This window comes from Haloechinothrix sp. LS1_15 (assembly GCF_033042135.1).
GTDB lineage: Bacteria > Actinomycetota > Actinomycetes > Mycobacteriales > Pseudonocardiaceae > Haloechinothrix.
The window spans coordinates 1-114,095 of record NZ_WBXM01000011.1; the positions used below are offsets into that span (position 1 = coordinate 1).

General features: G+C 68.7%; 114 protein-coding genes and 1 tRNA gene (1 of these 115 running past the window's edge). 62 read left to right on the top strand and 53 right to left on the bottom strand.

Features of this window, described 5'->3' with window-relative positions; all coding sequences use genetic code 11:
* The 3 genes from F8178_RS15900 to F8178_RS15910 form a co-directional block, all read right to left on the bottom strand.
* The coding region (locus tag F8178_RS15900) for a hypothetical protein (protein ID WP_317495601.1) at positions 1–181 on the bottom strand (181 nt) is incomplete at its 3' end.
* Between the two features lie 510 nt (positions 182–691).
* Entirely contained in the window at positions 692–1,492 is an 801-nt protein-coding gene (locus F8178_RS15905; RefSeq protein WP_317495602.1) for a choice-of-anchor P family protein, read from the bottom strand.
* A gap of 21 nt (positions 1,493–1,513) precedes the next feature.
* Positions 1,514–2,383, bottom strand: coding sequence for a L,D-transpeptidase (locus F8178_RS15910; RefSeq protein WP_317495603.1), 870 nt, complete (start codon positions 2,381–2,383; stop codon positions 1,514–1,516).
* 450 nt (positions 2,384–2,833) lie between these two features.
* Here F8178_RS15910 and F8178_RS15915 point away from each other — a divergent pair, with 450 nt between their 5' ends.
* From F8178_RS15915 to F8178_RS15925, 3 genes are read left to right on the top strand one after another with little or no spacing between them, the layout of a single operon-like run.
* Complete coding sequence (locus F8178_RS15915) at positions 2,834–3,892, top strand: hypothetical protein (protein WP_317495604.1); 1,059 nt, start codon at positions 2,834–2,836, stop codon at positions 3,890–3,892.
* Positions 3,885–4,481, top strand: coding sequence for a TetR family transcriptional regulator (locus tag F8178_RS15920; protein ID WP_317495605.1), 597 nt, complete (start codon positions 3,885–3,887; stop codon positions 4,479–4,481). The genes F8178_RS15915 and F8178_RS15920 overlap by 8 nt, the downstream gene beginning before the upstream one ends.
* Entirely contained in the window at positions 4,469–5,188 is a 720-nt protein-coding gene (locus tag F8178_RS15925) for a hypothetical protein (protein WP_317495606.1), read from the top strand. The genes F8178_RS15920 and F8178_RS15925 overlap by 13 nt, the downstream gene beginning before the upstream one ends.
* A 245-nt stretch (positions 5,189–5,433) precedes the next feature.
* Here F8178_RS15925 and acnA read toward each other — a convergent pair whose 3' ends face one another.
* Positions 5,434–8,244 carry an aconitate hydratase AcnA gene (gene acnA / locus F8178_RS15930; RefSeq protein WP_317495607.1) on the bottom strand — a complete coding sequence of 937 codons (2,811 nt, stop codon included), beginning with the start codon at positions 8,242–8,244 and terminating at the stop codon, positions 5,434–5,436.
* Positions 8,245–8,783: 539 nt separating this feature from the next.
* Here acnA and F8178_RS15935 point away from each other — a divergent pair.
* The 5 genes from F8178_RS15935 to F8178_RS15955 all read left to right on the top strand — a co-directional run bounded on the left by F8178_RS15935 (position 8,784) and on the right by F8178_RS15955 (position 13,991).
* Positions 8,784–10,124 (top strand): NlpC/P60 family protein, encoded by a 1,341-nt coding sequence (locus tag F8178_RS15935; protein WP_317495608.1) that lies wholly within the window; start codon positions 8,784–8,786, stop codon positions 10,122–10,124.
* A 377-nt stretch (positions 10,125–10,501) separates the two neighbouring features.
* Positions 10,502–11,497: a MoxR family ATPase gene (locus tag F8178_RS15940; protein ID WP_317495733.1), complete on the top strand. Its 996-nt coding sequence runs from the start codon at positions 10,502–10,504 to the stop codon at positions 11,495–11,497.
* Positions 11,498–11,500: 3 nt separating this feature from the next.
* Positions 11,501–12,451, top strand: coding sequence for a DUF58 domain-containing protein (locus F8178_RS15945; RefSeq protein ID WP_317495609.1), 951 nt, complete (start codon positions 11,501–11,503; stop codon positions 12,449–12,451).
* A complete protein-coding gene (locus tag F8178_RS15950) occupies positions 12,448–13,431 on the top strand; it encodes a VWA domain-containing protein (RefSeq protein ID WP_317495610.1) in 984 nt (327 codons plus the stop codon). Before F8178_RS15945 ends, F8178_RS15950 begins: the two co-directional genes overlap by 4 nt.
* A 53-nt stretch (positions 13,432–13,484) precedes the next feature.
* Entirely contained in the window at positions 13,485–13,991 is a 507-nt protein-coding gene (locus F8178_RS15955; RefSeq protein WP_317495611.1) for a hypothetical protein, read from the top strand.
* 35 nt (positions 13,992–14,026) lie between these two features.
* Here F8178_RS15955 and F8178_RS15960 read toward each other — a convergent pair whose 3' ends face one another.
* Entirely contained in the window at positions 14,027–14,494 is a 468-nt protein-coding gene (locus tag F8178_RS15960) for a tRNA (cytidine(34)-2'-O)-methyltransferase (RefSeq protein ID WP_317495612.1), read from the bottom strand.
* Between the two features lie 262 nt (positions 14,495–14,756).
* Between F8178_RS15960 and fabG the strand changes: the two genes are divergently transcribed.
* From fabG to F8178_RS15975, 3 genes are all read left to right on the top strand, one after another.
* Entirely contained in the window at positions 14,757–15,461 is a 705-nt protein-coding gene (gene fabG / locus F8178_RS15965; RefSeq protein WP_317495613.1) for a 3-oxoacyl-ACP reductase FabG, read from the top strand.
* Positions 15,462–15,544: 83 nt separating this feature from the next.
* Positions 15,545–16,312 carry an enoyl-ACP reductase FabI gene (fabI, locus tag F8178_RS15970; protein ID WP_317495614.1) on the top strand — a complete coding sequence of 256 codons (768 nt, stop codon included), beginning with the start codon at positions 15,545–15,547 and terminating at the stop codon, positions 16,310–16,312.
* A 43-nt stretch (positions 16,313–16,355) separates the two neighbouring features.
* The gene (locus F8178_RS15975) at positions 16,356–17,399 is read left to right on the top strand and encodes a ferrochelatase (RefSeq protein WP_317495615.1); all 1,044 of its coding nucleotides are present in this window, start codon (positions 16,356–16,358) and stop codon (positions 17,397–17,399) included.
* 16 nt (positions 17,400–17,415) lie between these two features.
* On the opposite strand, the gene F8178_RS15980 is transcribed toward F8178_RS15975, so the two are convergent.
* Positions 17,416–18,048 carry a TetR/AcrR family transcriptional regulator gene (locus F8178_RS15980; protein WP_317495616.1) on the bottom strand — a complete coding sequence of 211 codons (633 nt, stop codon included), beginning with the start codon at positions 18,046–18,048 and terminating at the stop codon, positions 17,416–17,418.
* 97 nt (positions 18,049–18,145) lie between these two features.
* On the opposite strand from F8178_RS15980, the gene F8178_RS15985 reads away from it, so the two are divergent.
* Positions 18,146–18,613, top strand: coding sequence for a hypothetical protein (locus F8178_RS15985; RefSeq protein WP_317495617.1), 468 nt, complete (start codon positions 18,146–18,148; stop codon positions 18,611–18,613).
* 8 nt (positions 18,614–18,621) lie between these two features.
* On the opposite strand, the gene F8178_RS15990 is transcribed toward F8178_RS15985, so the two are convergent.
* From F8178_RS15990 to F8178_RS16000, 3 genes are all read right to left on the bottom strand, one after another.
* Complete coding sequence (locus tag F8178_RS15990) at positions 18,622–19,407, bottom strand: hypothetical protein (RefSeq protein WP_317495618.1); 786 nt, start codon at positions 19,405–19,407, stop codon at positions 18,622–18,624.
* Between the two features lie 25 nt (positions 19,408–19,432).
* Positions 19,433–20,614 carry a S8 family serine peptidase gene (locus F8178_RS15995; protein WP_317495619.1) on the bottom strand — a complete coding sequence of 394 codons (1,182 nt, stop codon included), beginning with the start codon at positions 20,612–20,614 and terminating at the stop codon, positions 19,433–19,435.
* Positions 20,615–20,775: 161 nt separating this feature from the next.
* Positions 20,776–22,140 carry a cytochrome P450 gene (locus tag F8178_RS16000; RefSeq protein ID WP_317495620.1) on the bottom strand — a complete coding sequence of 455 codons (1,365 nt, stop codon included), beginning with the start codon at positions 22,138–22,140 and terminating at the stop codon, positions 20,776–20,778.
* Between the two features lie 136 nt (positions 22,141–22,276).
* Between F8178_RS16000 and F8178_RS16005 the strand changes: the two genes are divergently transcribed.
* A complete protein-coding gene (locus tag F8178_RS16005) occupies positions 22,277–22,861 on the top strand; it encodes a TetR/AcrR family transcriptional regulator (protein ID WP_317495621.1) in 585 nt (194 codons plus the stop codon).
* A gap of 6 nt (positions 22,862–22,867) precedes the next feature.
* Here the strand turns inward: F8178_RS16005 and F8178_RS16010 are convergent, their stop codons facing one another.
* From F8178_RS16010 to F8178_RS16030, 5 genes are read right to left on the bottom strand one after another with little or no spacing between them, the layout of a single operon-like run.
* The gene (locus tag F8178_RS16010) at positions 22,868–23,740 is read right to left on the bottom strand and encodes a biotin-dependent carboxyltransferase family protein (protein ID WP_317495622.1); all 873 of its coding nucleotides are present in this window, start codon (positions 23,738–23,740) and stop codon (positions 22,868–22,870) included.
* On the bottom strand, positions 23,737–24,351 hold the full coding sequence (locus F8178_RS16015) for an allophanate hydrolase subunit 1 (protein WP_317495623.1): 615 nt from the start codon (positions 24,349–24,351) through the stop codon (positions 23,737–23,739). Before F8178_RS16015 ends, F8178_RS16010 begins: the two co-directional genes overlap by 4 nt.
* Positions 24,351–25,151 carry a 5-oxoprolinase subunit PxpA gene (locus F8178_RS16020; RefSeq protein WP_317495624.1) on the bottom strand — a complete coding sequence of 267 codons (801 nt, stop codon included), beginning with the start codon at positions 25,149–25,151 and terminating at the stop codon, positions 24,351–24,353. The genes F8178_RS16015 and F8178_RS16020 overlap by 1 nt, the downstream gene beginning before the upstream one ends.
* A gap of 26 nt (positions 25,152–25,177) precedes the next feature.
* Positions 25,178–25,966, bottom strand: coding sequence for a putative hydro-lyase (locus tag F8178_RS16025; RefSeq protein ID WP_317495625.1), 789 nt, complete (start codon positions 25,964–25,966; stop codon positions 25,178–25,180).
* On the bottom strand, positions 25,963–27,234 hold the full coding sequence (locus tag F8178_RS16030; RefSeq protein WP_317495626.1) for an Nramp family divalent metal transporter: 1,272 nt from the start codon (positions 27,232–27,234) through the stop codon (positions 25,963–25,965). Before F8178_RS16030 ends, F8178_RS16025 begins: the two co-directional genes overlap by 4 nt.
* A gap of 139 nt (positions 27,235–27,373) precedes the next feature.
* Between F8178_RS16030 and F8178_RS16035 the strand changes: the two genes are divergently transcribed.
* Positions 27,374–28,066, top strand: a complete 693-nt coding sequence (locus F8178_RS16035; RefSeq protein ID WP_317495627.1) for a GntR family transcriptional regulator — start codon at positions 27,374–27,376, stop codon at positions 28,064–28,066.
* Here the strand turns inward: F8178_RS16035 and F8178_RS16040 are convergent.
* The 5 genes from F8178_RS16040 to F8178_RS16060 all read right to left on the bottom strand — a co-directional run bounded on the left by F8178_RS16040 (position 28,049) and on the right by F8178_RS16060 (position 33,927).
* Positions 28,049–30,094, bottom strand: coding sequence for an NAD(P)/FAD-dependent oxidoreductase (locus tag F8178_RS16040; RefSeq protein ID WP_317495628.1), 2,046 nt, complete (start codon positions 30,092–30,094; stop codon positions 28,049–28,051). The two genes, F8178_RS16035 and F8178_RS16040, sit on opposite strands and share 18 nt — an antisense overlap.
* A complete protein-coding gene (locus F8178_RS16045; protein ID WP_317495629.1) occupies positions 30,091–31,152 on the bottom strand; it encodes a polyprenyl synthetase family protein in 1,062 nt (353 codons plus the stop codon). Before F8178_RS16045 ends, F8178_RS16040 begins: the two co-directional genes overlap by 4 nt.
* 98 nt (positions 31,153–31,250) lie before the next feature.
* A complete protein-coding gene (locus F8178_RS16050; RefSeq protein ID WP_317495630.1) occupies positions 31,251–31,700 on the bottom strand; it encodes a hypothetical protein in 450 nt (149 codons plus the stop codon).
* Positions 31,697–32,647 (bottom strand): hypothetical protein, encoded by a 951-nt coding sequence (locus F8178_RS16055; RefSeq protein ID WP_317495631.1) that lies wholly within the window; start codon positions 32,645–32,647, stop codon positions 31,697–31,699. The genes F8178_RS16050 and F8178_RS16055 overlap by 4 nt, the downstream gene beginning before the upstream one ends.
* Positions 32,648–33,258: 611 nt before the next feature.
* Positions 33,259–33,927, bottom strand: a complete 669-nt coding sequence (locus tag F8178_RS16060; RefSeq protein ID WP_317495632.1) for a hypothetical protein — start codon at positions 33,925–33,927, stop codon at positions 33,259–33,261.
* A gap of 240 nt (positions 33,928–34,167) precedes the next feature.
* On the opposite strand from F8178_RS16060, the gene mshC reads away from it, so the two are divergent.
* On the top strand, positions 34,168–35,418 hold the full coding sequence (gene mshC, locus F8178_RS16065) for a cysteine--1-D-myo-inosityl 2-amino-2-deoxy-alpha-D-glucopyranoside ligase (protein WP_317495633.1): 1,251 nt from the start codon (positions 34,168–34,170) through the stop codon (positions 35,416–35,418).
* Between the two features lie 163 nt (positions 35,419–35,581).
* On the opposite strand, the gene F8178_RS16070 is transcribed toward mshC, so the two are convergent.
* Complete coding sequence (locus F8178_RS16070) at positions 35,582–36,805, bottom strand: cytochrome P450 (protein ID WP_317495634.1); 1,224 nt, start codon at positions 36,803–36,805, stop codon at positions 35,582–35,584.
* Entirely contained in the window at positions 36,802–38,025 is a 1,224-nt protein-coding gene (locus F8178_RS16075) for a hypothetical protein (protein WP_317495635.1), read from the bottom strand. Before F8178_RS16075 ends, F8178_RS16070 begins: the two co-directional genes overlap by 4 nt.
* A gap of 190 nt (positions 38,026–38,215) precedes the next feature.
* On the opposite strand from F8178_RS16075, the gene F8178_RS16080 reads away from it, so the two are divergent.
* Positions 38,216–38,845, top strand: a complete 630-nt coding sequence (locus tag F8178_RS16080; RefSeq protein WP_317495636.1) for a helix-turn-helix domain-containing protein — start codon at positions 38,216–38,218, stop codon at positions 38,843–38,845.
* A gap of 27 nt (positions 38,846–38,872) precedes the next feature.
* On the opposite strand, the gene F8178_RS16085 is transcribed toward F8178_RS16080, so the two are convergent.
* Positions 38,873–39,697, bottom strand: coding sequence for a PAC2 family protein (locus F8178_RS16085; RefSeq protein ID WP_317495734.1), 825 nt, complete (start codon positions 39,695–39,697; stop codon positions 38,873–38,875).
* 145 nt (positions 39,698–39,842) lie between these two features.
* Here F8178_RS16085 and F8178_RS16090 point away from each other — a divergent pair, with 145 nt between their 5' ends.
* The 3 genes from F8178_RS16090 to hisG all read left to right on the top strand — a co-directional run bounded on the left by F8178_RS16090 (position 39,843) and on the right by hisG (position 41,789).
* The gene (locus F8178_RS16090) at positions 39,843–40,523 is read left to right on the top strand and encodes an HAD family phosphatase (protein ID WP_317495637.1); all 681 of its coding nucleotides are present in this window, start codon (positions 39,843–39,845) and stop codon (positions 40,521–40,523) included.
* Between the two features lie 79 nt (positions 40,524–40,602).
* Positions 40,603–40,866, top strand: a complete 264-nt coding sequence (locus F8178_RS16095; protein WP_317495638.1) for a phosphoribosyl-ATP diphosphatase — start codon at positions 40,603–40,605, stop codon at positions 40,864–40,866.
* 68 nt (positions 40,867–40,934) lie between these two features.
* The gene (gene hisG / locus F8178_RS16100; RefSeq protein ID WP_317495639.1) at positions 40,935–41,789 is read left to right on the top strand and encodes an ATP phosphoribosyltransferase; all 855 of its coding nucleotides are present in this window, start codon (positions 40,935–40,937) and stop codon (positions 41,787–41,789) included.
* Positions 41,790–41,805: 16 nt separating this feature from the next.
* On the opposite strand, the gene F8178_RS16105 is transcribed toward hisG, so the two are convergent.
* The gene (locus F8178_RS16105) at positions 41,806–42,747 is read right to left on the bottom strand and encodes a ParA family protein (RefSeq protein WP_317495735.1); all 942 of its coding nucleotides are present in this window, start codon (positions 42,745–42,747) and stop codon (positions 41,806–41,808) included.
* 27 nt (positions 42,748–42,774) lie between these two features.
* Positions 42,775–43,671 (bottom strand): RecB family exonuclease, encoded by an 897-nt coding sequence (locus F8178_RS16110; protein ID WP_317495640.1) that lies wholly within the window; start codon positions 43,669–43,671, stop codon positions 42,775–42,777.
* A gap of 137 nt (positions 43,672–43,808) precedes the next feature.
* On the opposite strand from F8178_RS16110, the gene F8178_RS16115 reads away from it, so the two are divergent.
* Together F8178_RS16115 and F8178_RS16120 are read left to right on the top strand one after the other, a co-directional pair.
* Positions 43,809–44,951 (top strand): site-2 protease family protein, encoded by a 1,143-nt coding sequence (locus F8178_RS16115; protein ID WP_317495641.1) that lies wholly within the window; start codon positions 43,809–43,811, stop codon positions 44,949–44,951.
* Between the two features lie 112 nt (positions 44,952–45,063).
* Positions 45,064–45,888: a tRNA (adenine-N1)-methyltransferase gene (locus F8178_RS16120; protein ID WP_317495642.1), complete on the top strand. Its 825-nt coding sequence runs from the start codon at positions 45,064–45,066 to the stop codon at positions 45,886–45,888.
* 33 nt (positions 45,889–45,921) lie between these two features.
* On the opposite strand, the gene F8178_RS16125 is transcribed toward F8178_RS16120, so the two are convergent.
* Positions 45,922–46,413 carry a hypothetical protein gene (locus F8178_RS16125; protein ID WP_317495643.1) on the bottom strand — a complete coding sequence of 164 codons (492 nt, stop codon included), beginning with the start codon at positions 46,411–46,413 and terminating at the stop codon, positions 45,922–45,924.
* A gap of 67 nt (positions 46,414–46,480) precedes the next feature.
* Positions 46,481–47,236 (bottom strand): hypothetical protein, encoded by a 756-nt coding sequence (locus F8178_RS16130; RefSeq protein WP_317495644.1) that lies wholly within the window; start codon positions 47,234–47,236, stop codon positions 46,481–46,483.
* 560 nt (positions 47,237–47,796) lie between these two features.
* Here F8178_RS16130 and arc point away from each other — a divergent pair.
* From arc to F8178_RS16210, 16 genes are all read left to right on the top strand, one after another.
* A complete protein-coding gene (gene arc / locus F8178_RS16135; protein ID WP_317495645.1) occupies positions 47,797–49,641 on the top strand; it encodes a proteasome ATPase in 1,845 nt (614 codons plus the stop codon).
* 177 nt (positions 49,642–49,818) lie between these two features.
* Positions 49,819–50,490 carry a hypothetical protein gene (locus tag F8178_RS16140; RefSeq protein ID WP_317495646.1) on the top strand — a complete coding sequence of 224 codons (672 nt, stop codon included), beginning with the start codon at positions 49,819–49,821 and terminating at the stop codon, positions 50,488–50,490.
* A gap of 24 nt (positions 50,491–50,514) precedes the next feature.
* Positions 50,515–52,008: a depupylase/deamidase Dop gene (gene dop, locus F8178_RS16145; RefSeq protein ID WP_317495647.1), complete on the top strand. Its 1,494-nt coding sequence runs from the start codon at positions 50,515–50,517 to the stop codon at positions 52,006–52,008.
* Positions 52,009–52,111: 103 nt separating this feature from the next.
* Entirely contained in the window at positions 52,112–52,306 is a 195-nt protein-coding gene (locus F8178_RS16150; RefSeq protein WP_317495648.1) for a ubiquitin-like protein Pup, read from the top strand.
* Between the two features lie 83 nt (positions 52,307–52,389).
* Positions 52,390–53,244: a proteasome subunit beta gene (gene prcB, locus F8178_RS16155; protein ID WP_317495649.1), complete on the top strand. Its 855-nt coding sequence runs from the start codon at positions 52,390–52,392 to the stop codon at positions 53,242–53,244.
* A 126-nt stretch (positions 53,245–53,370) separates the two neighbouring features.
* Positions 53,371–54,195 (top strand): proteasome subunit alpha, encoded by an 825-nt coding sequence (gene prcA / locus F8178_RS16160; protein WP_317495650.1) that lies wholly within the window; start codon positions 53,371–53,373, stop codon positions 54,193–54,195.
* Between the two features lie 69 nt (positions 54,196–54,264).
* On the top strand, positions 54,265–55,623 hold the full coding sequence (pafA, locus tag F8178_RS16165) for a Pup--protein ligase (RefSeq protein WP_317495651.1): 1,359 nt from the start codon (positions 54,265–54,267) through the stop codon (positions 55,621–55,623).
* 134 nt (positions 55,624–55,757) lie between these two features.
* Complete coding sequence (locus tag F8178_RS16170) at positions 55,758–56,741, top strand: WYL domain-containing protein (RefSeq protein WP_317495652.1); 984 nt, start codon at positions 55,758–55,760, stop codon at positions 56,739–56,741.
* Positions 56,738–57,700: a WYL domain-containing protein gene (locus tag F8178_RS16175; protein WP_317495653.1), complete on the top strand. Its 963-nt coding sequence runs from the start codon at positions 56,738–56,740 to the stop codon at positions 57,698–57,700. The genes F8178_RS16170 and F8178_RS16175 overlap by 4 nt, the downstream gene beginning before the upstream one ends.
* A 47-nt stretch (positions 57,701–57,747) precedes the next feature.
* On the top strand, positions 57,748–57,981 hold the full coding sequence (locus F8178_RS16180) for a bacteriophage holin (RefSeq protein WP_317495654.1): 234 nt from the start codon (positions 57,748–57,750) through the stop codon (positions 57,979–57,981).
* Positions 57,982–58,039: 58 nt separating this feature from the next.
* On the top strand, positions 58,040–58,414 hold the full coding sequence (gene tatA, locus F8178_RS16185; protein ID WP_317495655.1) for a Sec-independent protein translocase subunit TatA: 375 nt from the start codon (positions 58,040–58,042) through the stop codon (positions 58,412–58,414).
* Positions 58,415–58,450: 36 nt separating this feature from the next.
* Complete coding sequence (tatC, locus tag F8178_RS16190; RefSeq protein WP_317495656.1) at positions 58,451–59,440, top strand: twin-arginine translocase subunit TatC; 990 nt, start codon at positions 58,451–58,453, stop codon at positions 59,438–59,440.
* A 67-nt stretch (positions 59,441–59,507) separates the two neighbouring features.
* Positions 59,508–62,312, top strand: coding sequence for a DEAD/DEAH box helicase (locus F8178_RS16195; RefSeq protein WP_317495657.1), 2,805 nt, complete (start codon positions 59,508–59,510; stop codon positions 62,310–62,312).
* Positions 62,313–62,490: 178 nt separating this feature from the next.
* Positions 62,491–63,300: a DUF4333 domain-containing protein gene (locus tag F8178_RS16200; RefSeq protein WP_317495658.1), complete on the top strand. Its 810-nt coding sequence runs from the start codon at positions 62,491–62,493 to the stop codon at positions 63,298–63,300.
* 51 nt (positions 63,301–63,351) lie between these two features.
* Positions 63,352–64,566 (top strand): GNAT family N-acetyltransferase, encoded by a 1,215-nt coding sequence (locus F8178_RS16205; protein ID WP_317495659.1) that lies wholly within the window; start codon positions 63,352–63,354, stop codon positions 64,564–64,566.
* Between the two features lie 35 nt (positions 64,567–64,601).
* Positions 64,602–65,027, top strand: coding sequence for a DUF4333 domain-containing protein (locus F8178_RS16210; RefSeq protein ID WP_317495660.1), 426 nt, complete (start codon positions 64,602–64,604; stop codon positions 65,025–65,027).
* 10 nt (positions 65,028–65,037) lie between these two features.
* Here the strand turns inward: F8178_RS16210 and F8178_RS16215 are convergent, their stop codons facing one another.
* Positions 65,038–66,006 carry a 5'-3' exonuclease gene (locus F8178_RS16215; RefSeq protein WP_317495661.1) on the bottom strand — a complete coding sequence of 323 codons (969 nt, stop codon included), beginning with the start codon at positions 66,004–66,006 and terminating at the stop codon, positions 65,038–65,040.
* 70 nt (positions 66,007–66,076) lie between these two features.
* Between F8178_RS16215 and F8178_RS16220 the strand changes: the two genes are divergently transcribed.
* A complete protein-coding gene (locus F8178_RS16220) occupies positions 66,077–67,231 on the top strand; it encodes a Xaa-Pro peptidase family protein (protein ID WP_317495662.1) in 1,155 nt (384 codons plus the stop codon).
* Positions 67,228–67,680, top strand: coding sequence for an Lrp/AsnC family transcriptional regulator (locus F8178_RS16225; RefSeq protein ID WP_317495663.1), 453 nt, complete (start codon positions 67,228–67,230; stop codon positions 67,678–67,680). Before F8178_RS16220 ends, F8178_RS16225 begins: the two co-directional genes overlap by 4 nt.
* A gap of 20 nt (positions 67,681–67,700) precedes the next feature.
* Here F8178_RS16225 and F8178_RS16230 read toward each other — a convergent pair whose 3' ends face one another.
* Positions 67,701–68,780, bottom strand: coding sequence for a GDSL-type esterase/lipase family protein (locus tag F8178_RS16230; protein WP_317495664.1), 1,080 nt, complete (start codon positions 68,778–68,780; stop codon positions 67,701–67,703).
* Between the two features lie 50 nt (positions 68,781–68,830).
* Positions 68,831–70,213 carry a lysine 2,3-aminomutase gene (locus F8178_RS16235; RefSeq protein WP_317495665.1) on the bottom strand — a complete coding sequence of 461 codons (1,383 nt, stop codon included), beginning with the start codon at positions 70,211–70,213 and terminating at the stop codon, positions 68,831–68,833.
* Between the two features lie 201 nt (positions 70,214–70,414).
* Between F8178_RS16235 and F8178_RS16240 the strand changes: the two genes are divergently transcribed.
* From F8178_RS16240 to F8178_RS16250, 3 genes are all read left to right on the top strand, one after another.
* Complete coding sequence (locus tag F8178_RS16240) at positions 70,415–72,034, top strand: amidohydrolase (RefSeq protein WP_317495666.1); 1,620 nt, start codon at positions 70,415–70,417, stop codon at positions 72,032–72,034.
* 65 nt (positions 72,035–72,099) lie between these two features.
* Positions 72,100–73,719, top strand: coding sequence for an apolipoprotein N-acyltransferase (gene lnt, locus F8178_RS16245; protein WP_317495667.1), 1,620 nt, complete (start codon positions 72,100–72,102; stop codon positions 73,717–73,719).
* Positions 73,720–73,742: 23 nt separating this feature from the next.
* Positions 73,743–74,507 carry a polyprenol monophosphomannose synthase gene (locus F8178_RS16250; protein ID WP_317495668.1) on the top strand — a complete coding sequence of 255 codons (765 nt, stop codon included), beginning with the start codon at positions 73,743–73,745 and terminating at the stop codon, positions 74,505–74,507.
* 124 nt (positions 74,508–74,631) lie between these two features.
* Here F8178_RS16250 and F8178_RS16255 read toward each other — a convergent pair whose 3' ends face one another.
* Entirely contained in the window at positions 74,632–74,979 is a 348-nt protein-coding gene (locus F8178_RS16255) for an RNA polymerase-binding protein RbpA (RefSeq protein ID WP_317495669.1), read from the bottom strand.
* 404 nt (positions 74,980–75,383) lie between these two features.
* Positions 75,384–76,808 carry an MFS transporter gene (locus F8178_RS16260; protein ID WP_317495670.1) on the bottom strand — a complete coding sequence of 475 codons (1,425 nt, stop codon included), beginning with the start codon at positions 76,806–76,808 and terminating at the stop codon, positions 75,384–75,386.
* 257 nt (positions 76,809–77,065) lie between these two features.
* Here F8178_RS16260 and F8178_RS16265 point away from each other — a divergent pair, with 257 nt between their 5' ends.
* Positions 77,066–77,761, top strand: a complete 696-nt coding sequence (locus tag F8178_RS16265; RefSeq protein WP_317495671.1) for a transglycosylase family protein — start codon at positions 77,066–77,068, stop codon at positions 77,759–77,761.
* Positions 77,762–77,792: 31 nt separating this feature from the next.
* Here F8178_RS16265 and tgmC read toward each other — a convergent pair whose 3' ends face one another.
* The 4 genes from tgmC to F8178_RS16285 all read right to left on the bottom strand — a co-directional run bounded on the left by tgmC (position 77,793) and on the right by F8178_RS16285 (position 81,034).
* Entirely contained in the window at positions 77,793–78,974 is a 1,182-nt protein-coding gene (gene tgmC / locus F8178_RS16270; RefSeq protein ID WP_317495672.1) for an ATP-grasp peptide maturase system methyltransferase, read from the bottom strand.
* Positions 78,971–79,969: an ATP-grasp ribosomal peptide maturase gene (tgmB, locus tag F8178_RS16275; protein ID WP_317495673.1), complete on the bottom strand. Its 999-nt coding sequence runs from the start codon at positions 79,967–79,969 to the stop codon at positions 78,971–78,973. The genes tgmC and tgmB overlap by 4 nt, the downstream gene beginning before the upstream one ends.
* Complete coding sequence (locus tag F8178_RS16280) at positions 79,933–80,289, bottom strand: hypothetical protein (protein WP_317495674.1); 357 nt, start codon at positions 80,287–80,289, stop codon at positions 79,933–79,935. The genes tgmB and F8178_RS16280 overlap by 37 nt, the downstream gene beginning before the upstream one ends.
* Positions 80,290–80,431: 142 nt before the next feature.
* On the bottom strand, positions 80,432–81,034 hold the full coding sequence (locus F8178_RS16285; RefSeq protein ID WP_317495675.1) for a hypothetical protein: 603 nt from the start codon (positions 81,032–81,034) through the stop codon (positions 80,432–80,434).
* Positions 81,035–81,685: 651 nt separating this feature from the next.
* Between F8178_RS16285 and F8178_RS16290 the strand changes: the two genes are divergently transcribed.
* Together F8178_RS16290 and F8178_RS16295 are read left to right on the top strand one after the other, a co-directional pair.
* Positions 81,686–82,723, top strand: coding sequence for a hypothetical protein (locus tag F8178_RS16290; protein WP_317495676.1), 1,038 nt, complete (start codon positions 81,686–81,688; stop codon positions 82,721–82,723).
* Positions 82,724–82,940: 217 nt separating this feature from the next.
* The gene (locus F8178_RS16295; RefSeq protein WP_317495677.1) at positions 82,941–83,411 is read left to right on the top strand and encodes a deaminase; all 471 of its coding nucleotides are present in this window, start codon (positions 82,941–82,943) and stop codon (positions 83,409–83,411) included.
* A 97-nt stretch (positions 83,412–83,508) separates the two neighbouring features.
* On the opposite strand, the gene F8178_RS16300 is transcribed toward F8178_RS16295, so the two are convergent.
* Positions 83,509–84,336, bottom strand: coding sequence for a glycerophosphodiester phosphodiesterase family protein (locus F8178_RS16300; RefSeq protein WP_317495678.1), 828 nt, complete (start codon positions 84,334–84,336; stop codon positions 83,509–83,511).
* Between the two features lie 153 nt (positions 84,337–84,489).
* Here F8178_RS16300 and F8178_RS16305 point away from each other — a divergent pair, with 153 nt between their 5' ends.
* The 4 genes from F8178_RS16305 to F8178_RS16320 all read left to right on the top strand — a co-directional run bounded on the left by F8178_RS16305 (position 84,490) and on the right by F8178_RS16320 (position 87,567).
* Positions 84,490–84,813, top strand: a complete 324-nt coding sequence (locus tag F8178_RS16305) for a hypothetical protein (RefSeq protein ID WP_317495736.1) — start codon at positions 84,490–84,492, stop codon at positions 84,811–84,813.
* Between the two features lie 462 nt (positions 84,814–85,275).
* A complete protein-coding gene (locus F8178_RS16310) occupies positions 85,276–85,977 on the top strand; it encodes a DNA alkylation repair protein (RefSeq protein ID WP_317495679.1) in 702 nt (233 codons plus the stop codon).
* Positions 85,978–86,328: 351 nt separating this feature from the next.
* Positions 86,329–86,820: a hypothetical protein gene (locus F8178_RS16315; RefSeq protein WP_317495680.1), complete on the top strand. Its 492-nt coding sequence runs from the start codon at positions 86,329–86,331 to the stop codon at positions 86,818–86,820.
* Between the two features lie 96 nt (positions 86,821–86,916).
* Positions 86,917–87,567: a hypothetical protein gene (locus tag F8178_RS16320; RefSeq protein WP_317495681.1), complete on the top strand. Its 651-nt coding sequence runs from the start codon at positions 86,917–86,919 to the stop codon at positions 87,565–87,567.
* Positions 87,568–87,673: 106 nt separating this feature from the next.
* Here the strand turns inward: F8178_RS16320 and F8178_RS16325 are convergent, their stop codons facing one another.
* Positions 87,674–88,717: a site-specific integrase gene (locus F8178_RS16325; protein ID WP_317495682.1), complete on the bottom strand. Its 1,044-nt coding sequence runs from the start codon at positions 88,715–88,717 to the stop codon at positions 87,674–87,676.
* Positions 88,718–88,819: 102 nt separating this feature from the next.
* On the opposite strand from F8178_RS16325, the gene F8178_RS16330 reads away from it, so the two are divergent.
* Positions 88,820–90,007, top strand: coding sequence for a hypothetical protein (locus F8178_RS16330; protein WP_317495683.1), 1,188 nt, complete (start codon positions 88,820–88,822; stop codon positions 90,005–90,007).
* A 14-nt stretch (positions 90,008–90,021) separates the two neighbouring features.
* Here the strand turns inward: F8178_RS16330 and F8178_RS16335 are convergent, their stop codons facing one another.
* Positions 90,022–90,498: a PPOX class F420-dependent oxidoreductase gene (locus F8178_RS16335; RefSeq protein ID WP_317495684.1), complete on the bottom strand. Its 477-nt coding sequence runs from the start codon at positions 90,496–90,498 to the stop codon at positions 90,022–90,024.
* A gap of 95 nt (positions 90,499–90,593) precedes the next feature.
* On the opposite strand from F8178_RS16335, the gene F8178_RS16340 reads away from it, so the two are divergent.
* On the top strand, positions 90,594–90,839 hold the full coding sequence (locus tag F8178_RS16340; protein ID WP_317495685.1) for a hypothetical protein: 246 nt from the start codon (positions 90,594–90,596) through the stop codon (positions 90,837–90,839).
* A 77-nt stretch (positions 90,840–90,916) separates the two neighbouring features.
* On the opposite strand, the gene F8178_RS16345 is transcribed toward F8178_RS16340, so the two are convergent.
* The 5 genes from F8178_RS16345 to F8178_RS16365 all read right to left on the bottom strand — a co-directional run bounded on the left by F8178_RS16345 (position 90,917) and on the right by F8178_RS16365 (position 95,081).
* Positions 90,917–92,218: an SPFH domain-containing protein gene (locus F8178_RS16345; protein WP_396345672.1), complete on the bottom strand. Its 1,302-nt coding sequence runs from the start codon at positions 92,216–92,218 to the stop codon at positions 90,917–90,919.
* Positions 92,219–92,388: 170 nt separating this feature from the next.
* On the bottom strand, positions 92,389–92,817 hold the full coding sequence (locus tag F8178_RS16350; protein WP_317495687.1) for an NfeD family protein: 429 nt from the start codon (positions 92,815–92,817) through the stop codon (positions 92,389–92,391).
* A gap of 114 nt (positions 92,818–92,931) precedes the next feature.
* Entirely contained in the window at positions 92,932–93,360 is a 429-nt protein-coding gene (locus F8178_RS16355; RefSeq protein ID WP_317495688.1) for an NfeD family protein, read from the bottom strand.
* A gap of 134 nt (positions 93,361–93,494) precedes the next feature.
* On the bottom strand, positions 93,495–94,322 hold the full coding sequence (locus F8178_RS16360; RefSeq protein ID WP_317495689.1) for a DUF3097 domain-containing protein: 828 nt from the start codon (positions 94,320–94,322) through the stop codon (positions 93,495–93,497).
* A gap of 84 nt (positions 94,323–94,406) precedes the next feature.
* Positions 94,407–95,081: a haloacid dehalogenase type II gene (locus F8178_RS16365; protein WP_317495690.1), complete on the bottom strand. Its 675-nt coding sequence runs from the start codon at positions 95,079–95,081 to the stop codon at positions 94,407–94,409.
* 88 nt (positions 95,082–95,169) lie between these two features.
* Here F8178_RS16365 and F8178_RS16370 point away from each other — a divergent pair, with 88 nt between their 5' ends.
* A complete protein-coding gene (locus F8178_RS16370; protein ID WP_317495691.1) occupies positions 95,170–95,760 on the top strand; it encodes a helix-turn-helix domain-containing protein in 591 nt (196 codons plus the stop codon).
* Here the strand turns inward: F8178_RS16370 and F8178_RS16375 are convergent, their stop codons facing one another.
* The 3 genes from F8178_RS16375 to F8178_RS16385 form a co-directional block, all read right to left on the bottom strand.
* Complete coding sequence (locus F8178_RS16375) at positions 95,761–96,681, bottom strand: MBL fold metallo-hydrolase (protein WP_317495692.1); 921 nt, start codon at positions 96,679–96,681, stop codon at positions 95,761–95,763.
* Positions 96,682–96,762: 81 nt separating this feature from the next.
* Positions 96,763–97,554, bottom strand: coding sequence for an SCO1664 family protein (locus F8178_RS16380; RefSeq protein ID WP_317495693.1), 792 nt, complete (start codon positions 97,552–97,554; stop codon positions 96,763–96,765).
* An 8-nt stretch (positions 97,555–97,562) separates the two neighbouring features.
* On the bottom strand, positions 97,563–98,138 hold the full coding sequence (locus F8178_RS16385; RefSeq protein WP_317495694.1) for a DUF3090 domain-containing protein: 576 nt from the start codon (positions 98,136–98,138) through the stop codon (positions 97,563–97,565).
* Between the two features lie 134 nt (positions 98,139–98,272).
* Between F8178_RS16385 and F8178_RS16390 the strand changes: the two genes are divergently transcribed.
* On the top strand, positions 98,273–98,716 hold the full coding sequence (locus F8178_RS16390; RefSeq protein ID WP_396345660.1) for a TIGR03668 family PPOX class F420-dependent oxidoreductase: 444 nt from the start codon (positions 98,273–98,275) through the stop codon (positions 98,714–98,716).
* On the opposite strand, the gene mptB is transcribed toward F8178_RS16390, so the two are convergent.
* Positions 98,658–100,259, bottom strand: a complete 1,602-nt coding sequence (gene mptB / locus F8178_RS16395; protein WP_317495695.1) for a polyprenol phosphomannose-dependent alpha 1,6 mannosyltransferase MptB — start codon at positions 100,257–100,259, stop codon at positions 98,658–98,660. The two genes, F8178_RS16390 and mptB, sit on opposite strands and share 59 nt — an antisense overlap.
* 276 nt (positions 100,260–100,535) lie before the next feature.
* On the opposite strand from mptB, the gene F8178_RS16400 reads away from it, so the two are divergent.
* The gene (locus tag F8178_RS16400; protein ID WP_317495696.1) at positions 100,536–101,522 is read left to right on the top strand and encodes a malate dehydrogenase; all 987 of its coding nucleotides are present in this window, start codon (positions 100,536–100,538) and stop codon (positions 101,520–101,522) included.
* Between the two features lie 46 nt (positions 101,523–101,568).
* On the opposite strand, the gene F8178_RS16405 is transcribed toward F8178_RS16400, so the two are convergent.
* Positions 101,569–102,270, bottom strand: a complete 702-nt coding sequence (locus tag F8178_RS16405) for an MSMEG_4193 family putative phosphomutase (RefSeq protein WP_317495697.1) — start codon at positions 102,268–102,270, stop codon at positions 101,569–101,571.
* 96 nt (positions 102,271–102,366) lie between these two features.
* On the opposite strand from F8178_RS16405, the gene F8178_RS16410 reads away from it, so the two are divergent.
* Genes F8178_RS16410 through F8178_RS16420 form a run of 3 tightly spaced genes read left to right on the top strand, consistent with a single transcriptional unit; the run spans position 102,367 to position 104,732 of the window.
* Positions 102,367–103,338, top strand: coding sequence for an aldo/keto reductase (locus tag F8178_RS16410; protein WP_317495698.1), 972 nt, complete (start codon positions 102,367–102,369; stop codon positions 103,336–103,338).
* Positions 103,339–103,386: 48 nt separating this feature from the next.
* A complete protein-coding gene (locus F8178_RS16415) occupies positions 103,387–104,484 on the top strand; it encodes a hypothetical protein (RefSeq protein ID WP_317495699.1) in 1,098 nt (365 codons plus the stop codon).
* Positions 104,481–104,732 (top strand): DUF5703 family protein, encoded by a 252-nt coding sequence (locus tag F8178_RS16420; protein ID WP_317495700.1) that lies wholly within the window; start codon positions 104,481–104,483, stop codon positions 104,730–104,732. The genes F8178_RS16415 and F8178_RS16420 overlap by 4 nt, the downstream gene beginning before the upstream one ends.
* Here F8178_RS16420 and F8178_RS16425 read toward each other — a convergent pair.
* Together F8178_RS16425 and F8178_RS16430 are read right to left on the bottom strand one after the other, a co-directional pair.
* The gene (locus F8178_RS16425) at positions 104,712–105,674 is read right to left on the bottom strand and encodes an alpha/beta hydrolase (RefSeq protein WP_317495701.1); all 963 of its coding nucleotides are present in this window, start codon (positions 105,672–105,674) and stop codon (positions 104,712–104,714) included. The two genes, F8178_RS16420 and F8178_RS16425, sit on opposite strands and share 21 nt — an antisense overlap.
* Positions 105,674–106,996, bottom strand: a complete 1,323-nt coding sequence (locus tag F8178_RS16430) for a M20/M25/M40 family metallo-hydrolase (RefSeq protein WP_317495702.1) — start codon at positions 106,994–106,996, stop codon at positions 105,674–105,676. The genes F8178_RS16425 and F8178_RS16430 overlap by 1 nt, the downstream gene beginning before the upstream one ends.
* A gap of 185 nt (positions 106,997–107,181) precedes the next feature.
* Here F8178_RS16430 and F8178_RS16435 point away from each other — a divergent pair.
* Positions 107,182–107,265, top strand: a tRNA-Leu gene (locus F8178_RS16435).
* A gap of 106 nt (positions 107,266–107,371) precedes the next feature.
* Here F8178_RS16435 and F8178_RS16440 read toward each other — a convergent pair.
* Both F8178_RS16440 and F8178_RS16445 read right to left on the bottom strand, forming a co-directional pair.
* A complete protein-coding gene (locus F8178_RS16440) occupies positions 107,372–108,469 on the bottom strand; it encodes a DUF1015 family protein (protein WP_317495703.1) in 1,098 nt (365 codons plus the stop codon).
* 35 nt (positions 108,470–108,504) lie between these two features.
* Positions 108,505–109,518: an NAD(P)-dependent oxidoreductase gene (locus F8178_RS16445; RefSeq protein WP_317495704.1), complete on the bottom strand. Its 1,014-nt coding sequence runs from the start codon at positions 109,516–109,518 to the stop codon at positions 108,505–108,507.
* Between the two features lie 241 nt (positions 109,519–109,759).
* Between F8178_RS16445 and F8178_RS16450 the strand changes: the two genes are divergently transcribed.
* From F8178_RS16450 to F8178_RS16460, 3 genes are read left to right on the top strand one after another with little or no spacing between them, the layout of a single operon-like run.
* The gene (locus F8178_RS16450) at positions 109,760–111,226 is read left to right on the top strand and encodes a fatty acid desaturase (protein ID WP_317495705.1); all 1,467 of its coding nucleotides are present in this window, start codon (positions 109,760–109,762) and stop codon (positions 111,224–111,226) included.
* Positions 111,223–111,417 (top strand): ferredoxin, encoded by a 195-nt coding sequence (locus tag F8178_RS16455; RefSeq protein ID WP_317495706.1) that lies wholly within the window; start codon positions 111,223–111,225, stop codon positions 111,415–111,417. The genes F8178_RS16450 and F8178_RS16455 overlap by 4 nt, the downstream gene beginning before the upstream one ends.
* 2 nt (positions 111,418–111,419) lie before the next feature.
* The gene (locus F8178_RS16460; RefSeq protein ID WP_317495707.1) at positions 111,420–112,634 is read left to right on the top strand and encodes an FAD-dependent oxidoreductase; all 1,215 of its coding nucleotides are present in this window, start codon (positions 111,420–111,422) and stop codon (positions 112,632–112,634) included.
* Between the two features lie 47 nt (positions 112,635–112,681).
* Here F8178_RS16460 and F8178_RS16465 read toward each other — a convergent pair whose 3' ends face one another.
* Positions 112,682–113,035 carry a hypothetical protein gene (locus tag F8178_RS16465; RefSeq protein ID WP_317495708.1) on the bottom strand — a complete coding sequence of 118 codons (354 nt, stop codon included), beginning with the start codon at positions 113,033–113,035 and terminating at the stop codon, positions 112,682–112,684.
* A 223-nt stretch (positions 113,036–113,258) separates the two neighbouring features.
* Here F8178_RS16465 and F8178_RS16470 point away from each other — a divergent pair, with 223 nt between their 5' ends.
* Positions 113,259–114,095, top strand: the 5' portion of a protein-coding gene (locus F8178_RS16470) for an FAD-dependent oxidoreductase (protein WP_317495709.1). The gene runs 417 nt beyond the window's last position; only the first 837 of its 1,254 coding nucleotides appear in the window; the start codon lies at positions 113,259–113,261; its stop codon lies beyond the right edge, outside the window.

Here is a 114,095-nt window from a genome sequence, read left to right on the forward strand (position 1 = left end):
CCTCAACCGGCTCCGGCGCATCCGCCGCCTGCGGCTGCCCCGGCTCCTCCGAACCCGACAACCACATCATCCCGGCCAGCACCAGCCCCACCACCAGCACGCCAGCGACCACCGACGACAGCAGCAGTGGCCACCGCCTCACCAGCCGAGACGACGAACCCGAAACATTCTCATCCGTCACAGTCGACACCTAAGAAGAGCTCCGCAGGCCGGAATTTCCGGCACCTGCTATCCGGATATGGTCTGTTGTATCCCCGAGCTGGCGATCAACTTAACACTCCCGCAGGAAGCACCGAGTGGGGTGGTCCGTTCACGATCCGTGAAAACACCCACGGTGGCGGTTTGCCGACATCACCCGTTTCATCAGCGAAAACCGGTGGGGTGAAGCGGGATCCGGGACGCTACGTGACCACGGCGGGCGGTATCCGAGGTGCTGAATGGCAAGTTATTCGCGTTCACTCGACAGTGTGTTCATGATTTCGATCGAGTAAATTCACTCCATAAGGTGACTACTGGGCCGTAGCTCTCCCGAATTCGGAGGGCGTACGGCACTTAGGTGTTCCTGTACTGCCCACAGTGCACCTCGATGCGCAGCGAATACCGTGATCGAAGACGCGATGCGGTCCGGGCATGCAAAGGCCCGGCCAGCATGTGCTGGCCGGGCCCGTGCCCGCCACGGGAGGGCGAACTGTCAGCCGGTGACCGGAAGATCCGCCTCGGTCGGAGTCGGCTTCGGTGCCTGCGGTACCTCGGGCTCTGCCGCTGCCTCGCCACACGTGGCCGAGGCCAGCACGATCTCCAGCTCGCCGCCGCCGACCTCGACAGCCAACGCCTGCGTGGTGAACCCGCGCTCATCGGTGAACTGCTTGTTGAACGTGATGTGCGCCAGCGGGTCCAGCGGGATCTGCGTGTTGGCCTCCGGCCCCGGGACATCGATCGGCTGGCCGAGCAGGCGCAGGTTGGCGACGTCGAAGGTGCCGGTGTCGCCCTCGCAGGCCACGGTGATCAGGTCCGCGGACAGCACGGCGGGCGCATCGAAGCCGTTGCCGTCACACACCTGCCCTGGGTCGAGCAGATCTGTCAGGGGAGCGAGTTCTTCGGGAAGTTCCTCCGTACTCGGGACGCCCTCGCACAGTGCGCCCTGTAGCTGCTCGAAGCCCTCCTGCAGCTCCGGGGGTAGCCCGTTGTCGATGGGCAGGATCTCCACGTTGGCCAGCTCGACCGATGCCTCGCTGTCCCCGGCGGTCACCGTGGCCGCCTTCAGGCCGAGCAGCGGGTTGTCCGGCAGTTCCACCAGCGAGTCGGACTGGGTCGTGCCGTCGGTCGACTGCACGTGCGGCTGGGGTGGATCGATGATCCCGCTGATGTAGGCACCGTAGGCCTCCGAGGGGCCGGGGGTGGCGTGACCGATCGAGGTCCCGATCAGCAGCGCGGTCGCCGCGGTGAGAGAGCCGACCATGGCTCCGAGTCCCGCGAGTGCTCGTCGTCTCATACGGTGTGTGCCTTTCTCTGGTTATGACTGGTCCACCAGGACAAGCGTCCCGAGTGGCACTTCAGTGAGGTGGTCGAGCGCCTCCTGTGGCACGCGAACGCAGCCATCGCTGGTCGCGGTGCCGAGCACGTCCGTGGTCGGCCAGGTGTGGATGGCGACCGTGCCGGGCCCGCCGCCGTAGTCGTTGAGCGTGTCGCTGTGCGCTCCGAGCGGCAGGATGACGGGGGAGAACTGCTGGTTCTCGTCGGTGAACGAGCCGAGCAGGAAGGTACGACCGGTCGGTGTCGGGGTTTCCGGCCTACCGATACCGATCGTCCACGTGCCGATCTCCTCGCCGTTGGACAGCAGACGCAGTGTCTTGGACCCCAGGTGGACGTGGATCTCGTAGGGCGTGTGTGCTCGCTCGAGGTCCGCATCCGGCAGCCATCCGGTGGAACCGTTGGGTCGGGAGGGCAGCAACACGCGGACCCAGCCCTCGCGCTCCTCGACGATGGGCAGCCAGGTGTCGTTGATCTGGGTCGGCTCCATGCGGGCGATCTCTGCGCCGCCCGGCTCGGCGTGCACGGTGGTCGACGTGCGCGGATGCACGATCAACCCGTCGGTGGAGCCGTGCGGCGCGGGATCAGCGGGCGCGTCGGCGACGGTGGTGTAGGTACTGGATTCCGTCAGCTCGTCCGGCTCGGAGGCCTGCTGTTCGACCTCATGCCCCCGCAGCTCGCCAGCCGGTGCCGCCCCCGAGCCGGCGACCTCGGAGGGCTCGATCAGCCACATCATCCCGCCCAGCACCAACAGCACGGCCAGCACACCTGCCGCGGCGGACAGCACCGTCGTCGGCCACGTTGCCGTGCTCGTGTCGGCTCGTGCGTGCCGAGGGGCGCGATGTGCTGTCACAGGGTGCCTCGTCGTGTTAACGGTCAGGATGAGCAGGAGCCATCACGCAATGGCTCAGTTGCCTGCTATATCTGCGCTATACGGGTGAACGTTACACACGCGTCAGAGGCACGGGCTCCGGAGTTTCGTGCACGGGTCGTTATCAGGGGGTAACACCGCCGCGACCGTGCAACGCGTCGAGATCCAGACGTAGCCCGGCAGGGCGTCCGAGACACGATGTGGAAGCCCGGTAGTCATGGCGCAGCAAACGACGAAGCTCGCATGGCCTGGTCAGCGCCGTCGTTGCGCTCCAGGCCCAGGAGGCTGGCGAGCTCGCGCATGGCTCGCGGTGACGGCGCCGCGGCGGGTGGCGCCCTCGGAATCCGAACTGGATACGACCTACCTTGCGATAGTCCACCCCCTTGTGAGAGTTTGTCTCATATTAAGACAGAATATCGCTGCGGAGGGTTCATGGTGCGGGTGGTCCAGTGGGCTACTGGCGGTGTCGGTAAGGCTGCGATCGAAGCGGTGCAGGCTCATCCCGAGTTGGATCTGGCCGGTTGTTTCGTGTATTCCGAGACCAAGCGCGGTAAGGACGTCGGTGACATCCTCGGCACGCAGCACGTGGGTGTCACCGCCACCGACGACGTCGAGGACATCCTGGCGTTGGACGCGGACGTGGTGGTGTATGCCCCACTGATCCCGAATGCGGGTGAGGTGGCGCGCATCCTGCGGTCCGGCAAGAACGTGGTCACCCCGGTCGGCTGGTTCTATCCGAGCGAACGTGATGCCGAACTGGTACGGGCGTGCGTCGACGGTGGCGTCACGTTGCACGGCATCGGCATCAATCCCGGTGGGACGACCGATCTGTATCCGCTTGTGCTCTCGGCGATGTCGTCGAAGGTGACGTTCGTGCGGGCCGAGGAGTTCTCTGACATGCGCAGCTACGACGCCCCCAGGGTGTTGCGGGAGGTGATGGGCTTCGGCGGCACCTTCGAGCAGGCGCGCGATTCCCCGATGCTTGGTCTGCTGACCGGTGGGTTCACCCAGTCGGTGCGGATGTGTCTGGACACACTCGGATTCGCCGACGCCCCGATCCAGACCTCCCACGAGATCGCCGTGGCCGCTGCGGCCATCGAGTCGCCGTTGGGGATCATCGAGCCGGGCCAGGTCGCGGGACAGCGCTTCGTGTGGGACGCGATGGTCGGCGATCAGCCGGTGGTCCGTATCGCGGTCAACTGGCTGATGGGAGAGCAGAACCTGGAGCCTGCCTGGGAATTCGGGCCTGACGGGGAGCGCTACGAGATCGAGATCAAGGGAGACCCCGACACCTTCGTGACCATTCGGGGCTGGCAGCCCGCGAGCATCGCGGAAGGGCTGAAACGCAATCCCGGCATCGTGGCGACCGCGAACCACTGCGTCAATTCCATCCCGTATGTGTGCGCGGCCGCACCCGGGATCACATCGAGCTTGGACCTGCCCGTCGTCGCCGGGCGTGCACATCCGGAAGTGGGGGCCCCGCGTGGTTGAGTCGTTGCGAGACCGGCAGAAGGCACTGGTTCGTCGAGACATTCAACGGGCGGCGTTGCGGCTGTTCGCCGAGCGCGGTTTCGACGCGGTGACCACCGAGGAAATCGCGGCGGCCGCAGGTGTCGGGCACAGTACCTACTTCCGGTATGTGACCAGCAAAGAGGACCTCCTGCTTGGCACTCTTCGCCGGGCAGGCGCGGCCATCGTCGACAACCTGCAGGCACGCCCTCGCAGCGAGTCGGCCGAGGAAGCCATGTGCCAGGCGAGCCTGCAGTGGAGCCGAGCATTCATCGCCGAGGAGGAGGCACTGGACAACTGGCGCGCCGCGGTTCGCGCAGCACCGCAGCTACTCGACCGAGTCGCAGTGGTCGGCTCGTTCGAGCGCGCGCAGCTGACCAAACTCCTCGGCGACCGGATGGGCGCGCCACCCGAGGAGGACCTCCGGCCCGGCCTGCTGGTTCACACGGTGCTCGCTGCCGCCGAGTTCGCCTTCCTGCGCTGGCTCGAACACGACGACCCCGGTGGCCCCACCTTGCATCAACTCACCGAACAAGCTCTCGAAGGAGCCCGCACCCAATGCTGGAAGTAACCGACTCCACGGCGGCCCACCCGGTGCGCAGCACCGGCATTCTCCGTGTATGGATGGTGGTCGCCGCGTTCGTCCTGGCAGGCGCCGCGGTACCGATCGCCCTGCATATCGCGCGCTACGGCCTCAACGTCGGGCAGCTCATTCTGGTGGCGTTCACCTGGATCAACGTCATGATCGCCCTGTGGGAGATTTCGCTGAATCTGCGCATCTCCCTGATCGAGCGCCAGCACAAGCAGTTCGTCGCGGACTACCGCGGACGCGAGCTCGACCGGGTGATCGACTTCTTCACCGCCCGCATCCGGCTCCGTGAGATTCTGCGGCCCAGTACTTGGGCGCAGGTCTGGTCGTCGTACTCGCTGTTCGATCCCGCCTATGCCAACCGGAAGTCGTTCGGGTTCTGGGTCGACTCCGGCAACGGGTACGTGACGCTGATCCCGTCGCTGCTGTTCATCTACGGTCTCACCTTCGACATCATGCCGGCACGCATTTTGGGGATCATGGGCCTGGTCATCTTCTGGATGATGTTCTACGGCACGGTCCTCTACTACGTCGCCTACTTCGCCAACAAGGAATACGTCGGGCACACCAAACGCAACCTCGCGATCTTCATCGGCGGGACCAACAGCCTGTGGATCTTCGCGCCGGCATGGGGCATCGTCGCCAGCATCATCCTGATCACCACCGACTCCTACGGGTTCCTCCGATAAGCCCGCACCCACCGAACGCGGTATTCGCCGGGGCAGGGTGAAGACCCGGAAAAGCTCCTCGCGGCGCATCTCCAGGAACTCCCGCAGGTGCGCCGAGTCTTCGTCCGCATTCGCTGCGCCATTACTACCGGGAGCCGACAACGACGCGGCCGGCGCGGGTGTCCCGTCGCCGGTCGCGCCGTTGTCCTCGGGTGGCCTGCTGCGGCTCGTCGGCTCCCTGGCCCCTGCGGGTACGGAGGGCTGAATCAGGCCTCCACCATGTTCCGCAGCACGTACTGCAGGATGCCGCCGTTGCGGTAGTACTCGGCCTCGCCCGGAGTGTCGATCCGCACCCTGGCATCGAACGTGACCGTGGAGCCGTCCTCGCGGGTGGCGGTGACCTGCACCGTCTCGGGGGTCTGCCCGGAGTTCATCGCGGTGATCCCGCTGATGTCGAAAGTCTCCGTGCCATCGATACCCAGTGAGTCGGCCGATTCGCCGTCCGGGAACTGCAGCGGAATGACGCCCATGCCGATCAGGTTCGACCGGTGGATGCGCTCGAAGGACTCGGCGATCACGGCCCGCACGCCAAGCAGGCGGGTTCCCTTCGCGGCCCAGTCTCGGGAGGACCCCGAGCCGTACTCCTTGCCGCCGAGCACCACCAGCGGGATCCCCGCGTCGGCGTAGTTCTGCGCGGCGTCGAAGATGAATGCCTGCGGCCAGCCGGGTTGCGTGAAGTCCCTGGTGTAGCCGCCCTGCACACCGTCGAGCAACAGGTTCCGCAGCCGGATGTTGGCGAAGGTGCCCCGGATCATCACCTCGTGGTTGCCCCGGCGGGAGCCGTAGGAGTTGAAGTCCTTCCGCTCAACACCCTGCTCTGCCAAGTACCGCCCGGCTGGCGAGTCCAGCTTGATCGCGCCTGCGGGGGAGATGTGGTCGGTAGTGACCGAGTCACCCAGCTTGGCCAGCACCCGAGCGCCGGAGACGTCGGTCACCGGTTCGGGCTCGGGCCGCATGCCCTCGAAGTACGGGGGCTTGCGGACGTAGGTGGAGTCCGGGTCCCATGCGAAGGTCTTGCCGGTCGGCGCGGGCAGCGACTTCCATCGCTGGCCACCGTCGAACACGTCAGAGTAGTCGGTGACGAACATCTCCTTGGAGATCGAGGAGTCGATGGTGCGCTGGACTTCCTCAGGTGAGGGCCAGATGTCGGCGAGGTAGACCTCCTCGCCGTCCTTGCCGATACCCAGCGGCTGCCGCTCGAAGTCGAAGTCCATCGTCCCGGCGAGCGCGTAGGCGATCACCAGTGGCGGTGAGGCCAGGTAGTTCATCTTGACGTCGGGGTTGATGCGGCCCTCGAAGTTCCGGTTGCCGGACAGCACCGAGACCACCGTAAGGTCGTTTTCCGACACGGCTTCGGAGATCTCCTGCGGCAGCGGGCCGGAGTTGCCGATACAGGTGGTGCAGCCGTAGCCGACCAGGTGGAAGCCCAGCTTCTCCAGGTACGGCCACAGGCCTGCCTGCTCATAGTAGCCGGTGACCACTTGCGAGCCGGGCGCCATCGAGGTCTTCACCCACGGCTTCGACTCGAGTCCCTTGTTCACGGCGTTGCGGGCCAGCAGCGCGGCGCCGAGCATCACCGAGGGGTTCGAGGTGTTGGTACACGAGGTGATCGAGGCGATCACCACGGCGCCGTGGTCGAGCTCGAACTGGCCACGCTCGGTCGAGTTGACCGTGACGGGGTTGGTCGGCCTTCCGTTCGCGCCCGCGGCAGCCGACCGAGCGGCGACCTTGGTCTCCTCGCGGAACGACAGGGAGGGCGCGTCGCTGGCGGGGAACGACTCCTCGTCGGCCTCGTCCAGGTTGGTGTGCGGTACCTCCTGATCGTGGTTGACGTAGCCGCGCAGCTCCTGACGGAAGGACGGCTTCGCCGCCGACAGCGCCACCCGGTCCTGGGGTCGCTTCGGTCCCGCGATGGACGGGACGACGGTGGACAGGTCGAGCTCGATGTATTCCGAGTAGGCGGGCTCGGCGGTCGGGTCGTGCCACAGACCCTGCTCCTTGGCATACGCCTCGACGAGGTCGAGCTGCTCCTGCGGGCGGCCGGTCAGCGACAGGTAGCGGATCGTCTCCTCATCGATCGGGAAGATCGCCGCGGTGGAGCCGAACTCGGGGCTCATGTTGCCGATGGTGGCGCGGTTGGCCAGTGGAACGGCACCGACGCTCTCGCCGTAGAACTCCACGAACTTGCCGACCACGCCGTGCTCGCGCAGCATCTCGGTGATGGTGAGCACCACATCGGTGGCGGTCACACCCGGCTGCAACTCACCGGACAGCTTGAAGCCGACCACGCGCGGGATGAGCATGGACACCGGCTGGCCGAGCATGGCCGCCTCGGCCTCGATGCCACCGACTCCCCAGCCGAGTACACCGAGACCGTTGATCATGGTGGTGTGCGAGTCGGTTCCCACGCAGGTGTCCGGGTAGGCCTGGCCACCCCGGGCCATGATGCCGCGGGCCAGGTACTCGAGGTTGACCTGGTGCACGATGCCGGTGCCCGGCGGCACGACCTTGAACTCGTCAAAGGCGTTCTGCCCCCAACGGAGGAACTGGTAGCGCTCCTTGTTGCGCTCGTACTCGATCTCGACGTTGCGCTCGAAGGCGTCCGCCCTGCCGAACACGTCGATGATGACGGAGTGGTCGATGACGAGCTCGGCGGGGGCCAGCGGGTTGACCTTGTCCGGGTCACCGCCGAGCTCGGTGATGGCCTCGCGCATGGTGGCGAGATCGACCACGCAGGGCACGCCGGTGAAGTCCTGCATCACCACGCGTCCCGGGGTGAACTGAATCTCGGTGGCCGGCTCGGCCTTCGGGTCCCAGTTGGCCAGCGCGGAGATCTGCTCGGCGGTGATGTCGCGCCCGTCCTCGGTGCGGAGCAGGTTCTCGAGCAGGATTTTCAGGCTGTAGGGCAGCCGTGCGGAGCCGGGTACGGCGTCGAGGCGGAATACCTCGTAGGATTCGTTGCCCACGGTGAGCGTGGCGCGGGAGCCAAAGCTGTCCTTACTTGCCGGTGCAGTCACGTCTGTCTCCAACGAGGTCGACATAGTAGTTCGGGCTTGTCGTTGCGGCCTGGTGGTGCAGGCCCGGGATGTATGGCGCAGCGATACGGCGATTCGGGCGGGTGCCCGGCAGGTCGGGGCTCGTCCATCGACACGCTCGACCTCAGTCTACGACCCTAAACCGTACGCTCGTACTTTTTGTAGTTCAAGCCTACCGCGCCGGTTGTGAGCACGCCGTTGCGGGCACGGGCAGCTGCGAGTCATTCCCCGGCGTTCCGCGGGGCCACTGGCACCACCGGCGCTACTTGTTACCCATTCGGGTGAGATTCCAGTGGGGCCGGGCATGGCGAGTGGCGGCATGTCCTGCCGCCGACCAGTGAACGGAGTGTTCGCTGAGGTCACAAGGATCGAATGTGGTCATTGTGACGCATGAGCACGAGTGGTGCGGCGTGGCCCGCTGTGGCATGTTTGGCTCCTGAGGTTGACAGCTCCGCAGATGTGTCGAGTCCGCGTGCGGCGAGCGTGCCGCTAGGGCCGGGCCGGAGCGGGAGGTGGAGTCCGTGTACGTGAACAAGCGGCGCCCCGGCGGGGGCGAGAGACACCGGGGTCGGCTGCTCGGCGCCGTGGTGGCGACGCTCGTGCTGGCGCTGGTGGCGCCGGTACACGCCGGGGCGGTACCGCCCCCACCGCCCAACCCCGATAATTCCGAGCTCGAGGAGAGCAGGCAGGACGAGCGTGCCAGGGCAGGCGAAGTCGGTGAGCTCACCAACCGGCTCGCGGAAGCCTCCGATCGGCTCGCCCAGGCGCGTGCCGAGGTCGCACGGAAGAAGGAGCTGGTCAACAAGGCTCAGGTGGACCTGGCAAATGCCGAGGATGCGGCGGCCGAAGCCGAGCGTGAGGCCGATCGTGCGCGGCGCCAGGCCGACCGTGCCGCGGAGGACTTGCAGGAAGCCAGACAACGCGCGGACCGGTTCATCGCGGGCAGCTACCAACAGGGCAGCACGGTCGGTTCGGTGACAGCCTATGTCGGCTCGGAGAGTAGGGAGGACCTGCTCGCCAGGGAGCAGCTGCTCGGTGCCGTCGGCGGCAGCGAGATCGACGCGCTGGAAGGCGTGCGCGAGGCCCGCGTCGAGAAGTCGAACGCGGACGCGGCCGCTGCCGAGGCCGCCGAGGTCGCCGAGCGCAAGCGGCAGGCGGCCACCGACGCGGCGGCGGCCGCGGAGTCCGCGCTCGCCGAGGCCAACGAGGCCCGGAGCTCACAAGCCGAGCGGACCGCGGAGCTGGAGGCCGAGCGGGACGCGGTGGCCGAGCAGCTGTACCAGGCACAGCAGCGCGTGTCCGACCTCGAGCAGCAACGGCAGCGGTTCGAGGAATGGCAGGAGGAAAAGCGCCGCCAGGAAGAGCGGGAGGCACGCGAAGCGGCACTCGCGGCGGCGAACAGCACGGTCGCCGAGCCGGGACCATCCCCGTCGCCTGCGTCCTCGGTATCCATCGAGACCGTGATCGAGCGAGCCAAGTCGCAGCTCGGAGTTCCGTACGCCTGGGGCGGTGGCAACACGCAGGGGCCGACGCGCGGCGTCCGTGACGGCGGGGTCGCCGACGCGCACGGCGACTACAACAAGATCGGTTTCGACTGTTCCGGGTTGATGGTCTACGCGTTCGCGCCCTACCGCACGATCGCCAAGTTCAGCGGGTACCAGTACGACGAGGGGCGTAAGGTCCCGCTGTCCCAGAAGCGCCGTGGCGACCTGCTGTTCTGGGGAACCAGCGGCATCCACCACGTGGCTATGTACCTGGGTAACGGCCGGATGATCGAAGCACCGCAGTCGGGCGGGCATGTGCAGATCGTGCCGGTCCGCTACGGCGACATCCTGCCGCAGGTCACCCGCATCATCGAGTAACGCAACCGCGGTCGCACGAACCGCAGGCGGGGCCGTCCGGCCGCGTCGGCGTCAGCGGTGGACGGAGCCGGGTGCGTCCTTGAGAGGATGTCCACGAGCGGACATGGCTCACCGACGAGGACGTGATGGCCGAGTGACCGCGACAGCGCGGCACCTTCACAACGGTCACACCGTTCGTCGAGCAGGGTGTGGGGCACACACCGCCGGGCAACCACGCGGCCGGTGGGTGACCTTCGAAGGTACGTAGGCGAGGAGGAACTGTGACCGAACCCGGCCAGGGGAGCTACCGGGGCGATGGCGAGCTCGGCCGTGACGGCACCGACACCGGGCAGGAGACCGCCGGGCAGGGCCACTCCACGCCAGCACGGGACGCGCAGCTGCTCGAACGTACCGTTTTCGAGGTCAAACGGGTGATCGTCGGGCAGGACCGGCTCGTGGAGCGCATGCTGGTCGGCCTGCTGGCCAAGGGACACCTGCTCCTCGAAGGGGTTCCGGGAATCGCGAAGACGCTGGCCGTGGAGACGTTCGCGCGGGTGGTGGGGGGATCCTTCTCCCGTATGCAGTTCACCCCCGATCTGGTGCCCGCCGACATCCTCGGTACCCGCATCTACCGGCAGGGTCAGGAGGAGTTCGACGTGGAGCTCGGCCCGGTCATGGCCAATTTCGTACTGGCCGACGAGGTCAACCGGGCGCCTGCCAAGGTGCAGTCGGCGATGCTCGAGGTCATGGCGGAACAGCACGTGTCGATCGGCGGCACCACCTACCCGATGCCGGAGCCGTTCCTGGTGCTGGCCACCCAGAACCCGATCGAGAACGAAGGGGTTTACCCGCTGCCGGAAGCACAGCGCGACCGGTTCCTGTTCAAGATCATCGTGGATTACCCCTCCGCCGAAGAGGAGCGCGAGATCGTCTACCGCATGGGGGTGGAACCACCGCAGCCGCACCAGGTACTGAGCCCGCAGGAGCTGGTTCGGCTCCAGGGGGTCGCCGCGAACGTCTTCGTCCATCACGCCCTTGTCGACTACGTCATCCGGCTGGTGCTCGCCACGCGCACACCGAACGAGCACGGGTTGTCCGATGTGGCGGGATGGGTGTCCTACGGTGCCTCACCACGGGCCAGCCTCGGCATCATCGCCGCCGCGAGGGCGCTGGCCCTGGTGCGCGGCAGGGACTACGTACTGCCACAGGACGTGGTGGACGTGGTACCCGACGTGCTGCGGCACCGACTCGTGCTCTCTTACGACGCGCTGGCCGACGGGGTACCGATCGACCACATCGTCAACCGGGTCCTGCAAACCGTGCCGCTGCCCCAGGTGACGGCACGGCCGCAGGGTGGAACCGGCCAACCGACGGCAGCGGAGGTGTCCGGGTAGGCGATGACTCCGCGCGCGCAAGCAGCAGCTCACGGCGCACGGTGGGCACCGCCCGTGCTGCGCGGTGACCGGCTCGAGGCCGGGCTGCGCACCCTGGAACTGGAGGTGCGACGCAGGCTTGACGGCTTGCTGCAGGGCAATCACCTCGGTCTGGTTCCGGGACCGGGCTCGGAACCCGGTGAGGCACGCCCCTACCAACCTGGCGACGATGTCCGCCGCATGGACTGGGCGGTGACCGCACGCACGGCACACCCGTATATCCGGGACACGGTGGCCGATCGCGAGCTGGAGACCTGGATCGCGGCGGACCTGTCACCGAGCCTGGATTTCGGTTCCGCGGTCTGCGAGAAGCGGGACCTGGTGGTGTGCGCGGTCGCGGCGATCGCCCACCTCACCCGTGGTGGCGGGAACCGGATCGGAGCGCTGCTGTCGAACGGGGCGGAGCTCAAGCGGGTGCCGGCCAGGGGCGGACAGGCGCACGCCAGAGGGCTTGTCCGGTCGGTGGCGCAGCTGCCGTCGGCGCCGACCGGCACCAGGGGAGATCTGACGGCCCTCGTCGAGCGGCTCCGCCGCCCGCCGAGGCGGCGCGGGTTGGTGGTCGTCGCCTCGGATTTCCTGGGAAGCACCGACTGGGAGCGCCCACTGCGCGCGTTGGCCGCGCGGCACGACGTGATCGCCGTCGAGGTGGTCGACCCGCGGGATATCGAGCTTCCCGAAGTCGGAACGGTGGTGCTCGCCGATCCGGAAACCGGCAAGCAGCGCGAGGTGCACGCGTCCACGCGGTTGCGTAAGGAGTTCGCCGCAGCGGCACAGGCGCACCGCGACGAGGTCGCAGGCGCGCTGCGCCGCGCTGGTGCCGGTCACCTGGTGTTACGCACGGACTCCGACTGGATCGCCGATACGGTGCGCTTCGTGGTCGCTCGCAAGAGATTGTGGTCGGGAGGGGCGGGATGAGCCTTTCCGGATTCACAGCGCCGTGGTGGTTCCTGTTGCTGCTGGTCCTCGCGGCAATGGTCGCGGCGTACGTGCTGGTCCAACGATCACGTCGCAAGCGGACGTTACGGTTCGCCAATCTCGAGCTACTCGACCGGATCGCCCCGAAGTCGCCGGGCTGGACCCGGCATGTGCCCGCTGTGCTGTTGCTGGTGGCGCTGATGCTGCTGACGTTCGGGCTGGCCGGGCCGACTGCGGAGCAACAGGTGCCGAGGGACCGGGCCACGATCATCCTCAGCATCGACGTCTCGCTGTCGATGGAGGCCACCGACATCGAGCCGACCCGGTTGGAAGCCGCCCAGGAGGCGGCGCAGTCCTTCGTGGAGGAGATTCCCGACGGGGTCAACCTCGGCATCGTCTCCTTCGCGGGCACGGCCAGCGTGCTGGTCTCGCCGACCACGCAACGGGAGAGCGCGATCAACGCCATCGAGAATCTGTCGCTGGCGCGTTCCACCGCGACCGGCGAAGGGATCTTCGCCTCGTTGCAGGCGATCGAGAGCTTCTCCGCGGTCGTCGGCGGCGCCGACGGGCCACCACCCGCCAAGATCGTGCTGCTCGCCGACGGCAAGCAGACCGTGCCCACCCAGGATCCGAACGATCCAAGGGGCGCCTACACGGCCGCCAGGGAGGCAGCCGATGCCGGAGTGCCGATCTCGACGATCTCGTTCGGGACCGAGCACGGCACAGTGGAGATCGAGGGCCGCACCATTCCGGTCCCGGTGGACGACGTCGCCATGGAGGAGATCGCCCGCATCACCGGTGGCGACTTCCACAAGGCAGCCACGGCCGAGCAGATCGACGAGGTCTACACCGGGCTCGGCGAGCAGATCGGCTACGAGGTGCGGGAAACCGACGCCAGTAGGCCATGGATAGCGCTCGGCGCGATCGCGCTGATCGCCGCTGCCGGGTCCTCGCTGCTGATCGGCCAGCGGCTGCCCTGACTCCCGCCGCCGGCAGCGGGGAGGTGGCATGCGGTGGCGTACTGTGGGGCCTCATGCTGGGCGGACAGCGACCGGACCACCCGTCGCCCGATCAACCGGCGAGAACGGTCGACACCAGCGTCATGCTGTGGCTGATCGCGGCGGGCTGCGCGCTGGTGAGCGTGCTGCTGGCGCTGGTGTCACTGGATGCGCTCGTCGCGGTCGGGGCAGCCGAGGTGAGGGCCGCAGCCGAGCCGACAGCGGAGTCCGTCGCGCGGGTGGCGATCGTGCTCGGTCTCCTCCTGCGGGGCATGCTTGCGGCGAGCTGGCCGGTGCTGGCGCTGGTGATGCGGCATGCACGACGCGCGTGGGCGCGCTCGCTACTGACGTGCACGGGCGCGGTGTGGGCGGTGCTGACCCTGCTGGGGATCGGCAACGCGCTGGCGGCAGGCAAGCTCGCGGCGGTCATGGCGCTGCTCGACATCGTCACGGTCGGGATCGCGGCCGTTGCCACCGTGACGATGTACCGTGTCGGACCGGCCCCGGGCAAGGCTCCTGGCCAGGTGCCGGGACCACGCTGACCCCGCCGACCAGGCGTACCTGCGCGCGGCCTGGGTCACGGCGCTGCGCCCGCGAAGGCATGTTGGCGCCAGGCCTCGTACACGGTGATCGCTGCGGTGTTGGCGAGGTTGAGGGAACGAGAGCGGGGCACCATGGGCACGCGCAGCCGCTCGGTGACGTGGGGGTCGCGGGCGACGTCCTCGGGCAGCCCGGCCGACTCCGGTCCGAACAACAGCACGTCGCCTCGCTGGTAGGCCACGTCGGCGTAGTCGCGTTCGGCACCGGTGGTCAGCGCGTAGACGGTGCGCGGTCGTAATGCGTGCCATGCGGCGTCGAGGTCGGCGTGGACATGCACCGAGGCCAGGTCATGGTAGTCGAGGCCGGCGCGTTTGAGGTACCGCGCTTCCAACGAGAACCCGAGTGGCTCGATCAGGTGCAGTTCCGAGCCGGTGTTGGCCGCCAGCCGGATGGCGTTGCCGGTGTTCGGGGGGATCTCGGGCCGGTAGAAGACGAGGCGGAACACTGTCACTCCTACAAGGGCTACGCACCATCCCGCAAACAGCCCGTACCGCATCTGGCACCGGGGCCGCAGCGCACGACTCCGACTGTCGCACAGGCGCACCGGGCGGCGCGGTTCCGGTGCGTTCACAGCCGGGCGGCGGGTACGGCGTTCGGGCCACTATCGGGGCGGCCTGCCATGGCACATGCCACTCGGGCGGAACGACCGGACGGTAACTCGATAGCCTCGTGCGGGACGGTTCGTCGACGGATGAGGAGATGGGCACGTGGCACGTTCGGTACTGGTGACCGGTGGCAGCAGGGGCATCGGTCTGGCCATCGCGCGCGAGTTCGCGGCCAAGGGGGACAAAGTAGCGGTGACGCATCGCGGCTCGGCTGCGCCGGACGGCCTGCTCGGCGTGCAGGCCGACGTCACCGACGCCGAGCAGATCGACGCGGCGTTCACCGAGGTCGAACGCCAGCACGGCCCCGTCGAGGTGCTCGTGTCCAACGCGGGGATCACCGACGACACGCTGCTGATGCGGATGGACGAGCAGCAGTTCGGCAGCGTGGTCGACGCCAACCTGGCGGGTGCCTACCGCGTGGCCAGGCGCGCGAGCAGGGGCATGCTGCGTGCCAAGTGGGGGCGCATGATCTTCATCTCCTCGGTGGTCGGGATGGCAGGCGGGGCCGGTCAGGTCAACTACGCGGCGAGCAAAGCCGGCCTGATCGGGATGGCACGCTCGATCACCCGCGAACTCGGCTCCCGTAACATCACGGCCAACGTGGTCGCCCCCGGTTTCGTGATGACCGACATGACGGACGCGCTGAGCGAGGAGCAGCGCAACGCCGCGCTGGACCGCATCCCTGCCGGCCGGTACGCGGAACCGACCGAAGTGGCCAGCGCGGTGACCTTCCTCGCGTCCGAGGAGGCCGGATACATCAACGGCGCGGTGCTGCCGGTGGATGGTGGCCTCGGGATGGGGCACTGACCGCGGCGCATGGGACGCTGACCCAGACCATTTGACGATCGTCCATCCCGGACACCGAACGAGATACCGGAGGGTAGTTCACCGTGACAGGTCTCCTCGAGGGCAAGCGGCTGCTGATTACCGGCGTGATCACAAACGCGTCGATCGCGTTCCACGCGGCGAAGGTGGCTCAGGAACAGGGAGCGCAGGTCGTGCTGACCGGGTTCGGCCGGTTGTCACTGGTGGAGCGGGTGGCCAAGCGTCTCCCGCGCGAGGCGCCGGTGGTGGAGCTCGACGTGCAGAACCGGGAACACCTGGACAGCCTGGCCGATCGGGTGAGGGAACACGTCGACGGGCTCGACGGCGTGCTGCACTCCATCGGATACGCACCGGAGTCGTGCCTCGGCGCGCCGTTCGTGGAGGCGCCGTGGTCCGACGTGTCGCAGGCTGTCCAGATCTCGGCGTACTCGTTCAGCTCGCTGGCAGCGGCGACGTTACCGCTGCTCGGCCCAGGGGCGTCGCTGGTGGGCATGGACTTCGACGCGCGGGTCGCCTGGCCGGCCTACAACTGGATGGGCGTGTCGAAGGCTGCCCTGGAGTCGGTCAACCGCTACCTCGCACGTGACCTCGGTGCTCACGGTATCCGGGTGAACCTGGTATCGGCAGGCCCGATCAAGACCATGGCGGCGCGTTCCATCCCCGACTTCGCCGAGCTCGAAGGTGGCTGGCATGACCGCGCGCCGCTGGGGTGGGACACCGCGGATCCGACCCCGGTGGCCAAGACGGTGTGTGCGGTGCTGTCGGACTGGCTCCCGGCCACCACCGGCTCGATGATCATGGCGGATGGCGGCGTGCACGCGACCGGGCAGTGACACCATCCGCACCGACGAGGACACGTGGAGGAAACCGACCTCGATGAGCTACGACGCGTTGCTGTGGTTGTCGTTCGGCGGGCCGGAAGGACCCGACGACGTGATGCCGTTTCTGGAGAACGTGACCAGGGGCAGGGCAGTGCCGAGGGAGAGGCTCGAGGAGGTCGCCGAGCATTACCATCACTTCGGCGGCGTCTCGCCGATCAACGAGCTCAACCGCAAGGCCATTGCCGGCGTCGAGGCCGAGCTGCGCGCGCAAGGGGTGGGCATCCCGGTGTACTTCGGCAACCGGAACTGGGAGCCGTACGTCACCGACACCGTGGGGCGGATGGCCGCCGACGGGGTCCGGCGGGCGCTGGTGCTGGCCACGAGCGCTTACGGCGGGTATTCGGCGTGTCGCCAGTACGACGAGGACATCGTCAGGGCGCTGGATGCCGTCGGCCACGACGCGCCCGAACTGACCAAGCTCCGGCAGTTCTTCGATCACCCGCTGTTCGTGGAGTGTTTCGCCGACGCGGTCAACGTGGCCCGCATGCAGTTGCCGGAGAAGGTGCGCGGCACGGCGCGACTGGTGTTCACCGCGCACTCGGTTCCGGAGACAGCTGATCGCGCCTCCGGCCCACCCGCGGAGGGCGGGCGGCGGTACTCGCGGCAGGTCGCCGAGGCCGCCCGGCTGGTGGCAGCGGAGTGCGGGATCGACGGCTACGACGTGGTGTGGCAGTCCCGATCGGGACCGGAGCACGTGCCGTGGCTCGAGCCGGACATCGTCGACCACATCGACATGCTCGCGGAGAAGGGCACGCAGGCGGTGGTCGTCTGCCCGATCGGGTTCGTGTCGGATCACCTCGAGGTGATCTGGGACCTGGACAACGAGGCCGCCGAGCGTGCGGCCGAACACGGCATCGCCTTCGCCAGGGCACTGACACCGGGTGGTGACGCGCGATTCGCCCGCATGGTGGTCGAGCTGGTGCGCGAGCACACCGAAGGCGCCCCGGCGCGGAAGCTGTCCACGATGGCACTGGCTGGGTGCACGGTCAACGGCGCGCCCTGCGCCGAGCGATGCTGCGAGCCTGCACCGGCGCGCTGAGCGAGGGCGCCCCGCATCACCCCGCCTGGTCGGCCATGAACCAGGCCGCCGTCGCTCCGAGCAGGGTGGCGTACCGTTCCTCGGCGTCGATCCTCCCCTCGAAGCCTGCCAGCTCGAGGCTGACGGCGCCGTGGGCGGCCGCCCACAACACGCGCGCGGCGGCCAGCGGGTCGGCTGGGGCGAACACACCGGTGTCGATGCAGCGGGCGACGGCGTCGGCGAGGGCGTGCAGCGGCCGCAGGCTCGCGGCGTAGGCCTCCTCGGACGGGGTGAACCCCGGGATCGCGCGCTGGAACATCACCGCGTAGTAGGCGCTGTTGGCCAGCGCGTTGTCCCGGTAGGCCCACCCCATGGCGGTGAGGCGGGACAGGGGATCACCGGCGGGTACGTGGTCCATCGCTCGGTGCAGGCGCTCGAAACCTTCGCGCCACAGCTCTTCGGCGATACCGGCTTTGCCCCCGAAGATGGTGTACAGCACGGTGGTCGAGCAGCCGAGCTCGGTGGCGATCCGGCGCATGGTCAGCGCGCCTGGCCCCGCACGCTCGAGCAGGTTGCCAGCGGCATCCAGCGCCGCGGTGCGTCGTACCTGGTGTGCTCGGGCGCGCGCGGCCGCCATCGACGCCGCTGCCGCATCATCCTCGGTCGCCATTGCCACCTCACGAACCATGGTGTAACACTGTTTCCTAAGGGTAACATTGTTACAATCCGGAGGCGCGTGGCGTGCCACCCGGGTGAGGAGGCATGTCATGTCAGCATCGGCGCGCAGGCTTGCAGGCATCCTGCTGGTGGTCCTGCCCACGGTGGCTTTCGGTGGCACCAGCATCCTGTCGCTACTCATCTCCGATCCGGCATACGCCGCGAACCCGCTGCGGCAGGATCTCTGGCGGGCGGGACACGCGCACGCCGGGATCCTGCTGATGCTCTCGTTGATCGTGTTGCTGTATGTGGACCAGCTGGCTCTCGGACCCCGGGCTCGCTGGTTCGCCAGCCACGCCGTGCCGCTGTCGGCGATCCTGCTCCCCGCGGCGTTCTTCCTGTCGGTACTGTCCCCGGACGCGACGGAGCCCAACGCGCTGATCAACCTGGCCTACGTGGGCGCCGTGGTACTCGCCGCAGGGTTGCTCACGGTGGGGATCGGCCTGCTCCGTGGCCGTGGCGAGCAGGCGGCTACCGGGTCCGAACCGGGGCCCGGCGCGGGGTCGCGGGTCGGGTAGGGACGCCGTTACCGGTGCCGGTCGGCGTAACCGCCGAGCACTCGGACGGCTTCGGAGACCGCGGCGCAGCGGGCGGTCCGCACCGCGCTCGCCAGCGGACGCAGGGCCGCCGCACGCTGCTCGGCCGCGCTCGCGGACAGCGCGGCTCCCGGCTCGTCGGCCGCTGCCATGGCCACGATCGCGTCGACCTCGTCGGCACGCTGGAGCAACCCCACCGCGCGCGGCGGCATGCCCTCCGGCCACGGAGGTGCCTGCGCGGAGCTCAGGCGCTCCCGTACCGCCTCGTGAGCTTCGGGACGGTGGCTGGCCACCTCCAGCGCGAGGAGATCGCTGGTGCTCGCCCGTACCGCGTCGCGCAGCTCGCGCTCGGCCTCGGCGAGCCCGGCGGTGACACCGCCCCCGCCCTCCGGTGCATTGTAGACCGTCCAGATCAGCTGGTTGTCCGGTGCCTGTTCGGGAACAATGCCGAGCCCCAGCCCGTCGAGCACTGCCGCCTCGCCGCGTGCCAGCGCGGCCCTGGCGAAGGGTCCGGGCACGCCGAGCCCGCGGACGTCGCCTGCGGCGGGCAGCACCAGGGTGGCGCTTCCCGCCCGGTTCCTGCGCAGCGCGGCAAGCAGTTCCGCTGCGCTGCTGGCGCGCTCGAACTCCAGCGCCGAGGCGGCGCCGGCGTCGGCCGCGACGATCTCCTGGGGATGGCCCCAGTGCAGCAGCGCGTCGAGCGCATCGTCGGGCGCGGCGCGCTGCGCGAGCCAGGCAGCGGACCAGACCACCAGCGTCGCGGACGGGCAGCACATGATGCCCCAGGATACGGCAGCGACGTCAGCTCGCCTGGACCAGCCCGGCGCCCACATCGGTCGACGGCAGTGGTAGCCGGCGCGACCGCTGGCTCAACCGCGCCCACAGTTCCCACGCCCGCGCCTCGTACTGCTGCGCGAGCAATGCCGCGACGCCAGAGATGTGGGGAGTGGCCATGCTCGTGCCGCTGGCGGACCTGGTGCGTTCCGGCATCAACCAGCTCGAGTGCACGTCCACCCCGGGTGCGACCAGGTCGACCTGGCCCACGTCACCGACGGTCGCAGCGGAGAAGTCGGCGATGCCTTCCTCGCGGTCGACGGCACCGACCGCCATGACGGTTGGGCAGTTCGCCGGGTGCCCCACGGGCGCGAGCACACCGTCTGCGCGCCTGCTGTCGTTGCCCGCGGCGGCGATCACCATCGTGCCGCGCCGCATGGCACGCACGGCGGCCTCCTCGAAGGTGCGGGAGCAGGGGTCGTCGGGCTCGACGGGGGAACCGAGTGACAGCGAAGCCACGGCGCAGTCGTGCTGTATCGCCCAGGAGATGCCGGCGAGGATCCCGCCGTCGGTGCCTGCGCCGTCGCGGTCGAGTACCTTGCCCGAGTAGATCTCGGCTTCGTAGGCGACGCCGTATCCTGGGCCCTGTCCGGGGTCACGCGGGCCGCAGGCGGTGCCGATCACGTGCGTGCCGTGCCCGTGCTCGTCCTCGCTGCCTTCGGACGAGATGAACGAGGCCGCCTCCACGGTGCGCTCGGCGAAGTCCGGGTGTTCGGTGGCGAAGCCGGTATCCAGCACCGCGACACGTACGCCCGCCCCGGAGGCCTCGATGCCGGTGGCGCCGACCGCGCGCAGCCCCCAGGTCAGCTCGGTGGCATCGGCGGCGGCGCCGGTACGCAGCGGCGCCTCGATGGCGTGCACGACGCGCTCGGGCTCGAGCGCGGTGATCGGCCCCCAGCCGGTGATGGCGCGGCGCAGCGCGTCGAGCTGGTCCGGGTCGGCCTCCACGACGCAGGTCTCGAGGTCGTGCAGCACCAGCCCGCCCGCCTCGCGCAGGGCCTCGGGGGTGTCCGCGAGTCCCGCGTCCGCGGTGCTGACCGCCCGGATCCCCGCCACGGTGCGCAGCGCGCGCCTACCCGCATCGCCCGATCCTTCGGCGAACAGCACCAGGTACCGCCCCGTTGCCGTCTGGTTGCTCGACCACGTCATCGCTGTCCCCTCACCCGCGCCGTGTGCGCCATCGGTGTGCTTCAGCCCGCCTCGCGGAGGGTCAGGAGTTCATCGTGGCGCAACGCGGTCGCGGTGTCACGCGCCGTCAGCGCGGCAGCGGCCTCCCGTGAGTGGATCGTGCTCGTGTCGTGACGGTCGGGTCAGCGCGGTATGGCCACCACGCGGGCCCCGCGTGCGGGTACCAGGGTGATGTGGCGCGGGCGTACCCGCTCGGCACGGGGGCGGTCGGGTGTCAGCCGGTAGCGGGTCAACGCAGCACGCAGGATCTCGACGGCCTCGACGAGCGCGAACCCCGCGCCGAGGCAGCGGCGCACCCCGCCACCGAACGGTAGCCAAGTGCTCGACGGGGTGCCCTCGCCGGTGAAGCGTTCCGGCCGGAACACGTCCGGCAGGTCGTGGTGAGCACCGTCGCCGTGGATGACCCCGATGGCGGGCATGACGGTCGTGCGGGCCGGGATGTGATAGCCCCCGAGCTCGACCGGTTCGGTGGTGGTGCGGGCGACCTCGGTGATGACCGGGTGGAGCCGCATCGACTCCTTGGTCACCGCCTCCAGGTAGCCGTCGTGGCCGCTGTCGGCCGCGCGGGTGGCCTCGGCGTGGGTGCGGGGATTGCGCGCGAGCTCGTGGAAAGCCCAGGCGAGCGCGGTCGCGGTGGTCTCGTGCCCGGCGAGCAGCAGGGTGACGAGCTGATCGCGCAGCTCGACATCGGTGAGCGTGTCGCCGTCGATCTCCACGGCAAGCAGCCTGGAGAGCACGTCGTTGCGGTCAGCGAGATCGCTGGCGCCCCTGCGCTCGGCGATCTCGGCGTACAGTAACGCGTCGACCGCTTCGAGCTGCTCCTTGCCGCGGCGCCAGCGACCGAACCGTTGCAGCGTGGGGCTGTGCCAGCCGAACACGTCGAGCGAGCCGATGTCCATGACGCCGCGCAGCGCATGGCGGAGCGCGGTCAGCCGGGGCCCGTCGCCGAAGCCGAAAACCACCCGCAGGATCACCTCGAGGGTGAGCCGCTGCATGCTCAGGTGGGAGGCGAACGGTACGTTTCGCGGCCACCGCTCGACCTCCTCGGCTGCCAGTTCGGCGATCATGTCGCGGTACCCGCGCAGGGCCGCACCCGCGAACGGTGGCATCAGCAGCTTGCGGATCCGGCGGTGTTCGTCCTCGTCGGTCGTCAGCACCGAGTGCGGCCCCATCACGGGCTTGAGGATCATGTTGCCCTCGCCCGCGTGATACGTGGTGACCGGTCCACTGAAGACGGCGCGGACATCGTCCGGGTCGGACAGGCTGACGGCGCTGCGTTCCGGGAACAGGCGCAATCGCACCATCGGACCGTAGTGACGGTGCAGCGCGGGAAGTAACCGGTGACGCTGAGTGCCGTACAGCACGCTCTGCACGGCCATGGGTGCCCGCGGTCCGGGAGGGAGCGGGAGCCTGCGCGAGGCCGCCGGAAGCGCCGTGGCCGGCTCCGGCTGATCCGAGTTCGTGACGGGATTCGTCGCGGGGTTCATGGCGGGCCTCCTCGCGGCGGGCGGACACACTCGTTAGACGCATGTATAACACGGTGAGCCGGGTTTGTATACGGCTGTATAAATCGGTGGTGATCGGCGGTCGGAGAGGCCGGATGGTCCGGATAAGGTGGAGCACGTGGGACACCGCGAGGATCTGCTGGCAGCCGCGCGGCGGCTGCTGGAGGACAAGGGATACGCGCACATCACGGCCCGCGATCTGGTCGCGGCCTCCGGCACCAACCTTGCCTCAATCGGCTACCATTTCGGTTCCAAAGCAGGCCTGCTCAGTACCGCGATCGGCGAGATCCTCGACGAGTGGACCGAGCAGCTCGCCGAGACCGCCATGGCCGCCGAGGTCACCACCCCCATCGAGCGGGCGCACGTCACCTGGGTGGCGCTGCTGGAGAACCTGGACAGCAAGCGAGCGCTGCTGCTGTCCTTCATGGAGGCGGTGGCTCAGGCCGAGCGGTCGCCGGAGCTGCGCGAGCAGTTCGCCCGCCAGTACCGGCACGTGCGTACCAGAGTCACCGAACTGGTGACCGCCTCGCTGCACGAGCAGCTGGACCCCGACGACCCCCGCGCCAGGGCCATCGCCAGCTTCGTCGTCGCTACCTGTGACGGGCTGGCGTTGCAGTGGCTGCTCGATCCCGAGGACATGCCCTCGCCCGACCAGCTACGGGCTGCGCTGGAGATTGTGTGGTCGCCCGAGGCCAGCGGGTAGAGCCCATCAGGCGCACCGGCTGCCCCTGGGCTCGCTCGGGCGGAAACGCACCCGCTGACCGGGACGAGCCTGGGCGGCCAGCGGTAGGTCCGCTGCCGTGACCACACCGATGACCGGGTAGCCACCGGTGACCGGGTGGTCGGCCAGGAACAGAATCGGCTGCCCGTCCGGCGGCACCTGGAGCGCGCCTGCCACGAGCGGTTCCGGGGCCAGCTCGGCCGCGGAGCTCCTGTGCAGCGCTGGACCGTGTAGCCGGAGCCCCACGCGGTTGCTCCGCGGCGTCACCTCGAACGGCACGGAGCCCAGCAACTCCAGCGCTTCTGGGAGGAACCAGTCGTGGCGGGGCCCGGCGACGACCGTCAGTTCGGGTTCCTCATGGCAGGCAGGCTGCGGCGCGTGGTCGACGGCGGGCATTCCCGTCACCGCGTTTCCGACCGGCAGCGCTTGACCTGCGGTGACCGGCGGCGGCCCGAGCCCGGAGAGCTGGTCGGTGGCCCGCGCCCCGAGCACCGGCTCCACGCCGATGCCGCCACGGACCGCGACGTAGCTGCGCAACCCGCACGAGGGCGTGCCGATGTCCAGGCGCTGTCCCGGTGCCACACAGATCGGGCCGCACATGTCCACGGCGCGGCCCGCGAGCCGGAGGGGACAGGGCGCGCCGGTGACGGCGACGACGGTGTGCTCGGTGAACCGGACGGCGAGACCACCGAGGGTGAGCTCGAGCGCCGCCGCCGATTCCGCGTTACCCACCAGGCGGTTGGCCAGGGTGAAGCTCCGGGTATCGGCCGCACCGGAGACTCCGACACCGAGTTCGGCGAGGCCGGGACGGCCGAGATCCTGGATCGTGGCCAGCGGGCCGGTCGCGAGGATCTCGATCACGATCGCACCTCGACGAACCGGACGCCGGTGCCCGGCGGCAACAGCATCGGCCGTTCCCGGTCCGGTGTCCATACCGGAAGGTCGGTGCGACCGATGATGCGCCAGCCACCGGGTGATTCGCGTGGGTACACGGCGCTGTACTCGTCGGCGATCGCGACGGCGCCCGCAGGCACGGCGGTGCGCGGCGAGTCCCGTCGGGACACGCGTAGCGCGGGATCACCTCCGCTGATGTAGGCGAAGCCTGGGGCGAACCCCGCGAAAGCCACCACGTACCTGGCCGCCTGGTGCCGCTCGGCCACCTCGCGGGGTGTCAGCCCGGTCAGACGAGCGACGTCGGCGAGGTCGTCACCGTCGTAACGGACCGGGATCTCCACCGTGTGGCAGCCGGGACGGGTGGCGGGGCGGCGCTCGCGCCCGGCCAGCTCCGCCGCGAGCCGGTCGGGGCTGGTCCGTGCCGGATCGAACCGTACGAGGACGGTGCGCGCGGCCGGGACGATGTCGGTGGCACCGGTCGGCGGATCCGCCCGCAGCGCCTCGGTCATGCCGAGCACCTCGGCGAGTGTGTCGAGCTCGACGAGCGCGGCGCGATCACCGCAGGGCAGCACGCGCATCAGCGATGGTCCCCCGCGAAGGCCAGCAGGCGGACCCCCGCTCCGGCCAGCCCGTCGGAGATGCGGCGCGCCGCCGTCACCGCCTGCGGCGTGTCACCGTGGACACACAGCGAGCGGGCAGGCGTGTCGATGACGGTGCCCGCGATGGTGTCGATCTTGCCCTCGGTCGCGGTGCGGATCGCGCGCTCGACGACGGTGTCGGCGTCGTGCAGCACCGCACCGGGCTCGCTGCGCGGCACCAGGTGGCCGTCGCCGGTGTAGCCGCGGTCGGGGAAGGCCTCGGTCACGGTCGGGATTCCCGCTCGCTCGGCGAGCCGCAGCAGGTGCGAGCCCGGAAGGCCCAGCAGCGGCAGCGTGGCGTCGAACCGGCCGACGCCGGTGACGACGCCCTCGGCCTGAGCCGGGTCGGTCACGGTGGTGGTGTACAACGCGCCGTGCGGCTTCACGTAGCGCACCCGGTCACCCTCGGCGCGGGCAAGGCCGTCGAGCGCACCGATCTGGTAGGTGACCTCGTCGGCGAGCTCGTCGGGATCGACATCGATGCGCCTGCGCCCGAAACCGGCCAGGTCGCGGTAGCCGACGTGCGCGCCGATGGTCACGGCGCGTGCGACGGCGCCCGCGCAGACGCGCCGCATCGTGGTGGGGTCACCGGCATGGAAGCCGCACGCGACGTTGGCGCTGCTGACGACGTCGAGCAGCGCGTCGTCGTCGGCCATCGACCAGCGGCCGAACCCCTCCCCGAGGTCGCAGTTGAGGTCGATGGCTGGGGGATCGTCACCGGTGTGGCTGTTGAGGTTCATCCGTGGGGCTCCTCGGGGTATCGGGATCAGTCGGCGAGCTGGTGGGCGGTGTCGGGGAGGTCGGTGACGAACATGTGCCCTGGAGCGTGGGTGATGGCGAATTCCGGTGCCGATGCCATCACCGCCGCCTGCGGGGTGACCCCGCAGGCCCAGAACACCGGAACGTCACCGGGCCGCACCTCGACGGAGTCGCCGAAGTCGGGCCGGTCCAGATCACCGATGCCGAGCGATTCCGGTGATCCGACGTGGACCGGTGCACCGTGGACGGCAGGAACCCGCGCGGTCGCGCGAACCGCGACGGGAACCAGCCCGGACGGAATCGGCCGCATGGACACGACCAGGGGACCGTGGAACCGGCCCGCTGGCCGGCACGGCCGGTCGGTGACATACATCGGCACGTTGCCGCCGGACTCCAGGTGACGCAGCGGGACACCCGCCTCGGCCAGCGCCGCCTCGAACGTGAAGCTGCACCCGATGACGAACGCCACCAGGTCGTCCCGCCACTCGGCGGTGACCTCGCTCGGCTCGTCGGACAGCCGACCGTTGCGCCACACCCGGTAGCACGGCAGGTCGGTGCGCAGGTCCGCCCCCGGCGCCAGTGCGGTGGTGGGCGAGCCCGGATCGGTCACGTCAAGCACGGGGCACGGCTTGGGGTTGCGGTGGGCGAACAGCAGCAGGTCGTAGGCGTCCTCGCGGGGGACAGCGACCAGGTTTGCTTGGGTGTAGCCGACCGCCCACCCGGCCGTCGGCGTGACCAGGCCCGACCGGAACCGCTCGCGGGCGGCGGCCGGGCTGGTGTCGCCGGGCGCGGTCATCCGGCGACCCCCAGTGCGCGCAGGATGTTGAACAATCCCAGGCCGGTGGCCACCAGCACCACGGCGATACCGAGCACGTTGCGGACGATGCGGTTGCGGTACTCGCCGAGTAAGTCCCTGCGGTTGGCGACCACCAGCAGGAACACCGCGATAATCGGGAGCAGCAGCCCGTTGGCGGCCTGGGCGAACAGGATGGCGGCGACGGGGTTCTCGCCGAGTACCGCGAAGGTGGTGCCGACGAGGATGACCACGGCCCACACCGCGCGGAAGCGCAGCGACGTGAGGTCGACCCGCCAGCCCAGCGCGCCGCTGACCGCGTAGGCGGCTGCGAGCGGGGCGGTGATCGCGCTGGTCAGTCCCGCCGCGAACAAGCCGACGGCGAAGAATCCCTGGGCGGCGGGGCCGAGCAGGGGTTCGAGCTGTGCGGCCATGTCGGCGGCGCCTTCCACCCCGAGCCCCCTGGCGAAGATGACGGTCGCGGCTGTGGTGATGATGGCCAGCGTGACCAGCCCGCCGAGACCGATGGACAGGTAGGTGTCGTTGCGGGCTTCGCTCAGTGCCTTCGGCACCGGGGTGTCGTCGGTCCACTTCTCGCGCACCGAGCTGGCGTGCAGGAACAGGTTGTAGGGCACCACGGTCGTTCCGATCAGCGCGATCACCGCGACGGTGGCCCCGGTGGGCACCCGGGGTACCAAGCCGCCAAGGAGCTCGGTGACGTCGGGACGCACGATCACGGCGGTCACGATGAAGACCACGCTCATCACGGCGACCAGGACGATCACCGCGCGCTCGATCCACCGGTAGGTGCCGGTCAGCAGCAGCAGGAACGCCGCGAGACCGAGCAGGCCAGCCCACATCTGTGGCGAGCCGCCGGTGATCGCTTCCAGCCCGAGCCCGGCGCCGGTGAGGTTGCCGGTCTGGAACGCGGCGTTGCCGAAGGCGATCGCCGCGACCACCAGCGCGATGGCGCCGAAGCTGACCAGCGGATTCCGGAAGGTGGTGCGCATGGCCTCGCCGAGCCCCTGGCGGCTGACGATGCCCAGCCGGGCGGCCATCTCCTGTAGCACGATCGCGGTGACGATGGCGAACACCAGTGCCCAGATCAGCGCGAACCCGAAGTCGGCTCCGGCGATGGTGGCCGTGGTGACGGTACCCGGCCCGATGAACGCCGCCGTGACCAGCAGGCCCGGTCCCAGACGGCGCGGGCCGCGCGGGCGGGAGGATGTGCGGGAATCCGGCTGCGAGGCCGGGGTGCCATGGTCCGGCATGGCGAACTCCTCGAGGTCGGCAACGGTGTGGGCACCCTCACAGTGAGGATCGCAGCAGCAGACTACATATTGTTGAACGATCCTGCAATAGGCGCATTGACATGCACTGCCGTAGACTGCGGGGAAGGAGGTGGGAACGGTGACGGCACGTGCCGACGACACGGGTGTCCTCGCCGCGCTGGCGGGGGACCGGTCACTGCTGAACCGCAGCAGCACGGTGGAGCGGGTCGCGGAGATCCTGCGGGAGCGGATCATCGAAGGTCTGCTCCGACCGGGGGAGCGGCTCTCCGAGGACGCCATCGGCCGCGCGCTGGGCGTGTCACGCAACACGCTGCGCGAGTCGTTCCGGCTGCTCTCGCACGAGCGACTGGTCGTGCACGAGCTCAACCGAGGGGTGTTCGTCCGCACGCTGTCCGCCGAGGACGTGACCGACCTCTACCGGGTACGCAAGCTGATCGAACCGGCCGCGCTGGACGGTGACGTGCCGGTCTCGGAGGAAGGGCTGCGCCCGCTGCGCGCGGCGATCGCGGCAGCCGCCAACGCCGCCGCTGAGGGCAGGGGAGCCGACGTCGGTACCGCCAACATGCGGTTCCACCAGGCCCTCGCGGCGCTGGCTGGCAGCGCCCGCATCGACACGATCATGCGCCAGCTGCTCGCCGAGCTCCGGCTGGTGTTCCACGTCATGGATCGGCCTGGCGAGTTCCACGCCCCGTACCTGGATCGCAACCGGGAGATCCTGGGCCTGCTGGAACGCGGCGAACTCCAGCAGGCACGCCAGGCGCTGCTGGACTACCTGGCCGACGCCGAAGCTCGGCTACTCGCGGCGTACTGACGGGCCGGGCGAGGCGTACGATGCCGGAGCCGCCACGGTGACCAGCCCGGCAAGCGATTCCCGCGCGCCGCAGGGAGGTAGCGGGGCCAACGCGTCGAGCGCGAGCTGCCTGGCCTCGCGATACCTGGCGCGTCCGTGGGCGAGAAGGTCCCGGCGCGCGCCGGGATCGAGCTGCGCCACGCCGGGCCAGGCGGCGCCGGGACGAATCGCCGACCACCACCGCTCGATCGCGGACACTCCCGTTCCGATGAGCGTGTCGACGCTGCTCTCCAGGCGCGTAGGGCGGCCGTCCAGTGCGGCGCCGTCCTCGGCGTGGCCGATCACGCGGCCGAATCGGGCACCGAACTCTCGCAGCGCACGCCCATGCCGGACACCGGAACCTCCCAGTGCGCCACCGATGCGGCAGGGAAACTCGAACAACCGCTCGTAGAACGCGTGCGGGTCGGCGTAGCCGCGTGCCGTCTCCCCGCGCACGGCCGCGAGGTCTTCGAGCCAGTCGGCGAACGCCCAGGACAGGTCCGTGGTGCTGCGCGCGACGAGCGCGGCTCCTCGCGCGAGCAGGAAGTCAGCCGCCAGTATCGCGACGTTGTTCCCCCAGTGGATGCCGTCGGGGGCAGGCGGCGAGGTGGACCGTACGCTCAGGCCCGTCACGGCGGCGAGTACCCCCAGCTCGATCGCGGCTGCCACCGTAGGGCAGTCAACGGGCCTCCCACCGACACGCGCCGCGTGCAGCATCAGCCGGGCGGGCCGGACCTCGGTGCCGAGGACGCCTTCGCCGGAGGTGACGAGCCGCGCGAGGAACGGCCACGTGTCGCGGACCGTGGCCAGCAGGATCTCGTCACAAGCGAGCAGCATCGGTTTGATCGGGTCGATCCGTGGGTGCCGCTGCACCGGGGACCGTCTCCGTAGCCCGCTCGGGAGCAGCATGGCTTGTCGCGCCTTCACCACGAACGGGGTGTCGTCGCCTGCGGTGGCATCCAGCGTGCGCCACGCGAGGTGGTAGCGGCGGATGGCATGGCGGCTGGCTTCGAACTGGCCGACGTAGCGCCCGGCCAGTATGCGGGTGTAGTGCTCGGCGGCTCCAGCTGGCTCCTGCTCGCGGTTGGCCGCCGTGATCGCCTCGGCCGCCAGCCTGCCGCTTTCCAGGGCGTAGCTGATGCCTTCGCCTGTGAAGGGATTGACCAAGCCAGCGGTGTCGCCTGCGAGCAGTACGGCACCCTCGCCGCAGCGGTGAGGGGCGAATCCGTGCCGGAGGTCGCCGGTGATGCGCGTACCGCGTGGCATGGCGTCGCTGCCGCCGGTGACCCTGGCCACGAAACCATCGAAAACGTCCTCGATCAGCCCCGTGGCCCGGTCATCGACGATCCCGAGGCCGATCCGGATGCCGCCTGCCGGGTCGGGATGGACCCACCCGTAAGCGGGGAGCAGGGTGCTTCCGGCGAGATCGGTGATGGGCAGGTGGACGTCGAAGTGGTCGTCCCGGCGCGGGTGGTGGAACCGCCGTGTGATCGCGGCCCCACCCGGCCTGTCGTCATGGTGCGGCAAGCCCAGTTCACTCGGCGCACGTCCGGTGGCGACCACAGCGGTCCGCGCGGTGATGGTGACCGTATCGCCGGGGCACGTGAGGGTGCCGACGGCGCCGTGGTTGCCGGTTCGAATCGCGGTCACCGTGCCGTTGACGAGGTGCGCACCGTGCCCCGCAGCGACGTCGAGGAGGGCATCGAGCAGCGCCGCCCGCTCGGTCACTCCGGCTGCGGCGTCCGGTGTGGCCGCTACGGTCGCACGGTCGCGGATGAGGAACCTGCCATGACGGATGGGGATGAGGGATAGGAGGCCGGTGACGCCGAGCGTGTCCAGCTCGCCCAGTGCCGGTGGGGACAGCACGACGGCGTCGCCGGTGGACCGCCTTCCCGCGTCCACGACAGTCACGGCTAACCCGGCCGCGGCGAGGGTGATCGCCGCTGACGCGCCCGCGGGACCGCCACCGACGATAAGCGCCTCTGTGTCGAGCGAGCCTGCCGGAGTCATGCGGGAACCCGCGCGTCGATCCACTCGGTGAACGCATGCAGCGCAGCGACCGCCTCACCGTTGGGGCACTCACCGAGCTGTTTCCGAGCACGGTTCAGGTGGGTGTGGGCGGCGTCCCGCGCGTGTTCGAAGCCGCTCGCCGCGCGGACGTGCCCTCGAAGCTCCTCCGGTGCGGACGGTTGCGGATTCAGGCGTGTCAGCAAGTGCTGCAACTCGTCGGTCGGTGAGTTCCGCAGCGCGCACAGTGTGGGGTAGCCGAACAGGCCGCGTGCGTGATCGGTGCCCGCAGGCTTGGCCCCGTCAGTGACGGTGAGATCGCGGCAATCATCGGCGATCTGGAACGCGATCCCCGCGTGTTCACCGAACCGGGACAGCGCACGCAGCCGTACCGGTGACAGGCGCGCCACGACACCGCCCAGCACACAGGGCAACGCGAACAGGGTGCCGGTCTTGCGACGCATCACCTTGAGATAGTCCTCGATGGGAAGGTCGAGCTGGAACGAGCGTTCGACGTCGAGCACCTCTCCGTAAGCCAGGTCGATCACACCGTCGCAGATCAGCCGGTTGATCCGATTGCCGAGCTCGGAGGCAAGCTTCGCGGCGGCCGCGAAACACCCGGTACCCACCAGCAGTGCCCGCTCAGCTCCCAGTGTGACGTGTGCCGCGGCTTGCCCCCGTCGGGTCCCGGCATCGTCGATGACATCGTCGTGCATGAGCGAAGCCAGATGAAGCAGCTCGACCGTGGACGCTGCCGCGATCAGGCGTGGCTGATCGGGGTAGCCGAGATGCGCGGTGAGGTAGGCCAGCGCGGGACGGAGGCGTTTGCCACCAGCCTCGGCAAGCGCCAGGGCGTGCTCGGCGTCAGGGACGGCGAGGGCGCGGATGCGTTTACCGACAGTGCGCGCCACACCACCGCTGAAGCGCTCGTAGTCGCCTGCCCACCGTGGCGGGATCAGCCGGTCGAGGGGAGGTGGTAGTGAGGCAGAGCGCGACGAGCCACGACGTGCATCGTCGTCCGTGCATTTCCGGCTCGATACCGGTCTTGCGACGTCGTCCACGCTGGCACCTTCCGGTTCGACGGGATCGCCCTGGTGAAGCGCCGGCACGGTGTTCGTCCTGAACAACTCTCGCCTCATCCTCGGGAACTGGTGCCGGGTCATCGCCGACCCTGTCCGGGGAGTCCGGCCTCACCGAGGGCGATGGTGGTCTCGGCGCTGTGGTGGTGAGACAGGCGGCTGCTGGTGAACGGCACGATCGGCCCGCCGAGCCGCCAGGCGACGGGGACGCCGTCGAGGTGGCTGAAGCGGTCCTCGGGTGGCATGTCCTCGTCGGCGATGACCCTGATCACCCAGTGGCCGTTGCATTCGGATGCACCCACTGCGTGCACGCTGGGATGCTCCTCGAGGATGTCCGTGCCGTGTCGGTCCTTGGCTTGCCGGGCTTGTTGTTCGGTGACCCCGGGGTCGAGGTCGGCCTGCTGGCAGGATTCTTCGATCGTCTCCGGTAGCCGGTCGGGGTCCTGGAACAGGTCGCACCCTGCGGTCGTGGCTGCCAGCAGCGCGACCGCGCTGCTGATGCGGATTCCCGCGCCGCGTTGCCGGGTCATCGCCGACCCTGTCCGGGCAGCCCGGCCTCACCGAGGGCGATGGTGGGTACCTCGGCGAGTATGTCCCGCACGGTGTCGTAGTTGTCCTGAGCGGACATAAAGGCCAGCAGGGCATCATGGTCCATACCGAGCGTCCCGCTGACGATCTCGTCGTTGATTCGCTGGAGCGCGGAGGCCTCCTGCTCGGTGAGGTGCATGATGGACAGCCCGTTGATGGACGCGGTCAGCTCGTCCAGCATCTCCTGGGTCACGACCGCGTCCGGATGATGAGGGTTGTCGATGACACGGCGCGCGAAGCCGATCCAGTTCTCGTAGAGCGCTTCGGCCTGCGCCTGCTCCCAGCCGCTGAGCTCGGCCTCCTCAATCCGCTGGAGGAACATCTCTTCGTTGGTATAGACGACGCCGGTGATCAGCCTGCCGAGCCGTGTCATGGAGAGGAACTCGTCCCGCACCCGTTCGGCCAGCTCCGTGTCATCGGTGAGCGGGAGGTCGTACCGGTCCTCCAACGCCGGTACGATGCGACACAGCCCTCCGGGGCACGGTCCGGCGTGCGTGTCACCGGCACCCCCGAGACAGACCACTGACCCGGAGTCGCCGGGGTGGCTGAAGTCCTCGATGACGAATACCCCGTCGAATTTCAGTATGCGGGAGGATCCCGGTTCACCGAATTCAACTGAAACTTCGTCATCGGTTTCTGTAATTCTGGAGGACGTATATCCGGACGTGCGCCCGACCTTCTCCACCACCATGCCGAGTTCCGGATCCCGCGCAGCTCCTTCGCCCGGGAGTTGCACGTCGAGTTCCGAGAGGAGGGTCGTGATCGGTATGGCCCAAGTTTTCTTCGTAGCGCAGATTCCTGCGAAAACCATGCCGACCGCCGGGTGATCCGCGGTGACCGGTTCCATCATGTCGTCCATCACGTCCCGGCTCACGTCCGTCAGGCGCACCGGTCGGGCCGTCGCCGCGTCGACCCGATTGATCCGATCCTCCCGGAGTGGGACATACGCTGACAGGCCGGCGAGGAGGTCATCGGGAGTGCTGCCCCCGTCATACGGACCTGGTTGGACGATCGGATCCCCCATCTGGGCGTCATTGAGGACCGGTAAGAGGACGTGATTGCAGGAAAGGATGTGCATCGTGTCATCCGGCCTCCGCACCAAGCAGCCCAGGGTTCCTGCGGTGGTGTCCACGTGCCCGATGCTCGAGCCCATACGCGCCGGCCGGATTCGTTGCGGAAATGCCGAGGATCGTAGCGGCCTCGACGTCAAACCGCTCCTGTTTCCGAACGCATGGTATGGCCCCGATTGGATGACGTCGACCCGTACCGTCGCACCGTCGATATCGACGTAATTCGGAAGCAGTCTCCGGCGGGAGATATGGGATTCGGGGCGTTTACGGGTGACGTGCACGATCACCGCGGGTTCGTCGGTGTATTCTCCCCGCCGCTGCCGGTACCCGAGCCCGACGGCGTTGATATTGGGATCGCTATTCATGAAGCGCTCCACCAGGTACGCTTTAGCCCGCTTCATGATCTCCCGCTGGTCCTGGCCGAGCGGCCTCATCTGCCACCTCCGCGCTCGCCGTTGGCGACACGTTCGTTCAGCAGGCGGTAACGCCGCACGAGGTCCAGCCACGCGGTGGCCAGCGTCCGCCCACGTTCGCCGGTCATGGGCGCTGAGAACGAAGCTATGGCGCAGTGGACGACGCTCACCTGTTCGTCGGGAATCCGGTGCCGGGGACTGCCTCGTAGCCGGTCGCCGATACGGGCGAGGAGGGCTTCATCGTCGAGCTCGGCCAACGGGGGAGCGCCGTGCCAACGCCGGAGCCCGGCGTGCACAGCGTGATGCCGCGAGTCTGCCGTGTGGGCGAGGAGCCGTCGCACGTTCTCGGTGCTCACGCGGTCGACGGCACGTCCCGGCTGCCCGAACGACGGGAACGGCACCGGAACGGTGGCGACCAGGAGCGCCAGTCGCGTGATTTCCTGCACCACACGATCGCCGAGTTCGCTGCCTGCGGCGACGGCCGCACCGGTCGTAGCGGACAGAGCTGTGGCCGGACCCACGACACCCGCCGTGCCGAGGAACCGGCGACGTGACAGTGACCCGGTCCGGTCGGCGTCGCCGGACATCATGCCCGTCTTCCCGTCACCGGTGTGCGACATGCCGGATGCGGTGTCGCTGCCGCCGGTGCTGTTCGAGGAAAGCGCCCGATAGCCCCCATCACTCACGCCCCAGATGGTCGGTTCGTGCCCGTCAGTCCGACATCGCCTGCTGATTCTCGATCCGTTCCGGTCGGCCGGTCAACGAGTTCGGGAGACCGACCGGCCCGCGACGCGCGGACTCATCACGCGAGTACAGACAGGCGAGCGGGGTGTTGTGGTGTCGTGAGTACGAGCGCGATCGCCGCTGTCGGGCGGTGACCGCACCGGCCGCTGTGCCGTCGCCGCAGGCCGCATACCCTGGTAGTCATGGAGTCTTGGTCGCCGATCGCGGTTCCCCGGCTACCGGGGACCCCCCGTCAGTTGCGCCTGTACGACACCGCGACACAGTCGCTGCAGCCGGTGGCGCCCGGCCGCGCCGCGCGCATGTACGTCTGTGGCATCACCCCGTACGACGCGACCCACCTGGGCCACGCCGCGACCTACCTGGCGTTCGACCTGGTGTACCGGTTCTGGCTGGATGCCGGTCACGAGGTGCACTACGTGCAGAACGTCACCGACATCGATGATCCGCTGCTGGAGCGTGCCGAGCGTGACCAGGACGACTGGGTGGTGCTCGCCATGCGCGAGACGGCGCTGTTCCGCGAGGACATGGAGTTCCTCAGGGTGCTGCCGCCCACCGAGTTCGTCGGTGCCGTCGAGACCATCCCCGAGATCGTCGAGTTCGTGCGCAAGCTGCTGGCCAGCGGCGCCGCCTACCGGGCGGACGACCCCGAGTACCCCGATGTGTACTTCGCGCACGACGCCACCGGACGGTTCGGCTACGAGTCGAACTACGACACCGAGACGATGAACGCGCTGTTCGCCGAACGGGGCGGGGACCCCGAACGGCCGGGCAAGCGACACCCGCTGGACGCCCTGCTGTGGCGCATGGCGCGGCCAGGCGAGCCGTCCTGGGAGTCCGAGCTCGGCGAGGGCAGGCCCGGCTGGCACGTGGAGTGCAGCGCGATCGCGCTGAACCGCCTCGGCATCGGGTTCGACATCCAGGGTGGGGGATCGGACCTGGCCTTCCCGCACCACGAGTTCAGCGCCGCCCACGCCGAGGCGCTGTCAGGCGACGAGCCGTTCGCCCGGCTGTACGTGCACGCCGGGATGATCGGGCTGAACGGGCAGAAGATGTCCAAGTCGAAGGGGAACCTGGAGTTCGTCTCGCGGCTGCGGGCCGATGGGGTCGATCCGGCAGCGCTGCGGCTGGCGCTGCTTGCTGGACACTACCGCAGCGACCGGCAGTGGACGGCTGACCTGCTCGGCGAAGCCGAGCAGCGGCTGGCGAGCTGGCGGGAAGCCGCTGCGCTGCCCTCCGGGCCACCGGCCCGCGAGCTGGTGGACCAAGTGCGTGACCACCTCGCCGACGACCTCGACACGCCAGGCGCGCTCGCGGCGGTCGACGCCTGGATGGACCAGGCACGGACGACCGGCGGAACCGATGCCGACGCCCCCGGCCTGCTTGCCGATACCGTCGACGCGCTGCTCGGCATACCCCTGCATCGTGTCGGGTGACCAGGAATGGCGTGTTCGGCGTTCCGTACCGGTGTGTTGGGCGTTCAGGTACCCACCACGCAGGGGAGTGGTATCGGCGCGGTCTACACGGTGTGCCGGGGTGCCCAAGACGGCATGTCTGCACGCCAGACATGGTGTGCCCGCATGCCAGACACAGTGTGGCTCATGGCTTCAGGCCGGTGGCTGGGAGGCTGCGCCAACCGCGGATGAAGGACGAGTACAGGCGCTCGCCCGCTGCGGTGTCCACACCGATCTCCGGCTGCCGTGCCAGTAGCTCCTCGAAGGCGACCCGCGCCTGGAGCTGCGCCAGGTGCGAGCCGATGCAGAAGTGCGGCCCGCTGGCGAAACCGAGGTGCCTGCGGAAGCCGCGGGTGATGTCGAGCGTCTCCGCGGTGTCGCCGAACTCGCGCTCGTCGCGGTTGGCCGCGCCGTAGAGCAGCATCACCTTCGCCCCCTCCGGGATGGCCACGCCGCGCAGCGTCACCGGCCGGGTGGTGGTGCGGGCCAGGCCCTGCACCGAGCCTTCCAGGCGCAGGAACTCCAGCAGCGCGCCCGGGATCAGCGAGGGGTCGGCCGCGAGCCGCTCGCGCTGGGCGTGATCCTCATCCAGCAGCATCGCCCCGTGCGAGATGAGGTTGCCCGTGGTGTCGTTGCCGCCTGCAACCATGACGAAGCAGAACCCGAGGATGTCCCAGTCGCTGAGCCGCTCGCCGTCGATCTCCGCGGCGATCAGCGCGCTGAGCAGGTTGTCCGCCGGTTCAGCCCGATACCGGGCGATGGCGTGGCTGAAGTAGTCGTACATCTCTGCGACGGTCTCGGTGCCGTTCAACCCTCCGCCCCCCTCGTCGTTCAGCGCGAACCCGTCGTGCTGGATCCGCACCAGCGCTTCCACCCAGGTGTCGAACCGTTGCCTGTCGGCTTCGGGCACGCCAAGCAGGGTGGCCAGCACATAGGTCGGCAGCGGCGAGGAGAACTCGCGGTGCAGGTCCACTGGTTCATCGTCGGCGGCACGCCGCTCCATGTCCGCGATCCGCTCCCGCACGAACGCGCGGATGTCGTTCTCCAGCCTGCGCACCCGCCGTGGGCTGAAGCCCTGCCCGATGAGGCGGCGCAGCTGGGTGTGCCGGGGCGGATCCAGCATCACCATGGTCGGCGCCAGGCCGAGCTTGGAGATCTCGTCCGGCCAGAATGTCAGGCCGGCGGCCGAGGAGAACGTTTCGGTGTCGCGCACCGCCTGCCACACGTCCTCGAAGCGGGACAGCGCCCAGAACTCCGGCTCACCCCGGTGATGGTGCACCGGGTCGTGATCGCGCAGCTCGCGGTACCCCGGGTACGGGTCGTCGAGGAAGGCGGGATCGAACGGGTCGTAACGGATCGCTGTGGTCATCGCTGCTCCTGTTCGGCAAAGCACGCATCGGCGCCGCCCGACTCGAAGGTCTCGGTCGAGCAGTAGGCGGCTTCGGGGAAGTAGTCACCCATCACCTCGGCCGGGTCGGTGCCCTCGTCGACGTTGCCGGGGTGCCGGTCGAAGTCGGGGTGGGGGAGCATGAACCGGTAGAACACCATGGTTTCGGCGAACGGGCCGCGCGGCAGCCAGTTGACGTCATCCATGTGCGCTGCGGGCTTGTGCTCCGGATCGGAGACCACGAAGGTGGCCTCGGCCGCGGTGTCCCACGCATCGGGCGTGACCGCACGCCGTGGCGCGATGGGAGTGAGCGCTGCCTCCTCGTCGTCGACGCAGTCGAGCGAGTAGAAGCCGCCCTCCTGGGGTGATCCCGACGTGCAGGCGTTCCACAGCCGCACCTGCTTGCGCGCGGTGGCGTGCTCGCCCCCGGCCAGGTCGGTGAAGCTGGGGGAGCGGGCGCGGAAGGTGATCACCTCCCCGTGCGAGCGGTGGGTGAGCAGCACGACGTAGGAGACATCGGTATTGCCGTAGGTGGTACCCTCCCGCTGCGGTAACCGCTCGAACAGCTCCTCCGGCAGCACCTGGCTCAGCGCGGCCTCGAGCACCTGCCCGTTGTGAATGACCTCGAAGCGCGGTGGGTAGGTCACGCGATTGGTCGGCGGGGGGACCCCGGCGAGCGCGGTGGGCCTGCCGGAACCGGCGACGAGCTCGTTGACCGGCTGCTGGGCACCGGTCGGCGGGAAGGGCGGGCAGGAATCGAACGACAGCTCGACCTCCCCGCCCGGCAGTTCGAGAGCGACCTCGGGCTGCGGCACCCCGCCCTGCGGATCCGAGCGGTCGTGGGGAAGGAAGACCCGGTAAACGAGGTAGCCGCCCGGGTTGGGATGTCCTTCGAGGGTCTCGCCCGCGTAGAGGGTGTTCGGTTCCGGCTCGTCCGGTTCGGGACCGAAATCGACGTAGAGCGTGTAGTCGTGGTCGCCCTGGCGGCGGCTGGTGAACGGGTTCACGCTGCCCTCGTCGGGCAGGATGCGGCTGTCGTTCAAGCCATGCAAGGCTGTGACGGACTCGTCGTGCACGACGAAGGAGAAGTACCTGGCCTGCGCATACTCTCCGCGGATGACCAGCCGACCCTCGGGGACTGACTGGTAGCGCAGGAACCAGTACCCGGTGTCGGGGTGGGGCGCCATGACGTTCGGGGTCATCCCGGTCTGCGCGATCGGCCACCCGCACACCGGTGCGGGTACCGACCGCGGCTCCGCCTCGGCTGCTCGCTGTGCGGCGAGGTGGCCTCCCGTGACGAGAACGCACGCCAGCGCAATCGCGAGCGTGCGTCGCAGCCGTGATCCACTTACCGAATTAATGACTGCCATTAATCAGGAGTATCATGCACCTGTGGCCAGAGACGCAACCGAGACTCGGGACAGACTGATCCGCGCAGGCGAACGGCTGTTCGCCGCACGCGGCGTGGACGGCGCGTTGACCAGGGATATCGTCGCCGAAGCCGGGCAGTCCAACGGCTCGGCGGTGCACTACCACTTCGGGTCGCGCGCCGGGTTGCTGCGCGCGATCTCAGCCAAGCATGTCCGGCGGATGGAAGCCGAACGCGCCGAACACCTTCGCTCGCTCGACCATGACGGCCAGCCCGGGCAGCTCCATCCGGTGGTGCACGGGATCCTGGCCCCGACGGCGGCCGCGCTGCACACCGCCGACGGCAGGGATTTCCTGCGCATCATCGCCCAGCTGGCGGGCTACGCCGGGATCCGGGCGACCGATCCCCCCGACCCCCTTCCCGGCACCCGGCTGCAACGCCAGCTGGAACTCCTGGTGGACTGCTGCGCCACCCGGATGCCGGAGCCGCTCGCCCGTGAACGTGTCGCCACCGTCGTCGCGATGCTCGCCAGCACCCTGGCCGACCGGGCGCGCCAGCTCGAGGAGGGCGTGCCGTTGCTGCTCGAGCACGCGGCGTTCGTGAACAACCTCACCGGGATGATCGTGGGAGCCCTGGAGGCTCCGCTGCCCTGAGTCTCTCGCGGCCCCGGACAGCCGGCCTCAGCCGCCGTCCTGCCCGGGGCCGGGCCGGCGCCTGCGCAGGTAGCGCTGGAAGTCGGCCGCGAGCTGCTCGCCGCTGGTCTCCTCCAGCGCGCTCTGCTCGTCCCCTCGTTCCTCTAGCGAGCGCACGTACTCCCGCACCTCGTCGTCGTCCTCGGCCAGCTCGGTGACGGTGCGTTGCCACTCCTCGGCCTGCTCCGGCAGGGTTCCCATCGGAATCTCGACGTTGATGACGTCCTCCAGAGCACGCAGCAGGGCGAGCGTGGCCTTCGGGCACGGTGGGTGTGACACGTAGTGCGGTACCGCGGCCCACAGGGACACGGCGGGGATCCCCGCTCGCACGCTGGCGTCGTGGAAGACCCCGGTGATGCCGGTCGGCCCCTGGTACTTGCTGCGCTCCAAACCCAAACGCTGCACCGCGGCCCCGTCGTGCGCGCATCCGGTAACCGGAATGGGCCGGGTATGCGGTGTGTCAGCCAGCAGCGCCCCGAGCGTCACCACGGTACCGATGCCGAGCCGGTTCGCCTGATCGAGCAGCTCGGCACAGAAAGCCCGCCACCGGAAGTTCGGCTCCGGCCCCTTGACGAACACCACGTCCCTGTCCACCCCTTCGGGGCGGCACCGAGACAGCGTCGTGGTCGGCCACTCCAACGTCCGGCTGACCCCATCGACGATGTTGATGGTGGGACGTGTCACTTGAAAGTCGTAGTAGTCGTCCGGGGTGACCTCGCCCGCCGACGTGGCGTTCCAGGACAGCTGGAGGTGCTCGACGGCGGTGCTGGCAGCATCACCGGCGTCGTTCCATCCCTCGAACGCCACGATCATGATGGGCGAGGTGGTCGCGTCGCTGTCGAACCGTGCCGGCTCGCTCCGCTTTCGTTCGGTCACTTCTCCAGCCTAAGACCCATCGCTTCACCGGGGAGCCCGTAGGCTGGTCGGCATGTCTGAAAGCCGGTCAACGAGGTACCGTGTGGCGCCGCCCGCCGCCGTGCTGTGGGACATGGACGGGACGCTGGTCGACTCGGAGAAGCTCTGGGACCGGGTGCTGCACGAGAGCGCCGAGCGGCTGGGCGGACGCCTGTCGCCTGCCACCAGGGAGCGCATGGTGGGGTGCAACGCAGCGGTGACCGTGGATCTACTCCTCGCCGAGGTTGGTATCCCGGCGACCGGCCAGGCTCGGGCCGACGCGGACGCCTGGCTGACCGGCCGGATGACCGAACTGTTCCGCGAGTCGCTGCCGTGGTGCGAAGGCGCCGCCGAGGCGCTGCACCTCGTGCGTGCCGCGGGCATCCCCACCGCCCTTGTGACGTCGACCGTCAGGGAGCTGACCGAGCACGCGCTCGACCGTATCGGGCGCCACTTCTTCGACGTCACGGTCTGTGGTGACGAGGTTGGTGGCCGGAACAAACCGGATCCCGAGCCGTACCGCCGGGCGGCTGAACTCCTCGGCGTCGACCCTGTGCGCTGCGTAGCGGTCGAGGATTCACCCATAGGTGCGACTTCGGCGGAGGCGGCTGGGTGCACTGTGCTGGTCGTTCCCAGCGAACTGCCGGTGGCTCCCGGCCCGCGCCGAGTTCCGCTGGGTTCGCTGTCGGCGTTCGACCTGGATCGGTTGTCGGCCTCCGGTAACGGACATCCTGGCGCGCTATGACCGGCGTGCCCGTGTGACCCCGGCATCAGGTGCGCGGGCCGGATCGGCACACGCCACTACGGAGTGCGAGGATCGGCACGTGAAGACGTTCGACGAGCTGTTCGCCGAGCTGTCCCGCAAGGCAGCCGAGCGTGATCCCGGGTCCGGCACCGTCGCCGCGCTGGACGCTGGGATCCACGCGCAGGGAAAGAAACTGCTCGAGGAGGCTGGCGAGGTCTGGCTCGCGGCCGAGCACGAGTCGGACGAGGAACTCGCCGAGGAGATCTCACAGCTGCTGTACCGGGTCCAGGTGGTGATGCTCGGCAGGGGATTGACGCTCGAGGACGTGTACCGGCACCTGTGACCGGGACGCGCGACGGACAGCCGCGCTGGATTGCCGGGCGGTGACTGTAACGATGAAGGGTGGAGGCCATGCTTCGTGTGGCGATGCCGAATAAGGGCACGCTGGCGGGACCGGCATCGGAGATGCTGGCCGAGGCGGGATACCGGCAGCGCCATGAGACGCGCGACCTCATCCTGATCGATCCGGTCAACGAGGTCGAGTTCTTCTTCCTCCGACCCAAGGACATCCCCATCTACGTCGGTTCGGGGGAGCTCGATCTCGGTATCACCGGGCGTGATCTCGCGCTGGATTCGGGCGCTCCCATCGAGGAGCGGTTGTGCCTCGGCTTCGGCACCTCGACCTTCCGCTACGCCGCTCCCGCTGACCGCGAGTGGACCATCGGGGACCTGGCTGGTAAGCGGATCGCGACCTCCTACCCGAGATTGGTGGCCGATGACCTCGCCGGGCACGGCGTCGACGCCGAGGTGATCCGGTTGGACGGCGCCGTGGAGATCTCGATCCAGCTCGGTGTGGCCGACGCCATCGGCGACGTGGTCGGTTCTGGCCGCACGCTGCGGCAGAACAACCTGGTCGCGTTCGGCGACCCGATCTGCACCTCGGAGGCAGTTCTCATCCAACGCGCGGCCAGCACCGGCGCTGACAACGAGAAATGGAAGGCGCAACTGACCGCGCGGATCCAGGGAGTCGTGTTCGCACAGCAGTACATGATGCTCGACTACGACTGTCCGCGCTCGCTGCTGGACGAGGCGGCAGCGCTGACCCCGGGCCTGGAATCGCCGACGGTGGCACCGCTGGCCGAAGAAGGGTGGGTCGCGGTGCGCGCGATGGTGGCGCGCAAGGAGGTCAACCGCACCATGGACGCGTTGGCCGAACTCGGCGCCAAAGCGGTGCTCGCCTCCGACATCCGGTCCTGCCGGCTGTAGGGCTGGCGCAGCCGGCTCAGCGCGACTTCCGTTTCGGCATCAGGTCGTACAACCCGCGCCTGGCTCCCGAATCCTTGCGGCTGCGGGCACCCGAGATGTCGCTGATGAAGTCCTCGAACACGAACTCGTCGCCGTTCTGCGGCTCGGGGGGAACCGCCTGCGGTGTCGCGTACCGCCGCCGGTGTCCCTCGATGATCTGCGCGATCTGGTGAAAGGCGCCGGACTGCACGCAGTGGGGGGCGAAGGTGGTCACCGGGATGCCGCGCTGCGCCGACTCGTTGATCACCACGCCCATGGGGATGTGCGGCAGCACCGGGATCCCCATGCCGTGCAACTCCCGCATGGCCGCGTCGGCATAGGTCGACATCGGCCGCCGGTACAACCCGGGCACCAGCCCGAAGTAGGTGATCGGATCCCGACCGATCAGTTGCTCGAGGTAGCTGACCTGCTCGCGCAGCAGCCGCAACGCCCGGATGCTCGTACGGTCCGGCTGCACCGGTACCAAGACGCCGTGGGTTGCGGCGAGCGCGTTGTTGGTGAGCAGGTCGAGCGCGGGAGGACAGTCGATGATGACGTGCTCGTAGTTGGCGAACTGGATGACCCTCGCCAGTTGCCACCCGGGCACCCGGAACTGGTCCAGCCTGCGTACCAGGTCGAACATACCTGGAGCGGTGGGGACCACGTCCAGGCAGCCGCCGGGCCGAACATTGCACCGTGGGTGCCGGACCGCCAGCTCCTCGATCGAGCCTTTCCACATCTTGCTCAGCGCCATCGGCAGGCTGGGCTGCCCTGGCGGGGTCTCGGGCAGGCCGAGGAACTCGGTGGTGGCGTGCCCCTGCGGATCGAGGTCGATCAGCAGGACGCGCTGCCCTTGCTCGGCGAGTGCGGCGGCGGCACCCACGCTCAGGGCGGTCTTACCGACGCCGCCCTTCTGATTGATCACTGAGGTGATCTGCATGGCCACTGTTGTCGCTCCCGTATCCGCTCAATCCGCCCGATCCAGCATCGATTCGACCGCGCCGCCCGAGGTGGGCCATCCAGGGTACGGCGGTGGGGTGCCACCGTAGGCGGGGCAGATCGGCTTGTGGTCGCACCAGTCGCAGAGCTTGCTCGGGCTGGGCCGGAAGTCGCCTGTCGTCCCCGCACGTTCGATCGCCTGCCAGATCGCGTCCAGCGTCCGCTCGAAACGCCGCAGCTCCGCCTCGTCCGGCGTATAGGCCAGGGACTGGCCGTCGGCAAGGTACAGCAGTTTGAGCTGCCGGGGCACCACTCCGCGCAACCGCCAGAGCACCACGGCATAGAACTTCATCTGGAACATGGCCTTGGCCTCGCCGATCTCTCGCGGCGCAGCGCCGGTCTTGTAGTCGACTACCCGCAGGTCACCCGCGGGCGCGACATCGAGGCGGTCCACGTAGCCACGCAACCGAACCCCCGATGTCAGCTCGGTCTCCAGGTACAGCTCGCAGGCCTCGGGGGCCAGTGTGCGCGGGTCCTCCAGCTGAAAGTAGGCGTCCAGCAGCGCGGCGGCCGAGTCGAGCCAGGCGGTCAGCCCAGCGCTGTCGGCCGTTCCCGCCACCTCGTCCCATTCCGGGTGCTCCTCGACGAGCTCTGCCCACGCTGGGGCGAGCAGTTCGCCCGCGGTCTCACGCTCCCGCTCGGCCGGTGGCAACGAGAACAGCCGCTCCAGGACCGTGTGGACCAGTGTGCCGCGTACCTGCGCCGCGCTCGGCGTCTCCGGGAGCTTGTCGATCGCGCGGAACCGGTACAGCAGCGGGCACTGCTTGAAGTCACTCGCACGGGAAGGGGACAGCGCCAGGGTATGGGTCGGCCCGGTATCGGTCGGGGTACCGGCCGGAGTGTCGGTCGGAGCGGTCTGGCTCATAGCGAGCACCCTATGTCACGAGACCGACATGGGGGTGGACCATCGCTCGCGCGCCGCGCCGCCGCGCCGCCGGGCCGTTACGCGGCGGACACGCCGTCAGACACTCGCTGTACACGCGACCGTTTAAGGTGCGTGTCGTGACTTCGAGCGGACAGGAGGGCGCACGGCGGCGCGCGGTGACGATCACCAGCGGCGGCCTGCTGCTGTGCAGGGTGCGAGGGGTACCCGTGTTGCTGGCTCCGTCATGGTGGCTCGGCGCGTTCGCGATCATGGTGCTGTACGCGCCGCTGGTGCGCGGGCTGTTGCCGGACGCCGGGTTGATGCAGTCATGGGCGATCGCGGCTGCCTTCGCGGCGTTGCTCGGTGCGTCGGTCCTCGCACACGAGCTGGGGCACACGCTGGTCGCACTGCGGATGGGGCTGCCTGTGCGGCGCGTCCGGCTCTTCCTGCTCGGCGGGCTGTCAGAGATCGCGCGAGTGCCGCGACGTCCCGGCCAGGAAGGCGTGATCGCGGTCGCGGGCCCGGTGGTCTCGCTCGCGCTCGCCGTCGCCTTCGCCGCGGTATGGGTGGTGATGCCTGCTGGGGGCGCGGGGTGGCTGCTGATCGCGCAGTGCGCGGTGGCCAACGCGGTCGTCGGGGTGTTCAACCTGCTTCCGGGGCTGCCGCTGGACGGCGGCAGGATCCTCCGAGCGGGTGTGTGGTCGTTGACGGGCACGCGGCTGCACGGCACGTGGGCAGCGGCCATCGGCGGCGGGCTCGTCGCGGGTGCGCTGTTCGTATGGGCGTTGCACGGCCTGGCCGTCGGCAGCGACGACCGGTGGTTGCGGCTGGTGCTGTGTGTGCTCGTCGGGTGGTTCGTGCTCGCGGGAGCGCGCGGCGAGCTGGCGGCCGAGCAGCGCAGGAACCTGCCCGCCGGGGTGGATATACGCCGGATCATGCAGCCGGTGCTGCAGCTGCCCGCTGAGAGCCCGGTTGCCGATGCGCTGGCCGCCGGAGTGGGACGGGCAGTGGTGCTGGTCCGCGCCGATGGGATCGCGGCAGGCCTGCTCGACGTCGCCGCGGCCAAGGAGTTGGCGGCACATTCCCCGTCGGCGCCTGCGGCGCGGGCCGCGGAAGCGGTACGGCCTGACACGATCCTGCTGGCATCCGAGCCGGATGAGGAGATCGCGAGCCGGGTGCTGGAGACCGCGGCCTGGCAGTTCCTGGTCATCGGCGATGACGGGAAACCGGCAGCCGTGTTGCGCAGGAAGGACGTGCAGGCGGCGCTCGGCGGCGACTGATGCCGGGAACCGGCCGTGGGTGACCTCGCGGTGTCTGGGAGTATCGAACGCTGCCGAACGCAGTGCGGCGCAGCGTCGCGGAGACGGAACACGACGGTACGGAGGAGTGCGGGTGTCAGTGCGAGGGCCGTTCCGGGCCGGTGACAGGGTGCAGCTGACCGACCCGAAGGGGCGGCGCTACACTATTGTGCTGGCCGAAGGGGGTGAGTACCACACCCACCGGGGGCAGCTGGCACACGACGACCTCATCGGCAGTTCGGAGGGGTCGGTGGTGACCTCGGCCGGGGGCACCTCCTACCTCGCGATGCGACCGGTGCTCGCCGACTACGTGCGGAGTATGCCGCGTGGCGCGCAGGTCATCTACCCGAAAGACGCCGCCCAAATCCTCATGTGGGGTGACATCTTCCCCGGAGCCAGGGTGGTCGAGGCCGGCGCGGGTTCGGGCGCGTTGACCTGCTCGCTGCTGCGTGCCGTCGGTGGCGAAGGCACCGTGACCTCCTATGAAGTGCGCGCCGATCACGCCGAGCACGCCAGGAAGAACGTCGAACGTTTCTTCGGCGGGGCGCCGCCGAACTGGGAACTGCACACCGATGACCTCTCCTCGCACAGCGATGAGGTCGACCGCGCCGTGCTCGACATGGTCTCGCCATGGGATGTGTTACCGACGGTGGCCGGTAACCTCGTCGCCGGCGGCGTACTGACGGTGTACGTCGCCACGGTCACCCAGCTTTCCCGGGTCGCCGAGGCGCTACGGGAACAGCAGTGCTGGACCGAGCCGGAGGCCTGGGAAGCGATCGAACGACCGTGGCACGTCGTCGGCCTCGCGGTGCGGCCGGAGCATCGTATGCAGGGACACACGGCGTTCCTGGTGACAGCCCGTAGGCTGGCCGACGGGGTCACGCCGCCCAAGGTGCATCGCCGTCCGAGCCGGGGATGACCGGAAGCAGCCCCGGCAGTGGTTGGCAGACCCCTATCGCGCGCCGAGCACGCACCAGCGACCGCCCCTGTTGACCAGGATCAGCTCGATCTCCTCGGCTGCCGGGGCGGTGGCGCCGGGTTCGGGACCCTGCCCGGGATCGACCTCGACCCGGACTCGGACGCCGGCCCGGCCGGCGGTCACGCTCAGCACCGGGTCACCGACCAGCGTGAACCGGGCGTTGGGCGCGATCTCGGCGACCTCCTCGGCGCGCGCGGTGCTCGGATCGCACAGCACGCGCCGGAACCGCGCCACATCCCTGGCGTTGGCGGCGGCGATCACCTCCTCGGCGACGCGTCGGATCTCGCCTGCCTCGCCTTCGGGATCGGCGCCGGTCGTGACCGTGCGATGCTCGGCGTGCCGCTGCCCGCTGGCGGTGTTCCTCCCCGCGAGCAGCAGCACGAGCAGCACCCCGATTCCCGCGGTCAGCACGACCGCGATGCCTGCTACGAACCCTGCGATCACACCGTGACGCACCGATCTCATCGCCGGGACCTCGCGAACCTGTCCGACCACTCCGAATGCCGCACGCCTACCGGGACGTCTCCACTGGTCACTCGATGCACCACCGGCCGCCCCGCTGCTGCACGGGTATCTCGTCGTTCTCGGTGAACGGCTCACCCGTGTCCGGGTGCGTGCCGGTGACCTCGAACGGGACACGTGCCGAGTTCCCCTCGATCACCGGCTCACCGGTGATGCGGAACGTCTCGTCGTTCAGCTCGTCGAGGTCCTCCTGGGTGGGCGCGTCGGGATCGCAGGACACCGACTGGGCGAGCTCGGCATCACGCTCGTTGAGGGCGGCCACGGCCGTCTCGGCGACCTGGCGAACCTCGGCCTGGTCGGTGCCCGGGTCGGCGGCGCCGTCGCCGTCCGGGTCGTGGATGTCCGGCTCGGGGGGTAGGTCGTCACCGGGATCCGCGCCGGTGCCGTCCGGGTCCGCTGTCTCCTCGGTGTCAGCGGCCTGGCCCGTGGGATCGTCCTCTCCGGTGCCGTCGGAGCCGGTGAACAGCAGGATCAACGCCACGATCCCGCCTACGAGAAGCAGCGCGGCCGCGATCACGACGCCGATGACCACACCCTTGCGCCTGCCGGGCGGCTCGCCTCCAGGTGGTCCACCTTCGTACGGTCCGGGATAACCCGGGTAGCCCCCGTAGCCCGCGGTGGCCTCGCCCGGTGGCGGGCCACCGTAGGGCCCGAACCCGCCCGGCTGGGTGTACTGCCGGGTGCCCTCCGGGCCAGGACCGTCCGGCGGGCCGCCCTGTCCGTGTGGTGGGGGACCAGGGGGCGGCCCGTGGGGCGCCCCAGGCACCTGGTTCTGGTACGGGTGAGCACCCTCGTGGCCGCCGTATCCTGGATGTTGTGGAGGTTGACTGCCAGGAAAGTCGCCACCGTGCCGGGATCCGTAAGGATCCCGCGGGTCGTAAGGACCCGGTGGCGGGGGAGGCTGCGTCATGGAGATCCCTCCTCAACGTCGTGTGGTAGCCCCTGGTGCCCGTACGAGGTGGACAGCGGCCCGCGCCCCGTCGCCCACGCGGGATGCGGTAGCGCATACTACGCCACGTGCCTGGCACGGATGCCGCTTATGGAGCGTGCCACAGTGGGTGGCTTCGTGTGGCACATCACCGGAACCTCGTCCACCGGTCGGCCCAGCGACGGCCGGGACACCTCCCGCCGTGGCGCCACCGAGATCGACGGCGCGTGCACGGCTGCGCCGTGACCGTACCCGTGATGGGAGTAACGCGATCGACGTCAACCGAGATCCGTGCGCTGCGCCGGGCTGGCGCCGCAGCAATTCTGTGATGCAGAAAGGGCTTGGATTGCGGAAGATCACCGGTACCGTTGAGAGAAATACGTCCGAGGAGGTGCCGCATGCAGAACGACCGCCCCGGTAGCCGGCAGGACGACGACGCGACCGACCCGATAGACACCGGCGAAGCGAGCGGGGAAGGGGAGACCGCCGCAACCGACGCCGAGGTCGCCGAGGAGCAGGCACGGCAAATTCGCTTCCTCGAGGAGGAAGTGGCTCACCTGCGGCGCCGGGCGGCTGGTGCCCCGCAGAGCGACAGGGCGCTGGAACAGCGCCTTGCCGAGGCCTCCGAGCGGATCAATCAGCTCACCGAGCGCAACAACAAGCTGGTGGAGACGTTGCGGGATGCCCGGTCGCAGTTGCTGGCGTTACGAGAGGAAGTCGACCGGCTGGCGCAGCCGCCGAGCGGTTACGGCGTGTTCCTCGGGGTACACGAGGACAAGACGGTCGACGTGTTCACCTCCGGCCGCAAGATGCGGGTGTCGGTCTCGCCGAACGTCGAGGTCGACAACCTGCGGCGAGGCCAGGCCTTGCGGCTGAACGAGGCGCTGACCGTGGTCGAGGCCGGTGGCTTCGAGCGCACCGGTGAGGTATGTGGCCTCCGTGAGGTGTTACCGCCACCCGGCGAGGACTACTGCGCTCGGGCGCTGGTGGTCGGTCACACCGACGAGGAGCGGATCGTCTACCTGTCGGACCCGCTGGCCGAAGAGGACCTCAAGTCCGGTGACTCGCTGCTGGTCGACACCAAGGCCGGGTTCGCCTACGAGCGGGTGCCCAAGGCCGAGGTGGAGGATCTGGTCCTCGAGGAAGTGCCCGATGTGCAGTACGAGGACATCGGTGGGCTCTACCGGCAGATCGAGCAGATCCGTGACGCGGTCGAGCTGCCCTTCCTGCATGCCGATCTGTACCACCAGTACCAGCTGCACCCGCCGAAGGGTGTGCTGCTCTACGGCCCCCCTGGGTGCGGCAAGACGTTGATCGCCAAGGCCGTCGCCAACTCGCTGGCCAAGCAGGTCGCCAAGGACCGCGGCGACAGCGAGCTGTCCGCAGCGAAGTCCTACTTCCTCAACATCAAGGGACCGGAGCTGCTGAACAAGTTCGTCGGTGAGACCGAGCGGCACATCCGCCTGATCTTCCAGCGAGCGCGGGAGAAGGCCTCGGAAGGCACCCCGGTGATCGTGTTCTTCGACGAGATGGACTCGATCTTCCGTACGCGAGGCAGCGGGGTCTCCTCGGATGTGGAGACGACGATCGTGCCGCAGCTGCTCTCCGAGATCGACGGTGTCGAGGGCCTGGAGAACGTGATCGTGATCGGTGCCTCCAACCGGGAGGACATGATCGATCCCGCCATCCTCCGCCCAGGCAGGCTGGACGTGAAGATCAAGATCGAGCGTCCGGACGCGGAGGCGGCCAAGGACATCTTCTCCAAGTACCTCACCCCGGACCTGCCGATTCACGCCGATGACCTGGCCGAGTTCGGCGGCGACCAGAGCTCGACCATCGAGGCGATGATCCAGCACACCGTCGAGCGGATGTACGAGGAGAGCGACGAGAATCGCTTCCTCGAGGTCACCTACGCAAACGGGGACAAGGAGGTCCTGTACTTCAGGGACTTCAACTCCGGCGCGATGATCCAGAACATCGTCGATCGGGCGAAGAAGGCCGCGATCAAGTCTGTGCTGGAAACCAAGCAGCCGGGGTTGCGGGTGCAGCACCTGCTGGATGCGATCCAGGACGAGTTCGCCGAGAACGAGGACCTGCCGAACACTACCAACCCGGACGACTGGGCACGGATTTCCGGCAAGAAGGGCGAGCGCATCGTCTACATCCGGACGCTGGTCACCGGCAAGAACCAGGACTCGGGCCGGGCGATCGACACCGCGACCAACACCGGGCAATACCTGTAGGGGAACCCGCAGGGGACATCCCCTGCGTAGGTGCGTGGCGGTCCGCGGTCGTGCGCGCAGCCGTGGGTGCCCCGGCACCGGGGTGCCCACGGCACGGCGCGCGTTCGTCCGTTATGTTGGGTTCGCTCGACAGCCATTCGCTGCGGGTGAGCCGATCACGAGTTAAGGGGAACAACGGTGCGTCACGGGCCTATCACCCTCGTGGTCGGGATCGCGCTCGCCGGGGCACTCGTCGGCTGTGCCGACGGGCCCAACGAGCTCGGTGCCGACCACGACGAGGAGGACCCTGCCGCGCAGGACGTCGCCGACGATGCGGAGGTGTCCGATGACGGCGGCAGCGACGGCATCGATCCCGCGGCACAGCGTGCCGCCGGGGCGGCGTTGCTGTGGGACGGCGACGTGGCCGACGAAGGCGTTCAGCGCAAGGACAGCGAGCCCGGCACCCCGGGCGGGTGCCTCACCGAGGTGTTCGCCCCCGCCGCGGGCGGCGGTGACGTCAGTTACCACGCCGCGTGGTGGGAGTACCCCACGGGCTCCACGCTGCGTCACTACGTGACGGCGCTGCCATCGTCTGTTTCCGGTTCCGGAGACTCCGGTGACACGACGGACGGGGCCGCGATGTTGGAGGCCATCGACTGCGCCGGGGACGCGCTCGCGCTGGAGGTCGACGGTGTCGACGCACACGACGGCCGTTGTCTCGACGAGTCCGGTGAGACCACGTGCACCGTGCTGCTGACCGACCGGGATGTGCTCTCGGTGGTGCAGGTGACGGCCGAGCGGCAACGCGGTGCGGAGGAAGCGGCCGAGCGTCTCGCGGTGATCGCCGCGGACGCGTTGGAACGAGTGTAGGCGCACAACCCGTAGGCTGGTGTTATGCGGCGGATCATGGGAACCGAGGTCGAGTACGGCATCGCCGTACCCGGCGATGCCACAGCCAACCCGGTACTGACCTCGACACAGGTGGTGCTGGCCTACGCGGCCGCGGCCGACATCCCGCGGGCACGCAGGGCCCGCTGGGACTACGAGGTGGAGTCCCCGTTGCGGGACGCCCGCGGTTTCGATCTGAGCGGTCAGGGCGGCCCACCGCAGGATCCGGACGTGGAGGACCTCGGTGCGGCGAACGTGATCCTCACCAACGGTGCACGGCTGTACGTGGACCACGCGCACCCGGAGTACTCCGCACCCGAAGTGACCAATCCGCGTGACGCGGTGGTCTGGGACAAGGCCGGGGAGCGCGTGATGGAGCAGGCCGCGATGAAGGCCGCCACGGTGCCGGGCCAGCCGCAGCTGCAGCTGTACAAGAACAACGTCGACGGCAAGGGCGCCAGCTATGGCAGCCACGAGAACTACCTCATGGCCCGGGACACCCCGTTCACCTCGGTGATCACCGGACTGACGCCGTTCTTCGTGTCGCGCCAGGTGGTGACCGGCTCGGGCCGAGTCGGTATCGGCCAGCAGGGCGAGGAGGAAGGTTTCCAGCTTTCGCAACGCGCCGACTACATCGAGGTCGAGGTCGGGCTGGAGACCACCCTCAAGCGCGGCATCATCAACACTCGGGACGAGCCCCATGCCGACGCGGACAAGTACCGCAGGCTGCACGTGATCATCGGGGACGCGAACCTGGCCGAGTACGCCACCTACCTCAAGCTGGGCAGTACCGCGGCGGTACTGGACATGGTCGAGGCCGGGATGACTTTCGACGACCTCAAGCTGCACGATCCGGTCCGCGCGGTGCGCCAGATCAGCCACGACCCGACGCTGGCGGCCAAGGTCGAGCTGGCTGACGGCCGCAGGTTCACCGGTCTGGACCTACAGTACGCCTACCTGGAGCGCGCCGTGTCGTTCGCGGAGCGGGAACGCGACGAGACACGGGACGCCGTGCTCGCGTTGTGGGCCGATGTGCTGGACAAGCTGTCCCGCGACCCCCGCGAGTGCGCGGACCTGCTGGACTGGCCCGCGAAACTGGTGTTGCTGGAGAGCTACCGGAGCCGGGACAACCTCGGCTGGGCGGCACCCCGGTTGCACATGATCGATTTGCAGTACTCCGACGTCCGTCTCGACAAAGGGCTGTACAACAGGCTCGTGACCAGGGGCTCGATGAAGCGCATGGTCAGCGAGGACGAGGTTCACGCGGCGATGACGCAGCCCCCGGAGGACACCAGGGCCTACTTCCGGGGACGTGCCCTCGAGAAGTACGCGGCCTCGATCGCCGCCGCGTCCTGGGACTCGGTCATCTTCGACGTGGGTAGGGAATCACTGGTGCGAATCCCGACGCTGGAGCCGTTGCGCGGCACCAAGGCCCACGTTGGTCAGCTGCTCGATGAAGCCGACACCGCCGAGCAGCTGGTCCAGGAGCTGACGGGCTGATTGTCACGCGTATGACACGCGAGATCTCGGTGCGTGAACGACCGCCCCGCTGAGCCCGATTACTAGGTAACCTGGACGTGAGCACCGTTGATCAGGAGGCGACATGGCGCAGGAGAAGATCGAACGGCACGGCGGTGGAGACTCCGAGGAGGAGGGCGAGGGCGGCGCTCCCGCTGGTCAGGAACGCCGTGAGCAGATGGGCGAGGATGTCGACACGATCCTCGACGAGATCGACGACGTCCTTGAGGAGAACGCTGAGGACTTCGTACGCGCCTACGTGCAAAAGGGCGGTCAGTAGACCGGCAGGATCAGCCGGAGTGAATCGTCGCGTAGGCTCTGTTGCAGCGCACGTTACGTGAGAGATGGGAACCGCGAGAACGTATGGACAACACCTCGCCCGCGCACGTGCGCGGGGCACTGCCACCGGCCTATCTGTCGATGGAGTCCTCGTCCTTTACCGATTTCCTTCGCAATCAAGCACCGGAACTGCTGCCGCCGCAGGGGCGGGCGAGCGGGTCCGGTTCGGACCTGGCGACACCGCACGGCACCACGATCGTGGCGCTGATGTTCTCCGGGGGTGTGCTCATCGCCGGCGACCGGCGCGCCACCGCCGGTAACATCATCGCCGCTCGCGACCTGGAGAAGGTATTCGTCACCGACGAATACTCCGCGGTCGGAGTCGCGGGTACGGCCGGGATCGCGCTGGAGATGATCCGGCTGTACACGGTGGAGCTGGAGCACTACGAGAAGATCGAGGGCATCTCGCTGTCACTGGACGGCAAGACCAACAAGCTCGCGTTGATGGTGCGCAACAACCTGGACGCGGCGCTGGCGGGTCTTGCCGCGATCCCGCTGTTCGTGGGGTACGACACCGAGGCACGTGATCCCGCCAAGGCGGGGCGCATCGTCTCCTTCGACGCCACAGGAGGGCGTTTCGAGGAAACGGCGGGTTATCACGCCATCGGCTCCGGCTCGTTGTTCGCCAAGTCCGCGCTGAAGAAGCTGCACGACCCGGGGGTGAGCCAGGATCAGGCGATTCGCACGGCCATCGAGTCGCTCTACGACGCGGCGGACGACGACACCGCCACGGGTGGCCCCGATGTGGTGCGCAGGATCTTCCCGAGTGTGGTAACCGTCACGAGTGAAGGTGCCAGCCGTCTCGCCGACGAGCGGGCCGCCGAGATCGCTGAGGAGGTTGTCGCTGAGCGTACCGAGCGTGACCGACGAGCGGGGTGAGTCGCGTCGATGCCGGGATGATCGCCCGGTATTCCCCGGGATGACCGGCACGACCGGCACGGCAGCGCGACCAGGATCGCCAACCAGCAAGGCAGCCAGCACCGAGAAGAGTGGAGATCGATCACCGTGACGATGCCGCTGTACGCCTCCCCCGAGCAACTGATGCGCGACAAGTCGGAGTATGCCCGCAAGGGCATCTCCCGCGGGCGGAGCGTGGTCGCGCTGAAGTACGCCGACGGGGTGCTGTTCGTGGCAGAGAACCCCTCGACGACGCTGCACAAGGTTTCGGAGATCTACGACCGGATCGGTTTCGCCGCGGCCGGGCGTTACAGCGAGTACGAGAGCCTGCGCCGCGCGGGCATCAAGTACGTCGACCTGTGGGGCTACTCCTACGACCGGCGAGACGTCTCGGCGCGGCAGCTGGCGAACGTCTACGCCCAGACGCTCGGCTCGATCTTCACCGAGCAGGTCAAGCCCTACGAGGTCGAGCTGGCCGTGGCCGAGGTGGGCGAGACCTCCGAGGAGGACCAGCTGTACCGGCTCATCTATGACGGATCGATCGTCGACGAGCCGAAGTACCTGGTGATGGGTGGGCAGACGGACCCGATCGTCAACCAGCTCAAGGATCAGTACGAGGCGGGCTGCTCGCTGGAACAGGCGGTGCGGCTGGCGGTGTCGGTACTGGCCTCCGGCTCGAGCACGACCAACGGCGGGAACGCCGAGCTGGACAAGCTCGAGGTGGCGGTGCTGGAACGTCACCGGCCCCGGCGGGCGTTCCGCCGTATTTCCGGTGCGGCGTTGCACGCGCTGATTCCCGAGGACACGGCGAAGGGCGATGCCGGTGACTCCGCTGGTGACTCTGCCGATGACGCGAAACAGGACGACACCGGTACCGCCACCGAGGGCGGCGACGCGGGAGCAGGCGAGCAGCAGTCGGACGAAGGCAGGTAAGAGTATGCGGTTGCGTGACCGGACCGGTACCCGCCCCGTGAGGGGATTCCGACGACGCGGGTGTGCCTGATGCAGCGGCGGATCTTCGGCATCGAAACCGAGTTCGGCGTCACCTGCACCTTTCACGGTCAGCGCAGGCTCTCGCCCGACGAGGTGGCCCGCTACCTGTTCCGCAAGGTGGTGTCGTGGGGCCGGTCGTCGAACGTGTTCCTCGCCAACGGCTCACGGCTCTACCTGGACGTCGGCTCGCACCCCGAGTACGCGACTGCCGAATGCGACAACCTGATCCAACTGATCACCCACGAGAAGGCGGGGGAGCGCATCCTCGAGGACCTGCTCGTCGACGCCGAGCGCAGGCTAGCCGACGAGGGGATCGGCGGTGACATCTTCCTGTTCAAGAACAACACCGACTCGGCAGGCAACTCCTATGGTTGCCACGAGAACTACCTGGTGGGTCGCTCCGGGGAGTTCTCCCGCATCGCCGATGTGTTCCTGCCGTTCCTGGTGAGTCGCCAGCTCATCTGCGGGGCTGGGAAAGTGCTGCAGACGCCACGCGGGGCGGTGTACTGCCTCTCACAGCGTGCCGAACACATCTGGGAGGGGGTCTCCAGCGCGACCACGCGGTCGCGACCGATCATCAACACTCGCGACGAGCCGCACGCCGATGCCGAGCGGTACCGGCGGCTGCACGTGATCGTGGGGGACTCCAACATGGCCGAACCGACCACGCTGCTCAAGGTCGGGGCGGCCAACCTGGTGCTGCAGATGATCGAGGAAGGGGTGCAGTTCAAGGACTTCACCCTCGACAACCCGATCCGGGCGATCCGCGAGATCAGCCACGACATGACGGGGCGCCGCAAGGTGCGGCTGGCTGGTGGTCGGGAGGCCTCGGCGCTGGAGATTCAGCGCGAGTACCACTCACGCGCGGTGCAGTTCCTCGACACACACGGTTCCGACCCGATCACCGAGAGCATCGTCGAGTTGTGGGGTCGAGCGTTGGACGCGGTGGAGCAGCAGGACTTCAGCAAGATCGACACCGAGATCGATTGGGCGATCAAGTACCGACTCGTGGAGGGATACCGGGCCAAGCGCGGTCTCGATCTGTCCAGCCCGCGGATCGCCCAGCTGGACCTGGCCTACCACGACATCCGGCGGGGCCGGGGTATCTTCGATGTGCTGCAACGCAAGGGCCTGGTCAAGCGCGTTACCGACGACGGCGAGATCGAGCTGGCCAAGGACAGCCCGCCGCAGACCACGAGGGCCAAGTTGCGAGGCGACTTCATCGCCGCCGCCCAGGCGGCGCAGCGGGACTTCACCGTCGACTGGGTGCACCTCAAGCTCAACGACCAGGCGCAGCGCACGGTGCTGTGCAAGGACCCGTTCCGCAGCGTCGACGAACGTGTCGAGCGTCTCATCGCCAGCTTGTAACGGCGGTCGAGCGCGGCGCTGAACGCGACTTGAGCGCGGTAGACGGTAACGAAGGCGACATTCAGCGCGCACAGGGTGCAACGACTCAGCCGAAGTTGCCGCACGATCCAGCTTAGTAGGGTTAGGCTCGGGACGTGTCAACAGCTCGGGTCGAACGTCTGGTCAACCTCGTTCTCGCGCTGCTGTCCACTCGCCAATACCTGACGGCGGAGCGGATCAGGGCGACGGTGCCCGGTTACGCCGAGGCCGCCAGTGACGAGGCCTTCTTCCGCATGTTCGAGCGCGACAAAGTAGAGCTCCGCGAGCTGGGCATCCCGCTGGAGACCGGGCGGAGCTCCATCTTCGATGGCGCCGACGGATACCGCATCGCGCGGCGGGACTACGAGCTCGGTGAGGTCGATCTGGAACCGGACGAGGCCGCGGCCGTCGGGCTCGCCGCCCGGCTGTGGGACTCGCCCGAGCTGACCGGTCAGGCCAACAGCGCGCTGGTGAAACTCAGGGCCGCGGGAGTCGAGGTCGACCGGTCCGCCGCCGCGCTGGTGCAGCCACGGGTCAGCACCGAGCCGGCGTTCGCGCCGGTGCTGACCGCGGTGCGGGAAGGGCGGCCGGTGCGCTTCGCCTACCGGCGTGCAGGCTCACCGGAACGCATGACGCGCACGGTCGAACCGTGGGGTGTGGTGTCCTGGCGCGGCCGCTGGTACCTGGTTGGGCACGACCGCGACCGGCAGGCGCCACGGTGCTTCCGGCTGTCCCGGGTACTGGGCGAGGTCGTGTTCGCCGGTCACAGCGGCGAGGTCGAACGCCCCGAAGGAACGGACTTGCTACGGATGGTGGCGGGCAGCCATGAGGACGAGGACGGCGCTTCGGTGGCGACCGCGCGGCTGTGGATCGCCGACGGCGCGGCGGCAGGTATCCGGCGCAAGGCCACCGCCCTCGGTAGGCGCGAGCTCGCCGGTGCGCCGGGCGACGAGGTCTCCATCGACGTGTACAGCACCGAGGGTGCCGCCCGCTGGATCGCTGGCTACGGCCCCGATGTGGTGGTGCTGGAGCCCGATGTCCTCGCCAAGGCCGTTCAGCAGCGGCTGGAGATCGTAGCCGCCGAGGGGGTGCGACCGTGACGCGGGCCGCCGAACGCCTACCGCGTCTGCTGGCACTCGTGCCGTACCTGCTGGCGCGTCCGGGTATCAGGATCGACGACGCGGCCGCCGATTTCGGGGTGAGCGCCACGCAGCTGCGCAAGGACCTCGAACTGCTCTGGATGTGCGGGCTGCCTGGATACGGTCCCGGTGACCTGATCGACCTGTCGTTCGACGCCGACACCGTCACCGTGACGTTCGACGCGGGCATGCGGCGCCCGTTGCGGCTGACCGGAGGCGAGGCGACAGCGCTGCTGGTGGCCCTGCGAGCGCTCGCCGAGACCCCTGGCGTTGCCGACGGCGACGCGGTACGACGGGCTATCGCCAAGATCGAATCGGCGGCGGGCGAGGCGCAACCCGCGGGAGTCGTGATCGACTCCGGGGTCAGCGAGAGCCGCTCGACGGCCGAGACGCGGCGGGAGGTGCAGCGGGCGCTCGCGGCGGGCCGCGCGATTCGGATGTGCTACTACACCGCATCGGCCGACCGGGTGGCCGAGCGGGTCGCCGACCCGATGCGGTTGCTCATCGTGGATGGGCGCGGCTACCTCGAGGCCTGGTGCCGCAGCGCCGCCGGTGTGCGGCTGTTCCGGCTCGACCGCGTCGACGCGCTGGAGGTGCTCGACGAACCCGCACACGCGCCTGCGGAGACCGAACACATCGATGTCTCCCAGGGGCTGTTCCCGCCACGGCCGGATCAGGTCGAAGCGATCCTCGTCCTCGACCCGGAGGCTCGGTGGATGTCCGAGTACTTCTCCTGTGAAGAGCTCGACGAGCTCGACGGAGGCAGGCTGCGGGTACGGCTGCGCTACAGCGACGACTCGTGGCTGGAACGGCTGGTGCTCGGAAACGGAGGTGAGGTGCGTGTCGAGGCGCCACGGGAATTGGCCACGCGAGTGCGGGACCGCGCGCGTGCCGCGTTGCGGCGCAGCGGTGCCGCCTGACACGGGCTGTTCACCCGGCAGTCAAGCAGGGCGAGTACGGTAACGGCGTGGACGAGGTCACAGTGGTGGTCACCGGAAGTGTCGCACTGGCCGTTGTCGCGGCAGCCGTGCTGGTGGTGTTGATCTTTCGGGTGTATCGCGAGTTGCGAGTGTGTCGCACGACGTGGTCCTATGTCCGCGATAGCGTCGTTGACCGGCTCGGCATGCTGCGTGCCAGGCTCGCTGCCGTACGGGTCGGCTTCGCACAGCGCTTCGGTCGGCGGTCCCGGACGGCCCGTTGACGGTGTGTAGGCGCTGGCCGGACAGTAGAATGTGGGAAAGGTTAGAAAGGAGGCCGCGATGGCGCCTTCACCGTGGCAGATCGCCATCATCGTCCTGGTCCTGATCCTGCTGTTCGGTGCCAAGAAGCTCCCGGACGCGGCCCGGTCGATCGGTCGATCGATGAAGATCTTCAAGGCGGAGACCAAGGGCCTGCACGAGGACGATGACAGCGGCGGCTCCGACTCGTCGTCTTCGGCGTCCTCACGGACCTCGCAGGCAGCGCAGGACGGAACGGAGCCGGTGGATCCGGACATGCGCCAGTTGCCGCGCGCGTCGGCGACCCGTGCCGACCAGGACACCGGCCCGTCGAAAGATGAGCAGGTCGCCGAACTCCAGCGGCAGCTGGACGAGATGAAGAAGCAGACCGACGGGTCACAACGGAACGCGAGCTGACACGCGAAGGAGTGACGTGGCTGAGTTGGGCGGGTCATGAGCTCTGACGGCGCGTCCAAGCGCAGCGCGTGGAGCGTTCGCCGGGAAGCCCGGCGTCGCCGTAGCCGCCGGTACAACCCCGATGGTTCGATGACGCTCATCGAACACATCTACGAGTTCCGGCGCCGGCTGCTGTATGCCCTGCTCGCGGTGTGCGCCGGGGGTGCGGTTGGGTTCGTGTGGTTCGCCCACGGCATCGGGCCGCTGCCAGCGCTGGGCGATGTGATCAAAGGGCCGTACTGTGACCTGCCGAGCGAGATCCGGCTCGATACCGGTGGGGGCGGTTGCCAGCTGCTGCAGACCGCCCCGTTCGAAGCCTTCATGATCCAGCTGAAGGTCGGCATCGCCGCTGGCATGGTGCTGACCGGACCCTTGTGGCTGTACCAACTCTGGGCGTTCCTCGCTCCTGGGCTGTACAACTGGGAACGCAAGTACGCACGGATCTTCGTCTGCGCGGCGTCGGTGCTGTTCGCGGCGGGTGCGGCGTTGGCCGTGGTGATCGTGCCGTTGGCGCTGACCGTGCTCGTCGGTTTCGGCGGCGAGACGTTCGTGACCGCGTTGCGCGGTCAGGAGTACGTCTCGTTCGTGCTCGCCCTGCTGCTCATCTTCGGTATCAGTTTCGAGCTGCCGTTGCTGATCGTGATGCTCAATCGGGTGGGCGTGGTCCAGTACGAGCAGCTCAAGCGGTGGCGCCGGGGTATCATCGCGGGGTTGTTCGTGTTCGCGGCATTCGTGACGCCGACCGACCCGTTCTCGATGGTGGCGCTGGCCGTGGCGTTGACGGGGTTGTTCGAGCTGGCGATCCAGTTCGCGCGCATGCACGACCGCAAGCTCGAACGGCGGCGTGAGGCGGAAGGCCTCGCAGGCCTGTCGGACGACGAGGCCGCGCCCTTCCACTACACCCCGACCGACACCACAGGGGCGGTAGAGCCGTCGACCGCGGCGGAAACGAGCGGCCGTCGGGGCTCGACCGATGACGTGACCTAGCTCCCGCTTCCCGCGGTCAGCCACCCGCGCACTGCGCGTAGCGAGGCGAGTATGCAACCCTGGACCCGTGGCTGAACGCCTTGATCATTCCCCGGCCGAGGCTTACGTGGCTGCCAAGCATCGCTCCTCGTACCCCAAACTCACCGAGTTCGCCGCACAGCTGGCCTTCGAGTTCGACGACTTCCAGCGCCGCGGCTGCGAGGCGCTCGAGGACGGGCACGGAGTGCTGGTGTGCGCCCCGACGGGGGCGGGCAAGACCGTCGTCGGCGAGTTCGCCGTGCACCTCGCGCTGGCCGAGGGCCGCAAGTGCTTCTACACCACACCGATCAAGGCGCTGTCGAACCAGAAGTACACCGACCTCACCGAGCGGTACGGGCCGTCGGCTGTCGGCCTACTGACCGGCGACACCTCGGTGAACCCGCACGCCCAGGTGGTGGTGATGACCACCGAGGTGTTGCGGAACATGCTCTACGCGGGCTCTACCACGCTCGACGACCTCAGCTACGTGGTGATGGACGAGATCCATTACCTCGCCGACCGGTTCCGCGGGGCGGTGTGGGAGGAAGTGATCCTGCACCTGCCCGAGCACGTCCGCGTGGCCGGCCTCTCGGCGACGGTGAGCAACGCGGAGGAGTTCGGCGAGTGGCTGGTGGAGGTGCGCGGCGACACCGCCGTCGTGGTTGACGAGCACCGGCCGGTCCCGCTGTGGCAACAGATGATGGTCGGCAACCGGATGTTCGACCTGTTCGCCGGGGAACGGGACGGCAAGCCGAAGATCAACCCGGTGCTGCTGCGGCGCGTCGAGGAGGCCAGCAAGGCGGCAGGCCCATCCGCGCTGCGCGGGCAGCGCGGCTACCGCGACCGCAAGGCGGGACCGCGCAGTGGCCGCGGCCCCCGGTTCCGACCGCCCTCACGCACCGATGTCATCGCCAAGCTGGACGCCGCCGGCCTGCTTCCCGCGATCACGTTCATCTTCTCGCGCGCGGGCTGTGACGCCGCCGTCGAACAGTGCACCCGCTCCGGCCTCCGGCTCAACGATCGGGAGGAGGCCGAGCAGGTACGCGCCATCGTGGACGAGCGCACCGCCGACCTCCCGGAACACGACCTCGATGTGCTCGGCTACTGGGAGTGGCGTGACGCCCTGGAGCGGGGCATCGCGGCACACCACGCCGGGTTGCTGCCCGCCTTCAAGGAAACCGTGGAGGAGCTGTTCGTCCGCGGGCTGGTGAAGGTCGTGTTCGCCACCGAGACGCTGGCGCTGGGCATCAACATGCCCGCCCGCACCGTGGTGCTGGAACGGCTGGTCAAGTACAACGGTGAGGCCCACGTGGAGCTCACCGCAGGCGAGTACACGCAGCTGACCGGCAGGGCCGGGCGTAGGGGAATCGACGTCGAGGGCTACGCCGTGGTGCTGTGGCAACCGGGGATCGATCCCAAGCAGGTGGCGGGCCTGGCGTCCACCAGGACCTACCCGTTGCACTCCTCGTTCCGTCCCGGCTACAACATGGCCGTCAACCTGGTCGCCACGCTGGGTGTGCGGCAGGCCCGCGAAATCCTCGAGCAGTCGTTCGCGCAGTTCCAGGCCGATCGTTCGGTGGTGGGGCTGTCGCGCACGATCGAGCGGAACACCGAAGCACTCGAAGGCTACGCAGAGGCGGCGGGCGAGGAGTTCGAGCAGCTTCGCGAGTACATGGACCTGCGTAAGCAGGTTTCCGACCGGGAGAAGGTGCTGTCGCGGCAGCGCAAGCACGAACGCAAGGATCAGGTCGCCGATTCGCTCGAACAGCTGCGCAAGGGCGATGTCATCGCGATCCCCGGCGGCAAGCGTGCGGGACTTGCGGTGGTCATCGACCCGGGAACCGATCCGGTGCGCGAACCACGTCCCCTGGTTGTGACCGAGGATCGCTGGTCTGGGCCGCTGTCGGTGGCTGATTTCCCGTCGCCGGTGACGCCGCTGGGACGTGTCCGGCTGCCCAAGCGGGTGGATGTCCGCTCCGCAAAAGCCCGTCGCGACGTGGCTGCCACGTTGCGCAACTCGGGAATCGCGGCACCGCGACGCAAGCGCAGGGGCTCAGACGCGCACTCCGATCCCGAGCTCGCCCAGCTACGCGCCGCACTGCGGTCGCACCCGTGCCATGGGCTCGCCGACCGGGAGGCACGGCTGCGGTGGGTGGAGCGGCACGAGCGGTTGGAGCAGGAGAACCGCAAACTGCAGCGGCAGGTCGCTGCCCGCACGCATTCACTGGCCAGGGCGTTCGACAGGATCCGTGCCTTGCTGACCGAACGCGGCTATCTCGTCGAGGATGCTGATCACGAGCAGGGTGACGGTGTCGTCGACGAGGTACGGGTCCGGGTGACCGAGGACGGCCACCGGCTCGCCCGCATCTACAGCGAATCGGACCTGCTGGTGGCCGAGTGCCTGCGACGCGACACCTGGCGCATGCTACAGCCTGCCGAACTGGCCGCGGTGGTGTCCACGCTGGTGTTCGAGGCCCGGCGAGATAGTGCGGGCGAGCCCAAGCTCCCCTCCGGGGCGGTTTCGGATGCGTGGCAGGAAACCGTCCGGGTCTGGACCGAACTGGTCGAGGACGAACGCAGGCACAAGCTCGACCGGACGAGAGAGCCGGATGCCGGCTTTGCGTGGCCGGTGTACCGATGGGCGCGTGGCGAATCACTGGAGAAGGTCATGACCACCTCGGATGCTGCCGGGCAGGAACTCTCCGCCGGTGACTTCGTGCGCTGGTGCAGGCAGGTGGTGGATCTGCTGGAGCAACTGCGCGACGTGCTCGGACCCCGCCACCCGGTGGGTGTGGCCGCAAGCGATGCCGTCCAGGCGATCCGCAGGGGAGTTGTCGCCGCGGGCACCGTGTAGCGCAGGGCGGCGAGCCGAAGGGGTCCTCGGGTACAGGATGTGTACCGAAGGAGTCCTTCGGCTCGCCGCCAGGTGTTCGCCACTGGATGTGAGTGGGGACCCGAGATACCGCCGGGACCGGTCGTTGTGGTTGGATCGCGTGGGAACGACTGGATGGCGACTCTGGCGGAGGCGAACGATGAGCACGCCGTACGGCGGCAATGACCCCCAGCAGTGGGGGCAGCAACCCTACGGCGACGAGACGCAGGGAGGTCCGCCTTCCGGTGGCTTCCCTGCGCCCGGTCAGTGGGGGCAACAGCAGCCTGGCTACGGCCAGCAGCAGTGGGGGTACCCACCGGGGCAGCCCGATCAGGGGCAGCAGTACGGGTATCCGGGCCATGGCCAGCAGCAGTGGGGCCAGCAGCCGCCCGGCGGATACCCGGGACAACCCGGTCAGCCCGGCCGACCCGGATACCCGGGCCAGCCGGGTCAGCCCGGCCAACAGGGCCAACAGGGCCAACCCGGACAGGCACCGGGCCAGCCCCCGTACCCGCAGCAGGGTGGGCAACCACCGCAACAGGATCCTCACCAGGGCACGTACCAGTACGGTGCGTACCAGCAACCCCCGGTCGGCTATCCGGGGCAGGGCCAACCGTACCCGGGCGATGTCGAGGGTGACAGCGGTGGGAAGAAGCCGAACCTCGCGCTGTGGATCGGGATCATCATCCTCGTCGTACTGCTGGGTACCATCGCGTTCCTCGGCTTCGTCGCACCGGGCTGGTTCACCGCCACGGTGTTCGACCACGAGGAGATGGAAACCGGTGTGCAAGGCGTGCTGACCGAGCAGTACCAGATCGATGGGGTCGACAGCGTCACCTGCCCGGAGGGCCAGGACGTGACCGTGGATCACTCCTTCGAGTGCACGGCGGTGATCGAGGGTGAGGAGCGTTCGGTTCCCATCACCGTGACCAGCGAGGACGGGAACTACGAGGTCGGGATGCCCGAGTAGGTACGCAGAATTCGGTGGCTCCGGCCCGAGTCGGCGCGCGAGGATCCGGTCATGACCGACCTCGACATCCGCACCCTCGACGTGGACGAACACCGGGCCGCACGTGATCTGTTCCTGGAAACCCTCCATGTCTCGCCGACGGGAGAGCGTGACGGGCCGCTTACCGAGCGAGCGTTCCAGCCGGGCCGCACGCTCGGCGCGTTCGAGGGCGGAGCCATGGTCGGTACGGCACGTTCGGTGGACGTGGCGTTGACGGTCCCCGGCGGCGTGGTGAGCGCTGCCGCGGTCACCGGTGTGGGAGTACGCGCGAACCGCACCCGGCGTGGTCTCCTCCGGGGTCTGATGGCCGCCCAGCTGGACGGCTGTGCCTCGCGCGGTGTGGTCGCGGCCGGGTTACTGGCCAGCGAGGGCGGCATCTACGGGCGTTTCGGTTACGGCATCGGCACGGTGGAACGGTCGCTGCGTCTGGACCGGCGTCGCACGTCAGTTCGCGAGGACGCCCCGGCGGGCGGCGAGATCGAGCTGTGGGACTTCGACACGGCCGTCGAGCGGCTACCCGGCCTCTACCGGGACATCGCGGGAACCTACCCCGGCATGCTCAGTAGGCCGGATCACCTGTGGGCCGGATGGGAGTCCCATTTCCGCAGGCGGAAAGAGATCGCACGGGCCGCAGTACACCACGGAAGCTCCGGCGTCGACGGGTACGCGATGTACCGGGTGACCTCCGAGCATGCAGGAAACGGTCGCTTCAGCGTGCTGTGTGTGGAGGACATGATCACCGCGAGTCCGGAAGCCCGTGCCGGTTTGTGGCGATACCTGCTGGGGGTCGATCTCATCGACACCGTCGAGTTCTCGAAACGCCCACTGGACGAGCCGCTGGAGCTGCTGTTGACCGAGCCCCACGCGTGCCGGGTACACCACACTGGGGACCACCTGTGGCTGCGTCTCGTGGACGTCCCAGCGGCGCTGGCGGCACGATCGTACGGTGCCTGCGGCGACGAGACCGTCGTGCTCGAGGTGCGCGACTCGTTACTGCCTGACAATTCCGGCAGCTACGCCATCGGGTGCAGCGGCGTAGCTCGTACGGAGCAGCCAGCGCAGCTGGTTGTCGACGTCGACGCGCTGGCGATGCTGTACCTTGGCGCGTGGCGGCCCGGCGCGCTAGCCGAGACGGGACGCCTCGAGGTGCGCGAATCCGGCGCGCTCGCGGTCGCCGACCGGGTGTTCGCGACGAGCACGCGACCCTGGTGCGGTACCAGCTTCTGACACGCCCGGTCGCCGGGCAGGGCCAGGGAGGTTGAGTGAGCGGCACCCCTCCGATGCGGGCGCTGGGGCGACGAGCGCACGCGTCAGGGGCGGTGCTCGTCGGCCTGGCCCTGATCGCGGTGGCCGCTCTCGCTGGTTGTGAAGGAATGGACCTGGCACCGGATGACGGCGCTGAGGTGCGGCCCTCGCCGCCACCCGAGCAGCCCGAGGTCCCGGAGGCCACCAGCCCCAGCCCGCTGCCACGGGTGTTCGACGATGCTGCCATGCAAGACGAGGTGCACCGGGTGCTCACCGAGCACTTCGACGTGGCCGGGTTGGACGTGGTGACCTGTCCGCCCGAACAACCGGTGAGCGAGGGCATCACGTTCACGTGCACCGCCACGATCGACGGGGAGGAGCACGACGTGCCGATCACAGTCACCGACGACGACGGTGCGTACACGGTGGGCGAGCCCGAATGAGCGGTCGCGGTCAGCTACCCGCGGGGGCGCCCGTCCCGTCGAGCGCGGCGATGAGTCTGTCGACGCTCCCGCCGAGGTTCCAGCGCGCGCCGAGCTCGGCGAGTCCGGAGCGGTCGGCGGGACCGGCGGGGAGGTCGTCCTGCCGGGACAGTTCGACTGGCGCGTCACGGACCACCCGCACCACCGTGGGTGCCGCGGCGAGGTAGCCTGCCGCGTCGGCGAGCTGTTTCCTGGCTCGCGGCGAAACGTCGGGGTCACCGGCTTCGGCGGCCCGCAGCAGCTCGTCGAGCGAGCCGAAACGGGTGATCAGTTTGGCCGCGGTCTTCTCACCGATCCCGGCGACGCCGGGGAGCCCGTCCGACGGGTCGCCACGCAGCATCGCCATCTCGGCGTAGGCCTCGCCCGGCGACTCGGCGGGAAGGGCGTACCTGTCGGCCAGTTCCGCGCACCCGACGATCTCCGCCTTGTTCCACCCACGGCCGACGTAGATGACCGAGACCTCGGTGGGTACGGTCCGCACCAGCTGGAACAGGTCCCGATCGCCGGTGACGATCTCCACAGGCGCGCTCGACTCCCGCTCGGTGAGGGTGCCGATGACGTCGTCGGCTTCGAAACCATCGGCCTCGGCCGTCGCGATGCCCGCGAGGTCGAGCAGCTCGAGGATGACCGGCACCTGCGGGGCCAGCGTGTCGGGCACCTCTTCCGGTGTCGCGGTCGCGTCGCTTTCCGGATCCTCGGCCACCCGGTGGGCCTTGTAGCTCGGCAGCGCATCCACCCGGAACTGCGGGCGCCAGTCGGCGTCCAGGCAGGCGACGATCCGGCCGGGACCCCGGTCGCCGATGATCCTGGCGAGCGTGTCCGCGAATCCGCGAACCGCGTTGACCGACGTGCCGTCGGCGGCACGCAGGGATTCGGGTAGCGCGAAGTAGGAACGGAAGTAGAGGCTGGCGGCATCGAGCAGCACGAGGGGAGAGGTCACCCGGAAAGCGTGCCATACGCGCAGGCCTCCCCGCGTGCCGCCGGTGTCGGCAGGGGATACGCTCGGGGCCATGTCCAGTGGATCGTTGCACCATGCGGCTGTCGATGCGGACAGCCTGCGGGCCAGGATCGAACGTGCCAGCGCGGCGGCCGCGGAGTCGTTCACCGATGCCTTGCTGATCTCGCCGGGGGCCGACCTGCGGTACCTGCTCGGGCAGGCCGGTGGCTCGTACGAGCGGCTGACCACCTTGATCGTCCCGTCCGGAGACACCGCGCCGTCACTGGTGGTGCCCAAGCTCGAGGCGCCCGCCTACGCGGACGTTCCCGCCGACGATTTGGGTATCGACGTGCTGACCTGGCGGGACGGTGAGGATCCTTACCAGCTGGTGGCCGATCTGGTGCGTATCGCGGCCGAACCGGGCCGGATCGCGGTGAGCGACACCATGACCGCGCTGCACGTGCTCGGGTTGCGCGCGGCCATCCCCGCTGCGGAGCAGGTCCTGGCCGGGCCGGTACTGCGGCAGTTGCGGATGCGGAAGGACGCCGCCGAGATCGAGGCGCTGCGCGAGGCGGCCGCCGCGATCGACCGGGTGCACGCGCGGGTCCCCGAGTTCCTGCGTGCCGGACGCACCGAGGCCGAGGTGGCCGCCGATCTGGAGGCGGCGATCGTCGAGGAAGGACACACTTCGGCCGAGTTCATCATCGTCGGTTCGGGACCGAACGGCGCCAGCCCGCATCACGAGGTCTCGCAGCGGGTCATCGAGCGCGGTGACATGGTAGTCGTCGACATCGGGGGGCCGACCCCGGCTGGTTACTACTCGGACTGCACCCGCACCTACGCCGTCGGACAGCCGCGTGACCCGGACGCGCGCTCGGTGTACTCCGTCCTGCAGCGCGCGCAGGAGGCCGCCGTGGCCGCGGTCGGCCCCGGCATCGCGGCGCAGGACGTCGATGCCGCGGCGCGCGACCCGATCACCGAAGCGGGATACGGCGACCACTTCATCCACCGCACCGGCCATGGCATCGGGCTCGATGTGCACGAGGAGCCGTACTTGATGGCGGGCAACGAGCTGGTGCTCGAACCGGGCGCGGCGTTCAGCGTGGAACCGGGAATCTACCTACCCGGCCGCTGGGGCGCCCGGATCGAGGACATCGTGCTGGTCACCTCCGACGGGGTGGAGACGCTGAACAACCGTCCCCGCGAGCTGATGGTGGTCGACGAGTGAGTGCCGCGCTCGAGCCGGTGGACAAGGCGATCGCCAGGGAGCTCAATGCCGACGGTCGCTGTAGCTTCACCGATCTGGCCGCCAGGGTCGGGCTGTCGGTATCGGCCGTGCATCAGCGGGTGCGGCGACTGGAGGAACGTGGCCTGATCAAGGGCTACACCGCGCGGCTCGACGGTAACCAGATCGGGCTACCGCTGACGGCGCTGATCTCGCTGACGCCGACCGACCCGGCCGCTCCGGACGACTATCCGCAGCGGCTGGAGCACATCCGGGAAATCGAATCGTGCTATTCGGTCGCCGGTGACGAGTCGTACGTGCTGCTGGTGAGGGTGCCGTCACCGCGGGATCTGGAGGAGCTGCTCCGCAGGATCCGCGAGGTCGCGAAGGTGTCCACCCGGACCACGGTCGTGCTGTCCACCCCGTTCGAAGGGCGTCCCGCGCCGATCTGACGGGTCGGGCCGCGGGTGCCTCACGGCAAAGCGGGCGCAGCGCGCAGGTTGCCGTCCTCGCCGACCAAGCACGCTGCCTGCTGCGCGTCGCCTGCCAGGAACTGGCTCAGGCAGGAGCCGACCTGCGCGTGCCCGGCGGCATTGGGGTGGAAGGACTCGCGTGCGGCCTGCCTGGCGCGGTCGGTGTCCTCCAGTGCCTCCCACTCCACGGTGAGCCGGGTGAACCATTCGGTGCTGGGATCCTGGCCGCCGGTGCAGGCTTCCCTGCCCTGCCCGGCGCTGGAGAGGTCGAGGAAGCGCGCTTCGGCCTCGGCCGCGGCTTCGCGCAGGCCGGCGTTGAGCCCCTCGACGCCCTCGGTGCGGACCCACTCCAGGTCGGTCTCGGTGAACGGGCAGCCACCCAGGTTGCGGACCTCCTCGGCGATGTCGGGCGACAGCGGGGACGCGTAGGACTGCAGCACCAGCTGATAGTCGTCCTCGGCGTAGTCCGCGTCGGCCATGACGGTGCGGATGTCGTCGAGCGCCTGGACCACCTTGGGCACCATGGCCTGGATCGTGTCCTCCCACTCCGGGGCGAACGACTCGCTGCACGGCGCGCCGCCGAACCAGGCTTGGATGCACTGCGTCATCAGCCTGGTGAACCCGGGGTCGTCGTTGGCGCCGACGGCGACGACGACCGCCACGATCCGGTGCGTCTCGGCGATCTCGGCCAGCTGCTCGGTCTGTGACGGCTCACCGTAGCGTTCCTCGTCACCGAGCTGCACGTGGCGAGCGCGCGCCCCGGAACACGCCAGGTTGATGGTCTCGTCGATGCCCGGTAACGAGGTCCGGTGAATGGCCGCTCGTGTGGACCGGCGGCACCAGTTGCCGTCCTCGCCGTCGGTTCCGGGAACGTAGGAACCGGCCCCGTCACCGGACATGGTGCTGTCGCCGAGCCCTACCAGGGCGCGCGGGGCGTCCTCGGGCGGGCCGGGTTCCGGCTCGTCGGGTTCGCCGAGCACCACGACGAGCGTGACTACCACGGCGGCGCAGGCCAGCAGCGCCACCGCCGCCACCGCACCGTGCCACCATCGCAGCCGTATCGCCGGGAATCTCCGCATGATCCGGCCATCGTACGGAAGCCCGTGTGGATGTCGTGTTGGTTCCCCGGTTACCGCTCACCCCACGCTCGCCTGCCGGATTCCGGCAGGGTGTAGATCGGGTCGTAGTAGGGGTAGCGCCGGTCCAGCGCATCGGGATCGTCGAGTTCGATGCTGGTGCGGTAGTTCTTGGTCCAGTAAGAGATGCCGAGTTCGGTGTCGTACTCGGCGACCTGGTGAACCCAGCGCTTGCCGACGTAGGGCACGTCGCACACCAGCCGTGGCGTGGCGTAACCGGGCAGGTAGCCCATGATCGCGTGTTGCAGGTGCTGCGCCTCGGCGACCGAGACGCGCCAATGCTCGGCGTTGGGGATCATGTCGCACATGTAGAAGTAGTACGGCAGGATGCCCGCTTCGCCCTGCAGCGCGAAACACAGATCCAGCAGATCCTCCGGGGTGGCGTTCACACCGCGCATCAGCACGCCCTGGTTGCGCACGTCCCGCACGCCGATCTCCAGCGCGGTCCGCGTGGCCTCGGCGACCAGCGGTGTCAGTGACTGGGCGTGGTTGACGTGGGTGTGGATCGCGAGGTTGACTCCCCGGCGCAGCGCTGTGCGTGCCACCCGCTCGAGGCCCTCCACCACCTTGGGCTGCAGCCAGTGCTGGGGAAGCCCGGCCAGCGCCTTGGTCGCCAGCCGGATGTCCCGCACGGACTCGATGTCCAGCAGCCGCATCAGGAACCGTTCGAGCTGGTGCCACGGCACGTTCGCCACGTCGCCACCGGAGACCACCACGTCGCGTACCTGCGGTGTCTCGTTGAGATAGGAGATGATGGCGTCTTGCCTGTCGACGGGCTTGCGTTCGAGCTTGAGCTTGTCCACCTGGGGAGTCGAGTTGCCGACGAGGTCCATCCTTGTGCAGTGGCCGCAGTACTGCGGGCAGGTCGATAGCAGCTCGGCGAGGACCTTGGTGGGGTAGCGGTGGGTCAGGCCTTCGGTGACCCACATGTCAGCCTCGTGCAACGAGTCGCGTTCGGCGTAGGGGTGGGACGGCCACGTCGGATGCCGGTCCGATCGCACCGGAAGCATGTACTTGCGCAGCGGGTCGGCGAGGAAGGCCTCGGTGAACTCGCCCGGCTCGGCCGCCGGTGCCATGGTGTTGAGCATCTGGGGCGGTAGCAGCATCGACATGGTCGCCATGTGCTGCTGGTCGGCTTCCATATCGGCGTAGAAGCGGTCGTCGAGCAGGTCACCCATGAGGGTGCGGAGCTGCTTGATGTTGCGGACGCAGTGCACTCGCTGCCACTGCGCGTCCCGCCACTGCGCCTCGGTGACGTCCGCCCAGCCGGGGAAGCGGCGCCAGTCCGGCTCGGCCAGCTCCTTGCGCCGGTAGACGTAGGGCTGTTCCAGGGAGCCTCGCGTGGTCGGTGTCACCTGCTCCGTCGTCGCGGCCATGTGGCTGTACTCCTCCGCTCGTCGTTCGCGCTTGTGGCGCGCTCGCGTGCCGTCCTCGTACTGTACCCAAAGACTCAGGAATCAATCCTGTCAAAATTCGTGTTGTACGTAAATATTTCGTCGTATACAGATGAACATGCAGATACTTCTGCTCAGGGGGTGCGGGCTGGGGCACACGATCCGGCGAGGCACACTGCGAGCGTGACTTCATCGCGCACCACGCTGCTGACCGGAGGTCGGATCCATTCCCCGAGCGCGCACGATGCCACCGCCATGGCGGTGACCGACGGCGTGGTGGCGTGGCTCGGCCAGGATGCTCCCGGGCGGGCATTGCACCCGGATGCCGAGGAGATGCCGCTGGGCGGGGCGCTCGTCACCCCGGCCTTCGTCGACGCCCACGTGCACGCCACCGCCACCGGCCTGCACCTCGACGGGCCCGACCTCGCCGCGCTGCGGTCCGCGGACGAGCTGCTGGTCGAGCTGGCCACGCTGGTGCGGCAGGTACCACCGGGCCAGGTGCTGCTCGGGCACGGCTGGGACGAGGACTCCTGGTCGAGCTCCCGGCTGCCGAGCAGGGCCGAGCTGGATGCGGTGTGCGGCGAGGTCCCGGTGTACCTCAGCCGCGTCGACGTGCATTCGGCGCTGATCTCCTCGGCGGCCGCGGCGCTGGCGCCGGATGCGCGGGCGTCCCCCGGTTGGTCCGAGGACGGTCCGATCACCGGAGCCGCGCACCACCACATCCGGGCCGCGACCCGGGAGGCGATCACCGCCGAGCAGCGCGCCAGGGCGCAGCGTACGTTCCTGGACGCCGCCGCCGCGGCCGGAATCACCTGCGTCCACGAGTGCGCCGGACCGGATATCTCGGGCGAGGCGGACCTGACGGCGCTGTTGGCGCTGTCCGCCGGGGCCGACCGGCCGGAGGTCGTGGCGTACTGGGGCGAACAGGCGCACGCCGCCGACGATCCCGCCGTCGAGCGCGCCCACGCGCTCGGGGCTCGGGGCCTGGCAGGCGATCTCTTCGCCGACGGCGCGCTCGGCTCGCGCACCGCCGCGCTGCACGAGCCGTACGCCGACGCCGCAGGCACCGGCATGCTGCACCTGTCCGCCGACGACGTTGCCCGGCACGTGCTGGCCTGCACCGAAGCAGGCTTGCAAGCGGGGTTCCACGCCATCGGCGACCGGGCGATCACCGCCGTGGTTGAGGGGTTCCGGAAGGCCGAGGCAGTCGCGGGGCGGCGGGCGATCGCCGCGCGCTGCCACCGGATCGAGCACCTGGAGATGGTGACCGCGGAACAGGCGGGCGAGCTGGCCGGATGGAACGTCACCGCCTCGATGCAGCCAGCTTTCGACGCGTTGTGGGGCGGGCAGCGATCGATGTACGCGGCCAGGCTCGGGTCCGAGCGGGCCGCCGCACTGAACCCGCTCGCCACGCTCGCCGCGCGCGGTGTCCCGCTGGCGTGCGGCTCGGACGCTCCGGTCACGCCGCTGGATCCGTGGCGGAGCGTACGTGCGGCGGTGCACCACCGCACCCCGGAGTCGGGGATCTCGCCACGTGCAGCCTTCAACGCGCACACCAGAGGCGGGTACCGCGCGGCCGGGGTGTTCGACGGCCTCACCGGCACCCTGGTGCCGGGTGCCCCCGCCCACTACGCGGTGTGGGAGGCAGGCGAGCTCGCCGTGACGGCACCGGACAGCAGGGTGCGGCGGTGGTCCACTGACCCGCGCTCGCGCGTGCCCGCGCTGCCGCGACTGGATCCCGGTACGCCGCTGCCTCGCTGCCTGCGTACCGTGCGCGACGGGCGAACGATCTTCGCGGCGTAGCGCTTCGGCATCCCGGTCGAGCGGGCAGGCCGTGCCCCGCGGATCCGCTCGCATAGGGTAGGGCCGTGGCAGCTCTCGAGCGCGAACTCCTCACCGCGATCACCCCGCATCGGGCACGCCACCGGGTGCGTATCGCGCTGCTCCGGCTGGTGGTCGCCGCGGGCTCGGGCTGGTTGCTCTACCTCAGTTTCCCGCCACGGACCTGGTGGTGGCTGGCGCTGCTGGCGTTCGCCGGTCTCGGCCTGGCGCTGCACGGCGCTCGCGGGCGGACAGGCCTGCTGTGCGGCCTGCTCTTCGGGCTGGTGTTCAGCCTGCCGCATCTGGCGTGGCTGCAGGACTTCCTCGGCGAGGAGTTCGGACCGTGGCCGTGGTTGGGCCTGTCGCTGGTGGTCGCCGCCTATGCCGGGGTGGCAGGGGCGGCCATGGCCTGGGTCGGCACGCTGCCGGGTGGGCCGGTGTGGATGGCCGGGCTCTTCGTTGCGCAGGAGTGGTTACGCTCGACGTGGCCGCTCGGAGGGTTCCCGTGGGGCAGGGTCGCGTTCGGCCAACCGGACGGCTGGTACGCCTCGCTTGCCGCGGTCGGTGGCGCCCCGCTGGTGACCTTCGCCGTGGTGGTGACCGGGTTCCTGCTGGCGTGGGCGATCGTGTGGGGCTGGCGGCTCTGGCGTGGCTACCCCCGCCACAGGCGGGCGAGGGCGGGGGCGGCCTGCGGTTACGCGGTGGCCGCCACCGTGCCGCTGGTCGCGGCGGGACTGGCGTGGCCTTCGATCGCCACCGACGCCACCGTGGGAACGCTGGACGTCGCGGTGGTGCAGGGCAACGCGCCGGATGCCGGGCTCGATCTACTCGGCGCGCGCGAGACGATCCGCGACAACCACATCGCCGAGAGCGAACGGCTGCTGGGCAGAATCGCCGAGGGAACCGAATCCGAACCGGAACTTGTCGTTTGGCCGGAAACCGCCACCGACCTCGCCACGGCCGACCCGACGGTCGACGATCTCGTGACACGCTTCGACGCGCCCGCGTTGCTCGGCGCGATGTACTTCGGGGGGCAAGACCTGCGGCAGAACACCGTGATCGAGTGGTCCCCGGAGACGGGGCCGGGGCAACGTTACGCCAAGCAGGAACTCGTGCCGTTCTCCGAATACATCCCGCTGCGACCGATCGCGGGCTGGTTCACCCCGTTCCTTGATCACATGGTGGACATGACACCGGGCACCGGACCGGCGGTGCTCGACGGCGGTGACGTCCGCGCGGGTGTCGCGATCTGTTACGAGGCCGCCTACGACGGCATCCTGGGGAAGGCCGCGGCGGACGGCGTCGACCTGCTGGTCGTGCCGACGAACAACGCGTGGTTCGGTCGGGGCGAGATGAGCCACCAGCACCTGGCAATGTCCCGGCTGCGTGCCATCGAGCACGGGCGGGCGACCGTGGTGGCGGCCACCAGCGGCATCAGCGCGATCGTGGACCCGGATGGCAGCGTGCGGCGGCAGACCGGGCTGTTCACCGCCGAGTCGTTCGTCGAGACCGTCCCGCTGCGCGACGAGCAGCCCCTGGCAACCGCCGCGGGGCCGTGGCCGGAGCGGACGCTGGCCGGTGCCGGAGTGCTCGCGTTGCTGCTGGCGGTAGGGTTGCGGATCCGTGACCGTTCCCGGCGCCGCGCGCGGGGTGTGACAGGGGAGTGACGAGGGAAGGTTCCTGGCGACGGATGGACCACGTCGACGCCATCGGGCCCGTGCTGGTGGTCGTACCGACCTACAACGAGCGGGACAACATCGGCCCGCTCTTGACGAAACTGCTCGCGATGACCCCGGCTGTCGACGTACTGGTCGTCGACGACGCCAGCCCCGACGGCACGGGGGAGATCGCCGACGCGCTCGCCGCGAGCGACGAGCGCGCGCACGTGCTGCACCGGGAGCGGAAGTCCGGGCTCGGCGCGGCTTACGTCGCCGGGTTCCGGTGGGGGCTCGCCCGCGGTTACGCTGCGCTCGTCGAGATGGACGCCGACGGGTCGCACGATCCAGGCGACCTGCCCCGCCTCCTCGACGCGCTTCGCGAGCACGATGTGGTGCTCGGCTCGCGGTACGTGCCGGGCGGGAACGTGCTGAACTGGCCGGGTCACCGGCGGCTGCTCTCGCGCGGCGGGAACGTGTACTCGAGGATGGCGCTCGGTGTGAGGATCAACGACATCACGTCGGGATTCCGTGCCTACCGGCGCGAAGTCCTCGACGCGCTGCCGCTGGACGAGATCGCCTCGCAGGGCTACTGCTTCCAAATCGACCTGGCGTGGCGTAGCGTCACCGCGGGCTATTCGGTGGCCGAGGTACCGATCACGTTCGTCGAACGCGAGACGGGGAACTCGAAGATGAGCGGGGCGATCGTCCGGGAGGCGATGCTCAACGTCGGCGTCTGGGGGCTGCGCCACCGCGCGACCCAGTTGCGTGGGCTGCTCGCCCGCGCCGTGCGGCGCTGAACCCGCCGCACGCTACCTCGCCTGACCGGCATCGGCGAGCGCGGCGGACACGGTACGCGCTGTCCGGACACGGCGGAGGGCCCCGGCGGGGCAGTACCGGGGCCCTCCGTCGTGCGCGGGTCCGTCAGCCGGAGTGCTGGCCCCTGCGCTTGTGGAGCTCGGCGAGGCGTTCGTTGAGCAGCTCCTCGAGCTCGGGAATCGACCGCCGCTCGCGCAGCATGTCCCAGTGTGTCCTCGGCGGCTTCACCTTCTTCTGCTCCTGCTGGCTCCCGTCCATCAGCTCCGACTCGGTGCCGTGCAGCCGGCACTCCCAGATCTGGGGGATCTCCGCGTCATCCGAGAACGGCACTTCGAAGGTGTGGTCCTTGGGGCAGGCGTACTGCACGGTACGCCGTGGGGCGAGGTCGTGATTACGATCAGTTTCGTAGCTGACCGCCCCCAACCTGCTACCGCGGAGAACACGGTCGGCCATAGTGTGATCCTTTCGGTCGGCTCGGGGTCGCAACAGGATGCTCACAGCGACGCTCACACTGTGCAACGAATGCCGCTGCCCGCGGATTCCCGCAATGGACCAACGGAGACCGGCACCGCCTCGTGCGCGAGTGGCGTCGAACCGTGAGGGTTCCCGTCCACGGAGACGGAGCTGTCCCCGGGATATGACGGACATCATCCCATCGACATGCAGGTCTCCCGTAGAAATGCTATCCCGCAGCATGCCTGAGGAGCGTGACTGCCCGACGGGCGGGGTCGGCCGGTGATGGTCGCCACCCACCGACCGGTCACCGGAGCGCGAAACACCTTCACGATCTACTGAGAGTGATAGCCATCCCTCGCATGAGTGAGATTCTGCTGCGTTAGGGTGTGATCTGGTTCCCCTTAGACCACCGTCGGTTCCGTGTTGCCCGCCGCGCGTATCGCCCTGCGCACCGGGAAGAACACCAGCAGCACAAACCCGATGATGAAGAAGGCGGTCAGCGCCAGGATAGCGGGGCGGAACGACCCGGTCAGGTGGGCGATCATCCCGAACAGCGCGGTGCCGAATTGCGGGGTGCCGCGTTCGGTCACCAGATACAGCGCGAAGTACTGTGCCTCCTTCGTCGGCGGGATCAACTGGCTGAACAACGACCGAGACAACGCCATCACCCCGCCGAGCACCAGCCCGATGCCTGCGGCCACCGACCAGAACATCAGCTCGTCACCCGGCTCCAGGTTGTAGGCCGCCACCAACACCAGGATCCACAGCAGCAGGCTCGTCATGATGGTGCGCTTCGCGCCGAAGCGTTCGGCGGCCGCACCGTGCAACCGGGCACCGATGAACGCCACGAACTGCACCACAAGGATGGTCACGACCAGCACATCCTGCTCGAAGCCCAGCTGCTCCCTGCCGTACTGGGCCGACACGCTCACCACGGTCGACACGCCGTCGCTGTAGATCAGGTACGCACCGAGGAACCACAGCGTCAACGGGAAGGCCAACGCGCCGCGCAGTGTCTTGCCCAGCTCGACGAAGCCCGCGGTCAGCACCGATCGGCCGGGTTCGACTGGGCGCGGCGAGCTGCGTTGCTTGAGCAGGAACAGCGGGATCAGGGTGAACCCGGCCCACCAGATGCCTGAGGTCAAGAACGCGATGCGGACCGCCTCTGCCTGGGTGATCCCGACAGTGTCGTGCCCCATCACCAGCACGAGCTGGAGCGCAAGGGCGATGCCGCCCCCCAGGTAACCGAGCGCCCACCCCCGCGCGGAGACGCGGTCGCGCTCGTCGGCGTAGGCGACATCGGCGAGGAACGAGTAGTACACCACGATCGAGCCGCCGTAGGACACCTGGCCGATGAGGTACATACCCGCGGCCAGTTGCCAGTTCGACCCGGCGGCGAACACGATCATCCCGACGGCTGTGGCGCCGGTGAACGCCAGTATCGCCAGCAGCCGCTTCTTGTTCCGGCTCCGGTCGCAGATCGCTCCCGCAACGGGCAGCACGAAGAACTGGATCACCGTGGCGGTGGCCACCAGGTAGTTCCACAGCACCCCGGCGGGAAAATCCAGGAAGAACAGCGAAATGTCGCAGGAGATCAGGTTGTTGGGGTCACCGTCGGCATCCGTGCAGGGATCCGGGCCGTTGCGCTGCACATCCTGTTGCGCGGCCTCCGAGGCGAGACCGCCGATGTACGCGGCACCGAAGGCGGTGGTCGCGCTGGTGAAGAACGGCTGGTTGGCCCAGTCGTAGAAGTACCACCCGCGCTGCTCCCGCTTGCGCGTAGCGGGGTCCGCGGCCGGAACGGCCGCGTGGTGTTGCGTCGTCATACCACCTCAGCTAGTCGAAACGACCGCAGCGTCGCCTTGACGGGGGACGTTGTCACACCACAAGTATGGCCTCGTTAAACGCAGCGTACGGTGCGCCGATACCGACTGGATACCAACGTGGCCGCGGTAATGGCGATGAGATCCGGCAGCGACGGTATCGCGTACGAGCGCCGCGGCCTCACCCGATGTGGTCGTTGCGGGCCGTGATGCCCTCGTGCCGGTTGTGACCGTTGTGGTCGTTGTCTACGGTCCGTGACATGAGTACTCGGCGGGTCGTGGCGCGAGCGGTGGCTGTGGCGGCGCTGGTGATCACCGCGCAGCTCACGGTGATCGGCTCGGGCACGGCCGACCCGTCCTATGACGACTGGGCCGCGCTGCGCATGTGCGAATCCAGCGATCGGTACGACATCAACACCGGCAACGGCTACTTCGGTGCGTACCAGTTCGACCTGCCGACCTGGCGCAGCGTCGGTGGGAAGGGACGGCCGGATCGCGCGAGCCCCGCCGAGCAGGACTACCGCGCGCTGTACCTGTACCGGATGCGGGGCTGGCAGCCGTGGGAGTGCGCCAACGAGCACTTCCTCGACCTGCAGGAAGACGCCGATGCCCGCAGCGGGGTCGTGCCGTCCTACGAGGACTCCGCCTACATCGGCGACCCGAACGCGCCCCAGCCGGAACCACGGCCACCGTACGAGCCGGACACCGGCCCCGACACCATGCCGCCCTGGCCCGGCGTGGTGTACACCTACGGCGACTGCGCCACCGCACTGCGGGACTTCCAGCTCCGGATGAACGCCTACGACTTCCCGTACACCTTCAGCGGCTCCGGTTGCTACTACGACCAGACCGAGGAAGCCGTCCTCGCGGTGCAGCGCGCGAACGGCATCAACGACTCGGGCAAGCTCGGCCCCGAGACGTGGCGTGCCGCCTGGGAAGGCAACCCACCCAACTGAGACGAGGGGAGGGGAGCGTTCCCGGCTGCGCTCACGGCGACCCGGCGTCGAGCTGCCAGCGGTGGACTCCGTCCGGGTGGTCGAGCGACACGGTGTGCGTGCCCTCGTGGTCCACGGTGAGACCGAGCCGCTCCCAGCCGGGCCTTCCGTACCTTGTCCAGTCAGCGTAGGCGGTCTCCCACCGTGTCCAGAGGGAGGCGGGACCGGCCTCGACGACACGGCGGCTACCGTCCGCTTCGGCGGTGCTCGCCACCTCGCACCAGGATCCGTCGGTGGCGCTGAGGAAGATCTCACCGGCGCTGCCGTCGTCTCGGATGCGCTGGCCGTAGCTGAGGTGCGACGGCATGGCGAGCTGGGCGAGAAACCACGGGACCGTGTAGCGCCAGGGCTCGGCCGGTGCGGTGGTGTGCCGCTCGGATCCCGTGGCGCGGGTGCGGCGGGGTTGTCGCGGCGGGTCCGACCCGTCGTCCCTGTCGTGACGCATGGTCATGAAGCCACCCCAAGAGGGGAGGAAGCGGCCGGACGCGCTGTCACCGTCGCGCTGGAGCAGCACAAGGTTGCCCGCGACGCCGCCAGCCTTGAGGTCAGCGAGCACCAGCCCGCCGTCACGGACCTGCTCGATCCACGGGCGAGGGATCGCGCCGACGGCGCAGGTGGCGATGATCCGGTCGTACGGCGCGTGGGACGCGAGGCCCACCGCCCCGTCGCAAGCCACAAGCGTAGGGGTGTAGCCGAGCGCGGCCAGCCGGGTGCGCGCCACCGCGACCAGCTGGCCGTCCCGATCGACGGAGTACACGTGCTCGCTGCCGAGCCGGTGGCATAGCAGCGCGGCGTTGTATCCGGTTCCAGTGCCGATCTCGAGCACGGTGTGCCCGTCGGTGACGTCCAACGCTTCCAGCATGGTGCACATCAGGCCGGGTGCGGTGGACGAGGACACGGCGATCTGTCCCGTTCCCCAGCGGGGATGCGTATCGGTCACACTGGTGATCAGAGTCTCGTCGGAATAGACCGTGGAGAGCCACTCGTCGCGCCCCACGGTCGCCCCGTCCACGGTGGACCAGCTGCCGTCGTCGCGCTGACGGTAGTAGCGAGGCACCAGTTCGTGGCGCGGCACGCCCGCGATCGCACGCCGCCATTCTGCTGAGCGCAGTTCGCCGGAGCGGACGAGTGCGTCGGCCAGCGCCTTGGCCCTGTCCTGCCAGTCATCGGTCATCGTTGGACTCCTCCGTGAGCCAGGTACGCGGCTATGGCGTCACTGATGGCTGTGCCCCACACCGCGTGCAACCATCCGTACTGCCCTCCGGGATTGGATTCGAGAAACACCCACCGGCCATCGGGCCGGACCACGAAGTCCAGCGCGGAGAAGGCCAACCCGGAGGCTGTCAGGAACTCCCGGATAGCTGCGGCCACGAAGTCGGGAACGTCGATCGCCGCGTAACGCAAGACGTCATAGTTGGCGCGCCAGTCGACGTGCGCCTCGGGGTCATCGGTGTGGATGGCGACGGCGAACAGCTCGTATCCAACCGCGACGACACGCACCTCGTGGGCTTTGGGAACCCATTCCTGAAAGAGGTGTGCGGTCAGTTCCACCCCGTCGAGATCGGTCAGGTCCGCCTCGCGGATCCCTTGGGTGTGGGCGACGTACCGGTGGCCTCCTTCGACCAGCACGTTCGAACCGAGCATCTTGGTGACGATCCCGTGCTCGGTGGCCTCGGCGAACCTGCGCACCGCATCCGGCTCGTTAGTGACCAGGGTGCGCGGTACGCGCAGTCCGCAGCGTGAGGCCAGGGCGAGCTGACGCGGCTTGTAGACCGCCTCCGCGTCGCGGTGTGGATGGTTCATCCATGCCGCCGGGATCGAGGCGAGCACGCCGCCGAGGCCGAACCGCGCTTCCCGCTCCGCGTGCGCACGACGCTGACCCGTCAGGTTCCCGGGGAAGGTGAAGGGCGTGGGCCTGCGGTACCAGACAGCCCGCAGGTCCACGAACGTAACGTAGCGTTCCGGAGCGCGGAGACCACCGTTCCATCCTGTCCCGTCGAACTCGGCATCCACGGACAGGTGTTGTGGAAACCACGCGAGGTCGACGCGGACGACGGGAACGTCCCAATCATCGAGCGCGAGGACCACGCGATCCACGCTCGGATCGTACTCTTCGCTGAGAATCAGGACCGTCACGACTGCTGATCCCCGCAGTAGTCCATGGTCCACTCCTCGATTCCTTCACGATTGCCGTCGGCACTGCCGGTTGTGGTCTTGTCCCACGACTCGATCATGGTCACCAGTGGGGTTTCGCTGCCATCCGTGGCAACGGCGACCTGAAGGCGGGAACTGTACTCGTACGACACCGGTGTCATGGCGTTCACCGGACATGACGCGTCGAAGAAGCGCAGCCCGAAAGGCGTCGCGGCGTCAGCCGGGACGGTCTCGCTCGGTGGGAAGTCGAATATCGGTCGCGCGAGCGGGAACTGCTGGCCAACCGGCGCCAGGACACCGGAATGGTGCTGGTGAACGGTGGGGGTGACGGACATGGTGTCTCCTTACGCGGTCGTAGGTACGGTTCGATCGGTGGTGGCTTCCGGTCCGTAGGCGGATCTCATCCGCCCCGCATCCCTCCTTTCTGCGCTATGGCGAATCCCGGGACCCCGAACGCGGCCGACGATCACCGGCGACTCATGACCGGCCCATTCGCTCGGCGAGGGTGGTGGTGGCGGTGGTGTAGATGTGCTCGGCAGGGCCGGGCTGCCATCCGGTCTGGTTCGGGTGGATGTGCCAGGTGAGGGTGCCGGCCAGGGTGCGGGTCGGCGGCAGGGGGATCAGCTCGCCAGGCTGGGCCACGGCCAGGTCCGGGATCCCGGCCGGAGGTGCGATGCCCGGTGTGATCACCAGCGCCGCGCCGTGGGGGCCGAGCATGACCGGGCACACGGGGCCACGGTCGCTGGCGTGGGTGAGGGTGGCGGTGGCCAGCCAGACCGGCAGGTACAGCACCGTAAGCTGCTCCCCGGCACGCGCCAGGATGCTGTAGGGGGCCAGCGACCACCAGTGCCACACCCGGCGCGGATCACGCAAGGTGCGCGCCCCGCGCAGCACCGGCACCAGGCCGGGAGCCGGATCGCCGGTATGGCCCCGCAGGTAGCGCAGCCCGTCACAGGCCGCGCCCGGGATCACCCCCCAACCGTGGGCGGCGTAGTCCACCGCCGCCTCCCGCAGCCGGGCATGCTCCGGGCTCCACACACACCGCGCCCGCAACTCCGCATCAGGCAGTGGCGCGCTCATCGCCACTCACCCCCTCCCGCCGCCGAACCAGGGTGGTGGGACGCGGCGAGCCCGACCGCAGGAAGGGGAGCCGGGACAGATCGAGCCCGCCGCGAGTCTGTGGGTCTCGGCACCAGGTCACCGTTAGACAGGACGCTCCGGCAGGCCGAGCATGCCGGGCAAGGGGCGGCCATCATCGGCGCGGCGGCAAATCGCGCACCACACACTGCGCTATACGTTCCGGTTCCGTGCTGCAACCCGGCAGCCATATCCGATCGTGCGGCGGCGTGATCCGTCACGGCATCTACGGAGGTTACCCAGATGATGCGCTCGCGTCGCGGCGCCGACCGCCCGAGCGGAGGGCGTTCTCCGGTACAGATACGGCACCCGCTGTGCCCTTCGGCCCGTATTCCCCGTACCTGCTCGACGATGAGCAGCAGCAAGGCGAGCCCAGCGCCCACCATGAAGATGATCAGTATAGCACTGCTGGTCTGCACGTTCCCTCCGCATGACGCTTCCTGCCAACCACCACGAAATCGCAGGCCAGGCCATGGGAACACCCAGCACGGCAGTGATCTTGTGGGACACTATGTCCCTGTGCGACAGGGAATCGTCGTGTATCTGCGTATGTGCGCTACAGTGCATGCCCGCTGAAAGAGGGGAGAGGATGGTATGCCCACAGCGGTGCGAAGCGTCAAACAGGAGCAGCGCGAGCTGGCGACGCACCTGCGTGAGAAACACAAGACCTGGCCCGAAGTGGCACGTGCCTTCGCGGAGAATTACGGGATGAATATGCGGGTGGCGCTGCGTGCCGTACGGGATTGGAGCCAGCGCGACGCCGCTGAACAGTGGAACAGACGGTGGCCGTCGGACCCGAAGACGTTCAAGAACTTCTCGTACTGGGAACTGTGGCCCGCCCGAACCGGACACGCTCCTTCGCTGGAGGTCCTCGCGCGCTTGGCCGAGCTGTACGAATGCAGCATCTCCGACCTGGTCAGCGACTGCGCCGACTTCCGCTCCCACGATCCTATCCATCGCGAGACACAGGGATTGGCGCACGTGTCGAGTGTGATTCAACCGGACGGGGAAACTGGCGAAGTGGAGGAACTTGTCACCCGAGTGGATCGCACCGATGTGCACGAGTTGGCACGAACGGCGGTATCTTGGGTGAGCCGTGTCGGTACGGGGCTAAGCCGGAGAGCGTTACTTCTCAAACTCAGTGCCGCGCTGTCGATCGCGGCGGCTGCACCGGCGCTCGCTGATGAAACTGATCCGAATGCGACGCCGCACACCGAGTCGGTCGACGGTGACCTGTCCGGGATCTGGCACAGCCGCTATGTATTCACCAGCACGGGCAGGGGGATGGACCTGACAGGTGAACACTACGTGGCACTCCGACATGTCGACGGCCGATTGTTCGGCGAGAGCGTGCCTGCGAACAACGGCTCCCGGCTGCGCCTGGATCTGGTGATCAACGGATCGGTTTGCACCGGGACATGGTCCGAACGAACGTCACCGACGGGATACTATCGCGGTTCCGTCTATCACGGCGCGCTGCAGCTGGTCATGGACCCCATGGGAAAGACCATGAAAGGGAAGTGGGTCGGGTTCGACAGGGAATCCAACGTCGACAGCAATACATGGGACATGAACTGGGTGCGGGACGATACCGGTAGATCGGCCCAGCGCGAGTACTACTTCAAAGCCTGATGTCTCGCTTGCGCCGATTTCCGGGCCAGCCGAGCCGAACCGCCCGCAGCCGGTCACGTGGGATGGCGCTGAACGTGACGTTCAGTGCCGTAGATGGAGTGAACGGCACGTTCACCCGTGTTGACGCCCGTGTTGATGAGAGACTGGCGACGCGAGCACAGGTACCTGCCGTGCGTGGGTGCCGGTACGAGCTGCGACATGGGAGGACGGGCGAGTGATGAGTGCGGCAACGCCGCTCGATGATCACCACTGGATGCGCGAGGCGATCGCACTATCCCGGCTGTGTCCCCCCAGCGAGGAGGCCTACTCCGTCGGTGCCATCGTCGTCAGCGCCGAGGGGCACGAGATCGCCCAGGGCTACTCCCGCGAGAGCGATCCCAAGGTCCACGCCGAAGAATCCGCCCTATCCAAGATCCCGAGCGACCACCCCGGGCTACGCTCAGCCACCATATACAGCACCCTGGAACCGTGTTCGCAGCGCGCATCCCGACCCCGCCCCTGCACCCAACTCATCCTCGACGCCCGCATCCCTCGCGTCGTCATCGCGTGGCGCGAACCCAGCCTGTTCGTCGCGGACTGCCAGGGAACCGAGCTCCTGCGCCAAGCCGGAGTCGACGTCGTCGAACTCACCGAGCACGCCAAGGACGCCAAGGCAGTCAACGCGCACCTACCGATCAGCGACCCCTGAGAAGCGTTCCGTAACGCCGACAGCCGTAGGACGAGCAGGTAACGAGGTTCTGGCCGCTGAAGGTGTACGCCCCGGCACTGCGACTACGGTCCCGCCGCTATGACGCGGAGGCCAGGCACGGTTCGTGCCCTTGGCCACACGGGCCGTACCACCGCCCACGTTCGCACAGCACTTCGCGGAGCAGGTCAGGGCGGTCGGTGACGATGCCGTCGACGCCCCTGTCGAGCAGGGTCCGCATCCGCGTGGCGTCGTTGATCGTCCACACGTGGACCTCGGTGCCGAGGCGGTGGGCCGCGCGGACGAACCGATCGTCGACCAGCTCGAACCAGCCGTAACCCGGCGGCACCTGAGCCATCAGCCCCGTGAGCATCCCGCTGAGGCCGACTCGCGGGACACGCGCGTGAAGCCAGAGCGTGTGCACCGAGCAGGGCGACATGGCCGTCGCGAGCTTCGCCGGGCTGACACGACGCCGCAGCCGCGCCAGACGCCGCGTGGAAAACGACGCAGCAGCGACGCGATCGAGCGAGCCTGTTCGTTCGATGACACGAAGGAACGGGTCGAGCGCGGCGTCGATCTTGATATCGATGTTGAAGCGCGCCTCGGGCAGCTCCTCCAGCACATCCTCGAGACGGCTGATCGGTTCGGTGCCGCCGATGCGGGCGCGCCGCACTTCCGACCACGGCAGGTCGCTGACGCGGCCCGTACGGTCGGTGGTGCGATCCAGGTCGCGGTCATGATGAACCACAACGACACCGTCCGAGGTGACCTGGACATCGGTCTCCATGTAGCGGTAGCCCTCCAGCGCTGCCCGCCGGAACGAGGCGAGGGAGTTCTCCAACCCGGCGAGGTCACCGATGTGCCAACCACGGTGAGCGAAAGCGCGGGGGCCGGGCGCCGCGAGGTAAGGATGGTGATCTGGCGTCACCCTGTCAGTATGCCTGCACGGCGTGGCCTCCGGGTGACAGTCGGGTAGCGGGTTAGGGTTCCTTTCGTGGAGACGATCACCGACACGGATACGACGACGGCACCGCCGAGATCAGAAACGTCACGTGACGTTTCTGATCTCGGGCGACGGAGCTTGCGAGAAGCGCGGTATTGCGGCTGGTGTGGGGCACTGCTTGCCTCTTCGGGCGGCATCGGACGCAAGCGCCGCTATTGCGGGCAGGCGTGCCGGCAGCGCGCCTACGAACGGCGTATGGCGGTGCAACGCGGCGGGCTACCCGAGGATGCCGTTGTGTTGTCGCAGGACGAGATCGCCGCGCTGCAAGACCGGTTGTTCCAGCTCCGGTGCGCGGCGGAGGACATCGCGACCGCAGCGGCAGACGAGGTGTCACCCGACGAGCTCCGCCAGCTCGCCACCGAGCTGGCACGGACCGCACGAGGCCTCGAACAGCTCCGGTAACTCGAATAGCCACGAGAAAGGGGCTCCGGGGCTCGAAAACCCGATGTTTCTCCCTCGCGTTCGAAACGTCACAGTGACGTTTCGAACGCGAGGGAAGGGGAGACAAGACACAGGGGCTCGTATCGTGATCTCGAAGCAACGGCCGGGACTCGGGCCAGCGGACATCGACGAACCTGCGTCCCGTGCGACGTTCGAAACGTCAGGGACCGCACCAGCCATTTCCCGACGCCGGGCTGCCGACAGCAGCCACCAGATCTCCGCGACGACGAACCGCGCGCAGCCCGACGCGTGGCGTCGACGCGAACCTCTCCCGCTTTCCCGGCACTCACACCCCATGCGCCGATAATGTACGTTATGTTAAGTTATGTCTTGCCGGGGTCAGCAGACGACGGTGGCAGGACTTCCCCGCATCCGGATCCGCGCCGCTGTGCGGCGACGATGACCAGCCTCTACACTGCTGGGATGCCCGTGCCCGATCGCTCCGCCGCAGGCGTTGTCGCCGCGTTGGAATCGTTGCGCTCCGAGGCCGAACTGGCGAAGGTACGCAAGCGCCTCGCGGCCGATGAGCCAGCGATCGGCATGCGGATGCGCGATCTGTTCGATGTGGCCAAGACACACACCGACCTTCCGCTGACCGAAGTGGAGCGCCTGCTCGACCATCCTGCGTACGAGCCGCGCATGGCAGCGATGTGCGTGCTCGACTTCCAGGCGCGTCGCCGTCTTGCCGACGACCAACGTGAGCAGCTGTACGTGCTCTACTGTGGCCGGCACGACCGGATCACGACCTGGGACATGGTCGACAGGGCAGCACCTCGCGTCGTGGGCGGCTACCTGGCCGGCCGGTCCCCTGCCCCGCTGTACGAGCTAGCCGAAGCGGCCGAACCGCTGCGGCGGCGTACCGCGACGACTGCGACGCTGTACTTCGTGAAGTCCGGTACCGATGACGATCTCGCCGCGGGATTCGCCATCGCGGGCATGCTGGCGGGCGACTCGGAGCCTGCCGTGCACAACGCGGTCGGGATCTTCCTGAAGCACGCCGGCACACGGGACCCGGCCGCCTTACGGCGGTTCCTTGCCGATCACGCTGGGGCGATGCCGCGTCGCGCCGTTCGGCTGGCCGTCGAGAAGCTCGACCCTGCCGAACGCGCCCACTACCTGACCTGAGCCCGGCCTGCGTACCTCGGTGGCCAGCCCGGCACGCAGCGGGCAGGTGTCTCGGTGCGCGTCGGACGGCGCTGGCGAACCGCCCGAGCACCCTAAAGCCCCTCCATAGTGCCCCAACTTCACCAACCACACCACCAAACCCCAGGTCAGCAACCCATGGATCCATCACAGGACGATCCGTGAGCCAAGGAGGAGAAAGTGAGAAGAAAGCGGGCCGCACCATAGTAGGCGGGGTGTTGGCAAGGAAGCTACCACACGTCGCAGATGTACGTTATCTGCGCAGTTCCGCGACCTGTACCTAATGATCAACACATCCATGTCTGCGATGTAAGAAAACGCCAAGGAGGACTTGTGATGCGGATCAAGGAATTGCTCACATCGACGATGGTCGGCGTCATGGTGGTGGGAACGGCGGTGACGGCAGGGACGGCCTCGGCTGCGGAGTCCACGTCAGATACCGCATCCGTCACCCAGTCGGCCTCGGCAGAGGTCCCACACCTACAGACCTCGCGTTCCGACGACGCGGATGCCGACGCGCAGCAATGTCCCGGCGGCGGCTCGGTATGGGCGCCGCCCGGCTACCGTTGGGGCCGGGCCCAATCCAGCTGCGCAGTTCTTGGTAGTCCGGGTCACGAGGTAACCTACACCTGGTGGACCCGAGGCGATGTGGATGCATGTGTCGGGGTGCGCTACTACAGCAACGGCGAGGATAGGTGGTGGGGAACCGGTTGCGGGTCCTTCCGTCGTGTGTCTGTCCCCTGGGGCAACAACGCCGATTACCCAGCGATACGCGCCACCAGCGGCGCTGGCGTCCTCGGAGTCATCGTTGATTTCGCGCACTGACGCTGTGCAGCCTTCACACACGTCCTCTGAATGACACCCGAGCTTTCAGTCGTCACTTGGCATGTGTTTTCGCTGGAATGTCGAGAGGGGACACGAGTGTCCAATATCAAGACGATTTTCGTTGCCTTCGCGTCTGCACTCCTAGCCGGGTGCTCTCTCGGGTCAGATAATCACGATCAGCCGTCGAACGACGGGTCACGGGCTTCTCAGCCAGATGCGCAACATGAGTTCGTCGAAAAGGTTAACGGGTACCTTGCAAATGCCAAGCGATCGGGAGCGACGTCCGAGCAAATCGCGATTCTCGAGCAGGCCGAGGCGAGTGCCGAAGTGTCGATCGAAGACTATGAAGCCTCCGTCGATGCAACGCTAGATTGTTTGCATGAATCCGGTGCCGACGCTCTGGACAACGGAATGATTGAGAGTGAGGGACTATCGATACGCCAATACGGGGTTCCTGTTTCGGCCGAAGAATCTCACCCCCGAGCTATCGGTGACGGGGTGACGATACACCGCTGCGTCGCCGAACACAGCTATTGGATCGAAATTGCCTATCAGCTGCAACCCTCCTCCAGGGAAGTCCGACAGGAATACCGAGAAGGATTCCGAGAGGAACTGCTCGAATGTTACAGTAGCCGCGGATTCGAAGTGGATGAGCACGGAGACATCACCGAACTCATGGAGCTCGGCATGTATGCTTACGAATCCGACACGATTGACGCGAATTGCCTCGCCGAGATCGGCTATTGAACCTGAACCGGGCAATTCATGATACGAGCGAGCTGAACGTGGCGTCCGTGCCTTCTATGGCGCTGAACGTGACGTTCAGCGCCACGCCCCCACCGCCCACGCTGCGTCACAGCCCGATGTTGTTGATCGGGTTCTCGGTCCAGCGGTCGACGGTATGGAAGTAACCGTGGACGGCTTTCGAGCCGTAGGTCCAGCCGCCCTGGTCGCAGACCGCCTTGTGGTCGGCGCCGTGCCTGCGTGCCTCGGTGGCCAGCCCGGCGCGCAGCGAGTGGCCGGTGATCCGGAACGGTAGCTCCGCACGCTCGCCGCAGCGGGTGACGATCTCCCCCACCGCCTGCGCCGACAGCCCCGCCTCGAAGACGTGATCGTGCCGGTCGATGCGGCGGAAGGCGGGCCCCTCGGTGATCCCGGCCGCCGCGCACCAGTCCTGCCAGGCACGTACCGGACAGGTGTCGCGGTGCGCGCCGTGCGGGATCGGCCGCTCATCGGGGCCGGTCTTGGTGTAGCCGAGGGCGGCGACCAGCCCGTTGCTGCCGTCGGCGGTGAGCTGCTCGACATGCAACCCGGCCAACTCGCTGCGCCGGGCCGCGATGGTGAAACCGATCAGCAACAGCGCCCGGTCCCGCCGCCCGGCGCTACTGTCCGGGCAGGCGCGTACCAGCGCTCGCAGCTGCTCCAGCGTGATCGGCGTGGCCTTGCCTCTCCCCCGCACCACCCCGGCGTCGGCGAGCCTGCGCTCGTAAGCCCGCAGCGCCTGCCAGGCCGCCCTGGTCGCCTGCCGGTCCACCGGCACGCGCTGCCTGCGCAGCCCCGCCACGGCCCCCGCGAGCCGTGCCTCCACGGTCGAGGGAGCCGCCTGCTTGGTGGTCTCCATCCAGCGCACGAAGCCGACGAGCGCACCGACGGTGCCGGACAGCTGCGGGATCCCGGCATCACGGGTGTAGTCCTCCCAGAGCCTCCAGGCCTCGGCGTAGGCCCGCCGTGTGTTGGCAGGCCGCTGCTCGTCGACGTAGGCCTCCGCGACCGCGTCGAGCCGCTCCAGCCGTGCCCGCGGCTCGACCAGTGCTCGCTCGTGTGGCCCCAACGGCTTCCCGTCCGGGGCCGCCTCTCCCCCGGCGTCTCCTGGCGTTCTGTCCGGTTCCTGACTCACGATATGTGACCTTATCATAGGTTGATGCTGTGTCCGAGATACTGACCACGTAAACGTAATGGTCTATTATAATTACGTAATTACTTGATGTATACTATTGCCATGGAGAACCCGCAGGTCGCGCATGCGTCGATGGACGAGCACACAGCCACGGACACGACGACGAGACGCGCGGACGCCTCGTCGCGCCTGTGCGCGTTCAGCGGCTGCCGCGCTCCCCTGCCCACCACCGAGGGGCCGGGAAACCGGCCGCGCTACTGCCAGGACGGCAAGACGTGGGGCACGAAAGGGGTCAGTTGCAAGCAAGCGGGCCACGCCGAAGAGATCCTGAACTCAATCGACTCCGGTGCCGTGCCGCTCGCGCTCACCGAACTCTCCGAACGGGTGACGGCCGCGCTCGATCCGGCGCTGCAACTCGTCGATGCGCTCCAACGGGTGCAACAGCAGCTCGAATCCGAGGTGACTCGGGCCGAGCGGGAACGCGACGAGGCGCTGCGCACCGCGGCGGAGGAACAAGGACTGCGGGCGGTCGCAGAGGAGCGCGCCGACGAGGCTGACCAGCGAGCCAGGCAGGCCGAGCAAACCTCGGCCGCAGCGACCGCCGCCGAGGAACAGGCCATCGGCGACCGGGATCGGGCGCGTCAGGCCGAGCAGGACGCCGAGCGGGCGCGGCTACGCGCGGAGACCCAGCGCGACAGCGCCCTGGAACAGGCCGAGCGGTCGCAGCAACGGGCTGACGAGGCCGCAGCACAGGCCGAAGAGCTCAACCGCTCCCTCGCGGCGGCGCGTGCTGAGGTCACGGGCCTACGCGAGCAGCTGGACAGCGAGCGGGAACGGGCCACGGCCGACCGGCAGCGCGCCGAGCAGCGCGCGGCCGAGTTCGAATCCCGGATCGACGAGCTGCGACGCGAGCACCAGCAGCAGCTAGAGCGTGAGCGCGAGCGCGCGGCGGTCGAACTCGACCGGCAGCGCGCCGAGCTCGACCGGGCACGCCAGGAGGACGCGAACCGTCACGCGTCGGAAGTCGCCGAGCTGCACCGACGGTTGGGTGACCGGGAGCGGCAGCTCACCGACAACGCCGAGCGGGCGGATACGGCGCGCGCCGAGCTGGTTCGCTACCGCGACGCCGTCCGGACCGTGCTGGCCGAGTACGGCGCCGAGGACGGTGACGCGCCCGAGAACCGGGTGGCCTCCCGACTGACCGAGCTGGTCGCACCCCTTGACGAGTCACCGGGCTCGCAGGCGTCGGTGCCGGAGGAGCACGGCGTGAGTCCCACCGGACCGGACTGACCGCGGGCTCCTGCTCAACCGGACCGATCGGGCCCGGCCCGCCCGAGGTGCAGCCGCACCAGCACACGCTGCTCGGCACACATCGACGCCCGGTACTCCTCCCAGTTCGGGTGTTCGCCGGAGACCTTGCGGTAGTAGTCGACGAGCCCGTCCATCGCTTCGGGCAACTCCACGATCTCGGCACTGCCCTCGACCTGGATCCAGTCCCCGAAGAACGAGTCGGGCAACACGCAGAGCCAGGCACGCGGGTCCCGTCGCAGATTCCGGACCTTGAACGCTGGGCCTCGGGTGCTGATCAGTGCCGCTCCCGCATCGTCCAACGCCGTCAGGACCGGGGACATCTGTGGTGTTCCGTCCGCACGCATGGTCGCCAGCACCGCCCGGTGCTGCCTGCGCATCACGTCGCGGGCATCAGCGAGTTCCATGACGCGAGCATGCCCGACCCGCCGCGCCCGCGCGAACGCCTGTTCGCGCGGGCGCGGCGACGTCACCAACACGAGTGGACTTGCCTCGCAGGTATAGGAGCCCGAGGTCAGCAGACCTAATGTCACATTCAGTAACTTCAACGTTGCGAAGGAGATATGCCATGAGACGCATAGGAACCCTGCTGGCAGCCACCGTGGCCAGCCTCGCGCTGTTCGCCGCTCCGGCGGCCGCCGCGACCACCGCGACGGCCGGCCCGGCGGAGATCAACGCGACCACTTCCAGCACCCAGATCCACATCGGTACCTGCCCGAAGCCCTCTGGCAGCGGCCTGGTGATCTCGCTGTCTGGGCTGTCGCTGACCATCTCGGGCACCTGCACGAGCGGTGTGTCGATCAGCCTCGGTTGATCAGGATCTCCCTACCCACCTGATGGTGTGCTCAGCCGAGCATCCGAGCGGGGTGAGCACACCACCCACGATCGACGTTACTGACGCGGTGGCTCGCCCGGCGGCTCCTCGCCCTGCGGAGGTTGCTGACCGGGAGGCTGCGCGAACGGGAACTGCTGTCCGCTCCCGCCCTGTTGTGGTGCGGGACCACCCGCGGGCGGCTGCTGCGGAGGTGCGGGCTGCTGTGGAGATGGCTCCGGGGGTTGTTGCTGACCGGACAGCAGCTGCGCCGCTTCGGGCGGAAGCTGGCTCGGATCGCCCCTGAGGGCCTCCGCGGCAGGCGGCACCGACTTCCCCGAGCCGGGACCGATCGGCCCACCGACCTCCTTGCGCGCCACTGCCTCGGCCTCGCGGACCGCCTCAGCGACCGTGGGATCGGTCGAGGTGTCGAACCAGCTGGCGACCTCCTCCTCGTCCATCCGGGGCGGTTCGGCATCGTGCTCGGGGGGCTCATACCGGAACACCCCGTCCTTATCGGGTGTGCCAAGGCTGCGGGCGAATCCCTCGAGAGCCCTGCCGTACTCGCTCGGCACCATCCAGACCTTGTTGGCGTCGCCCTGCGCCATCTGTGGCAGTGTCTGCAGGTACTGGTAGGCCAGCACCTCGGGAGTCGGGCGGGAGGACTTGATGGCCGCGAACACCTTCTCGATGGCCTTGGCCTGCCCCTGCGCCTGCAGGTAGCGGGCGGCGCGCTCACCCTGCGCATTGAGGATGCTCGACTGGCGTTCGGCCTCGGCGTTGAGGATCGCCGCTTGCTTGGATCCCTCCGCATCGAGGATATGGCTCTGCTTCTGCCCCTCGGCCTTCTTGATCGCCGATTCGCGGTCACCTTCCGCGTTGAGAATCATCGCGCGCTTCTCACGATCGGCGCGCATCTGCTTCTCCATGGAGTCCTGGATGGACGGTGGCGGGTCGATGGCCTTCAGCTCGACCCTGGCCACCCTGATGCCCCAGCGGCCGGTCGCCTCGTCAAGCACACCCCTGAGCTGCTGGTTGATCTGATCACGTGAGGTGAGGGTGTCCTCGAGGCTCATCCCACCGACGAGGTTACGCAACGTCGTCGTGGTCAGCTGCTCGACACCGTTGATGTAGTTGGAGATCTCGTAGGTAGCCGCTCGCGAATCGGTCACCTGAAAGTAGACCACCGTGTCGATGGACAGGGTCAGGTTGTCCTGCGTGATCACCGACTGCGGCGGGAACGAGACCACCTGCTCACGAAGGTCCACGCGGGAACGTACCTTGTCCAGGAACGGGACCAGGAAGTTCAGACCAGGAGCCGCTACCGTTTTGAACTTGCCGAGGCGTTCGATGACGGCGGCCTGCGCCTGGGGTATCACCATGATCGCCTTGAAGACGACCACGACGACGAAGAGCACGATGACCGCGAGCAGCACGATGGTTGCGGTTCCCAAGACTCTCTCCTGTGTTCAATTCAATCGGATGGATCCCGTCGATACACGCCTGAAGCCGCGGGATGGCCGTGGGGCGGGCTTCCAAGGACATCCTAAGTTCACGGCTGCTCCGCCACCACCGCAGTGGCCCCGGAGATCTGTACGACGGTGACGGTGGTTCCGGGGTCGATGACCTGCCCGTCGACGTAACTGCGCGCCGACCATTCCTCGCCGTTGAGCTTGACCCTGCCCTGGGTGGTATCGACCGTGGACAACGTCACCGCACTCGCCCCGACCAGGGCATCCACATTGGTACGCAGGCCCGGCCCGAGCAGGAACCGTCGCTTCAGCGCGGGACGGGCGAGCACGAGCAACCCGATCGAGGCGACCCCGAACACGACGACGGAAACGATGACGCTGTCGACCAGCAGCATGGAACCCGCAGCGGCCAGCGCCCCAACCCCCAGCATGATGAGTACGAGGTCGCCCGACAGTGCCTCGGCGGCAAGCAATGCGATCCCCGCGATCAACCAGACAAGCGCACCCATGAACACATGATCCCAGCCGTGCGGGCCGTGATCCAGCATCCGGGTGATAACCGGCGCTGCTCACGCGGATCGTGGTGACCGCCAGCATCCCCTGCTGCCCCCGTCCGTAGCAGGTCACGGGCCCGGCGAGACCACGGCGGTCGCCCCGGAGATCTGTACGACGGTGACGGTGGTTCCGGGGTCGATGACCTGGCCGTCGACGTAACTGCGCGCCGACCATTCCTCGCCGTTGAGCTTGACCCTGCCCTGGGTGGTATCGACCGTGGACAACGTCACCGCACTCGCCCCGACCAGGGCATCGACGTTGGTACGCGCCTCTCTGTCGAGCGCGAGACGGCGTTTCAGCGCGGGACGAGCGAGCACGAGCAACCCGATCGACGTCGCCGCGAACACGATGGCCGAGACGACGACGTTGTCGACCAGCAGCATGGATCCGCCTGCCACCAACGCCCCGATCCCCAGCATCAGCAGAAACAGGTCGCCCGACAGTGCCTCGGCGGCAAGCAGCACGATCCCCGCGATCAACCAGACAAGCGCACCCATGCGCACATACTGTCACACGACGATCACGCAGTCATCCTCCTGTGAGTGCCGGCCGGAACCCAGGGGTTCGTTCACTGTTCGGGGTGTTCTCCGGCCGTCAACGGCCACATCCGGCGGATGAGTGACGCTCCGGGTCACTCATCGGGGTCGGTGACGAAATCGATCAACTGCTCGACGGCGCCGACCAGCGGGGGTTCGAGGTCGCGGAAGCTGGTCACCGCGGCCAGCACGCGTTGCCATCCCTCGTGCGGCTCGCCCCAACCGAGGGCGGCGCAGACACCCTCCTTCCACGGCACGGAACGCGGCACCTCCGGCCACGCGCGGATGCCGAGCGCGGCCGGTTTGACGGCCTGCCAGATGTCGACGTAGGGGTGCCCGGTGACGAGCACGTTGCCGTCGTCGACCGCCTCGCTGACACGCGACTCCTTGCTCCCGGCCACGAGGTGGTCGACGAGCACACCGAGCCTGCGGCGTGGCCCGGTACCGAATGCCGCGATGTGCTCCGCTAACCGGTCGATCCCAGCCAGTTCCTCCACGACCACACCTTCCACCCGCAGGTCGTGACCCCACACCCGCTCGACCAGCTCGGCGTCGTGCTTGCCCTCGACCCAGATACGGGAGGCCCGAGCGGTCCGGGCCCTGAGCCCGTCGACGCGCACCGAGCCGGATGCCGACTGCGCCTGCCCCGACTTCCCGGCCTCTCCCGCCTGCGCGGCACGCCGAACCGGCCGGAGGGTGACCGGTTTGCCGTCCACCAGGAACCCGGCAGGGGCCAGCGGGAACACGCGGTGCCGGCCGTGACGATCCTCCAGGGTCACCGAGCGGCGATCGGCGGCGACCACGGCACCGCAGAATGCGGTACCGGTCTCCTCGACGACCAGGCCGACCTCGGCGTCCACTTCGGGCACGTGGCGGGTACGTCGGCGGGAGACGACGTCCGGACCGTACGAATGTGCGCGCACGAGGCGGTACCGTACCGGCCATCGCTCAGCATGGCACGGCGCCACGCCGCCGGTTCCCCGAGGCTGCGCTGATCCCGCGTCAGCTCAGTTCGCGGAGAGACGCAGCAGTCGTTCGGCAACGTGGACGAGATCGGTACCGCTCACATCGGGCGCAGTGAAGACGTCGCCGTAGCGACCTTCCAGTCGCTCACACCAACCGGCGAGACAACCTGCACGTTTGGCTCCATGGCAGTCCCAGGCGTGCACCGCGACCAGCGCCATGTTCTCCGGTGATGTTCCCAGTTCGTGGGCCGTCACACGGTAGATGGACGGAGCGGGTTTCCAGATACCGGCTTGTTCCGCGGTCACGACACGGTCCACGTGGCGCGCCAGTCCCGCCTGTTCCAGGAACCGTGCCGTGTTCTCCGCGCTGCCGACTGTCAAGCAGCCGACCCGCACCCCGGCTTCGGACAGTAGACGTAGCGCGGGCTCGGCATCGTCGTGTGCGGGTAGGTGACCGAACCCCTCCAGCACGTAATCGATGTCATCCTCGCTGGCGGTGTGCTCGGTGTCGGTACGCAACGCCTGCCGCGCCACTGACTCGAACGTCTCGTAATCCCCGCTGAGGGTCAGCGCCATGGAATCGCGTTGGAAACGCATGAACCACGGCTCCAACAGCTGCGCGGGTTGCCCGATCTTCTCCAGCCGTTCGCGCAACGGATCCAGGTTCAACAAGGTTTCGAGCACATCGAAGGCAACGGCGTGCGGACGACCGGACACGGGACTCCTTTGACTGGCGATTCGGTTTCCTGATGGTACTATACATACAGGTTTGTATAGTACCAAGCTATGCGGGGAGACAGCCGCGATGGCAGCAGCACGACGACGGACCGACGGTGAACGCTCGGCGGCGGATCGCATCCTCGCCACCGCTTCAGAGCTGTTCTACGAGCGCGGCATCCGAGCGACAGGGGTCAACACCATCGCCGAGCGAGCCGCGGTCACCAAAGTCACCCTCTACGCCCACTTCGGATCCAAGGACGGGCTGGTGGCAGCGCACCTGCGTGCCCGCGACCAACGATGGTGGGCGGAGTTCGACGAGTACCTCGCCAGCTGTACGACCGCGGAGGAATGGCTGGAGACGACGTTCGACGCCTACCAAGCCTGGGCGCTGGCTGGTGAGTTCCGTGGGTGCGGATTCGTCAACGCCGCAACCGAGCTCACCGCCGCCGACCATCCCGGCCACGCCATCATCGGTGGCCACAAGGCAGGTATCCGACGCTACCTCGAAGCCTTCGCCACCGAAGCCGGGTGCGCCCATCCGGCGGAGGTAGCAGAGGAATGGTTCCTCCTGCTCGAAGGAGCCACGGTGACCGCGTCGCTACGGCACAGCACCGAACCCTTTCATCGCGCGCGCCACGCTGCCCTGCGACTGCTGCCAGCGACGAACCGGGCGTGACTACGGGAGGGTTCGGGTCTCGCCGACCGCCAGCGCCCACAGGTTCTCCTGGTCGTATCCCGCCGCGGCCCACTCTTTCTGCACCAGCGTGAGCGGTTCGTCGACGGGCTCCCTGGTCAGCACGAACGTGCCCCAGTGCATGCAGGCCATGATCCGCGCCCCGAGATCGGCGTACGCCTGTACGGCCTCGGCTGGGTTCATGTGCATCGGCCGCATGAACCAGCGGGGTTCGTAGGCACCGATCGGCAGCATCGCGACGTCGATCCCCGGATAGCGCTCGCCGACCTCGGCCAGCCTCGGCCCGTACCCGGAGTCCCCCGCGTGATATGTCCTTGTCCCGTCGGCAGCGGTGATCACCCAACCGCCCCACAGGGTGGCGCAGGTGTCGAACAGCCCTCGCCTGCTCCAGTGATGCGTCGGGGTGAAATCGAACCGCATCCCCCTGACCTCGGTGGACTCCCACCAGTCCAGCTCGGTCACGTTGCGGAAACCACGTAGCCGGAACCAGCGCCCGAGCCCGGCCCCCACGAGCACCGGGGTGTCCCTTGGCAACCGGCGCAGCGTCGAGCCGTCCAGGTGATCGTAGTGATCGTGGCTGATCAGCACCGCATCGATGTCCGGGAGGTCCTGCCAGGCCAGGCCCGGCGGGGTCAGCCGCGGCGGGGTTCCGGGGATCCGGTGCGACCACACGGGGTCGATCAGCAGGTGCAATCCCCCGAGGCGGACCAGGTAGCTGGCATGTCCGATCCAGGTCCAACTCGCGGTTCCCGGTTCCCACGGCGGCAGTCCGGTGCGTAGTACCGGGATCCGGTCGGCGTGCGTGGTCGAGCCGCGGAATCCCCCTTCCCGCATCACCCTGACGAAGTCCCGTGGCCCCGGAAGCGGGGACGTCAGCCTGTCGCGATAGGTGTGCCGTCGCATACCGCCAGTGTGGCAGCAGGCCGACCCGCCGTGTGGTCGCCTGCGATCGTCGGTGCTGCTGCGTGTTCGCCCGCGCGTTTCTCAGAACAGCGGCCACGGCACCGCGCGGAAGTCCTCGACGGGTGCGGGGAACGTGCCACGCGACAGCAGTCCCGCCACCCGCTCGTCGAGGGCACGTCGCTCCCGCCCGGTCAAGTGGCTGCCGAGCTGCTCGCCGAGTCGGCCGTCGAGGTCGGCACGGAGCTTGCGGAGCCGCTCCACGATGCCCGTCGGCAGCGGCTCGCCCGCCCACCCCCACAGCACGGTGCGCAGTTTCGGCTCGGCGTGCAGGCAGATGCCGTGATCGAGCCCGTACACCTGGTCATCGGAACCCCGTACCACGTGGCCGCCCTTGCGGTCGGCGTTGTTGAGCACCGCATCCAGCGCGGCTAGCTCGCGCACGTCCTCCCTGTCGCTGTGCGCCACCACAATCGGCTCGCCGCCACGATCCCTGGCGTGCAGTACGCGGCGCCACCCGTTCGGGACCTCATCGGGGTGGAACACGTCGACGAGGTCCTCCTCGGTGGCTTCCACCCACAGCTGCACCATGCCTTCGCCGAGCGGGCCGTCACGCAACGCCGTCGGTGGGATGGCGCCGAGCTCCGCCGCGTTCGCGATGAGGTAGCTGGCGATCTCGCGGTGGGCGAGCGTGCCGTGCGGGAAGTCCCACAGCGGTCGCTCACCGTGGACCGGCTTGTACACCGCGCTCGCCGAGATGCCATCGAGGGTGACCGTGCAGTACAGCGTGACGTTGGACGCGTCGAGCAGCCGTCCCTCGACAGCGAGCGTGCCATGCGTCACCAGGCCGAGCGCCTCGGGATCGCGCGGGTGCACCGGAGGCCTCAACCCTCACCGAACGGGTTTTCCCGCCGGTATCCGTTCTGCCGGGGGCAGATGTGGCCTTCCGGGTCGAGCGGCTCGTTGCACAGCGGGCACGGCTTGCGTCCCGCGTTGATGACTCGCTCGGCGCGTTCGGCGAACGCCCTGGCGTGCGCCGGGCTGAGGAACACCCGTACCGCGTCGGGGCCCTCCTCGGTGTCGTCGAGCACAATGCTCTCGTCCACCTCGCCATCGGTGATGGCGAGCAACTCGATGACCACCGCGTTGCTCTCCGCGTCCCAGCCGAGCCCCATGGTGCCGACGCGGAACTCCTCCTCCACCGGGACGTCGAGCGGATCGGTGTCGGTGAGTTCCTCGGGTGCGGTAGCCGGGACCTCGGTGTCGAACCGGCTCGCCACCTCTTCGAGTAGCGACGTCAACCGCTCGCACAGCACGGACAGCTGCTGCTTCTCCAGCGTCACGCTGACCAGCCGCGACTCCGAGCTGGCTTGCAAGTAGAACGTACGGTCGCCAGGTTCGCCGACCGTCCCGGAAACGAAACGATCGGGGTGGCGGAAAACGTGAATCACACGAGCCATGGCACTGTCGACCTTAAGCCACGGGTTGGACGCGGGCATCCCCGGGCCGGTCGCGGGTTCGGTCGTATCGCGCTTTCGAACACGACCCTCGCCACCCGGCCCCGCATTCGCGCCGGTGACCGTACCGTCGTGGTATGCACATGACCCCGGAACAGGCGCGGGAACGCTTCGCGGCGGCGGCGGTGGCACGGCTGGCCACGGCCAGCGCCACCGGGGTACCGCACCTGGTCCCGGTGACCTTCGCAGTACGCGGCGACGTGATCGCCAGTGCCGTCGACGACAAGCCCAAGAGTACGACCCGACTACGGCGCTTGCGCAACATCGAGCGAAACCCCGCCGTGAGCCTGCTCGTGGATCACTACGACCATGACTGGTCCCGGCTGTGGTGGGTACGAGCCGACGGTGCCGCCCACATCCTGGCTCCCGGCAACGGCCCCGACCGCAGGGACGTGCTGCTGCGGGAGCTGCGAGCGAAGTACCCGCAGTACGAGAACCGGCCTCCCTCGGGACCGCTCGTGGTCATCGAGGTGACCCGCTGGTCGGGCTGGACGGCCTGGGCTTGCGCAGTGACGCGATAAGGCCGAGCGGATCCGGCCGGAGGAAGCTCGCCGCGGCGTAGCCGCTGGCGGCCATCACACCGGCCATGAACCACCAGTTGTAGAGCGCGTGCTCGCCCGTCGGGTAGTAGGCCAGTACCAGGAACACCGAGATCCCCACCACGACAGCCAGCTGCTTCCGCCGCCAGGCGAACGCGGCGAGGATCACGAAGCCCCACGTCAGATACCACGGCAGGGTGGGAGGGGCCAGGATCGGCACCGCGAGCAACGTCACCGCCATGTGGCGGACCGCGCGCACACCGCCGTGCCTGGCCAGCCACCACTGCCAGACCATGACGCAGGCCAGCACGCCCCACGCGATCGCCCTGGCCACGGTGACGAACGGGGCACGCTCGACATCGACGAAGAACTGGACCACACCGTGGACCAGCTGGCCGATCCCGGTCGGGGGGTTCAGCCAGTTCGCGATCAGCGTCGGCGCCTGCAAGCCGGTGATCCACCCCAGGTTGATCGAACCCAGCGCCGCCCAGGTGCCCGCGATGAAAGTGACGGTGAACAGCACCACCGACACGAACCCCGCCCGCAGGAGATTCACCAGCCGGTGCCGTGACGGCAGGCGGTTCGCCCAGATCCACACCAGGAACGGCAACGCGACCGCTGCCGTTGGTTTGATCAGCATCCCGATGGTCACCAGCACGATCGACAGCGCATGCTGCCGCTCGAGCGCGGCGAGCACGCCGATGGTGAGCAGGCCCAGCATCAGCAGATCATTGTGTGGGCCGCCGACCAGGTGAATCACCGTCATCGGGCTGGCAACGGCGAGCCAGAGCGCCACAGGAGGATCGCCGCCGAGATGCCGCACCAACCTCGGCAGCGCCCACAGGATCCCGACGAGGCCCACCAGCAGCACCAGTCGCATCGCGACCACGCCCGCGATGACGTCATCGCCGGTGATGCTCACCACCGACCTGGACACCCAGAGGAAGCCGGGACCGTACGGCGCCGGTGTGGTTTGCCACATCCAGTGCACGTTGGCGACCACGTTCGGCAGTTCATCCAGGATCGCTGGCCCGGAGGCGTACGGGTCGTGCCCGTGCAGCAACTGCGCACCCTGCCCGAGGTAGGAGAAGACGTCGCGGGTGAACAGCGGCGGCGACACCAGCAACGGCGCCATCCAGCACCCCGCGGCGACCAGCACGGGCCGGGTACCGACCCTGCCGCGCAGCGCATACCTGCCGAGCCTGATCCACGCCCACACCACGAGCGCGAAGCCGATGTAGAGCGTGGCGGTGGCCAGCACCTTGCCGTGCCCATATCGCAGCCAGGACAGCGGGCCCGAACCGATGACCGGGTCCGAGATCAGCACCCCGCCCGCGCCGAGAGCGGAGACCATCAGCACCGTGCTCCCACCGGTGCCCAGCGCGATCGTGCGGTACGGGAAGCGGCCCGTCGCCTGCCGCGCCGCGCCCGGGGGCTCTCCGGCGTCCTCGTGGCACGCCTGCCCGCCCGGTTCCACCCCATCGGTAGGCCCCGGGCTTGCGGTGGGCGGCGTGCTGGTGGTCATATCGGCAGTTGAGGTTACACACCCTGCGAACCACCCGATCGTCGCGAGGCAGGCGACGTCGGGTGCCGCCGACCGACGGATCCACCGGTTCATCCGTCGCTGGCACCGGCACGGGCATGGACGTTCCGGCGCGCCGGATAGCATCGTTTCGCGTGCCAGGAGGGTGGTTCGTCCGCCCGCCGGTGGAGCAGGCCGCGCGATACCGGGCTGGTGCGAGGAACGACCCCAACGTCGGACAACACAATCCGTCGTACAACCCGCAAGCAGGAGAACGCCATGACCCAAGCACCCGTTCATGTGACCGTCACCGGCGCTGCCGGTCAGATCGGTTATGCGCTGCTCTTTCGGATCGCCTCCGGTCAGCTGCTCGGCGCCGACACCCCGGTACGCCTCCGGCTGCTCGAAATCCCGCAGGCGATCAGCGCCGCCGAAGGCACCGCGCTCGAGCTGGAGGACGGCGCGTTCCCCTTGCTGGATGGCGTGGACATCTTCGACGACGCCAAGCGGGCCTTCGAGGGATGTAACGTCGCGCTGCTGGTCGGTGCCCGCCCCCGCACCAAGGGCATGGAACGCGGCGACTTGCTGGAGGCCAACGGGGGGATCTTCAAGCCACAGGGTGAGGCGATCAACGCTGGTGCCGCCGAGGACATCCGGGTTCTCGTGGTGGGCAACCCAGCCAACACCAATGCGCTGATCGCACAGGCCCACGCCCCCGACGTCCCCGCGGCGCGCTTCACCGCGATGACCCGGCTGGACCACAACCGGGCGATGGCCCAGCTGTCCCGCAAGCTCGACACCCCGGTGTCGGACATCAGCAAGCTCACCATCTGGGGCAACCACTCCGCGACCCAGTACCCCGACGTGTTCCACGCCGAGGCGGCAGGCAGGCCGGTGGCCGAGCTGGTCGACGAGAGCTGGCTCACCGAGGAGTTCATCCCCCGCGTGGCCAAGCGGGGCGCGGAGATCATCGAGGCGCGTGGCGCGTCGTCGGCGGCCTCGGCGGCCTCGGCCGCGATCGACCACATGCACACCTGGGTCAACGGCACCCCTGCCGGTGACTGGACCTCGATGGCCGTGCCTTCCGACGGTTCCTACGGCATCCCGGAGGGCCTGATCTCGTCGTTCCCGGTCACCTGCTCCGACGGGCAATACGAAATCGTCCAGGGGCTCGAGATCAACGAGTTCTCGCGGGCCAGGATCGACGCCTCGGTGAACGAGTTGGCCGAGGAGCGCGAGGCCGTTCGCAAGCTCGGCCTGGTCTGACACCTCCCGGACCGGCCGGGAGTAGGCCCAAGCCCGTGCCCTGCGCCTACTCCTGGCCGGTGTCCGTAGGGCCTGCCCCACCGCCGACGGTCGCGTCTGTGCCCCCGGTGCCACGGGTGGGCAGCACTGCGCCGAGGCCGTCGCCGCTGTCGTTCAACCGCAGCACGAACGGCCGCAGCTCGGTGTAGCGCACGATCGAGATCGACGCCGGGTCCACCACCAGCCGCTGAAAGAGGTCAAGGTGCTGGCCAAGCGCGTCGGCGAGGATGGACTTGATCACATCGCCGTGGCTGCACAGCAGCCAGACGGGCGGGGACCCGTCGGCCGTGGCGAACTTGCTGTCGTAGCCGCGCACCGCCTCGACGGCACGGTGCTGCACGTGGGAAAGCCGCTCGCCGGACGGGAACCGCACGGCGGACGGCCGCGACTGGATCGCCTGCCACAGCTCCTCCTGTTGCAGCGCGCCGAGCTCCCGACCGGTCCAGTCACCGTAGTCGACCTCACACAGCGCGTCGTCGACGATCGGGGGGATCCCGCGCGCACGCGCCAGCGGTTCCACCGTCTGCTCGCACCGCAACAGCGGGGAATGCACCAGGCCTGCCAGCTCCACCCCGGCCAACCGCTCCACCAACGCCGCCGCCTGGTCGCGGCCGGTGGCATCCAATCCCACGTTCGGGGTGCGCCCGGCGAGCACCCCGGAGTTATTGGCTTCCGACCGCGCGTGCCGGAGTAGGATCACCGTTCCCACGCTGGCCAGCGTACTGGTCCCGGAATCGGGGCACACGACACGGCATGCCAGCGCGTCGGCCTTCGGCCCTCGCTGATCATCGCTACGATCGCGCGCATGGAACTGCGCGCACTCGGCGGATCGGGCCTGCGGGTGTCCAGGATGGCGCTGGGCACGATGACATGGGGCGGCGAGACCGATGCCGAGGAGGCTGCGGATCAGCTCGTGGCCTTCCGCGAAGCGGGCGGCACCCTGGTGGACACCGCCGACGTCTACAACGACGGTGCCTGCGAGGAGATGCTGGGGACGTTGCTGCGCGACGTGGTGCCGCGAGAGGAGATCGTGCTGGCGACCAAGGCCGTGGCCAGGCGCAGCGAAGGGCCGTTCGGCGGCGGTGCCTCGCGGGGAGCGTTGCTTACCGCGCTGGAGGGGTCGCTGCGCAGGCTGGGAACCGACCACATCGACCTGTGGCAGCTGCACGCCTGGGATGGCTCGGTGCCGGTCGAGGAGACTCTCGGCGCGGTGGATACCGCCCTGTCGTCGGGGAAGGTGCGCTATGTCGGGGTGTCCAACTACACCGGCTGGCAACTGGCCACCGCCGCGCAGCGGCAGCGCACGGCCGGGCAGGCGAACCCGATCGTGTCCACGCAGGTCGAGTACTCGCTGCTGGAGCGCGGGGTGGAGCGGGAGGTCATCGCCGCGGCCGAGCACCACGGCATCGGGGTTCTGCCGTGGGCACCGCTCGGTAGGGGCGTGCTGACGGGCAAGTACCGGTCCGGCACGCCTTCGGACTCGCGCGGTGCATCCTCCCGATACGCGGCCTACGTGGAGCATCACCGCACCGAGCGGGCAGCGCGGGTGGTGCAGGCGGTGAGCACCGCGGCCGACGGGCTCGGGACCTCGCCACTGGCGGTCGCGCTCGCGTGGGTACGTGACCGCCCACAGGTCGTCGCCCCCGTGGTGGGCGCCCGCGACACCGGCCAGCTGCACGGCTCGCTGCGCGCCGAGGAGATCGTCCTGCCCCCCGAGATCACCTCGGCGCTCGACGACATCAGCGCGATCGACTTCGGCTACCCGGAACGCTACTGAGCAGCACCTGCTCGCAGGCTTCGTATGCCCGTACGAGATGCTGGGGACGTGCACATCACGGTCCGATCGGGGGTTCGGCGACGCCCGTACGGCAGTACCGTCGCGGCGGTACTCGCCAGCGCGGCGCTGCTCGCAGGCTGTGGCGTTCTCGAGGGTTCCGGCGACGAGCTGCAGGTGGTGGAGGACCCGGAACCGGCGACGGCCCCGCCGTCACCGGAACGAACCGCCACACCGCAGGGAACGGTGATCGGTGACATCGGTGCCGAGCTCACCGACACCGCGGCCGCGGACGTCACGGCGCTGGCGGTCGAGGCGAGCACCCGAAGCCTCGTTGTCGCGGTGACCGATTCGTCCGACGGTGACGACGCCGGCGATACCGGGGCCGCCGTCCTGTTCTCCCCGCTGGACGATCCCACCGCTGTCCACGCCGAGATCCCGGTTCCCGGTGCGGTCGAGCAGCTCGTGCCGGACAACGGTTCGGTCGTGGCGACGCTGCCGGGCGAGGACGAGCTCATCCACCTGTCACCCGAGCAGGGCATCGTCGGGCGTACCGACGTGACCGGGTCGCCTGCGGGGGTGACCGGCGGTGCCGACACCCGGCTGGTCGCCGTTCGCGAACGCGCCGAGGTGGACGTGCTCGAGCACGAGCAGCGCAGTGCCAGCATCGGCGACGGGCTCTCCAGCGCCGACAGGGTCCTGCTCGCCGGGGACACTCCGATCGTGCTCGACCGCGTACGCAGTGCCGTCTTCCAGGTGAATCTCGATGACGGGGACATTGGACCCGGCCTGCGGGCGGGACAGGGAGCCACCCATGCCGTGGCCGACCGGTTCGGACGTGTCCTGGTCACCGACACGCGTACCGACGGCCTGCTGGCGTTCGACGCCGAACCGCTCATGCTGGTGCAGCGCTACCCGGTGCACGGCGGTATCTACGCGATCGCCTACGATGCCGAACGCGACATCGCCTGGGTCACTCTCACCGAACGCAACGAGGTCGTCGGGTTCGATGTGGCAGGCGGCGAACCCGACGAGATCCATCGCTTCGATTCGGTACGCCAGCCGAATTCGGTTACCGTCGACGAGCAGGACGGTCGAGTGGTCGTCGGGTCGGCGGCCGGCGAAGGGATCCAGGTGATCGAGCCATGAGCGAGGCGGCGCGAGACGAATCGGACAGCGACGAAACCTCCCACAGCGAGGGGCGCTGGGAGTACCAGAAGCTCCGGCTCCCGCCAGGCGTGTCACGGCCCGCCGCGATGACGCAGCTGTCCATCCATGCGGAGTATTCCGGTTGGGAGCTGTCGACGGTGCGGCTGTACGCCGACGGCAGCAGGAGGGTCTGGCTCCGGCGCCGGTACCAACCTGCGCTGTGTGCCCTATCGGGGGTGGTCTCCTAGCAGCCGGTGCGCCTCGTGCGCCAACCCGACCAGGCGCGGGATCAGCTGCGCAGGTGCTTCCAACGGGAGCATGTGACCCGCGCCCGGGATGACGACGAGGTCGTCGGCACGCTCATCGCCGAGCAGCGTGCGCGCCTGCTCCGGTGCCACCAGCCGGTCCCGGTCGCCGATCACCCCGATCACATGTGTGTCAGCCGGTGCGGTGAGCGTGGCACGGCGGATGTAGGCATCCAGCCCTGGACGGAACAGCGCCATGGTGTCCGGCCAGTGCGCGCGGATCATGTGCAGGGTCAGCAACACATCATCGTGCGCGGGGTCGTCACCGAACATCGACCAGCGCATGGCCGTGGTCGCCGCCTTGTGCCCTCGGTCGGTGACCAGATCCACCAGCCGCGACCCCACCACGGCTTCCAGGTCCTGCACGATCTTACTGAGCAGGTTCGGTGGGGTACGTGAACCCTCGACCGCCATGCCGGTGGCTGCTCGAGCCTCGCCCGCGACGTCGCTGGTACCGGTAGCCAGCAGCATGACCCCCGGCACCAGTGGAGGCCGGGATGTGCCGGTAACGCCAAACAGAGCGGGATGCCGCTCGGCGAGCGCCACCGCGGCCAGCCCGCCCATACCGTGTCCTGCCACGATCACGCAGGCGTCACGCGGCAGCCCGGTGACCAGGCCGGTGACCAGCTCTGCCAGATCGTCACCGAGCTGCTCCACGGTGGCGTCGCGCCGCGTCGCGCCGGTCGACCTGCCGTGCCCACGGAGATCGCAGGCGACCACCCGGACCGGCCGTTCTGTCGCACCAGCCAGCTCCGCAGCGATCGGCTGCCAGCTGCGATGGTCGAGCGCATAGGCGTGCACCAGCAGCACCGTGACCGGTGCCTCGCTGTCACCGTGGGTCACCAGGTGCAGGACCGTCCCGTCGGACAGCGTGAACGCCGACATCAGCAACTGCGCAGGAACCGGTCGAGGACGCGCGTGCCGAAGTGGATCGCCTCGACGGGGACGCGCTCGTCCACGCCATGGAACAGGGCGGAGAAGTCCAGGTCCGGCGGCAGACGTAGCGGTGAGAAGCCGAAGCTGCGGATACCCAGCTTGGCGAACGCCTTGGCGTCGGTTCCGCCGGAGAGCATGTAGGGCAGCGTGTGCGCCTCGGGGTCCTCGGCGAGCACCGCGGCGGTCATCGCGTCGACAAGCGCACCGTCGAAGGTGGTCTCCACCGGTGGTAGTTCCATCCACTCCCGCTCGACGTCCGGACCGAGGATCTCGTCGAGTTCAGCGTTGAACGCGGCCATACGGCCGGGAAGGATGCGACAGTCCACCGAGGCCTCTGCCACCGAGGGGATGACGTTGGCCTTGTAACCCGCCTCCAACATGGTCGGGTTCGCGGTGTCACGTAGTGTCGCGCCGATCATCCGGGAGATCGTGCCCAGCTTGGCGACCGCGCCGTCCAGGTCGTCCTCGGGGAACTCCCAGCCAGTCAGCTCACTGACCCCGCCGAGGAACTCACGCACCGAGTCGGTGAGCACCAGCGGGAAGCGGTGGTTGCCCAGCCGAGCCACGGCGTCGGCCAGCTTGGTGACGGCGTTGTCGTGGTGGACCATCGAGCCGTGCCCCGCGGTTCCCCTGACCCGCAGCTTCATCCACCGGATGCCCTTCTCCGCGGTTTCGATGAGGTAGGCCCGGACGTTGTCGCCGAAGGTCACCGAGAATCCACCCACCTCGCCGATCGCCTCGGTCGCGCCCTCGAAGAGCTCTGGATGGTGATCCACCAGCCATTGCGCACCGTAGCTACCGCCCGCTTCCTCATCGGCGACGAACGCGAAGATCACATCGCGCGGCGGCACGATGCCGTTGAGCTTGTAGTACCGCGCCAGGGCGAGCATCATGCCGAGCATGTCCTTCATGTCGACCGCTCCCCTGCCCCACACGTAGCCATCGCGGATCGCACCCGAGAACGGGTGCAGCGACCATTCGGTCGGGTCCGCGGGCACCACGTCGAGGTGGCCGTGCACCAGTAGCGCCGGACGGCTCGGGTCGGCACCGGACAACCGGGTGATCACGTTGTGACGGTCGACAGCGCCGGATTCGATATAGCTGATCTCGTAGCCCGCTTCGGTGAGCTTGCGCGCGACGTACTCGGCCGCGACTCGCTCGCCGACCACCGTGTCGGGATCGCCGGTGTTGGTGGTGTCGATCTGGATCAGCTCGCTGGTCAACGTGACCGCTTCCGCGGCCGCGTCGTCGAGGGTCAACAGCTCGGTCACGGGTCATTCCTATCATCGCTCGCCCCGCCGTGCGCGGGTCCGGACGCCCGCGAGCCCCTGGCGTCGCCGGGTGGGTAGTACTGGCGGGGTACGGTGACGTTACCCGCGGCACGGTCAGAGCGGTGGAGCGGACCGACCCCGTGTGTCACGCCGCGTCGCGATCAGCTACGCTATCGGGGCAGCACGTCGGAGTGGCGGAATGGCAGACGCGCTAGCTTGAGGTGCTAGTGCCCGTAAAGGGCGTGGGGGTTCAAGTCCCCCCTCCGACACAGGTGACGGCGGTGCGATCCGGGGCAGGGTCGCACCGCCGTCGTTTCTCGTGGCACGGCCCGGTTTCGTGTGTCGCACCCGACCGGTTCGCCGGGATCTCCGTCGCTACTCGGGCAACACGCGCAGGAAGGGGCCACCACGGGCTTTCGGTTCGAACCATGTCGACTTCGGCGGCATCACCATGCCTGCGTCGGCGACCGTTCTGACCTGCTCCACAGTGGGTGGGTGCAGCAGGAAACCGATCTCACCGCGTTCGGCACAGCGGCGCGCGACGGATTCCGCGTCATCCGTTCCCGCCACGGGCGTGACTCTCGGGTCGGCGGCGACCTCCCCGGTGCCGAAAACCGGCCGGAGAACGCACTCGTCGAGCCGCACCGCGTCGAGGTTCGCGCGCGGGTCCGGCGGCACGGTGCTGACCCGCAGCCCCGCCCGGAACCAGCGTCCCCCGAGGTGGATGCCGACCGTTCCCGGCGCGGGCAAGGCCTGCTCGGCGTGGGCGCACTCGGCGAGCCAGGCGATGCCCGCGCACCCGGTCAGTGCGTCAAGCAGCTCGTCCACTGTCAGCCCATTGGGCGGGCTGACGCAGCGGTGGTAGCCGATCACCCGCATGTCGGCAGCGTCGAACAACGCCCCAAGCACGTAGTGGTCCGCGTTGCCGTTGCGGTGGGCGTACCGTGCGGCGGCGGCCATGCGGTGGTGACCGTCGGCAATGTAGAAGGCTGATACCGCGGCCAGCTCCTCGTCCAGTTGCCGGACCAGCTCCGGCTCGTCGACCAGCCAGGCACGCTGGGTGAGACCTGCGGCCTCGGTCAGTTCCAGATCAGCGCAGCGCGCGGTCACCGAGCGCAGCAGCTCGCGGATTCCGTCGCCGGTCTCCGCCATGAGCGTGACGGGCACCAGCTCCGCACCGAGCTCGGCCAGCTTGCTCGCCAGCTCCTGCTCCTTACCGATAGCGGTCGCCTCGTGTGGCCGTATCTTCCCCCGCAGGTACGCCTCGGCCGCTACCTCGGCGACCACGGCCGTGCCCCGGTGCTCCGGGGTTTCCAGTTGGTACGCGACGTAGCTGGGCTCCGGGACGCGGACGAACGTGCGGTCGTGCAACGCGCGCAATACACCGGCGCGGTCGGCCACAGCATTGGGATCCCGCGCGGCACGCGGGTCGAGCAGGTGCACCCGGGGAGGTCGCACGACCGTGCCGCCCACCGAGCGGGAGGGTGCGTAGCGAGTGGCCGCCCCGGTCATGACGCCGCCATGGCATACCGCGGGCGGGTACCGGCCGGACCGGTCACCTCGGGATTCACGCAGTGCGGCACGGTGCCGTGCGCGATGGTGTCGAGCATGGTGACCACCTCCGCGGCGATGGCGTGCTGTGCCTGCTCGGTCGAGGCTCCGATGTGGTGCGTGCCGTAGACGTGAGGATGCCGCGCCAGCCGCGAGTCGATGGTGCCCGTCGTGCCCTGCGGCTCTCCGGCGAACACGTCGAGGCCTGCCCGCACGCCCTTGGCGTCCATGGCCTCCAGCAAGGCATCCTCGTCGATCAGCTCGCCCCGTGCGGTGTTGAGGATGATCGTGCCCGGCCGCACGCGCGCGAGCAGCTCGCGATCGATCATCCCCCGCGTCCGAGGGGTCGCGGGAACGTGCAACGACAGCACGTCGCAGCGTTCGGCCAGCGACGCCAGGTCCGGCTCGAGGTCGATACCGATGGCGTCGATGCGCTCCCGTGCGTGGGCGGGCCGATCCGAACTGGCGATGCCGTGCACCTGTGCCCCGAACGCCGCGGCGCGTTCGGCGAACGCGAGACCGATCTGGCCGAGGCCGACCACGCCGATGTCGCGCCCTTTGATGCCGGTCGCCTGCGCGTACCACTTCTTGTTCCAGTGACCGTGGCGCAGCTCTGCCACGGCGTCGGGGATGCGCCGATCCAGTGCCAGCAGCAGCCCGAACGCCAGCTCGGCCACTGCCTCCGCGTTGCGCCCGGGCACGTTGCACACAGGGATACCGGCACCGGTCGCTGCCCGGCAGTCGATGGTGTTCGTTCCCGCTCCCGCACGGATGATCACACCCAGCGTCCCAGCCGCCTCGATCGCCGCGGCATCGACCGCCGTGCTCCGCACGATCAGCGCGTCGACCTCGCCGAGATGCTCCGGGAGGTCCGCCGTGGTGAGATCCGGCTGGTAACGGCAGTCGTACCCACGATCGCCGAGGAGACGACGGTAGGTGTCCGGGAAGGTATCGGCGATGAGTACGCGCATCAGCCGCCCCTTTGCGTTCCGAGCGACGCTTCCGGCGGAGATCGCGTGGTCTCCGTGCTGGGCACGGTAAGCACGACCTCCTCACCACAGCGTGGCAGCTCGTTGCTTTTTGAGCAACCGTCTCTTGATACGCAACACAGTGTGCGGCCTCGCAGATGAAAGCTTTACATAATTCGGTTTCTTGTCAAGTTAGTTGATTTTAGCTAGCATTCTGTAAACCACGAGACGAGGAGGTGAGCGCATGGCGCGCGATACGGGTACGGTTCCCGCCGGGTCCACCGAGCAGTGGCGGGATAGCAAGCGGTACCTGTGGTTGCTCGGACTGGTCGTGCCTTCCCTGGGGTTCGTCGCGGTCGGGATGCACGCCGCCACCGGGTGGGGAGTGTGGTTGTGGCTCGGACCAATCGTGGTCCTGCTGATCGTGCCGGTCATCGACCTGGTCGTGGGGCTGGACCGTGCCAACCCGCCGGATGACGCCATCGAGGCGCTGGAGAAGGACCGGTACTACCGGTGGGTCACCTACACCTTCCTCCCCCTGCAGTACGCGGTCTTCGTCCTGGCGTTCTGGGTGATCGCCCGCGGTGAGCTGACCGTCGTCGACAAGGTCGGGCTGGCGATCTCGATCGGCGTCATCGGCGGCATCGGCATCAACACCGCGCACGAGCTGGGTCACAAGAAGGAAAGTCACGAGCGCTGGCTGTCGAAGGTCGCGCTCGCGCAGAGCTTCTACGGGCACTTCTACATCGAGCACAACCGCGGCCACCACGTGCGTGTCGCGACGCCGGAGGACCCGGCAAGCAGCAGGGTCGGTGAGAGCTTCTACCGGTTCTGGCCGCGCACCGTGTTCGGCTCCCTGCACAGCGCCTGGGAACTGGAACGCAAGCGGTACGCGCGCCGCGGTCAACACCCGTTCCGGCCCGGCAACGACGTGCTCAACGCCTGGTTGATGTCGGCGGCGCTGTGGGGCGCCATGATCGCCTGGCTCGGCGTGGGAATCCTCCCGTATCTACTGATCCAGGCCGTGGTCGGCTTCTCGCTACTCGAAGTCGTCAACTACATGGAGCATTACGGTATGTTGCGACGCACCGTGGGCCCGCCCGACAAGCGGCGCTACGAGCGGGTCGACCCGAGTCACAGCTGGAACTCCAATAACATCGCCACCAACGTGCTGCTGTATCACTTGCAGCGGCACAGCGACCACCATGCCAACCCGACCCGGCGCTACCAGGCGCTGCGGGACTTCGAAGAATCACCCGTACTGCCAACCGGCTACGCCGGGATGATCCTGCTGGCGCTCATCCCGCCGCTATGGCGTCGGGTGATGGACCCGCGCGTGCTGCGGCACTTCGACGGCGACATCGGGCGTGCCAACATCCAGCCAAGCAAGCGAGCGCGGATCCTCGGGCGCTTCGCGGGTACCCGGCCTGTCAGCCCGGCGGCTACGGAGACCGGGGCCGATGCCCCGATCGAGGACACAAGGGGGGACGCGACCGCGGGTGGGATGTGCCCAGGCTGCGGCTATGTCTACGACGAGTCCGTGGGCGATCCCCGCGAGGGATTCCCTGCGGGCACACCGTGGTCGGCCATCCCGGACTCATGGTGCTGCCCGGACTGCGGGGTACGCGAGAAGGTCGACTTCGTGGCACCGGGGAGAACTGCTCCGTCGTCCATCGCGACGGACCGTCCCGAGCAAGGAGTGAGCGCATGATGCGGATCGAAGCGGACCGGACCAAATGCGAAGGCCTGGGCATGTGCGAGGCCATGGCTCCGGATCATTTCGAGGTGGGTGACGACGGCACCGTGGTCGTGCTCAACGAACAGCCCGATGAGGAGCATCGGACCGAGCTGACCGCCGCCGTCGACGCCTGCCCCGTGCTCGCACTGGCGCTGCGGGGGTGACCGTGACACTGGTCGTCGTCGGTGCCTCGCTCGCGGGCCTACGCGCGGTGGAATCCGCCAGACGGCACGGCTATTCGGGACGCATCGTGATGATCGGTGCCGAGCCGCATCCACCGTACGACCGGCCCCCGCTGTCCAAGGCAGCCCTGTCCGCCGGTGCAGGCGGTGGAGCCCAACCGTTCCGTACCGAGGCCGAGCTCCGCTCGGTGCTCGGCGTGGAGCCCATGCTCGGCGTGTGGGCGGACGGGCTCGATACCGCGGCACGCGAGATCTCCGCGGCGGGTACGACGGTGCGCTACGACTCGGCCGTGATCGCTACCGGTGCGGCTCCGCGACAGCTGCCCGGCAGCCAGGGGGTCGCGGGGGTTCACACGTTGCGTACCGTCGACGACGCCGCCGCTATCCGCGCCGCATGGGACCGAGGTGCCCGCACGGTGGTGATCGGTGCCGGGTTCGTCGGATCCGAGGTGGCCTCGGCGGCGCGTAGGCGCGGTGTCGAGGTGACCCTCGTGGACTCCCAGCAGGCCCCACTGTCCCGCTCGGTAGGCACCCTGGTCGGCGCCGCTTGCATCGACCTCCACCGCGCGGCGGGCACCGAACTCCGGTTGGGTACTGGGGTGGCGGGCCTCGAAGTCGCGGGCGGGGCGGTGTCCGGGGTACGGCTGGCGACCGGCGAGGTGCTGCCCGCCGAGTTGGTCGTGGTCGGCATCGGCGTCACGCCTGCCACTGCGTGGCTGGCGGACAGCGGGATCCCGCTTTCCGAGCGCGACGGCGGCGTGCTCTGTGACGAGACGCTGGCCACCGGGGTGCCGGGCGTGTACGCCGCTGGCGACGTGGCACACGTGCCCAACCCGTTGTTCGATCACGAACTGATGCGACCCGAACACTGGACCGCCGCGGCCGAGCAGGGGACGGCCGCGGCGCGTCATGCCCTCGACCCCGACAGCGCGCAAGCCCTGCCTGCGGTGCCGTACTTCTGGTCCGACTGGTACGGCCACCGCATCCAGTTCGTGGGCACCCCCCTCGCGGACGAGGTGGTGATCGCCACCCCCGCCGATACCGGGTTGACCGCCCTCTACCGGCGTGCCGATCGCCTCGTGGGCGCGTGCACCATCGACCGCCCGCGCGTGATCATGAAGTACCGCCGTCGGATCGCCCAGCGCGCTCCGTGGAGCGAAGCACTCGAATTCGCCGCCGGTGTCGCCAATCCGGTATGACGGCCAGCTCGCTGCCGCGAGGCCGGGTCAACGCGGCAGCGAGCTGATCAGCCCCTGCGTGGCGCGGGGACGCCGGCCTGCCGGGCACGTTGCGCGAGGTGCCGGTACGGGTAGCTTGGCGACGCCGCCACGCAGTCCAGGGTGTGCGGGTCGTGCGGGTTCACGGCGACCACGAACGCGTAGCCGCGGTCGTCGCCGTTGCGGATCCCGTTCCACGACTCGACCCAGAATCGGTGCTGCGGACCGTACCCGTGCTCGCGCAGGGTCGCGGCGATGTGGGGGCGGTTCTCCTGGGTCACGTCCACGAGCTGCAGTCCGAGGTCGGCGAGTTCGGCACGCGAGCCCGCGAGGTTCCGTGGCACTCCGTCGAGCATCAGGTACTGAGAACCGATTACCTGCATCGGCGCTCCCTTCGAGGCCGCGAATGATTACGGTGAGAAGTATCAGTAGTGCGCAGAGTAATAACAATCACTCGCACCGGTAACGCTTCCGGTGCCGCACCGATCGGGGGACGCCGCTGTCGGCGCGATCCACCGGTGATGGGCTTTCCCCGGATGGGTCCCTGCTCGATCATGGGGTGGTCATCCGGCGGGAATGCCACACGGCGGGAGGTGTCCGGTCAGCATGCGTCCAGCGGAGACGGTCGCCGTGGTCGGCGGCGGGATCGCGGGGCTGGCGGTGGCGTGGTTCCTGCGCGCTCGCGGCGTCGCAATCACCGTCTACGAGCGCGATCGGGTGGGTGCGGGCGCATCGTGGGGCAATGCCGGGTGGCTCACCCCGCCGTTCGCCGTACCGCTTCCCTCGCCAGCCACACTGCGTGCCGGCCTGTCGGGTCTGCTGTCCCGCTACGCACCGCTATCCGTGCCTGCACCGACACGCCCCGGAACGCTGCGCTTCCTCACCGCGCTCGCCCGGCACTGCACCGAGTCGCGCTGGCAGGCGAGCATGGCGGCAGTGGCCGAGCTCAACCGCCGTGCGCTCGCGGCGCACGATCGGCTGGTCCCTGGTGAGCCGGGCAGCGACTCCGGAAACGGTACGGAACCGGCGACGTCGGCTCTCGTCGCGCTCCGCTCGCCCGCCGAGCGCGAGACGATACTCGCCGAGCTGGCGCGGGTGCGTGCCGCGGGCCAGCCGGTGGAGTTCGAAGTCGTCGACGGCCGTGCCGCGCGGCATCGTCACCCGCTGCTCACCCCGGCCGTGACGGCCGCCGTGGTGCTGCACCGGCAACGCTTCGTCGAGCCGGGTAGATACCTGGACTCGCTGGCAGGCAACCTGCGCCGGGCGGGAGGAACCATCGCGACCGGGGTCGAGGTCCGTGCGGTCCACGACACCGGTACGGGGGTACGGCTGCTGACCTCCTGCGGTACCGCCCACGCCGATGCCGCGGTGTTGGCTGGCGGGGCCGAGCTCGGTGCGCTGGCCCGACCATTCGGGGTGCGCATGCCGGTGCATGCCGGGCGC

Excerpts from the sequence above, each read along its gene's own strand:
- F8178_RS15995 (WP_317495619.1), bottom strand. The coding sequence starts at position 20,614 with ATGACGTGGTCGAGCAACCAGACGGCAACGGGGCGGTACCTGGTGCTG.
- F8178_RS16410 (WP_317495698.1), top strand. The coding sequence starts at position 102,367 with ATGGAACTGCGCGCACTCGGCGGATCGGGCCTGCGGGTGTCCAGGATG.
- F8178_RS16340 (WP_317495685.1), top strand. The coding sequence starts at position 90,594 with ATGAGACGCATAGGAACCCTGCTGGCAGCCACCGTGGCCAGCCTCGCG.
- F8178_RS15975 (WP_317495615.1), top strand. The coding sequence starts at position 16,356 with ATGAGCTACGACGCGTTGCTGTGGTTGTCGTTCGGCGGGCCGGAAGGA.
- F8178_RS16200 (WP_317495658.1), top strand. The coding sequence starts at position 62,491 with ATGAGCACGCCGTACGGCGGCAATGACCCCCAGCAGTGGGGGCAGCAA.
- F8178_RS16040 (WP_317495628.1), bottom strand. The coding sequence starts at position 30,094 with ATGACTCCGGCAGGCTCGCTCGACACAGAGGCGCTTATCGTCGGTGGC.
- F8178_RS16280 (WP_317495674.1), bottom strand. The coding sequence starts at position 80,289 with ATGTCCGTCACCCCCACCGTTCACCAGCACCATTCCGGTGTCCTGGCG.
- F8178_RS16125 (WP_317495643.1), bottom strand. The coding sequence starts at position 46,413 with ATGAGATCGGTGCGTCACGGTGTGATCGCAGGGTTCGTAGCAGGCATC.
- mshC (WP_317495633.1), top strand. The coding sequence starts at position 34,168 with ATGGAGTCTTGGTCGCCGATCGCGGTTCCCCGGCTACCGGGGACCCCC.
- F8178_RS15955 (WP_317495611.1), top strand. The coding sequence starts at position 13,485 with ATGCTGGGCGGACAGCGACCGGACCACCCGTCGCCCGATCAACCGGCG.
- pafA (WP_317495651.1), top strand. The coding sequence starts at position 54,265 with ATGCAGCGGCGGATCTTCGGCATCGAAACCGAGTTCGGCGTCACCTGC.
- F8178_RS16350 (WP_317495687.1), bottom strand. The coding sequence starts at position 92,817 with ATGGGTGCGCTTGTCTGGTTGATCGCGGGGATCGCATTGCTTGCCGCC.
- F8178_RS16465 (WP_317495708.1), bottom strand. The coding sequence starts at position 113,035 with ATGCAGGTAATCGGTTCTCAGTACCTGATGCTCGACGGAGTGCCACGG.
- F8178_RS16220 (WP_317495662.1), top strand. The coding sequence starts at position 66,077 with ATGTCCAGTGGATCGTTGCACCATGCGGCTGTCGATGCGGACAGCCTG.
- tatC (WP_317495656.1), top strand. The coding sequence starts at position 58,451 with ATGAGCTCTGACGGCGCGTCCAAGCGCAGCGCGTGGAGCGTTCGCCGG.
- F8178_RS16375 (WP_317495692.1), bottom strand. The coding sequence starts at position 96,681 with ATGCGACGGCACACCTATCGCGACAGGCTGACGTCCCCGCTTCCGGGG.
- prcB (WP_317495649.1), top strand. The coding sequence starts at position 52,390 with ATGGACAACACCTCGCCCGCGCACGTGCGCGGGGCACTGCCACCGGCC.
- F8178_RS15985 (WP_317495617.1), top strand. The coding sequence starts at position 18,146 with ATGTCAGCATCGGCGCGCAGGCTTGCAGGCATCCTGCTGGTGGTCCTG.
- F8178_RS15945 (WP_317495609.1), top strand. The coding sequence starts at position 11,501 with ATGACTCCGCGCGCGCAAGCAGCAGCTCACGGCGCACGGTGGGCACCG.
- F8178_RS16310 (WP_317495679.1), top strand. The coding sequence starts at position 85,276 with ATGCCCGTGCCCGATCGCTCCGCCGCAGGCGTTGTCGCCGCGTTGGAA.
- F8178_RS16205 (WP_317495659.1), top strand. The coding sequence starts at position 63,352 with ATGACCGACCTCGACATCCGCACCCTCGACGTGGACGAACACCGGGCC.
- F8178_RS16370 (WP_317495691.1), top strand. The coding sequence starts at position 95,170 with ATGGCAGCAGCACGACGACGGACCGACGGTGAACGCTCGGCGGCGGAT.
- F8178_RS16390 (WP_396345660.1), top strand. The coding sequence starts at position 98,273 with ATGCACATGACCCCGGAACAGGCGCGGGAACGCTTCGCGGCGGCGGCG.
- F8178_RS16385 (WP_317495694.1), bottom strand. The coding sequence starts at position 98,138 with ATGGCTCGTGTGATTCACGTTTTCCGCCACCCCGATCGTTTCGTTTCC.
- F8178_RS16030 (WP_317495626.1), bottom strand. The coding sequence starts at position 27,234 with ATGCCGGACCATGGCACCCCGGCCTCGCAGCCGGATTCCCGCACATCC.
- F8178_RS16420 (WP_317495700.1), top strand. The coding sequence starts at position 104,481 with ATGAGCGAGGCGGCGCGAGACGAATCGGACAGCGACGAAACCTCCCAC.
- F8178_RS16025 (WP_317495625.1), bottom strand. The coding sequence starts at position 25,966 with ATGACCGCGCCCGGCGACACCAGCCCGGCCGCCGCCCGCGAGCGGTTC.
- F8178_RS16070 (WP_317495634.1), bottom strand. The coding sequence starts at position 36,805 with ATGACCACAGCGATCCGTTACGACCCGTTCGATCCCGCCTTCCTCGAC.
- F8178_RS16000 (WP_317495620.1), bottom strand. The coding sequence starts at position 22,140 with ATGAACCCCGCGACGAATCCCGTCACGAACTCGGATCAGCCGGAGCCG.
- F8178_RS16105 (WP_317495735.1), bottom strand. The coding sequence starts at position 42,747 with ATGCAGATCACCTCAGTGATCAATCAGAAGGGCGGCGTCGGTAAGACC.
- F8178_RS15915 (WP_317495604.1), top strand. The coding sequence starts at position 2,834 with ATGGTGCGGGTGGTCCAGTGGGCTACTGGCGGTGTCGGTAAGGCTGCG.
- F8178_RS16260 (WP_317495670.1), bottom strand. The coding sequence starts at position 76,808 with ATGACGACGCAACACCACGCGGCCGTTCCGGCCGCGGACCCCGCTACG.
- F8178_RS16455 (WP_317495706.1), top strand. The coding sequence starts at position 111,223 with ATGATGCGGATCGAAGCGGACCGGACCAAATGCGAAGGCCTGGGCATG.
- F8178_RS16400 (WP_317495696.1), top strand. The coding sequence starts at position 100,536 with ATGACCCAAGCACCCGTTCATGTGACCGTCACCGGCGCTGCCGGTCAG.
- F8178_RS15980 (WP_317495616.1), bottom strand. The coding sequence starts at position 18,048 with ATGGCGACCGAGGATGATGCGGCAGCGGCGTCGATGGCGGCCGCGCGC.
- F8178_RS16295 (WP_317495677.1), top strand. The coding sequence starts at position 82,941 with ATGAGTGCGGCAACGCCGCTCGATGATCACCACTGGATGCGCGAGGCG.
- F8178_RS16110 (WP_317495640.1), bottom strand. The coding sequence starts at position 43,671 with ATGAGCCAGACCGCTCCGACCGACACTCCGGCCGGTACCCCGACCGAT.
- F8178_RS16250 (WP_317495668.1), top strand. The coding sequence starts at position 73,743 with ATGGACCACGTCGACGCCATCGGGCCCGTGCTGGTGGTCGTACCGACC.
- F8178_RS16345 (WP_396345672.1), bottom strand. The coding sequence starts at position 92,218 with ATGGTGATACCCCAGGCGCAGGCCGCCGTCATCGAACGCCTCGGCAAG.
- mptB (WP_317495695.1), bottom strand. The coding sequence starts at position 100,259 with ATGACCACCAGCACGCCGCCCACCGCAAGCCCGGGGCCTACCGATGGG.
- dop (WP_317495647.1), top strand. The coding sequence starts at position 50,515 with ATGCGGCGGATCATGGGAACCGAGGTCGAGTACGGCATCGCCGTACCC.
- F8178_RS16450 (WP_317495705.1), top strand. The coding sequence starts at position 109,760 with ATGGCGCGCGATACGGGTACGGTTCCCGCCGGGTCCACCGAGCAGTGG.
- F8178_RS16015 (WP_317495623.1), bottom strand. The coding sequence starts at position 24,351 with ATGCGCGTGCTGCCCTGCGGTGATCGCGCCGCGCTCGTCGAGCTCGAC.
- F8178_RS16050 (WP_317495630.1), bottom strand. The coding sequence starts at position 31,700 with ATGACCCGGCAACGCGGCGCGGGAATCCGCATCAGCAGCGCGGTCGCG.
- F8178_RS15950 (WP_317495610.1), top strand. The coding sequence starts at position 12,448 with ATGAGCCTTTCCGGATTCACAGCGCCGTGGTGGTTCCTGTTGCTGCTG.
- F8178_RS15925 (WP_317495606.1), top strand. The coding sequence starts at position 4,469 with ATGCTGGAAGTAACCGACTCCACGGCGGCCCACCCGGTGCGCAGCACC.
- F8178_RS16235 (WP_317495665.1), bottom strand. The coding sequence starts at position 70,213 with ATGGCCGCGACGACGGAGCAGGTGACACCGACCACGCGAGGCTCCCTG.
- F8178_RS16150 (WP_317495648.1), top strand. The coding sequence starts at position 52,112 with ATGGCGCAGGAGAAGATCGAACGGCACGGCGGTGGAGACTCCGAGGAG.
- arc (WP_317495645.1), top strand. The coding sequence starts at position 47,797 with ATGCAGAACGACCGCCCCGGTAGCCGGCAGGACGACGACGCGACCGAC.
- F8178_RS16075 (WP_317495635.1), bottom strand. The coding sequence starts at position 38,025 with ATGACCCCGAACGTCATGGCGCCCCACCCCGACACCGGGTACTGGTTC.
- F8178_RS16425 (WP_317495701.1), bottom strand. The coding sequence starts at position 105,674 with ATGTCGGCGTTCACGCTGTCCGACGGGACGGTCCTGCACCTGGTGACC.
- F8178_RS16255 (WP_317495669.1), bottom strand. The coding sequence starts at position 74,979 with ATGGCCGACCGTGTTCTCCGCGGTAGCAGGTTGGGGGCGGTCAGCTAC.
- tatA (WP_317495655.1), top strand. The coding sequence starts at position 58,040 with ATGGCGCCTTCACCGTGGCAGATCGCCATCATCGTCCTGGTCCTGATC.
- F8178_RS16445 (WP_317495704.1), bottom strand. The coding sequence starts at position 109,518 with ATGCGCGTACTCATCGCCGATACCTTCCCGGACACCTACCGTCGTCTC.
- F8178_RS15905 (WP_317495602.1), bottom strand. The coding sequence starts at position 1,492 with ATGAGACGACGAGCACTCGCGGGACTCGGAGCCATGGTCGGCTCTCTC.
- F8178_RS16290 (WP_317495676.1), top strand. The coding sequence starts at position 81,686 with ATGCCCACAGCGGTGCGAAGCGTCAAACAGGAGCAGCGCGAGCTGGCG.
- F8178_RS15990 (WP_317495618.1), bottom strand. The coding sequence starts at position 19,407 with ATGTGCTGCCCGTCCGCGACGCTGGTGGTCTGGTCCGCTGCCTGGCTC.
- F8178_RS16020 (WP_317495624.1), bottom strand. The coding sequence starts at position 25,151 with ATGAACCTCAACAGCCACACCGGTGACGATCCCCCAGCCATCGACCTC.
- F8178_RS16355 (WP_317495688.1), bottom strand. The coding sequence starts at position 93,360 with ATGGGTGCGCTTGTCTGGTTGATCGCGGGGATCGTGCTGCTTGCCGCC.
- tgmC (WP_317495672.1), bottom strand. The coding sequence starts at position 78,974 with ATGACCGATGACTGGCAGGACAGGGCCAAGGCGCTGGCCGACGCACTC.
- F8178_RS16230 (WP_317495664.1), bottom strand. The coding sequence starts at position 68,780 with ATGCGGAGATTCCCGGCGATACGGCTGCGATGGTGGCACGGTGCGGTG.
- F8178_RS16265 (WP_317495671.1), top strand. The coding sequence starts at position 77,066 with ATGAGTACTCGGCGGGTCGTGGCGCGAGCGGTGGCTGTGGCGGCGCTG.
- F8178_RS16330 (WP_317495683.1), top strand. The coding sequence starts at position 88,820 with ATGGAGAACCCGCAGGTCGCGCATGCGTCGATGGACGAGCACACAGCC.
- hisG (WP_317495639.1), top strand. The coding sequence starts at position 40,935 with ATGCTTCGTGTGGCGATGCCGAATAAGGGCACGCTGGCGGGACCGGCA.
- F8178_RS16085 (WP_317495734.1), bottom strand. The coding sequence starts at position 39,697 with ATGATCGTGGCGTTCGAGGGATGGAACGACGCCGGTGATGCTGCCAGC.
- F8178_RS16285 (WP_317495675.1), bottom strand. The coding sequence starts at position 81,034 with ATGAGCGCGCCACTGCCTGATGCGGAGTTGCGGGCGCGGTGTGTGTGG.